117 protein-coding genes, 2 tRNA genes, 1 rRNA gene, 1 other RNA gene and 1 pseudogene are annotated in these 115,343 nt (G+C 28.7%); 83 read left to right on the top strand and 39 right to left on the bottom strand.

Annotated features, from left to right (window positions below):
• Positions 1 to 37: 37 nt before the first annotated feature.
• The 6 genes from ACQPUY_RS14030 (at position 38) to ACQPUY_RS14005 (ending at position 5,861) form a co-directional block, all read left to right on the top strand.
• Positions 38 to 229 carry a hypothetical protein gene (locus tag ACQPUY_RS14030; protein ID WP_430841993.1) on the top strand — a complete coding sequence of 64 codons (192 nt, stop codon included), beginning with the start codon at positions 38 to 40 and terminating at the stop codon, positions 227 to 229.
• Between the two features lie 260 nt (positions 230 to 489).
• A complete protein-coding gene (locus ACQPUY_RS14025; protein ID WP_430841991.1) occupies positions 490 to 1,362 on the top strand; it encodes a shikimate dehydrogenase in 873 nt (290 codons plus the stop codon).
• A gap of 47 nt (positions 1,363 to 1,409) precedes the next feature.
• On the top strand, positions 1,410 to 1,856 hold the full coding sequence (aroQ, locus tag ACQPUY_RS14020; RefSeq protein ID WP_291678095.1) for a type II 3-dehydroquinate dehydratase: 447 nt from the start codon (positions 1,410 to 1,412) through the stop codon (positions 1,854 to 1,856).
• Between the two features lie 236 nt (positions 1,857 to 2,092).
• Entirely contained in the window at positions 2,093 to 4,096 is a 2,004-nt protein-coding gene (locus ACQPUY_RS14015; RefSeq protein ID WP_430841989.1) for an FAD-dependent oxidoreductase, read from the top strand.
• Positions 4,097 to 4,466: 370 nt separating this feature from the next.
• Entirely contained in the window at positions 4,467 to 4,985 is a 519-nt protein-coding gene (locus ACQPUY_RS14010; protein ID WP_430841987.1) for an RNA polymerase sigma factor, read from the top strand.
• Between the two features lie 12 nt (positions 4,986 to 4,997).
• The gene (locus ACQPUY_RS14005; protein ID WP_430841985.1) at positions 4,998 to 5,861 is read left to right on the top strand and encodes a hypothetical protein; all 864 of its coding nucleotides are present in this window, start codon (positions 4,998 to 5,000) and stop codon (positions 5,859 to 5,861) included.
• A 172-nt stretch (positions 5,862 to 6,033) separates the two neighbouring features.
• Here the strand turns inward: ACQPUY_RS14005 and ACQPUY_RS14000 are convergent, their stop codons facing one another.
• Positions 6,034 to 7,254: an MFS transporter gene (locus ACQPUY_RS14000; protein ID WP_430841983.1), complete on the bottom strand. Its 1,221-nt coding sequence runs from the start codon at positions 7,252 to 7,254 to the stop codon at positions 6,034 to 6,036.
• Between the two features lie 299 nt (positions 7,255 to 7,553).
• On the opposite strand from ACQPUY_RS14000, the gene ACQPUY_RS13995 reads away from it, so the two are divergent.
• The 3 genes from ACQPUY_RS13995 (at position 7,554) to recQ (ending at position 11,388) form a co-directional block, all read left to right on the top strand.
• A complete protein-coding gene (locus ACQPUY_RS13995) occupies positions 7,554 to 8,462 on the top strand; it encodes a LysR family transcriptional regulator (protein ID WP_430841981.1) in 909 nt (302 codons plus the stop codon).
• 160 nt (positions 8,463 to 8,622) lie between these two features.
• Positions 8,623 to 8,775, top strand: a complete 153-nt coding sequence (locus ACQPUY_RS13990; protein ID WP_430841979.1) for a zinc-ribbon domain-containing protein — start codon at positions 8,623 to 8,625, stop codon at positions 8,773 to 8,775.
• Between the two features lie 165 nt (positions 8,776 to 8,940).
• On the top strand, positions 8,941 to 11,388 hold the full coding sequence (recQ, locus tag ACQPUY_RS13985; protein WP_430841977.1) for a DNA helicase RecQ: 2,448 nt from the start codon (positions 8,941 to 8,943) through the stop codon (positions 11,386 to 11,388).
• Between the two features lie 193 nt (positions 11,389 to 11,581).
• Here recQ and ACQPUY_RS13980 read toward each other — a convergent pair whose 3' ends face one another.
• Complete coding sequence (locus ACQPUY_RS13980) at positions 11,582 to 11,932, bottom strand: thiol reductase thioredoxin (RefSeq protein ID WP_430841975.1); 351 nt, start codon at positions 11,930 to 11,932, stop codon at positions 11,582 to 11,584.
• Between the two features lie 118 nt (positions 11,933 to 12,050).
• The gene (locus ACQPUY_RS13975; protein ID WP_430841973.1) at positions 12,051 to 13,400 is read right to left on the bottom strand and encodes a DUF4317 domain-containing protein; all 1,350 of its coding nucleotides are present in this window, start codon (positions 13,398 to 13,400) and stop codon (positions 12,051 to 12,053) included.
• A 256-nt stretch (positions 13,401 to 13,656) separates the two neighbouring features.
• Between ACQPUY_RS13975 and ACQPUY_RS13970 the strand changes: the two genes are divergently transcribed.
• The 6 genes from ACQPUY_RS13970 (at position 13,657) to ACQPUY_RS13945 (ending at position 19,838) form a co-directional block, all read left to right on the top strand.
• The gene (locus ACQPUY_RS13970) at positions 13,657 to 15,150 is read left to right on the top strand and encodes a glycoside hydrolase family 43 protein (protein WP_430841971.1); all 1,494 of its coding nucleotides are present in this window, start codon (positions 13,657 to 13,659) and stop codon (positions 15,148 to 15,150) included.
• A 115-nt stretch (positions 15,151 to 15,265) separates the two neighbouring features.
• Positions 15,266 to 16,591, top strand: a complete 1,326-nt coding sequence (locus tag ACQPUY_RS13965; protein WP_430841969.1) for an APC family permease — start codon at positions 15,266 to 15,268, stop codon at positions 16,589 to 16,591.
• 102 nt (positions 16,592 to 16,693) lie between these two features.
• Entirely contained in the window at positions 16,694 to 17,224 is a 531-nt protein-coding gene (locus ACQPUY_RS13960) for a DUF4342 domain-containing protein (protein ID WP_430841967.1), read from the top strand.
• Positions 17,225 to 17,364: 140 nt separating this feature from the next.
• Positions 17,365 to 17,919 carry a ubiquitin gene (locus ACQPUY_RS13955; RefSeq protein ID WP_430841965.1) on the top strand — a complete coding sequence of 185 codons (555 nt, stop codon included), beginning with the start codon at positions 17,365 to 17,367 and terminating at the stop codon, positions 17,917 to 17,919.
• A complete protein-coding gene (locus tag ACQPUY_RS13950; RefSeq protein ID WP_430841963.1) occupies positions 17,912 to 18,592 on the top strand; it encodes a response regulator transcription factor in 681 nt (226 codons plus the stop codon). Before ACQPUY_RS13955 ends, ACQPUY_RS13950 begins: the two co-directional genes overlap by 8 nt.
• Entirely contained in the window at positions 18,585 to 19,838 is a 1,254-nt protein-coding gene (locus ACQPUY_RS13945; protein WP_430841961.1) for a sensor histidine kinase, read from the top strand. Before ACQPUY_RS13950 ends, ACQPUY_RS13945 begins: the two co-directional genes overlap by 8 nt.
• Positions 19,839 to 20,005: 167 nt before the next feature.
• Here ACQPUY_RS13945 and ACQPUY_RS13940 read toward each other — a convergent pair whose 3' ends face one another.
• Positions 20,006 to 21,712, bottom strand: a complete 1,707-nt coding sequence (locus tag ACQPUY_RS13940) for an ABC transporter ATP-binding protein (protein WP_430841959.1) — start codon at positions 21,710 to 21,712, stop codon at positions 20,006 to 20,008.
• A gap of 296 nt (positions 21,713 to 22,008) precedes the next feature.
• Here ACQPUY_RS13940 and ACQPUY_RS13935 point away from each other — a divergent pair, with 296 nt between their 5' ends.
• Entirely contained in the window at positions 22,009 to 23,712 is a 1,704-nt protein-coding gene (locus ACQPUY_RS13935; protein ID WP_430841957.1) for an ABC transporter ATP-binding protein, read from the top strand.
• A 175-nt stretch (positions 23,713 to 23,887) separates the two neighbouring features.
• Here the strand turns inward: ACQPUY_RS13935 and ACQPUY_RS13930 are convergent, their stop codons facing one another.
• Genes ACQPUY_RS13930 through ACQPUY_RS13920 form a run of 3 tightly spaced genes read right to left on the bottom strand, consistent with a single transcriptional unit; the run spans position 23,888 to position 26,863 of the window.
• Positions 23,888 to 24,928 (bottom strand): ABC transporter substrate-binding protein, encoded by a 1,041-nt coding sequence (locus ACQPUY_RS13930; RefSeq protein WP_430841955.1) that lies wholly within the window; start codon positions 24,926 to 24,928, stop codon positions 23,888 to 23,890.
• A 60-nt stretch (positions 24,929 to 24,988) separates the two neighbouring features.
• Positions 24,989 to 25,759 (bottom strand): ABC transporter ATP-binding protein, encoded by a 771-nt coding sequence (locus tag ACQPUY_RS13925; protein ID WP_430841953.1) that lies wholly within the window; start codon positions 25,757 to 25,759, stop codon positions 24,989 to 24,991.
• Positions 25,760 to 25,768: 9 nt separating this feature from the next.
• Complete coding sequence (locus ACQPUY_RS13920) at positions 25,769 to 26,863, bottom strand: FecCD family ABC transporter permease (RefSeq protein ID WP_430841951.1); 1,095 nt, start codon at positions 26,861 to 26,863, stop codon at positions 25,769 to 25,771.
• A 185-nt stretch (positions 26,864 to 27,048) separates the two neighbouring features.
• Between ACQPUY_RS13920 and ACQPUY_RS13915 the strand changes: the two genes are divergently transcribed.
• A complete protein-coding gene (locus ACQPUY_RS13915) occupies positions 27,049 to 27,852 on the top strand; it encodes a helix-turn-helix domain-containing protein (protein WP_430841949.1) in 804 nt (267 codons plus the stop codon).
• Positions 27,853 to 27,857: 5 nt separating this feature from the next.
• Positions 27,858 to 28,595, top strand: a complete 738-nt coding sequence (locus tag ACQPUY_RS13910; protein ID WP_430841947.1) for an alpha/beta hydrolase — start codon at positions 27,858 to 27,860, stop codon at positions 28,593 to 28,595.
• A gap of 59 nt (positions 28,596 to 28,654) precedes the next feature.
• Here the strand turns inward: ACQPUY_RS13910 and ACQPUY_RS13905 are convergent, their stop codons facing one another.
• Genes ACQPUY_RS13905 through agaV form a run of 3 tightly spaced genes read right to left on the bottom strand, consistent with a single transcriptional unit; the run spans position 28,655 to position 30,778 of the window.
• Positions 28,655 to 29,482: a PTS system mannose/fructose/sorbose family transporter subunit IID gene (locus ACQPUY_RS13905; RefSeq protein WP_430842109.1), complete on the bottom strand. Its 828-nt coding sequence runs from the start codon at positions 29,480 to 29,482 to the stop codon at positions 28,655 to 28,657.
• A complete protein-coding gene (locus tag ACQPUY_RS13900) occupies positions 29,472 to 30,284 on the bottom strand; it encodes a PTS mannose/fructose/sorbose/N-acetylgalactosamine transporter subunit IIC (RefSeq protein WP_430841945.1) in 813 nt (270 codons plus the stop codon). Before ACQPUY_RS13900 ends, ACQPUY_RS13905 begins: the two co-directional genes overlap by 11 nt.
• Positions 30,285 to 30,301: 17 nt before the next feature.
• Entirely contained in the window at positions 30,302 to 30,778 is a 477-nt protein-coding gene (gene agaV / locus ACQPUY_RS13895; RefSeq protein ID WP_430841943.1) for a PTS N-acetylgalactosamine transporter subunit IIB, read from the bottom strand.
• A 443-nt stretch (positions 30,779 to 31,221) separates the two neighbouring features.
• On the opposite strand from agaV, the gene ACQPUY_RS13890 reads away from it, so the two are divergent.
• Positions 31,222 to 32,391 carry a helix-turn-helix domain-containing protein gene (locus ACQPUY_RS13890; protein WP_430841941.1) on the top strand — a complete coding sequence of 390 codons (1,170 nt, stop codon included), beginning with the start codon at positions 31,222 to 31,224 and terminating at the stop codon, positions 32,389 to 32,391.
• Positions 32,392 to 32,448: 57 nt separating this feature from the next.
• Here the strand turns inward: ACQPUY_RS13890 and yajC are convergent, their stop codons facing one another.
• From yajC to ACQPUY_RS13875, 3 genes are read right to left on the bottom strand one after another with little or no spacing between them, the layout of a single operon-like run.
• The gene (gene yajC / locus ACQPUY_RS13885) at positions 32,449 to 32,727 is read right to left on the bottom strand and encodes a preprotein translocase subunit YajC (RefSeq protein ID WP_430841939.1); all 279 of its coding nucleotides are present in this window, start codon (positions 32,725 to 32,727) and stop codon (positions 32,449 to 32,451) included.
• Positions 32,728 to 32,729: 2 nt separating this feature from the next.
• Complete coding sequence (gene agaF, locus ACQPUY_RS13880; protein WP_430841937.1) at positions 32,730 to 33,161, bottom strand: PTS galactosamine/N-acetylgalactosamine transporter subunit IIA; 432 nt, start codon at positions 33,159 to 33,161, stop codon at positions 32,730 to 32,732.
• A gap of 47 nt (positions 33,162 to 33,208) precedes the next feature.
• The gene (locus tag ACQPUY_RS13875; RefSeq protein ID WP_430841935.1) at positions 33,209 to 34,387 is read right to left on the bottom strand and encodes an SIS domain-containing protein; all 1,179 of its coding nucleotides are present in this window, start codon (positions 34,385 to 34,387) and stop codon (positions 33,209 to 33,211) included.
• Between the two features lie 170 nt (positions 34,388 to 34,557).
• On the opposite strand from ACQPUY_RS13875, the gene nagA reads away from it, so the two are divergent.
• From nagA to ACQPUY_RS13835, 8 genes are all read left to right on the top strand, one after another.
• Positions 34,558 to 35,697, top strand: coding sequence for an N-acetylglucosamine-6-phosphate deacetylase (nagA, locus tag ACQPUY_RS13870; protein ID WP_430841933.1), 1,140 nt, complete (start codon positions 34,558 to 34,560; stop codon positions 35,695 to 35,697).
• Positions 35,697 to 36,224 (top strand): hypothetical protein, encoded by a 528-nt coding sequence (locus ACQPUY_RS13865; protein WP_430841931.1) that lies wholly within the window; start codon positions 35,697 to 35,699, stop codon positions 36,222 to 36,224. Before nagA ends, ACQPUY_RS13865 begins: the two co-directional genes overlap by 1 nt.
• A gap of 176 nt (positions 36,225 to 36,400) precedes the next feature.
• A complete protein-coding gene (locus ACQPUY_RS13860; protein WP_430841929.1) occupies positions 36,401 to 37,192 on the top strand; it encodes an ABC transporter permease in 792 nt (263 codons plus the stop codon).
• On the top strand, positions 37,185 to 37,976 hold the full coding sequence (locus ACQPUY_RS13855; RefSeq protein WP_430841927.1) for an ABC transporter ATP-binding protein: 792 nt from the start codon (positions 37,185 to 37,187) through the stop codon (positions 37,974 to 37,976). Before ACQPUY_RS13860 ends, ACQPUY_RS13855 begins: the two co-directional genes overlap by 8 nt.
• Before the next feature lie 32 nt (positions 37,977 to 38,008).
• Positions 38,009 to 38,968, top strand: coding sequence for an NrtA/SsuA/CpmA family ABC transporter substrate-binding protein (locus ACQPUY_RS13850; protein ID WP_430841925.1), 960 nt, complete (start codon positions 38,009 to 38,011; stop codon positions 38,966 to 38,968).
• A gap of 110 nt (positions 38,969 to 39,078) precedes the next feature.
• On the top strand, positions 39,079 to 39,762 hold the full coding sequence (locus ACQPUY_RS13845) for a DUF554 domain-containing protein (RefSeq protein WP_430842107.1): 684 nt from the start codon (positions 39,079 to 39,081) through the stop codon (positions 39,760 to 39,762).
• Between the two features lie 80 nt (positions 39,763 to 39,842).
• On the top strand, positions 39,843 to 40,967 hold the full coding sequence (locus tag ACQPUY_RS13840; RefSeq protein ID WP_430841923.1) for an MGDG synthase family glycosyltransferase: 1,125 nt from the start codon (positions 39,843 to 39,845) through the stop codon (positions 40,965 to 40,967).
• A gap of 16 nt (positions 40,968 to 40,983) precedes the next feature.
• Positions 40,984 to 41,619 carry a glycerol-3-phosphate acyltransferase gene (locus ACQPUY_RS13835; RefSeq protein ID WP_430841921.1) on the top strand — a complete coding sequence of 212 codons (636 nt, stop codon included), beginning with the start codon at positions 40,984 to 40,986 and terminating at the stop codon, positions 41,617 to 41,619.
• A gap of 277 nt (positions 41,620 to 41,896) precedes the next feature.
• Here the strand turns inward: ACQPUY_RS13835 and ACQPUY_RS13830 are convergent, their stop codons facing one another.
• From ACQPUY_RS13830 to ACQPUY_RS13775, 12 genes are all read right to left on the bottom strand, one after another.
• Positions 41,897 to 42,841 (bottom strand): alpha/beta hydrolase, encoded by a 945-nt coding sequence (locus ACQPUY_RS13830; protein ID WP_430841919.1) that lies wholly within the window; start codon positions 42,839 to 42,841, stop codon positions 41,897 to 41,899.
• A 20-nt stretch (positions 42,842 to 42,861) separates the two neighbouring features.
• Positions 42,862 to 43,263 (bottom strand): cupin domain-containing protein, encoded by a 402-nt coding sequence (locus tag ACQPUY_RS13825; protein ID WP_430841917.1) that lies wholly within the window; start codon positions 43,261 to 43,263, stop codon positions 42,862 to 42,864.
• Positions 43,264 to 43,279: 16 nt separating this feature from the next.
• Entirely contained in the window at positions 43,280 to 44,017 is a 738-nt protein-coding gene (locus ACQPUY_RS13820) for a dihydrofolate reductase family protein (RefSeq protein ID WP_430841915.1), read from the bottom strand.
• Between the two features lie 18 nt (positions 44,018 to 44,035).
• Positions 44,036 to 44,446, bottom strand: a complete 411-nt coding sequence (locus tag ACQPUY_RS13815) for a cyclophilin-like fold protein (RefSeq protein ID WP_430841913.1) — start codon at positions 44,444 to 44,446, stop codon at positions 44,036 to 44,038.
• A gap of 84 nt (positions 44,447 to 44,530) precedes the next feature.
• Positions 44,531 to 45,178: a YczE/YyaS/YitT family protein gene (locus tag ACQPUY_RS13810; protein WP_430842105.1), complete on the bottom strand. Its 648-nt coding sequence runs from the start codon at positions 45,176 to 45,178 to the stop codon at positions 44,531 to 44,533.
• A 5-nt stretch (positions 45,179 to 45,183) separates the two neighbouring features.
• A complete protein-coding gene (locus ACQPUY_RS13805) occupies positions 45,184 to 45,516 on the bottom strand; it encodes a hypothetical protein (protein WP_430841911.1) in 333 nt (110 codons plus the stop codon).
• 93 nt (positions 45,517 to 45,609) lie between these two features.
• Entirely contained in the window at positions 45,610 to 46,494 is an 885-nt protein-coding gene (locus tag ACQPUY_RS13800; protein WP_430841909.1) for a LysR family transcriptional regulator, read from the bottom strand.
• Between the two features lie 106 nt (positions 46,495 to 46,600).
• Entirely contained in the window at positions 46,601 to 48,022 is a 1,422-nt protein-coding gene (locus tag ACQPUY_RS13795) for a 6-phospho-beta-glucosidase (protein WP_430841907.1), read from the bottom strand.
• A gap of 3 nt (positions 48,023 to 48,025) precedes the next feature.
• A complete protein-coding gene (locus ACQPUY_RS13790; RefSeq protein ID WP_430841905.1) occupies positions 48,026 to 49,891 on the bottom strand; it encodes a beta-glucoside-specific PTS transporter subunit IIABC in 1,866 nt (621 codons plus the stop codon).
• Positions 49,892 to 50,144: 253 nt separating this feature from the next.
• On the bottom strand, positions 50,145 to 51,362 hold the full coding sequence (locus ACQPUY_RS13785) for an L-lactate MFS transporter (protein WP_430841903.1): 1,218 nt from the start codon (positions 51,360 to 51,362) through the stop codon (positions 50,145 to 50,147).
• Between the two features lie 148 nt (positions 51,363 to 51,510).
• Complete coding sequence (locus tag ACQPUY_RS13780; RefSeq protein WP_430841901.1) at positions 51,511 to 52,233, bottom strand: LytR/AlgR family response regulator transcription factor; 723 nt, start codon at positions 52,231 to 52,233, stop codon at positions 51,511 to 51,513.
• Between the two features lie 12 nt (positions 52,234 to 52,245).
• The gene (locus tag ACQPUY_RS13775; protein ID WP_430842103.1) at positions 52,246 to 53,871 is read right to left on the bottom strand and encodes a LytS/YhcK type 5TM receptor domain-containing protein; all 1,626 of its coding nucleotides are present in this window, start codon (positions 53,869 to 53,871) and stop codon (positions 52,246 to 52,248) included.
• A 257-nt stretch (positions 53,872 to 54,128) separates the two neighbouring features.
• Here ACQPUY_RS13775 and ACQPUY_RS13770 point away from each other — a divergent pair, with 257 nt between their 5' ends.
• The 8 genes from ACQPUY_RS13770 (at position 54,129) to ACQPUY_RS13735 (ending at position 60,876) form a co-directional block, all read left to right on the top strand.
• Positions 54,129 to 54,572, top strand: coding sequence for a MarR family winged helix-turn-helix transcriptional regulator (locus ACQPUY_RS13770; protein ID WP_430841899.1), 444 nt, complete (start codon positions 54,129 to 54,131; stop codon positions 54,570 to 54,572).
• Between the two features lie 79 nt (positions 54,573 to 54,651).
• Positions 54,652 to 55,533, top strand: coding sequence for a pirin family protein (locus ACQPUY_RS13765; RefSeq protein WP_430841897.1), 882 nt, complete (start codon positions 54,652 to 54,654; stop codon positions 55,531 to 55,533).
• Between the two features lie 196 nt (positions 55,534 to 55,729).
• Entirely contained in the window at positions 55,730 to 57,217 is a 1,488-nt protein-coding gene (locus tag ACQPUY_RS13760) for an aryl-sulfate sulfotransferase (protein ID WP_430841895.1), read from the top strand.
• An 11-nt stretch (positions 57,218 to 57,228) separates the two neighbouring features.
• Positions 57,229 to 58,143, top strand: coding sequence for an ABC transporter substrate-binding protein (locus ACQPUY_RS13755; RefSeq protein WP_430841893.1), 915 nt, complete (start codon positions 57,229 to 57,231; stop codon positions 58,141 to 58,143).
• Positions 58,143 to 58,871, top strand: coding sequence for an ABC transporter ATP-binding protein (locus ACQPUY_RS13750; protein ID WP_430841891.1), 729 nt, complete (start codon positions 58,143 to 58,145; stop codon positions 58,869 to 58,871). The genes ACQPUY_RS13755 and ACQPUY_RS13750 overlap by 1 nt, the downstream gene beginning before the upstream one ends.
• On the top strand, positions 58,858 to 59,604 hold the full coding sequence (locus ACQPUY_RS13745) for an ABC transporter permease (RefSeq protein WP_430841889.1): 747 nt from the start codon (positions 58,858 to 58,860) through the stop codon (positions 59,602 to 59,604). The genes ACQPUY_RS13750 and ACQPUY_RS13745 overlap by 14 nt, the downstream gene beginning before the upstream one ends.
• A gap of 96 nt (positions 59,605 to 59,700) precedes the next feature.
• The gene (locus tag ACQPUY_RS13740) at positions 59,701 to 60,054 is read left to right on the top strand and encodes a hypothetical protein (protein ID WP_430841887.1); all 354 of its coding nucleotides are present in this window, start codon (positions 59,701 to 59,703) and stop codon (positions 60,052 to 60,054) included.
• 168 nt (positions 60,055 to 60,222) lie between these two features.
• Positions 60,223 to 60,876 carry an HAD family hydrolase gene (locus ACQPUY_RS13735; RefSeq protein ID WP_430841885.1) on the top strand — a complete coding sequence of 218 codons (654 nt, stop codon included), beginning with the start codon at positions 60,223 to 60,225 and terminating at the stop codon, positions 60,874 to 60,876.
• Between the two features lie 193 nt (positions 60,877 to 61,069).
• Here ACQPUY_RS13735 and ACQPUY_RS13730 read toward each other — a convergent pair whose 3' ends face one another.
• A complete protein-coding gene (locus ACQPUY_RS13730; protein WP_430841883.1) occupies positions 61,070 to 61,255 on the bottom strand; it encodes a hypothetical protein in 186 nt (61 codons plus the stop codon).
• Positions 61,256 to 61,533: 278 nt separating this feature from the next.
• On the opposite strand from ACQPUY_RS13730, the gene ACQPUY_RS13725 reads away from it, so the two are divergent.
• The 5 genes from ACQPUY_RS13725 to ACQPUY_RS13705 all read left to right on the top strand — a co-directional run bounded on the left by ACQPUY_RS13725 (position 61,534) and on the right by ACQPUY_RS13705 (position 66,355).
• Positions 61,534 to 62,397 (top strand): DUF4438 domain-containing protein, encoded by an 864-nt coding sequence (locus tag ACQPUY_RS13725; protein WP_430841881.1) that lies wholly within the window; start codon positions 61,534 to 61,536, stop codon positions 62,395 to 62,397.
• 286 nt (positions 62,398 to 62,683) lie between these two features.
• A complete protein-coding gene (locus ACQPUY_RS13720; protein WP_430841879.1) occupies positions 62,684 to 63,337 on the top strand; it encodes a response regulator transcription factor in 654 nt (217 codons plus the stop codon).
• 11 nt (positions 63,338 to 63,348) lie between these two features.
• Positions 63,349 to 64,758, top strand: coding sequence for an ATP-binding protein (locus ACQPUY_RS13715; protein WP_430841877.1), 1,410 nt, complete (start codon positions 63,349 to 63,351; stop codon positions 64,756 to 64,758).
• Positions 64,758 to 65,486 carry a hypothetical protein gene (locus tag ACQPUY_RS13710; RefSeq protein WP_430841875.1) on the top strand — a complete coding sequence of 243 codons (729 nt, stop codon included), beginning with the start codon at positions 64,758 to 64,760 and terminating at the stop codon, positions 65,484 to 65,486. The genes ACQPUY_RS13715 and ACQPUY_RS13710 overlap by 1 nt, the downstream gene beginning before the upstream one ends.
• Before the next feature lie 104 nt (positions 65,487 to 65,590).
• A complete protein-coding gene (locus ACQPUY_RS13705) occupies positions 65,591 to 66,355 on the top strand; it encodes an N-acetylmuramoyl-L-alanine amidase (protein WP_430841873.1) in 765 nt (254 codons plus the stop codon).
• A 68-nt stretch (positions 66,356 to 66,423) separates the two neighbouring features.
• On the opposite strand, the gene cdd is transcribed toward ACQPUY_RS13705, so the two are convergent.
• The gene (gene cdd, locus ACQPUY_RS13700; RefSeq protein WP_430841871.1) at positions 66,424 to 66,840 is read right to left on the bottom strand and encodes a cytidine deaminase; all 417 of its coding nucleotides are present in this window, start codon (positions 66,838 to 66,840) and stop codon (positions 66,424 to 66,426) included.
• 223 nt (positions 66,841 to 67,063) lie between these two features.
• Between cdd and ACQPUY_RS13695 the strand changes: the two genes are divergently transcribed.
• A complete protein-coding gene (locus ACQPUY_RS13695) occupies positions 67,064 to 67,822 on the top strand; it encodes a MerR family transcriptional regulator (RefSeq protein WP_430841869.1) in 759 nt (252 codons plus the stop codon).
• On the opposite strand, the gene ACQPUY_RS13690 is transcribed toward ACQPUY_RS13695, so the two are convergent.
• Entirely contained in the window at positions 67,806 to 68,876 is a 1,071-nt protein-coding gene (locus tag ACQPUY_RS13690) for a fused DSP-PTPase phosphatase/NAD kinase-like protein (protein ID WP_430841867.1), read from the bottom strand. The genes ACQPUY_RS13695 and ACQPUY_RS13690 overlap by 17 nt on opposite strands.
• A 274-nt stretch (positions 68,877 to 69,150) precedes the next feature.
• Between ACQPUY_RS13690 and ACQPUY_RS13685 the strand changes: the two genes are divergently transcribed.
• From ACQPUY_RS13685 to ACQPUY_RS13660, 6 genes and pseudogenes are all read left to right on the top strand, one after another.
• Positions 69,151 to 70,641 (top strand): PTS transporter subunit EIIC, encoded by a 1,491-nt coding sequence (locus ACQPUY_RS13685; RefSeq protein WP_430841865.1) that lies wholly within the window; start codon positions 69,151 to 69,153, stop codon positions 70,639 to 70,641.
• A 5-nt stretch (positions 70,642 to 70,646) separates the two neighbouring features.
• Complete coding sequence (locus ACQPUY_RS13680) at positions 70,647 to 71,300, top strand: N-acetylmannosamine-6-phosphate 2-epimerase (protein WP_430841863.1); 654 nt, start codon at positions 70,647 to 70,649, stop codon at positions 71,298 to 71,300.
• A gap of 102 nt (positions 71,301 to 71,402) precedes the next feature.
• Positions 71,403 to 72,200, top strand: a complete 798-nt coding sequence (locus tag ACQPUY_RS13675) for a MurR/RpiR family transcriptional regulator (RefSeq protein ID WP_430841861.1) — start codon at positions 71,403 to 71,405, stop codon at positions 72,198 to 72,200.
• A gap of 382 nt (positions 72,201 to 72,582) precedes the next feature.
• The gene (locus tag ACQPUY_RS13670) at positions 72,583 to 73,146 is read left to right on the top strand and encodes a hypothetical protein (RefSeq protein WP_430841859.1); all 564 of its coding nucleotides are present in this window, start codon (positions 72,583 to 72,585) and stop codon (positions 73,144 to 73,146) included.
• A 164-nt stretch (positions 73,147 to 73,310) separates the two neighbouring features.
• Positions 73,311 to 73,643: pseudogene (locus ACQPUY_RS13665) on the top strand (cation:proton antiporter); the annotation flags it as partial.
• 3 nt (positions 73,644 to 73,646) lie between these two features.
• Complete coding sequence (locus ACQPUY_RS13660) at positions 73,647 to 73,928, top strand: TrkA C-terminal domain-containing protein (RefSeq protein ID WP_430842101.1); 282 nt, start codon at positions 73,647 to 73,649, stop codon at positions 73,926 to 73,928.
• Positions 73,929 to 74,081: 153 nt separating this feature from the next.
• Here the strand turns inward: ACQPUY_RS13660 and rd are convergent, their stop codons facing one another.
• Positions 74,082 to 74,246: a rubredoxin gene (gene rd / locus ACQPUY_RS13655; RefSeq protein WP_430841857.1), complete on the bottom strand. Its 165-nt coding sequence runs from the start codon at positions 74,244 to 74,246 to the stop codon at positions 74,082 to 74,084.
• 105 nt (positions 74,247 to 74,351) lie between these two features.
• On the opposite strand from rd, the gene ACQPUY_RS13650 reads away from it, so the two are divergent.
• Entirely contained in the window at positions 74,352 to 74,654 is a 303-nt protein-coding gene (locus ACQPUY_RS13650; RefSeq protein WP_430841855.1) for a hypothetical protein, read from the top strand.
• 98 nt (positions 74,655 to 74,752) lie between these two features.
• On the opposite strand, the gene ACQPUY_RS13645 is transcribed toward ACQPUY_RS13650, so the two are convergent.
• Positions 74,753 to 76,327, bottom strand: coding sequence for a DEAD/DEAH box helicase (locus tag ACQPUY_RS13645; RefSeq protein ID WP_430841853.1), 1,575 nt, complete (start codon positions 76,325 to 76,327; stop codon positions 74,753 to 74,755).
• A gap of 179 nt (positions 76,328 to 76,506) precedes the next feature.
• Here ACQPUY_RS13645 and ACQPUY_RS13640 point away from each other — a divergent pair, with 179 nt between their 5' ends.
• Positions 76,507 to 77,013: a methylated-DNA--[protein]-cysteine S-methyltransferase gene (locus ACQPUY_RS13640; RefSeq protein WP_430841851.1), complete on the top strand. Its 507-nt coding sequence runs from the start codon at positions 76,507 to 76,509 to the stop codon at positions 77,011 to 77,013.
• A 99-nt stretch (positions 77,014 to 77,112) separates the two neighbouring features.
• On the opposite strand, the gene ACQPUY_RS13635 is transcribed toward ACQPUY_RS13640, so the two are convergent.
• The gene (locus ACQPUY_RS13635) at positions 77,113 to 77,838 is read right to left on the bottom strand and encodes a lysophospholipid acyltransferase family protein (RefSeq protein WP_430841849.1); all 726 of its coding nucleotides are present in this window, start codon (positions 77,836 to 77,838) and stop codon (positions 77,113 to 77,115) included.
• Positions 77,839 to 77,995: 157 nt separating this feature from the next.
• Here ACQPUY_RS13635 and ACQPUY_RS13630 point away from each other — a divergent pair.
• From ACQPUY_RS13630 to ffs, 7 genes are all read left to right on the top strand, one after another.
• Positions 77,996 to 78,070 (top strand) — tRNA-Arg (locus ACQPUY_RS13630).
• Positions 78,071 to 78,273: 203 nt separating this feature from the next.
• Positions 78,274 to 78,429: a zinc-ribbon domain-containing protein gene (locus ACQPUY_RS13625; RefSeq protein WP_430841847.1), complete on the top strand. Its 156-nt coding sequence runs from the start codon at positions 78,274 to 78,276 to the stop codon at positions 78,427 to 78,429.
• A 507-nt stretch (positions 78,430 to 78,936) separates the two neighbouring features.
• A complete protein-coding gene (locus tag ACQPUY_RS13620; protein ID WP_430841845.1) occupies positions 78,937 to 80,181 on the top strand; it encodes an HlyC/CorC family transporter in 1,245 nt (414 codons plus the stop codon).
• 233 nt (positions 80,182 to 80,414) lie between these two features.
• Positions 80,415 to 80,861: a nucleoside deaminase gene (locus ACQPUY_RS13615; protein ID WP_430841843.1), complete on the top strand. Its 447-nt coding sequence runs from the start codon at positions 80,415 to 80,417 to the stop codon at positions 80,859 to 80,861.
• A 15-nt stretch (positions 80,862 to 80,876) separates the two neighbouring features.
• Positions 80,877 to 81,647 carry a prolipoprotein diacylglyceryl transferase gene (gene lgt, locus ACQPUY_RS13610; RefSeq protein WP_430841841.1) on the top strand — a complete coding sequence of 257 codons (771 nt, stop codon included), beginning with the start codon at positions 80,877 to 80,879 and terminating at the stop codon, positions 81,645 to 81,647.
• A 149-nt stretch (positions 81,648 to 81,796) separates the two neighbouring features.
• Positions 81,797 to 81,886: transfer RNA gene (locus tag ACQPUY_RS13605), tRNA-Ser, on the top strand.
• A 3-nt stretch (positions 81,887 to 81,889) separates the two neighbouring features.
• Positions 81,890 to 82,151: signal recognition particle sRNA large type (gene ffs / locus ACQPUY_RS13600), an RNA gene on the top strand.
• Between the two features lie 157 nt (positions 82,152 to 82,308).
• Here ffs and ACQPUY_RS13595 read toward each other — a convergent pair.
• The gene (locus ACQPUY_RS13595) at positions 82,309 to 82,800 is read right to left on the bottom strand and encodes a dihydrofolate reductase (RefSeq protein WP_430841839.1); all 492 of its coding nucleotides are present in this window, start codon (positions 82,798 to 82,800) and stop codon (positions 82,309 to 82,311) included.
• A complete protein-coding gene (locus ACQPUY_RS13590) occupies positions 82,800 to 83,591 on the bottom strand; it encodes a thymidylate synthase (protein ID WP_430841837.1) in 792 nt (263 codons plus the stop codon). Before ACQPUY_RS13590 ends, ACQPUY_RS13595 begins: the two co-directional genes overlap by 1 nt.
• A gap of 168 nt (positions 83,592 to 83,759) precedes the next feature.
• Here ACQPUY_RS13590 and ACQPUY_RS13585 point away from each other — a divergent pair, with 168 nt between their 5' ends.
• From ACQPUY_RS13585 to ACQPUY_RS13510, 16 genes are all read left to right on the top strand, one after another.
• Positions 83,760 to 84,110, top strand: a complete 351-nt coding sequence (locus tag ACQPUY_RS13585) for a hypothetical protein (protein WP_430841835.1) — start codon at positions 83,760 to 83,762, stop codon at positions 84,108 to 84,110.
• A 38-nt stretch (positions 84,111 to 84,148) separates the two neighbouring features.
• The gene (locus ACQPUY_RS13580; protein ID WP_430841833.1) at positions 84,149 to 84,487 is read left to right on the top strand and encodes an inorganic diphosphatase; all 339 of its coding nucleotides are present in this window, start codon (positions 84,149 to 84,151) and stop codon (positions 84,485 to 84,487) included.
• A gap of 260 nt (positions 84,488 to 84,747) precedes the next feature.
• Positions 84,748 to 84,879, top strand: coding sequence for a hypothetical protein (locus tag ACQPUY_RS13575; RefSeq protein ID WP_430841831.1), 132 nt, complete (start codon positions 84,748 to 84,750; stop codon positions 84,877 to 84,879).
• Positions 84,880 to 84,972: 93 nt separating this feature from the next.
• Entirely contained in the window at positions 84,973 to 86,139 is a 1,167-nt protein-coding gene (locus ACQPUY_RS13570; protein ID WP_430841829.1) for an MFS transporter, read from the top strand.
• Between the two features lie 327 nt (positions 86,140 to 86,466).
• Positions 86,467 to 88,086, top strand: coding sequence for a DNA polymerase III subunit gamma/tau (gene dnaX, locus ACQPUY_RS13565; protein WP_430841827.1), 1,620 nt, complete (start codon positions 86,467 to 86,469; stop codon positions 88,084 to 88,086).
• A gap of 125 nt (positions 88,087 to 88,211) precedes the next feature.
• Positions 88,212 to 88,556 carry a YbaB/EbfC family nucleoid-associated protein gene (locus ACQPUY_RS13560; protein WP_430841825.1) on the top strand — a complete coding sequence of 115 codons (345 nt, stop codon included), beginning with the start codon at positions 88,212 to 88,214 and terminating at the stop codon, positions 88,554 to 88,556.
• Positions 88,557 to 88,624: 68 nt separating this feature from the next.
• Entirely contained in the window at positions 88,625 to 89,221 is a 597-nt protein-coding gene (gene recR, locus ACQPUY_RS13555) for a recombination mediator RecR (RefSeq protein WP_066889083.1), read from the top strand.
• Positions 89,222 to 89,236: 15 nt separating this feature from the next.
• The gene (gene cls / locus ACQPUY_RS13550) at positions 89,237 to 90,772 is read left to right on the top strand and encodes a cardiolipin synthase (protein WP_430841823.1); all 1,536 of its coding nucleotides are present in this window, start codon (positions 89,237 to 89,239) and stop codon (positions 90,770 to 90,772) included.
• Between the two features lie 75 nt (positions 90,773 to 90,847).
• Positions 90,848 to 91,105 carry a DUF2508 family protein gene (locus ACQPUY_RS13545; RefSeq protein ID WP_430841821.1) on the top strand — a complete coding sequence of 86 codons (258 nt, stop codon included), beginning with the start codon at positions 90,848 to 90,850 and terminating at the stop codon, positions 91,103 to 91,105.
• A 44-nt stretch (positions 91,106 to 91,149) separates the two neighbouring features.
• Positions 91,150 to 91,398 carry a pro-sigmaK processing inhibitor BofA family protein gene (locus ACQPUY_RS13540; RefSeq protein WP_430841819.1) on the top strand — a complete coding sequence of 83 codons (249 nt, stop codon included), beginning with the start codon at positions 91,150 to 91,152 and terminating at the stop codon, positions 91,396 to 91,398.
• Between the two features lie 292 nt (positions 91,399 to 91,690).
• A complete protein-coding gene (locus ACQPUY_RS13535; protein WP_430841817.1) occupies positions 91,691 to 91,858 on the top strand; it encodes a hypothetical protein in 168 nt (55 codons plus the stop codon).
• 18 nt (positions 91,859 to 91,876) lie between these two features.
• Entirely contained in the window at positions 91,877 to 92,323 is a 447-nt protein-coding gene (mscL, locus tag ACQPUY_RS13530) for a large-conductance mechanosensitive channel protein MscL (RefSeq protein WP_430841815.1), read from the top strand.
• 218 nt (positions 92,324 to 92,541) lie between these two features.
• Complete coding sequence (locus ACQPUY_RS13525) at positions 92,542 to 93,618, top strand: pyridoxal-phosphate-dependent aminotransferase family protein (RefSeq protein ID WP_430841813.1); 1,077 nt, start codon at positions 92,542 to 92,544, stop codon at positions 93,616 to 93,618.
• A 137-nt stretch (positions 93,619 to 93,755) separates the two neighbouring features.
• Positions 93,756 to 94,661 carry a D-2-hydroxyacid dehydrogenase gene (locus tag ACQPUY_RS13520; RefSeq protein WP_430841811.1) on the top strand — a complete coding sequence of 302 codons (906 nt, stop codon included), beginning with the start codon at positions 93,756 to 93,758 and terminating at the stop codon, positions 94,659 to 94,661.
• Positions 94,662 to 94,684: 23 nt separating this feature from the next.
• Positions 94,685 to 95,920 (top strand): DUF1015 domain-containing protein, encoded by a 1,236-nt coding sequence (locus tag ACQPUY_RS13515; RefSeq protein ID WP_430841809.1) that lies wholly within the window; start codon positions 94,685 to 94,687, stop codon positions 95,918 to 95,920.
• 148 nt (positions 95,921 to 96,068) lie between these two features.
• Positions 96,069 to 96,575 carry a COG2426 family protein gene (locus tag ACQPUY_RS13510; RefSeq protein WP_430841807.1) on the top strand — a complete coding sequence of 169 codons (507 nt, stop codon included), beginning with the start codon at positions 96,069 to 96,071 and terminating at the stop codon, positions 96,573 to 96,575.
• A 292-nt stretch (positions 96,576 to 96,867) separates the two neighbouring features.
• Here the strand turns inward: ACQPUY_RS13510 and ACQPUY_RS13505 are convergent, their stop codons facing one another.
• The gene (locus ACQPUY_RS13505) at positions 96,868 to 97,560 is read right to left on the bottom strand and encodes a 5'-methylthioadenosine/adenosylhomocysteine nucleosidase (RefSeq protein WP_430841805.1); all 693 of its coding nucleotides are present in this window, start codon (positions 97,558 to 97,560) and stop codon (positions 96,868 to 96,870) included.
• A gap of 234 nt (positions 97,561 to 97,794) precedes the next feature.
• Between ACQPUY_RS13505 and ACQPUY_RS13500 the strand changes: the two genes are divergently transcribed.
• Positions 97,795 to 98,556, top strand: coding sequence for a tRNA threonylcarbamoyladenosine dehydratase (locus ACQPUY_RS13500; protein WP_430841803.1), 762 nt, complete (start codon positions 97,795 to 97,797; stop codon positions 98,554 to 98,556).
• A gap of 27 nt (positions 98,557 to 98,583) precedes the next feature.
• On the opposite strand, the gene ACQPUY_RS13495 is transcribed toward ACQPUY_RS13500, so the two are convergent.
• Both ACQPUY_RS13495 and ACQPUY_RS13490 read right to left on the bottom strand, forming a co-directional pair.
• On the bottom strand, positions 98,584 to 99,453 hold the full coding sequence (locus ACQPUY_RS13495) for a helix-turn-helix domain-containing protein (RefSeq protein ID WP_430841801.1): 870 nt from the start codon (positions 99,451 to 99,453) through the stop codon (positions 98,584 to 98,586).
• A 474-nt stretch (positions 99,454 to 99,927) separates the two neighbouring features.
• On the bottom strand, positions 99,928 to 101,379 hold the full coding sequence (locus tag ACQPUY_RS13490) for an arylsulfatase (RefSeq protein ID WP_430841799.1): 1,452 nt from the start codon (positions 101,377 to 101,379) through the stop codon (positions 99,928 to 99,930).
• A gap of 512 nt (positions 101,380 to 101,891) precedes the next feature.
• Between ACQPUY_RS13490 and ACQPUY_RS13485 the strand changes: the two genes are divergently transcribed.
• The 6 genes from ACQPUY_RS13485 (at position 101,892) to ACQPUY_RS13460 (ending at position 108,382) form a co-directional block, all read left to right on the top strand.
• On the top strand, positions 101,892 to 103,235 hold the full coding sequence (locus ACQPUY_RS13485; protein ID WP_430841797.1) for a carbohydrate ABC transporter substrate-binding protein: 1,344 nt from the start codon (positions 101,892 to 101,894) through the stop codon (positions 103,233 to 103,235).
• A 74-nt stretch (positions 103,236 to 103,309) separates the two neighbouring features.
• Positions 103,310 to 104,200 (top strand): carbohydrate ABC transporter permease, encoded by an 891-nt coding sequence (locus ACQPUY_RS13480; protein WP_430841795.1) that lies wholly within the window; start codon positions 103,310 to 103,312, stop codon positions 104,198 to 104,200.
• 19 nt (positions 104,201 to 104,219) lie between these two features.
• Positions 104,220 to 105,098, top strand: coding sequence for a carbohydrate ABC transporter permease (locus tag ACQPUY_RS13475; RefSeq protein WP_430842099.1), 879 nt, complete (start codon positions 104,220 to 104,222; stop codon positions 105,096 to 105,098).
• A gap of 12 nt (positions 105,099 to 105,110) precedes the next feature.
• Positions 105,111 to 107,273 carry a 1,3-beta-galactosyl-N-acetylhexosamine phosphorylase gene (gnpA, locus tag ACQPUY_RS13470; protein WP_430841793.1) on the top strand — a complete coding sequence of 721 codons (2,163 nt, stop codon included), beginning with the start codon at positions 105,111 to 105,113 and terminating at the stop codon, positions 107,271 to 107,273.
• Positions 107,274 to 107,276: 3 nt separating this feature from the next.
• A complete protein-coding gene (locus ACQPUY_RS13465; RefSeq protein WP_430841791.1) occupies positions 107,277 to 107,444 on the top strand; it encodes a DUF6903 family protein in 168 nt (55 codons plus the stop codon).
• A 131-nt stretch (positions 107,445 to 107,575) separates the two neighbouring features.
• Positions 107,576 to 108,382 (top strand): sulfite exporter TauE/SafE family protein, encoded by an 807-nt coding sequence (locus ACQPUY_RS13460; RefSeq protein ID WP_430841789.1) that lies wholly within the window; start codon positions 107,576 to 107,578, stop codon positions 108,380 to 108,382.
• Positions 108,383 to 108,589: 207 nt separating this feature from the next.
• Here the strand turns inward: ACQPUY_RS13460 and msrA are convergent, their stop codons facing one another.
• Together msrA and ACQPUY_RS13450 are read right to left on the bottom strand one after the other, a co-directional pair.
• Positions 108,590 to 109,060: a peptide-methionine (S)-S-oxide reductase MsrA gene (msrA, locus tag ACQPUY_RS13455; RefSeq protein WP_430841787.1), complete on the bottom strand. Its 471-nt coding sequence runs from the start codon at positions 109,058 to 109,060 to the stop codon at positions 108,590 to 108,592.
• A gap of 71 nt (positions 109,061 to 109,131) precedes the next feature.
• A complete protein-coding gene (locus ACQPUY_RS13450) occupies positions 109,132 to 109,791 on the bottom strand; it encodes a DUF4230 domain-containing protein (RefSeq protein WP_430841785.1) in 660 nt (219 codons plus the stop codon).
• A 175-nt stretch (positions 109,792 to 109,966) separates the two neighbouring features.
• Here ACQPUY_RS13450 and ACQPUY_RS13445 point away from each other — a divergent pair, with 175 nt between their 5' ends.
• Positions 109,967 to 110,905 (top strand): GNAT family N-acetyltransferase, encoded by a 939-nt coding sequence (locus ACQPUY_RS13445; RefSeq protein ID WP_430841783.1) that lies wholly within the window; start codon positions 109,967 to 109,969, stop codon positions 110,903 to 110,905.
• A gap of 30 nt (positions 110,906 to 110,935) precedes the next feature.
• Complete coding sequence (glcT, locus tag ACQPUY_RS13440) at positions 110,936 to 111,796, top strand: glucose PTS transporter transcription antiterminator GlcT (protein WP_430841781.1); 861 nt, start codon at positions 110,936 to 110,938, stop codon at positions 111,794 to 111,796.
• A gap of 50 nt (positions 111,797 to 111,846) precedes the next feature.
• Here the strand turns inward: glcT and ACQPUY_RS13435 are convergent, their stop codons facing one another.
• A complete protein-coding gene (locus tag ACQPUY_RS13435; protein WP_430841779.1) occupies positions 111,847 to 112,374 on the bottom strand; it encodes a PTS sugar transporter subunit IIA in 528 nt (175 codons plus the stop codon).
• 511 nt (positions 112,375 to 112,885) lie between these two features.
• Here ACQPUY_RS13435 and nagE point away from each other — a divergent pair.
• Together nagE and ACQPUY_RS13425 are read left to right on the top strand one after the other, a co-directional pair.
• Positions 112,886 to 114,319, top strand: coding sequence for an N-acetylglucosamine-specific PTS transporter subunit IIBC (gene nagE / locus ACQPUY_RS13430; RefSeq protein WP_430841777.1), 1,434 nt, complete (start codon positions 112,886 to 112,888; stop codon positions 114,317 to 114,319).
• Between the two features lie 435 nt (positions 114,320 to 114,754).
• Positions 114,755 to 115,343 (top strand): 16S ribosomal RNA (locus ACQPUY_RS13425); the annotation flags it as partial.

The following is a 115,343-nucleotide window of genomic DNA, read 5'->3' as shown; positions in this document are numbered from 1 at the left end:
ATAGAATATAAATAAAAAATATATGGGGGCTGTAAAAATGAAGTTCAATAATGAAAATATGAGGAAATATAATTTAATTGAAAGTAAGGATTTACTTAAGTGTAGTGTATGTAATGAAGAAACTAATTATGTGGATTTTTGGAGCAATAATAAATTTTGTTCTACAGAATGTAAGGATAAATATTATAGTTGGATAAAAAATAATAAAGACAACGTAAATGCATATTAATGTAGGAATTATAAATTTACTTATGATATTTATAAATAATAATAATGCAACTTTAAGGATGTATAGAATTAATCTATAGATAATGTAGCAAAAATCAATTGGATTAATATAAGTTATTATAATATAATAAAATTAAATTAAGTGTTAAATATTTAACGTTCATTTTGTTTTAGATATTATGAAAGAAATAGAATATTGTAATGAAGTTTAAATAAAATTTGGATAGTTATAAAATATCCAAATATAAAGGAGAGAATACAATGGAAAAACGTATTTCAGGTTATACTACATTAATAGGATTATTAGCAACACCAATAAAACATACAAGTTCACCAAAGATGCATAATGAAGCATTTCAATATTTAGGATTAGATTATGCTTATCTTGCATTTGAAGTTGGAAATGACGGTTTAGAGGATGCAGTAAAGGGATTAAAGGCAATGCAAGCTAGAGGATGCAATGTATCAATGCCAAACAAAACTGTAATTCATAAATATTTAGATAAGCTAACTCCAGCTGCTGAGCTTGCAGGAGCTGTAAATACAGTTATAAATGATGATGGAGTATTAACAGGACATATTACTGATGGGGTTGGTTATATGACATCATTAAAGGATGCTGGATTTGATATTATTGGTAAGAAGATGACTATAGTTGGTGCTGGTGGAGCAGCTACAGCAATATGTATTCAAGCAGCTTTAGATGGAGTAGCTGAACTTTCAATATTTAACCAAGATGACGAATTCTTTGCAAGAGCAGAAGAAACAGTTAAGAAGATTAATGAAAAGACAAATTGTAAAGCTAAATTATATAGATTAGAAGATAAAGAGGCATTAAGAAGAGAGATTGCTGATTCTGTAATATTTACAAATGCAACAGGAATGGGAATGAAGCCATATGTAGGTCAAACATATATAGAAAAAGATATGTTAAGACCAGATCTTATAGTAAGTGATGTTGTATATCAACCAGCAAAAACTAGATTATTAGAATTAGCAGAAGAAGTTGGATGTAAAACAATAAATGGTCTTGGAATGATGTTATTCCAAGGAGCAGAAGCCTTTAAATGTTGGACTGGCAAAGAAATGCCTATAGAGCATATGAAAGAATTTTTATTTGGAGATAATAAATAGATATTTAATAAAAATATTTTATTAAATAAGTTTTGGAGGGAAAATATATGAAATTCATGGTTATTAATGGACCAAACATAAATATGATTGGTGTTAGAGAAAAAGGAATATATGGATCAAAGAGCTTTACTGAAATATGTGAATATATAAAAGAAGAAGGAGAAAAGAGAGGACATGAGGTTACTCTTCTTCAAAGTAATTGTGAAGGAACTATGATTGACTTTTTACAAAGAGCATACTTTGAAAAGTTTGATGGAGTTGTAATAAATCCAGGTGCATACACACACTACAGCATAGCTTTACATGATGCAATAAAAGGTAACACTGGGATTCCAACAGTAGAAGTTCATATATCAAACGTACATGCGAGAGAAGAATTTAGAAAAGAGTCTAAAACAGCTCCAGCTTGTATCGGTCAAATGTGTGGATTTGGTGAAAAAGGATATGTACTTGCAATGGAAGCATTAGAAGATTATATCACTAGAAATAAATAATTTATATTATACATTTTGCATTAAAGGGCTGTCTCAGACAGCTCTTTTTAAATGAATAATTAATAGAAGTATTAAAAATAGATGTATAATGAATTTAAACTATAGATAATTTCTATAAAAAACTCTTAAAACATTCATTAGATTTATAAAAAAATTAGAGTTATAATTAATTTAATGATTTTTATAGATATAAAAGTTAAAACTTTATCAATATTCAATTGTAGGGAGAATGGAAGATGAATAAATACGAAAATATATTTAAGCCACTAACAGTTAAAAACATGACTATTAGAAATAGAATTGCTATGCCTCCTATGGGAACAAACTATGGTGGAGCTATGGGTGATTTCACTGAAGAGCATGTTCAATATTATGAAAAAAGAGCTAAAGGTGGAACTGGATTAATCATAGTAGAAAATGCTTGTGTTGATTTTCCAATGGGATCAAATGGTACAACGCAAATAAGATTAGACCATGATAGATATATTCCGAATTTATATAGATTAACAGAAAGATTACATAGACAAGGTGCTTGTGTGGCTATACAAATAAACCATTCAGGGGCATCAGCTGTACCAGGAAGAATAGAAGGAAATACTCCAGTATCATCTTCAAATGTACCATCAAAAACTGGTGGAGCTATTCCAAGACCTCTAACTGTAGAAGAAATATATGCAATAGCTGATAAATATGCAGAAGCAGCACAAAGAGCTCAAATGGCTGGATTTGATGCAGTAGAAATACATGGAGGACATTCATACTTATTATGCCAATTCTTATCTCCTCTATATAATAAGAGAACTGATGAGTTTGGTGGAAATTTAGAAAATAGAACAAGATTTGCTAAGTTAGTATTAGAAAGAGTTAGAGCGGCAGTAGGACCAATGTTCCCAATAAGCTTTAGATTTAGTGCAGATGAGTTTATTGAAGGTGGTAATAAGTTAGAAGATACTCTAGAAATGATGGAATATCTTGTTGATGAAATTGATATATTAAATGTTTCAGCAGCAGTTAATGATACATTACAATATCAAATAGATGCTAATTACTTAGAGGATGGATGGCGTTCATATATGGCAAAAGCTTTCAAAGAAAAGTTTAATAAGCCAGTTATAACATCAGGAAATATTAGAAATCCGGAAGTAGCGGACAAGATATTAGCAGAAGGACATGCTGATTTATTAGCTATGGGACGTGGACTTATAGCAGATCCAGAATGGGTTAATAAAGTTAAGAGCGGAAGAGAAGATGAATTAAGAAAATGTATATCTTGTAATATAGGATGTGCAGGACATAGAATAGGATTAAATAGACCAATAAGATGTACTATAAATCCAGAAGTTATTTTAGGTGAAGAAAATCATACTTCAATGAAAGTTAACAAACCAGTAAATGTTGTTGTTATTGGTGGAGGTACAGCAGGACTTGAAGCTGCTTGCACAGCTGCTGAAGTTGGATGTACTACATTCTTATTTGAAGCTAAGCCTTACTTAGGTGGATTAGCTAGAGAAATAGCTAAATTACCAGCTAAAGATAGAATTAATGATTTCCCAGATTACTTAATTAATAGAGCTAAGAAATTAAGAAATCTTTATATATTCACAAATACAACTGCAACTATTGAAGCAATAGAAAACTTAAAACCAGATGTAATTGTTAATGCTACAGGATCAACTCCATTATTACCTCCAATAACTGGATTACATGACAGAGTTGATAAAGAAAATTCAAAAGTATTATCAATATTTGGATTAATAAATAATATTAAAGAATTTAATGCAATGGACTTAGAAGGAAAGAAAATAGGAGTTATCGGTGGAGGAGCTGTTGGACTAGATGTAGTTGAATACTTCGCTCATAAAGGTGCTAATGTTACTATAGTTGAAAGAATGCCAGCTGTAGGAAATGGAATGGACGTAATAACTAAACTTGACTTCATGACTATGCTTAAAAAGAAAGAAGTAGATGTAAGAGTTGAAACTTCATTATTAGAAATTAAAGATAGCAGCTTCATAGTTAACAAAGATGGCGTAGATGAAGAAATAGAATTCGATTATGGATTTGTATGCTTAGGAATGAGAGGATACTCACCATTAATGGCAGAATTACAAGAAACTTTCCAAGCTAAGAACGTAGAAGTTGTTAATATTGGAGATAGTGTTAGAGCAAGAAGAATAATTGAAGGTGTTGAAGAAGGAAGACATATTACTGATACACTTAAGAGAATTGGTGCTCTATAGTATTTAATATAATATATTTATAAAAATTCAATAGATAATCTATTGGATTTTTTTATTTCATAATATTGCAAAATTACTTATTGGATATAAATGATAATAGATAGCAAGGAAAACATGCTCCTATATTTGTAATTTATATTTTTGAGAGAATAAGTAGAAGTAATAAAAATTATATATTTTTCTATTTGTATAGTATAATAAGAATAGATTCATAATAATAAATAAGTAATTTCATATTTAGAATAAAAAGATGGTGTTGCAAATTTGCACACCTTTTTTTATTATAAAAAATTAATTTTTGATATAATTGCCATAAATTTTCAAGTTTAAATTCGTATATTAAGTGAAGTACTTAAAAAAAGGAGGTTCTATGAGTGAATTAGAATTTATTCAATGTCTTAATGAGATAACAAACGGAAATAAAAATGCTTTAAAAATAATATATGATAACTACGGATATTTAGTGTACACATATGCATTATCTATAGTTCAGGATAAACATATAGCTGAGGATGTATGCCAAGAAGTTTTTATTAAAGTATGGAGTAATAGTGGTAAGTATAATAAGAGTTTTAAGACAAAGGCTTGGATAATGACAATAACGAAAAATACAGCAATAGATTATTTAAGAAAGAATAAAAAAGAAAGTATTACAAGGGAAATAGACATAGTTTGGGAAAATAGTGGAGTAGAAAATTTGGGTGAAAAGCTAGAAATATATGAAGCACTCAACATGCTCCAATCAGAAGAGAAGGAAGTAATAATATTACACCTTTTATCTGATCTAACGTTTAAATCTATAAGTAAAATAATGAATAAACCATTGGGTACAGTAACTTGGAGGTATAGAGATGGTATTAAAAAATTGAAAAACATAATTAATTTTTAGGAGGTGTCGATTATGGATGATAGAATTAAAAATAAATTAGTGGCTGAAGCCAAAAATAATATGCCGGAATTATGGGGTAAAATAGAGGTTAATCTTGAAAATAAAAAAAATAAATATAATAAAAATTTAATTGCAATAGCTGCTATAATAGCTGTAGTTATTATTACAGGAACAATAGGGACTAGATTTATCTATAACCATAGTAATGACAGCGAAGGAGTAAATTATTTAGGCATAGCAGAAAATATTAAAACTTTACCAGATTTAAATTTAGATGATTATTTAGCTGATAAAGTGTTGGTAGGTGGAAAATCAGAGGCAAATCAAGCTAATGATAAAAGATTTATTGAATATAATATAGAAGCTGATAATGTAATATATGGTAAGGTAACTGAAGTTAATAGTTATGTTGATTTTGGTCTTTTCATTTGTAGCGATGTTAAAATAGAAGTAATAAAAGATTTTAAGGGAAGTATATCTAAAGGTGAAAGTGTCATTGTTGGAGATTCGGGGGGAGAATTAACTTATGACGAGTTTATAAGTGGAGCTTACGATAACTTAGCTGATAAACGAGGATATGATAATATATTAGACAAAAGCAAAGTACTTGTTGAAATGACTAAGTATGGTATTCCTCAATATAGAACTGGTGAATATGTATTGGTGTATATAGAAGAGGCTGACAAAGATAGTAGCTATTCACAAACAAAAGATGGTATTAAAACCCCTATAACATATGATTATTTTCCTTTAAAAAAATTATATGTTGATCCTAATACAGAAGATGTATTTGAATATCTGATAGATTCTAAAAATAATAAATTAATTAAGCAAAATCTTAATACTTTAAATGATATTAAGAATTTTTATAATTAGGAATTAACTGATAATGCAAATAAGTTAAATATTCTTTTATACGTGGTATATAACTAATATATAAAATGTTATATTCTGTGATTTTAATACTTTTAGTAACTGAAGAAATATTAACTTGATCATAATATAAAATGCTATGCAATTATTTTGCATAGCATTTTATATTATCAGATTAAGAAGCTTTTAATTCATTTTTCTTAACTATATTGTATCTTATGTTAACTATAAGAGCTAATATAACTCCTAAAGCAGTCACCCCTATATCAAATAGTATTACATGGCTTAAGTTTATATCTGCTAATATACCTGTGATACCTGGAACAACTGTAGAAGATATACTTGAAGCTGTAAATACTATACCAGTAATCTTACCCTTACTTGTTGGGAATAATTCTGACATTGATGTTAAAGCTAATTGTAAAACTCCACCTGCAGCTGAGAATCCTATTACAAATGCTGCAACTACACAAGTTAAAGTGCTTGGGAACATCCAAAGAACTATTAACATTATTAAAGAAATTAGTGGGTAAACAAATGTAAATCTAACTTGCTTAATCCATTTAGCAACTAATATAGAAGTAACAAATACAGAAACTATTGATCCAGTACTGTAAATACTTATAAGCTTAAGTGATATTGTTTGTTCAACACCAGCAACTTCTCTTGCAAATGATGGTAACCAGTTTGCAATTATTTGGAATGTTGCAGTAGCAGTGAATCCTATTAATATTAAACATATACCTTCGATCCAGAAGTTAGCTTTAACTTTATTATCAACTTTTTCTTCTGAAGCAGCGTCTTTTTTACATTCATCAGTTTTGAATGCTGGGAAAGGAAGCTTTAATATAAATAATCCATTTATTAAAAATATAATTATACATAGTATAAATGACCATCCATAGTAAAGATTATTGCTAATTAAGAAGCTTATTATCCATGGTAATAAGAATTGACCAGCAGATATAAAGGCTTTAATAGCAACATTAGCACTTCCTGATGCATTAGGGAAACATTCAGTTAATGCAGGATAAGTACCAGCATCCATAAATGAGTTAGCCATACCAGCAAGTAGTGCAAAAAAGAATGCCATTGTTACATTAGTACTTATTAAGATACCGCCCATAAATATTACATAAGTTATCATTCCTAAAAGAATAAATGGTTTTCTACCATATTTATCAGATAAGACCCCTGATACAAATAAAACAATCAGTCTACCTAATCCAAGAGCTGAGATAACATAAGCTACACCAGCTTTGTTAGTGTTTAGTTGTTCAATTAAAAAGTCAATGTTTTGTGCTAATATTATACATCCCATACCATGTAAAAAGTAGTTAATATACATGGATAATGCAGTAGGCATGTACTTATTTTTAGTAAGTGTATTTTGCATTTTTAATACTCCTTTGATAAAAATTTAACGTTATTAATTACAAAATTGTTATTTAATTTACAATATAAATTTTAATATATTATTTTTAATAAATCTAATACATATTATTACATTTATCTATAGAAATAATCTATAAATATGTTATACTTAAAATATTATTATAGGTTTGATTTAATATAATTGAGATAAATTATATACAAAAGAATGTTATTTTAATATCTAAGTTTATATATGGTATATAAAATTTTGGATTTAAAAAGTTTTGTTATTAAGAAACTTAATAGGAAAGGGGATATCTTATGAATTTAAATCACTTAAATTATTTTAGAGTATTAGCAAAACTTGAGCATTATACACAAGCAGCTGATAAATTATCAATAACCCAACCTAGCTTAAGTCATGCTATGTCATCATTAGAAAAAGATTTAGGCACATATTTATTTGAAAAGCAAGGAAGAAATATAAAATTAACTAAGTATGGAAAGATATATTTTGAATATGTGGATAGAGCATTAAGTGAATTAGAAAGAGGTGAAAAAAAATTAAAAGAATTAACTAATGTTTCAACAGGAACTATTGAGTTAGGATACATATATACACTTGGTCCAACTTTTGTACCAATGCTAATTAAAAAATTTGTAACAATGGAAGAAAATCAAAATATAAAATTTGTATTTGGGCAAGGAACAACAAAGACTCTTATAGAAGAATTAAAAAATGAAAAATTTGATATGGTTTTATGTTCATATGTTGAAAATGAAGAGGAAGTGGATTTTATACCAATAGAAAATGAGGAGTTAGTTGTAATTGTAGCTAATGAACATCCATTAGCTAAAAATGATAATATTGACCTAAGGGACTTGGAGGATTACCCATTTATAGGCTTTAGTGAGAAAAGTGGAATAAGACCAATAATAAATAAATTGTTTAGTAAAGTAGACTTAAAACCTAATATAGTATGTGAAGTTGAAGAGGATAATGCAGTTGCAGGATTAGTTGAAATAAATTATGGAATTGCAGTTGTTCCAAAAATATCATCTTTGAAGAATTATAATATCAAAGTTCTCCCAATAATAAATCCAACCCATGAAAGGTTTATATATCTTGCAACCTTAAAAAATAGATATTTAACACCTTCAGTAAGTTTATTTAAAAATTTTATTATAGATCAAAGTAAAGATAAATTTTTAGAAAATAAAAAATATTAATTATTATTAATGGAAAAAGTGTTGCAATAAATTGAATAATATGATATTATAAATGAGTAGCAGAAAATGCTAACAAAAAAGTTTCATTTAGGTAAATAGTTTCTCGAAAGTTAGAGATTATTATATCAATTTAGAATCTTTAATTTTAGGAGGAATATTTATGACAGATAAGACAATAGTATGTAGAGATTGTGGAAGTGAATTCATATTTTCAGTAGGAGAACAAGAATTCTACAAGGAAAAAGGATTTGACAATGAGCCAACAAGATGTATATCTTGTAGAAGAGCTAAAAAAGAACAAAATAGAAGATAATTTTAGATTGTTATAAGGCTATAGTTTATACTATAGCCTTTTTTGTTGTTTATGAAATTATAAAAAATTTAAAATACTTGAATATATTTTATATAAGTTGAAATGATTATAAAGTAGTATAATTAATATAAGAAATATATAGAAAGTTATAGAAGGAGAAGGGTTTTGGCGATTGATAAATTAGAAGTTTTAGAAAGATATTTTGGGTATAAGAGTTTTAGAAGAGGGCAAGAAAAAATAATAGATGAAATATTAAGAGGAAGAGATGTTCTTGCAATTATGCCAACTGGAGGAGGAAAATCTCTTTGTTATCAAATTCCAGCTTTGATTTTAGATGGAATAACAATAGTAGTTTCCCCCCTTATATCTCTTATGAAAGACCAAGTAGATACATTAAATTCGATGGGAATTAACTCTGCATTTTTAAATAGTTCCTTATCTACATATGAATTTAATGAAGTTATAAATGGGATTATAAATAAAAAATATAAAATTATTTATGTGGCACCTGAAAGACTTCTTTCCAATGAGTTTATTACAGTAATAACCCAAGTAAAAATAGCGCAAATTGCTATTGATGAGGCTCACTGTGTATCGCAATGGGGACATGATTTTAGAGTAAGTTATAAAGGAATCTCAACATTTATTGATAAACTTATAGAAAGACCACTTATAACAGCTTTTACTGCAACGGCATCTGAAGAAGTAAGAAATGATATTGTAAATTTATTAAAACTTAGGGATCCTAAAATATTTGTTACCGGCTTTGATAGAGAAAATTTAAGAATAAATATTGTTAAGGGGATAGATAAGAAGAAGTTTTTGGTAAACTATGTTAAAAATAATACTAAGGATTCAGGAATAATATATGCCGCTACAAGAAGAGACGTTGAAAGTATTTATGATTTATTAAAGAAAAATAATATTAATGTAGGAAGATATCATGCTGGACTTTCAAATGATGAGAGAATTAAGTGCCAAGAAGAATTTATAAATGATGAAACCAGTGTTATAGTTGCGACTAATGCTTTTGGAATGGGTATTGATAAACCTAATATAAGATATGTTCTTCATTATAATATGCCTAAAAATATTGAAGGATATTATCAAGAGATAGGAAGAGCGGGAAGAGATGGAGAAGCAAGTGAGTGTATCATGCTTTTTTCACCAGCAGATGTTATTACTCAAAAGTATTTAATTGAAGTGAGTACGGAAGATCCAATAAGGAAAAACAATCAATATAAAAAACTTCAGCAAATGACTGGTTTGGTTTATATAAATAATTGTTATAGAAAATATATTTTAGAGTATTTTGGTGATTCATATGAAGGAGAATGCGGTAATTGCAGTAATTGTTTAAATAAAGGTGAAGTAAAAGATAAGACTATAGATGCTCAAAAAGTTATATCTTGTATTTACAAAATGAAAAGAAACTTTGGTATTGGGATGATAGTAGATGTTCTTAGGGCTTCTAAAAATAAGAAGCTTTTAAGCTTGGAATTTGATGAATTAAGTACCTATGGAATAATGAAGGAATATTCCAGTAATGGATTAAAGGAATTTATAAATATCTTAATTGCTCATGGATACCTAGATGTTAATGAGGAATATGGAACAGTAGCTTTAAATAATATATCTTTCAAAGTTATAAAGGATGAAGTTAAAGTTCTACTTAAGGAAGTTAATATTGAAAGTAATAGAACTGAAATTAATGATTTATTTGATAAATTACGCTTATTAAGACAAGAGATAGCCCAATCAGAAAAGAAGGCTCCATATATGATATTTGGAGATGGAACTTTAAGAGAAATGAGTATAAAGTATCCTACAAGTAAATTAGAAATCCTTGAAGTTTCAGGCGTTGGAGAAGTTAAATATGATAGATATGGTGAAAGGTTCATAGAGGTTATTAAAGATTATATTATTGAAAATAATATTAAAAAGGAAATAGTAGTTGATAAAGAAGAAGCTGAAGAAATAGAAGATGATTACTTTGAAGTTAATAGTAATAAAGAACTTTTAGAGAAACTTATTAAAGTAAGAGAAGGATTTGCTAGGAAATTAAATTTACCTGCATCAATGGTACTAAGTAAAAATACCTTAAAAGAAATAAGTGGACGTTATCCTAATAATTTAGATAAACTTAAGGACATTGGAGGTATTGGACCAAAGAAAATTGAATCCTATGGTAAATCAATAATTGAAGAAGTAGATAAATATATAATTGAGAATGGACTTGATCCTACTTGGAAAGAAAAGAAAAGGAAAAAGCTTATTATAGATGGAGAAACTAGGGGAACTTCAGAAATAGTTTTAGATAGGCTTAATATGGGAGAGGATATAGAAGACATATCAGAGGATATGGAAATATCAATTTCAACTATTCTTGGATATTTTACAGATTATATAAAATCAACTGGGGACTATAGTATAAATATAAATATTGATAAGTATTATGATAAAGAACACGAAGAGCTGATTTTAGAAGCTATTAATAAAAATGGAATAGATAAAATTCAAGTTATTAAAAAAAGTTTGCCAGATTATATTAAATATGAAGCTATCAGAGCTGTAATACTAAAGAGTGTCATTTGGAGCAAAGAAAGGTCATAAACAGTACTTTTAAACTCCGACTCACGAAGAAATTTATTCCTTTAGCTTTGAAGTGCATCTATTAATAGAACAAAATTTCATAATTCCGAAGAATGAGGAATTATTACCTTAGGTTTATAGAAGTAAATATGTTATATTAGAGCGACTTGGAGCTTGCGACGGAGCAACTAATATAACATATTTACTTCTTTTTTTATTTTAGTAGATTTAATATTTCATCTTCTGGAGTTGAAGAATCGCAACGTACTTCTATTTCCTTATTTTTACTAACAATAAAACCTGGTACAGTTACAATATTATATTTATTTCTAAATGATATAAGTCCATTATCTGAAGAATTTTCACTATTAACATAATAAATAGTTGTGTTAACTTTATTAGTCAATCCACTTAATTTTGTGGCAAACTTACGACAAAATGGACATGTTGCCCTACCAATATAAATAGCAACTGAATCTTTATTAGATAATAATTTTTCTGCTTGTGTAGAAGATATTTTTTCAAATAATTTTACATCTTCTTCATATTTATCAATTTCAAACATTTTATTTCCTCCTACCCTTTTAGAATATTATACCAAATCCAAATTATTACATCAAATTTATAAGTAATTAAAATAAAAATATATGAAATAGAGTTTTTTATTTATTAATTTATATAACTTAAATTAAGTCATCTTGACCATTAACTTTAGTTTGTTCATTTTCATTAATTGGAATAACTATGCATTTTTGTCCATCAATTATTTGAGACTTAATTTGTGGAATTTTTTCAGGTTTTACTTGAAGTATAACGTCATAGTTAGGGGTAATATTATTTTCTTCTGAATTCACATCTTGAGGCTCTTCCAAATTATTTTCAGAAGTTTCCTCTGGAGTTACAGTAGCATCAGTAACTTCTGTAGATATATCAGTATCACTATCTATAGCAATTTCTTGTTTAACTTGTTCAAGTCTAGTCTGAAGTATTTCTACTTGCTTTTGAAGGTGTTTTTCTCTCTTTATTTGTTCATTTGCTTTAAGTACCTTTGAGTCTATTAAATTTTCAGCTAAAGGAAGATCATCACCAAAGATCTCTACATAAGATTTTTCAATCTTAGTAGTAACTTCTTCAGGAATGCCACTTTCTATTAAAAGATTTTGTATATCGTTTTTGGTTAAAGTTATAGGTTCAGGATCTACATCATCATATATAGCATTGTATTCCTCAAGCATATTATTTAGATTTTCTTGTACTTCCATAAATATTTTATCTGCTTTCTTTTCATCAGCACTAAAAGAATCCTTAATAATTGATTGGAAGGTTTCTTTTTGTATAGTAACAGTTCGCTTTGAATAACAACCTAAGGCGTTTTCCATTAATTCAGGATGTGTATCCTTTGCATTTTTTGTGTAATACATAATAGAGTTAACATCTGAACTACGATTAATGAAAGCAGGAAATACAAAGCCATTAGTTGGAGCCTCAACTACCCAATCCCTAATACGTGCTTTTATTTTATTTTCTTCTTCAAAGTATCTAAGACCAGGCTCTGAAAGTGAAACAGGGCAGATTGCACATAATACATATTCATATACTTCTTCAGATTCATCTAATTTTGCATTATCCTTAGTTTTAGTAATAACATCATAAGCATCATGAAAAACAAGAATTAAAAAGTTACCAGTATAATCATAATTATCTATGATTGAATCATAAAAATCGTCAAGGAGAGTATCATCCTTTAATTGACTGTTTTTAAGTTGCATAAGAGAAATTTGCTTTTCATTTATAAGGTCATCATTAATTGGAAAGTTTAGTTCTAAAATATTATTTCCAATAGTTCCAGAAAGCACTTTTTTAGCGATTTCTAAGTACTTAAAGTATTCATCTTCATCTAAATTTAAAAAGGTTTCTCTAAATTTTAAGATAATATTCTTTTCTCCATTAACATAGCAACCACACATTTTAGTAAAGGTACAATAATCTTTTTTAAATCGCTTCTTTAATTCAAGTATATCTTTTTTTCTCATATATAAACCTCTCGATCTAGTTATTTTCTATTTATGTATAATAATTATACCTCTAAATGAAAAGTATAATAAAGTTTATTGAAAAACTTCATGTATTTTATTATAAAAAACATGGGTATTTTCGGTTTTATCTTAATGATATAATTAGAAAACTCAAGTAGTGAGTAGCAGGATTATAAAAAAACGAGGAATATATTAAGAATAAATTTTATATCATAAGTGATTTTTACTATTTATATAAATGGAGGTAGATAAGGTGAAATATAATAATCCGATAATTAAGGGCTTTTATCCTGACCCAAGTGTTTGTAAAGTTGAAGATACATATTATCTTGTATGTAGTTCGTTTCAGTATTTCCCTGGAGTGCCTATTTTCGAGAGCAAAGATCTAATTAACTGGAAGCAAATAGGACATTGCCTAACAAGAAAAAGTCAGATTCATCTTGAAAATGTAAATAGTTCAGGTGGAGTCTTTGCTCCAACAATAAGATATAATAATGGCCGGTTTTATATGACTACTACGAATAATACGACTAATCAAAATTTCTATGTATGGACAGATGATATTTATAGTGAATGGTCGGATCCTATATATGTAGATCAAGGAGGAATTGATCCATCTCTATATTTTGAAGATGAAAAGACATATTTTATTAGCAATGGAAAAGATGATTATGGAATTAATGGAATAGTTCAATGTGAAATTGATATAGAAACTGGTAAAAAATTAACATCAAGTCGTACAATTTGGGCAGGTTCAGGTGGGCGTTTTCTTGAAGGTCCACATATGTATAAAATAAATGGAAGATACTATCTTATTGCAGCTGAGGGAGGAACTGAATTTGGTCATATGGTTACATACGCTCGTGGAGACTCTCCATATGGTGAATTTGAGGGATATAAGGATAACCCAGTCCTAACAAATCGTAATTTAGGTGGTTATGAAATACAGGGAGTAGGACATGGAGATCTTATTCAGGATGATGACGGAAATTGGTGGTTAATACATCTTGGGTTCCGCCAGTCGGGACAATGGGAGGCATATCATCATTTAGGTCGAGAAGTGTTCTTGACTCCTATTAATTTTAGAGAAAATGGTTGGTTTACAGCTGGATATAATGGGACAACAACTAAGTCTTTCAGTATAAATAATATATCTAGAGATGTTATTCAAAATGAGAAAAAATCCTATACTTTTGAAAATACAGACTGGGATAAGGAGTGGTGTTATCTTCGTATACCTAATAGTGCAAATTATAAATTTACTAGAAATAAATTAAGTCTAAGAGGGACTGAGATAACACTTGATAAGGAGGATTCACCAACATTTATTGGACTTCGTCAAAGAGATTTTAATGCGAATATTTCTTGTGATATATCTATATTTGATGGAGAATCAGGAATAACTCTATATATGGACGAAAATCATCATTATGATTTGGCAATACGAAAAAAAGGGAATGGGTATGAGGTAATTAAAAAGCTAAATATTGGTGATATTAAATCAGTAGAAAAAACTGTATGTCTAGAGAAGAATAATATATCTCTTGTTATTAATGCAAGCAATAGATATTATAGTTTCTATATTAGATCAGGAGATGAAGAAGTTTATCTTGGAAAGGCTCAAACAAAATATCTTTCCTCAGAGGTTGCTGGAGGATTTACAGGCGTAATTATCGGATTATATGCGTATGGTTCAAGCTATTGTAATTATGCGGAATTTACAAATTTTAAATGTAAATATATTTGAGTTGCTAAATTAGTATATATTATGGAAATAAATATTTTTGCTAAAAAGGATTTAATATTTATATAAAATGAGGAAATACTAACCATATATTATTTAAAGTATTAGGGAGGTATTTATGAGTAAAGAACTTCAAAAAAATCTTGGATTCTTAGCTGCTTTGTCTACAGTTATAGGAGTAGTAATAGGTTCAGGTGTATTTTTTAAACCACAAGCAATATATACTGCAACAAATGGAGCTCCAGGATTAGGAATTCTAGCATGGATTTTAGGGGGACTTATAACTATAGCTGGTGGACTTACAGCTACTGAAGTATCTGCAGCTATCCCAAAGACTGGTGGTATGATGATTTATATTGAAGAGATATATGGAAAAAGACTTGGCTTTTTAACCGGATGGATGCAAACTGTTTTATTCTTTCCTGGTACTATTGCAGCCTGTGCTGTAATATTTGCACAACAAACGTCAGAACTTTTAGGTTCTACTTCAGATAATATGAAACTTGTGTTACCAATATCATTAGGAATAATAATATTAACATCATTTTTAAATACTATTGGCTCATCTTTTGGAGGATATATTCAGACTATAGCAACTATTGGGAAATTAGTTCCATTAGTACTGATTATAGTGTTTGGATTTATAAAGGGAAGTAGTACATCAGTATTTAATCCTATGGTAGGTCCTGGAGTCAATACTATAACTACCTTAGGTGAGATTCTTATATCTACGTTGTTTGCTTACGATGGATGGATAAATGTAGGAGCTATCGCTGGAGAAATGGAATATCCAGGTAAAGATTTACCTAAAGCTATAGTAGGCGGATTATCATTAGTAATGGTAGTTTATCTCACTATTAATATTGCTTATTTATGGGTAGTCCCAGCAAGTGAGTTAGCAAATGTCACATCTCCAGCCTCTCTTGTGGCTACAAAGATCTTTGGACCAATTGGAGGTAAATTAATTTCTATTGGTATATTAATATCAGTATTTGGTACATTAAACGGATATTTACTAACAGGACCTAGAGTATCATATGCACTATCTACAGGTGGATTAATACCTGGAAGTAAGATGCTTTCAAAAGTAAATAAGGGGAGCTCTCCTTATAATGCAATATGGTTAGTTGCAATTATTTCTAGCATATATGCTTTAACCGGCCAATTTAACTTATTAAGTGATTTAACTGTATTTGCAGTATGGGTATTTTATGTACTTACATTTATAGGAGTAATTATACTTAGAAAGAGTAAACCTGATCTTACTAGACCATATAAGGTTCCCTTATATCCAATAATTCCTGTAATAGCCATATTAGGAGGAGCTTTTGTTGTAATAAATCAGCTGTTTACATCACCTATTATATCATTAGGTGGAATTATTATAACTATTATAGGATTGCCAATTTATCAATATAGGAGCAAAAAAGAGTTAGATAAATAATTTTTTAATCTAATTTTAATCTTTCTTATATTTTAGATTAATTTTCTAAGTATATTATATAACCATGATGAGCAAGGAAAGAAAATCGTGGAGGTAATATAAATGGAAAGAAATGAAATGATTGAAGTTTTAATGAGAAAAGCTAATGTAAGTCTTGAAGAGGCTGAAGAGGCATTAGAAAAATGTAATGGTGATGTTTTAGATGCTATTGTTTATTTGGAGAGAATTGGAAAGGTAGGAAATGATGAAGTTACTACTATAATTGAAGTGAAAGAAGAGGATCAAAAACAAGAAAATAAAGGTCATGAAGAAAAGTGTGGTGGCATTGGAGAAATTATAGGAAGAATATTTAAGTTTATTGGTAAATTTATAAGAAAAGGAAATGAAAATAATTTTGAAATAAGAAAAGAAAATGAAAAACCAATAAAAATTTCTTTGACAATATCCATACTGCTATTAATATTTTTATTTGTACCTAGTATGGTATTATTAATAGTTGGATTATTCTGTGGATATAAATATTCAATTTCTGGTCCTAACATTAAATATAATGGAGTAAATGAAGTTTTTGAACATGTGTCAAAATCAGCAGATAATATAAAAAAAGACTTTAAAGAAGGTTATGAAAAGTAATATATAAATTAAGTTAAGGGACTTTGAAAAAATCAAGGCCTCTTAATTTTTTTATGACTAGATATAATAAATAAATGATATAATTTAATAATTAAGATTAAAAATAATTTTATTTAGGCCATAGATATGGAGGATTATTTATGGAAAAACTTAAATTAGTAGATAAATTAAAAGAAAAAGTAAATGTAAGTTACGAAGATGCAAAGAATGCTTTAGAAAGTACTGATTGGGATATTCTAGATGCTATTGTTTACTTAGAGAATACAGGAAAAATTAGAAGACCTACTAACAGTGTATTTTATACTAATGAATATAAAGAAACTTATAATGATAAAAATGAAGTGGCTAATATTTATAAAAATAAAAAGGAGAATAAATATAAAAGTAGAAATAACTTCGAAGGAATTTTTGAATCTGTATGTAAATATATAGATACATGTAATAATATTTTTTTTGAAATAATAAGGGAAAAAAGAACAATTTTAAGAGTTCCCCTTACAGTAGTAATAGTACTTTTATTTTTTACTTTTTGGATTGTAATACCTTTAATGCTTGTTGGGTTATTCTTTGATATAGAGTTCTATATATCGTCTGGAAAAGTTAATACAGAAAAGGTTAATAAGGTATTTAGTAAAATATCAATAAATATTAAAAAAATAAAAAATGAGTCAAAAAAGAGGTCTAAAAATGGTTAAAATTTTAATTGTTGAAGATGAAGAGAAAATAGCAAGATTTATAGAGCTTGAATTAATACATGAAGGTTATGAAGTAATAAAAGTAAATAACGGGAGGGCAGGGCTTGAAATAGCAGAGAAGGGGGAGGTGGATTTAGTTATCCTTGATGTTATGCTTCCTGAAATTAATGGGCTTGAAGTATTGAGAAGGCTTAGAAAAATTTCTGATATTCCTATTATAATGCTTACTGCAAGAGATGCTGTTATGGATAAGGTGTCAGGACTTGATGCAGGTGCAGATGATTATATAACAAAGCCTTTTGCAATAGAAGAGTTACTTGCGAGGATAAGAACAGCTCTTAAAAAGAGAGTAGTTTCAGTAAAAAAGGACATTAATGTATTAAGATGTGGCTTATTATCATTAGATAAGATGAGACGCAAAGTAATGTATGATAACACAGAAATTGAGTTAACTAATAGAGAGTTTACTTTGCTACAAATACTAATGGAAAATAAGAATATAGTATTAACTAGAGATGTACTTATAGAAAAAGTGTGTGGTTATGATTATATTGGAGAGACAAATGTAATAGATGTTTATATAAGGTATTTAAGAACAAAAATTGATGATAATTTTAAGGTGAAAATAATAACAACAGTTCGTGGTGTAGGGTATGTAATAAAAGATGAGTAGGAAAAATAAAACAAAAAATGTTACATCTATTGCAATAAAAATTAACTCTACTTTTGTAAGAAAGTTATTCTTTAAATTTCTGATACTTGATATATTTTTAGTACTAATATTAACTGGTTTTTGGTGCTTTCAAGGGGAAATGAATTTTTATGGAGAGTTTGTACCAAATGCACAGAGAACATTTAAATTTTATCCTATAGAAACAGCTAACTATAAAGTAGTTTGGGATAATGGGAAGACTATGGTTATGGATGCTAGCACCTTATTATATAGTATTAGAAAAATAATTATGGCTATAGGAATAATAGAGGGAATATTTTTATTAGACGAAATAATATTTGGTACAGCAAAAACTAGAAAAATTTTAAAGCCTCTTAATGAAATAGCAGAAACAGCAAGTAGGCTTAGTAATATAGATTTTGATGAACAAAAGTTTCAAAACCTTGAGGATGCTATATCTAGAATAAGCCCTGTAACCTCTGATGAGAGAATACATATTGGGGACAGTGAACTTCAAGGCTTAGAGGATGCAATAAATAAGCTGTTAGATAGAATGAGAGATTCTTATAGGCAGCAGGCAAGATTTGTTTCAGATGCATCACATGAACTAAGAACTCCAATTTCAGTAATTCAAGGTTATGCAAATATGCTAGATCGTTGGGGTAAAGATGATGAAAGTGTATTAGAAGAGTCAATTGAAGCCATAAAAAGTGAATCTGAAAATATGAAGAATTTAGTTGAACAGTTATTGTTCTTAGCTAGAGGTATTAATGGTAAAACTCAACTTACACCAAAAGAATTTTTACTTAATGATATGATAAACGAGGTTTTTGAGGAATCCAAGATGATAGATAGAAATCACATATATAGCTATATTAATTCAGAAGAAATAAATATTTATGGAGATATGGGCTTACTAAAGCAAACAGCTAGAATATTAGTGGAAAATGCATCAAAATACACTCCTGATGGTGAAAATATAATACTTAGAACAGGTATAAATGATAAGGGTGAACCGTATTTTTATGTTCAAGATAATGGAATAGGAATTGATGAAAAAGATGTACCTCATATATTTGAACGTTTCTTTAGAGCTGATACAGCAAGAGTTAGAAAAAATGGGGGTACAGGATTAGGACTATCAATAGCAAAGTGGATTATTGATAGCCATAAAGGATATTTTAGTATTTTAAGTAGAAAAGAAATAGGCACAAGGATAACTGTATTTTTACCACAAAAGTTATAATAAGTCATATAACAAAATGGAAATGTGGAATCAGATAAGAAGGTTGATATGGTTAAAATTTACTTATAATAAAAGGCAATGCTATAGAGTATTGCCTTTTTTAGGTTTCGATTAAATAATATAATTTTATTTATAATAACATTTACTGAAATTTTATAAGTTCATTTTTAATTATTTATTGTATATAGGCTGTAAAAATAATTTTTGTTATTTATTAGTTCATCAAATGTTCCGTATTCAACAATACTTCCGTGATTTAATACAATTATGCAATCATATTTCATTAAAATCTTTTTAATTAATTTATGGGTTACAACTATAGCTGTAAGATCGTTTTTTTCGATAATTATATTTTCTATTTTACTTGAAATTTCATTGTCGAGATTAGCTGTAGCTTCATCTAATATTATTACAGATGTTTTCTTTAAAAAGGCTCGTGCAATAGATATTCGTTGCTGCTCTCCACCGGATAAATTATTACCGCTTTCATGAATTATTGAATCTAATCCATTTGGTAAACTTTTCATTAAGTTTTGTAGTTCTGAATCATTTATTACCTTTAATATTTCTTCATTACTATAGTTCTTAAACATTGTGATATTATTTCTTAGAGTATCGTCAAACATAATTATTCTTTGATGAATTATAGAAAATCTATCACATAAATCGGCTTTATTTATATTTTTAATATTCTGATCTCCTATAGTAATATCTCCATCATACTCTTCATAATATTTCATAATTAATTTAACTAATGTTGATTTCCCAGAACCGCTATTACCAACTATGGCATATTTTTTGCCCTGCTCAAATTTGAAATTAATATTTTTTAAAACTAACTTCTCATTGTCATATCTAAAATTCAAATTATGAATTTCTATTGGAGTGCATTTTATTAGTGGATTTCCAGCAGTATTAGATTCATTTGAATTATTAAGAATTTCTTCTATTTTTAATTTTAATGATTTAGTAGATTTTAATTTAACTAATTGTCTAGAGGCTTCCCTAATTGGATTTGTAACATAATTTGATATTTGCATTGTCCCTAAAAATGTTCCTAAAGTAATTTTTCCAATCAAAACAAGGTATATAGAAAATATCATTTGAATAATTCCAACAATATAATTTAAAGTATATTGTACAATAACAGAAGTGTCTTGATATTTGCTTACATTATATCTTGAATCCTCTACATTATTGGTTAAGTCATTATACAATGTTTTTGTTTGATTTTCTGCATTAAAACTTTTAATAACTTCAAATCCGTTGAATATATCTTTTATTTTAGCATTATACTTTTCTAAAAAATCAAAAAATATTCTTTGCTTGTCAGATAATTTTTTACCAATAATCATTGGTATTATCAATGGAATAAAAGATAATATTAACGTAACAATTGCTATTAATGGTTCATAAACAAACAATGCTATTGTAGCCACCGCAAAAGTAATTATATTCTCTAAAATAACAGGTATATTACTAAAATAATTTTCCTGAATTGAATTAATATCATTATTTAAAATAGATATATATTTACCACTATTTTTTTTATTGAAATTATTTATATCTTTTGATAAAACTGCATAAAAAATATCAATCTTTATTTGAGTATTAACATTTTTTATGAATTTCCTATTATAGAAGCATTGAAAATTATTAATTAAAAAGAAAAATACTAAAAAAAATGTTCCCAACAATATTAAATTTGTTATTCCATTTAAGCTACCTTGCATAGCTACATCGGCTAATCCCTTCATAAAAAGTGACCATATTACCATTGAAATAGCTGAAAGTATATCACTTATTATTAAAGGCAAAAAAACTTTTAGATTGGAATAGAAATATGTACTTAAAGTTATTTTATTATTCTTCATTATAGAGCTCCCCATTTTTATTTGAATTATATGAAAATAATAATTTGTATATAAAATAATATTTGAAATTTTATCTTTTACAAACGAATTGTAAAAAATAACCTCACAATATAACTTATATTATAACATATTGAATATTTTTACAAGTATGGTATTATTTTTAAGAGGTGATTTTTTATGGGTATGAATATATATTAATAGATGAAAAGTAAATATAAGGATTATTATCAATAATAAAATTGGGGGAGAGGAATTATTATAATGGTATAAAAATCTATTATGATAAATTATAAACAATGAAAAAATATTTACTTAAAAATAGAATAATGATGTTACTTTTTATAGTAGCAGTTCCTTTATCATGTTATTTTTCAATTAAGTTTGCATTATCATTTGAGCCAATCATAAATTCGGCTATTGATAAAAACTTTAATATGTTAAAAATAGCGGCAATGTGGTTTAGCATATACGCTATATTAGATTGTATTTTTCTTTTGATAGTAAAGTATATTAGAGAAAATATATTGAAGGAAACTTATATAAATATTAAAAAAGATTTGTTTTCTAAAATTATAAAAATGAATATAGAAACATTTAATGAAGATAATACTGGAAGCTATATTTCTATTTTGGATAATGATGTTAAATTACTAGGTGATAGTTATTTTAGTAGTGTTTTATCTATATATAGTGTTATTATGAGCTTTATATTTTCTTTTGTAACTGTCTCTCTTCTGAATTATATAATCACTATACTTTTAATAATAGTTGCTATTTGTTCAATTATAATTCCAAAATTTTTGAATAAAAAGTTAGCTAATTTACAGGACAAGTATTCAGAATCCATGAAAAAATATACTTCTCAAATTAAAGATTTTTTTGAGGGGTTCCAAGTTATAAAAAGTTTTAATGTTCAAGATAAGGTTATAAGAAGTCATAATCAATATAATGAAATTAGAGAGCAAAGTGGTTGTGATTCTAGGAAAACTGTATATTTAGCAGGATGGATATCTATGTTATTTAGTTCCATAATGTATGTAATTACCTATATTGCTGGTGGATATTTTGCTATTATAGGAGCAATGTCTGTTGGATTAGTAATTTCATTGTCTCAGCTTATAGGAGGGGTGGTTGCGCCTTTAGAGCAATTACCATCTATATTGGCTGAAATACATTCAACATTAAAAATAAGAAATAAATTACAAGAAATTATAACAATGAAATCTGTTGAGGAAAAAGGAAGAGTTTTAGATAAGTTGCCTTCGGAGATTTCTATGAAAAATATATCATTTTCTTATAATAATTCAGATATTAAGGCTATAAGCGACATAAGTTTAAATTTTAAAGAATATAAAAAGTATGCAATTGTAGGGGAAAGTGGAAGTGGTAAAAGTACTATTGCTAAGTTGCTATTAAATTTTTATAAATGTAATAGTGGAGAAATTAAGTTTGATGATGTTGAGATTTCTAAAATAGATTCTAGTTATTTATATAAGTCAATTGGTTATATACATCAAAATATATTTATATTTGATGATACATTAAAAAATAATATAACTTTATATAATGACTATAAAGATGAAGATATAATGAAGGTAATTGAATTATCAGGATTATCTGAATTCGTAAAAAGGCTTTCTAATGGCATATATACTAATATAGGGGAAAATGGGAATACATGCTCTGGTGGTGAAAGACAAAAAATAGGCATAGCAAGGGCATTAATATGTAGATCTAAATTTCTAATTTTAGATGAAGCTACCTCAAGTTTAGATAATATTACAGCTAGCCAAATTACTAATAGTGTACTTAGTTTAAAGGATACTTCAAGTATAGTTATTACTCATCAATTAAATTATAATTTATTGAGTAAGTGTGACTATATATATGTTATGAAAAATGGACGAATAATTGAAGAAGGAAAGTTAGATCAATTGATAGATAATAAATTATATTTTTATAATTTATATAATGTAAATGAAAAATATAATGGAGTATAGATATTAATATTCTTAAATTAATTATAAATAAATTCGTGTTTAAAAGAGGTTAAGGTTTATTTATAGATTTAGATAATAAGAAGAATGGTAAATTAAAATGCACCCAAAATATTAAGTATAATATTTGAGGTGCATTCTTTATATAAATTTCATTTAGATAGAAGAATATAAGCTATTATTTAAATGTTTCTGGATAGAAAGCTTCAGCTAACTTTTCTAAGCAGTCAAATGTTCTATATCCATATCCCATAAGTTCAGTGTAATCAACAGTCATAATGTTTTTGTTTTTTATTGCTTCAACGGTTTGAAGTGTAGGTTCTGCTAATATTCTATCTACAGCATCAGCATCTACAGCAGCATTTTTATTTGCTGTTACATAAACGATGTGATCTGGATTAGTAGAAATTATATTCTCTAATGATACAGAACCACCTTTTTCAATAACATTATCTGCGTTTAAAATATTTAACATTTCTTTTTGTAGTGAAGCATTGGCACCATAAGCAGTAAATGATTCACCACTATAATTAACTATTAACATAACCTTTTTTCTTTCAGTATTAGTGGGAATCTTTGATTCAATATAATCTAAGGTAGTTTGTAGTGAATCAGCTAATTTATTTGCTTTATCTTGAACATCAAATATAACCCCTACATTTCTAACATCTTGAATAATTGTATCTAGAGTTATATCAGTATTCATTTTACTTGCTAATTGAACATAAGTATTAATTCCAACTTCATTTAGGCTTGGTATCGTACCATATCTATCATCCTTAAATGATGCAGATCTTCCGATAACTAAATCGGCACCAGATCCTACAACAACTTCTTTAGCAACATCACCTTTAGTAGCAATAGCAGGTATAGCTTCATAATCAGCTTTTAATTCTTCAGGAATTGGAGTATCTAAATCTCCTGTTCCAATTATAGAGTCTTTTAAGCCTAAAGTTAAAAGCAATTCAGTTGAAGTTTGGTTATTTGTAATAACTTTCTTTGGAGCTTCAGTAAATGTTTGCGTGTATACATTTCCTTCAGAGTCAAAAGCATCAAAGCTTACTGGATAAGTTGTTTTATTGGCAGATTCATCTACTGAAGTAGAAGCTTGAGTTCCATTTGAAGATGAATCTGAGGTTTGAGTTTTATTACCACATCCTACAAAAACTGTTGTAGCTAATGCTAAAGATGTAAGTAAAAGTAAAGATTTTTTATTCATATTAATTCCCCTCTCGATTTAAACATTTAAATTTATAATAGTTATATTAATTTTTAAGAATTATAAAGCTGGTGGTAAGTATTCAATTGAAAGTTTATTAGTAATAGGATTTATATAAACATTTGAATCAACATCATAAACTTCCTTTATCATTTCTTCTGTTATAACTTTACTTGGAGCACCATGACATACAATATTTCCATCTTTTAAGACATAAAGCTCATCACAAAATTGAGAAGCTAATGTTAAGTCATGTAATGCGGCTAAAACGCATATATTTAGCTTTTTAACGATTGACATGACCTCTAATTGATATTTTATATCCAGGTGATTAGTAGGCTCGTCTAAAATTAGTATTTTAGGACTTTGAGTTATTGCTCTAGCTAATATAACTCTTTGTTTTTCACCACCTGATAATAGACTGAAGCTTTTTTGAGCAAAGTCTATCATTCCAACTTGAGCTAAAGCTTTAAGAGCCATATCATAATCAGTTTTATTATCTTGTTCTAATAATCCCTTATAAGGGGCCCTGCCCATTAATACTATATCTATAACTTTAAAGTCAAAGTTAATATTATTAAATTGGCTAACTACACCAAGGGTTTTAGCAAGGGATTTTTTATTATAAGTATTTATGTCCTTATCAGATATAAATACTTCTCCAAAGCTTGGCTTTATAACGCCGTATATAGCTTTTAATAGTGTGGACTTACCACTTCCATTTGGACCTATTAATCCGATGAATTTATTATTAGTAACTGCTAAATCAATGCCTTTTACAATTTCTTTTTTAGATAAAGTAACCTTTAATTCTTTAACTTTTAAATCCATTAAAATCACCTACTTATCTCCGTATCCGAAGCCCTTTCTTAATAAGATATAAACGAAGAATGGAGCTCCAACTAAACCGGTAATAATACCAATGGATAATTCTGCATTAGGTATAGTAATTCTTGCAAAAACATCAGCCCAAATTAAGAATATAGCTCCTAAAAGTATGGATGTTGGTACTAACCTTTTATGATCAGATCCAACTAAGGATCTTGAAATATGAGGAATTATTAATCCAACAAATCCTATGATTCCACAGTTAGCAACTAAGATACCTGTTAATAAGGAGGTAATTATCATATAAAGTCTTCTGTAAAAATTTAAGTTAAGACCTAAAGTCATTGATGCTTCATCTCCCATTAATATTAGGTTTAGTGTTCTTCCTTGAGTTAAGAAGAAAATACAGCATATAGTTACAGCTATAATAACAAATCCTATATTTTGCCACTTGGCAGTTGCTAGAGAACCCATTGTCCAAAACTTTACGCTTTGCATTCCTTCAGCATCGCTAGCAATGGAAATTATAAAATTAGATAAAGAGTTACATAAAGCACTAACAACAGTTCCTGAAAGAACTAATTTAGCAGAAGACATTTTACTTCCTATTGAAGATAGTGCTAATACTAATATAGAAGCACCTAAAGCACCTAAGAAGGCCCAAAGGGATATGCTACTAATTGAAAATAAGCTGAATGAACCTATGCCTAACATTATAGAGAAGGTTGCACCTAGTGATGCACCAGAAGAAATTCCTAAAATATATGGCTCTGCTAATGGATTTTGAACAGTTGCCTGCATTATTGTTCCACATATAGCAAGTCCAGCTCCTACAGCTATTGCAAGTAATACCCTAGGCATTCTAATTAGCCAAATAACATTGTAGGTTGATAGATTGGTTACTTCAGCTGGATCTCCTAAGGATAGTCCAAATAGCTTATTTAATATTATGCTGTAGGATATAGAAGGTTTTATTTTAAGCGAACCAAGAGATACTGATAAAATCACAGAAATAATTAAAACTATAATTAAGCCTAATATAAATAAATTAAAAGATTTTTTCAGTTTCTTATTTTTCTCATAAGAAGTATTTAAAACATCTTGCATAGTAACATCCTTTCTTGAACTATTATTGAAGTTAATGTATACTTAATATTATAAAAATTAATTGATAATAATTATCATTTCCACAAGGTATTATAATATAGAAAAAATAGCAGTAGAATATACTAAAATAAAAACATGGACAATTATTTAAATTTTTCATATGTATTTGAAAGGAGCTTATTTATTTGAAAAGTGTTAGGAAAAGTGAGCTAATAGAGGAATTCAGAAAAAATACTTTTGAGGTTTTTAGAATAGAGAGATTTACCAAGGAGTCTATATATACTAAAAACACTTATGTTACTAATCTTTCAGCATTTATTTTTCCTATAAAGGGAAAAGCTAAAATAGAGTTTGATGATGAAGTTTTTATTGCAGAACCCGGTAAGGTAATTCACGGCTGCAAAAAGAAGAATTTATCTTTTAAGGTTTTAGGAGAGGAAGAATTCGAGCATATAAATATTTATTATATTGCAGATGAATATTTAGATCCTGATTCCTATATGAATTCAACTTTTGAATTTAGGACAAGCAACTATGATGAAATATTAAAATCACTAGAGGAGCTTATAGAAATATCTTCAAAACATAAATTAATATCAAAGGTTAATCTTCAAATACAAACTTCTTTATTCTTAAGAGAGCTTTTTACAGATTATAACTATAAAAAAGAATTAGATGAAAAAGAATTTACTTTAAAGATAAGTAAATTTATTTCAGAAAATTATATGGAAGAAATTACATTGAGTTCACTTTCAGAAAGATATGGAGAAAAGTCCAATAGAATTTCATATTTATTTAATAAGCATCTAAATATTCGTCCAATAGATTATTTAATCCAATGTAGAATGGCTGTTGCATACAGATTATTAAATGAAGGTTTTTCAGTGAAAGATGTTTCTAGAAAAGTTGGTTATAATGATGAGTTTTATTTTAGTAGGCTATTTAAAAAAAGTTTTGGAGTTACTCCAAGTAAGTTAAAGAAAGGATAGAAAAGATGAAAGGAACTATTTTAACTAGAACAGCTTTTGAAAGAGAAATTTTTATTTATTTACCATATGGATATGATATGTCGAATAAAAAATACCCAGTGATTTATGCACATGATGGAGATAAATTTATAAAGTTTTTAAGTAGGATAATTGATGGAATAGAAGAAGGGTTTGAAAATAAATCATTAGAAGAGCATATAATAGTTGGTATCACACCTTTTGATAGACTAAATGAATATACTCCATGGCCTGCAAATGCTAATCATGAAAGATTTCATGATTTTGAAGGAAAAGGTGATGAATACTTAGAGTTTTTAATAAATGATTTACAAAGTTATATTGAAAAAGAGTTCAGGGTAAGTAGTAGTAAAAATGATAGAAAAATTATGGGGCATTCCCTTGGTGCTTTGATTTCTTTATATTCAGTTTTTAGAAATAATAATTACGGTAAAATAGCAAGCATGTGTGCTTCACAATGGTATAATAATTGGATTAAATTTATTGAAGAAGAAAAATTAATAAATAATGATTTTAAACTTATTATTATTGCCGGGAAAAAAGAAGGACATAGAAAAGTTAGTATTCAGAAGGATATGCCTAAGTTCTCAAATATGTCTTATGAAATATTCAAGAAACGTATAGGTGAACAAAATATAAAGATAGTTTGGGATGATTTTGATCATCATGAAAATATATTAAATAGACATAAAATTGCATTAGAGTTTCTTTTAAAAAAGGAATAGATAAATAAAAGAGGACTGCTATTATAAATAACATGTCCTCTTTCATTTATTAAGCTATATTAAGGAGCAAGTATTCCGAAGAATCCACCAATTACTCCTATTACAAGTAATAAGCCTATGCAAGCAACAGGAGTCCATTTCTTTTTCTTAATTAAGTAGTATAACATTAATGTCATAAGTAGTGGAATCATTTGAGGCAGAACACCATCTAATATATTTTGAATATTAATTACAGCATCTCCATTTGGTATTTCAATAGTTAAGCTTGTTGCACCATAGTTTGAAGTAAGAGCTCCAACTATAAATACACCTAGCATTGAAGCTGAACGTGTAAATTCTTTAGCATTTTTAGTTAATATATCAATTGCCTTTGAACCTAAGTTATAAGACCAATGCATTAACCAATATCTAATTCCAAATTGAACAGCATTAAATATTAATAAGAACAATATTGGACCAGCTAAAGAACCATCAATAGCCATATTAGCTGTAATACCAGCAGTAATTGGAACTAATGTAAGCCAGAAAATAGCATCTCCAATTCCACCTAAAGGACCCATTGCAGCAACGCGGACAGCTCTTATAGTATTGGTATCAGCTTTTTGTTGTTCTAATGATAATATTATACCCATAACAAAAGTAACAAGGAAAGGATGAGTGTTAAAGAATTCTAAGTTATGTTTCATTGACTTTGAAAGGTCTTCCTTATCAGTATGGATTTTTTCAAGTCCAGGTAATATTCCGTATAGCCAACCACCAGCTTGCATTCTCTCATAGTTAAATGAAGCTTGCAAGAATAATGAACGCCAAACCATTTTATTTAAGGTTTTCTTATCAAGTGGTTTAGCAGGAGTCAAATCTTTATATAATGTATTGTTAGATTCCATCTTCTTCATCTCCTCCTATCCCTATATTTCCTGTAACAGATTTCATTTTTACATTATTTTGGAAGTCGTAGATAGCAACTGCAATTCCGATGAACGCAATTAATAATAACGCAGATCCAGATAAACCTTCTATTTTACCTATAATAGTTGCAAGTGCAAAGCCTGCAAAATAAATTCCCCATAAGTCCTTTGATAACATAATACGTAATAAAATTGCAAATCCAACATAACGCATCATTTTACCAGCAGCACTAAGTCCATTCATAATTCCACTGTATTTATCAGCGAAATTTGATAAAGTTTCACCAGCAGCATTACCACCGATTAATCCTATAACAACTATAATTGCAAATGCTAATCCTAAAGCAGCCATTGCTCCATAGTTAAGTTTTTCAATACCTTTTACATCTGCATTGTCAGCATATTTATCAGCCTTTGACATTAAAGGTGACATAAGTGTAAATAAGAAAGTAACAAAATATTGTCCAATTAATGCAAATGGAACAGCTAGCCCAACAGCAGCTGATGGTTCTAATTTAGAAGAAACAGCAAATACTACTGCCATTATTCCTCCAAGAACAGGATTTGGAGGTTGAGCTCCTCCGATAGGCATACTTCCAATTTGAATTAATTGATAAGTACCACCAACTACAAGTCCAGTGTTTAAATCTCCAAGAATTGCTCCAACAACAGCTCCGGATACGATTGGTTGATATAATGATTCCAAGAAATTATATTGGTCGATACCTGCAATAAAGGCAAATACTGCAACCAATAGAATTTGTATAATGTTAAAATCCATTTTGCATTCCCCCTGTATTATTTAAAAATCTTTTCGATATTTTCAGAACTTTCAGTAGGAACTCTTCTTATTTCAAGCTCTACGCCTAGTTCTCTTAACTTTCTGAATGCTTCTACGTCTTTGTCATCTACTGCGACTGAACCAGCAACTTGTCTTTTCCCTTCAGCCATATGCATGTTTCCAATATTAACTTTTTTTATTGGAACGCCACCTTCAACAAGTTTTAACACATCAGAAGGATTTTCACAAACTATAAATATAAGTTGTTTAGCACTAGCCTTGTGAATAGTATTTATAGTTTTTTCTATTGTCCAATAACGAGTTGAAGCGTAAGCTGGTGCACACATATCCATTAGGCCTTGTCTAAGTTTATCTCCAGCTACAATATCATTTGCAACTAGAATTAAGTTTGCACCAATGGAACTACACCATTGAGTTGCAACTTGTCCATGAATTAATCTATTGTCTATTCTTGTTAATACTATATTTGGCATATTATCACCTCCTTTAATAATTAGTAGAAATCAATTAGATTTACTATTCTTAGATAATTATACATATAATGTAATGAATAATCTTTACACTTTTTAGTGTTTGTTTTATTTTTTTTAACAACGTTTACAAAATTAGCAGGAAAAAGTTACTTTTTGTAAAAAATTAGGGCATAATACTTTGTAAAAAATATGTTTAATGTTATTATTATGATATATTAAAAATTTTCTAATATTATTACTATTAATAACATAATAAATAGAATAATATTCATATTTCATTGAATATAGTTAATTATGTAAATGTATTATTTATATATAAATAATACATTTATAAAACCTTCTTTTATTTAAAAGTGTATTGAGAATAAAAATAACACGCTTAAGACTTAGGTATAATTTTTAATGAAAGTGATATTTATAATTTAATAGAGAGGTGACTGGTTATGTATGATAAAACAACAAGTGCTCACTTTAGAAAGTATGGCTCTATTTATGATGAAGTTAAAGATGTTAATAAAGAGGATTTAATAGAAAAACAAATTGTAACTAGTGATAAAGTTATTTCAAGTCTATATAATTTCTTAGAACCAGTATATATAGAAATTGTTGAAGGTATGGCATCAATAGTAATAAGCGATTCAAATAATGGTGATTTTAAGTTATTTACAGTTCATAGAAATTTAGAAATAAAACCTAATATGTATTTCAATATTATTCCAATGACAGAACAAGCTAAGTTTAATTTAATAATACCGTCAAACTATAACCTTAAACTTGAATTTTTAAATCCACCTTATGTTTATAATAGAATATTACCCACTATAAACATCCCTGAAATAATGGCTTATTATTATACAATTAAAAGTCCAAACTATAAATTTAAGGGGGAGAAGCATAATTTATATGAATTAACATTTGTTGACAATGGAACTTTGGATACATCAATTGATAATGTTGATTATACGCTAAATGCATCTGATCTAATTATATATGGTAAAAATCAATTTCATACACAGTCTGTAAATAATGATTCCTCTTGTTCGTATATAACAATTATGTTTGATATGGAATGTGATGATGATAGTTTGATATGTAATAAGGTATTTCATTGTAGGAAAGAATTGTACAAGGCTATAAGGGTTTTTGCAAAAAATATATCAAGTACAATGCCATATTCAGAAAACTTAATCTTATGTAATTTTCATGAAATTATTATTAGATTATTCCAATATGACTATTTAGGTGTTGATGATGCTAAGATATCTATGGAATCACATCAACATTTCCAAGATGAATTATTAGAAAGAATACTTGAATATATTGATAAGATGGTTTGTTCTCCAATTAGTATAGAAGAGCTTTGCAATAAATTCTCAGTTTCTAGATCCTCTTTACAAACATTGTTTAAGAATAATCTAAATACTTCACCAAAGAAGTATATTAATGATTTAAAATTATCTAGAAGTAAGCAATTAATTAAAGAAAACAAATATACTATTAGTGAGATATCATTTATGTTAGGATTTAATTCAATACATTACTTTTCAAGGGCATTTACTCAGCATTACGAAATAAGCCCTAGTGAATATGCTCAAACTTTATTCAAGGCATAGTAAAATGGCTAAATCAGAATAGTTTTAATTTTGATTTAGCCTAATTTTCTTATTTTTTTATAGGATATTTTGAATTGAATATCTAGATATAGTTATTACAGTATTTTTAGCAACTTCAACTTCAACATTTTCTTTTGCTACAGATACTATTTTACCGTAGATTCCACCACAAAACATTATCTTCATACCTGGCTTTAATTCAACATGAATATCTTTAAGCTCTGAAGTTCTTTTTTTTATATTTTTAGCGGATATAAATATTAATATTAATGCAATTATTCCAGCTAATACTGCGACAGTAATGCATGTCCATATAACTACTTCCCAATTTATCATTATTAGATACCATCCTCACTTTCAGCGTCTTCATGAACTATAAATTCAAATTTTACAACGCCACTTTTACCTACTTCAATTGCTGATTCAGATAAAGAAGATAGATCTTCTATAATATCTTTAGTCATAGATATTTCTAGTAGCATAGGTAGGTTTGTGCCACCGATTACTTCCATTGGTTTTTCTATTTCTGTTTTTACTTCAACTAAAGTTTTAAATGGTGAGCCTCCAGCTAAATCACTAAGAGCTAAAATACTTTCACAGTTATTTAAATTTTTTAATGAATTATAATATTTTTCTTTTAAAGTTTCTGTTGAATCTGTTTCTTCAAAGTCAACATATTCTATATTGCTATGTTCTCCTGCAATTAGTTTTAAGGATGTGTGTAATCCTGATGCAAAGTTTCCATGACCACTTATTATTAATCCTATCATTTTTATCATCTCCTATACTAGATTGTACAATATTTTAAACAATTAATTTATTTACAAGTGTAAGTGTATAATGTAACACCTTTAACAACACGATTTACTTCTCCAGATGGACAAGGGTTGTCAGGAGTTAACTCCATTGATAAAGATTTTAATACTGCTAAAGTTTGAGCAAAAGTGATATAAGCTAAACCTAACTCAGCATTATTTAATTTATGATTAATATCATAAGCATATGTGTAGTCAGCTAAAGCTTTTAATTCATCATTAGGTTTATTAGAAATAACAGCTAATTTATTGTTCTTTCTTTGACTACTTATTTCTTTTATTAAATCAAGCTCATATTTATAAGTAAATTCATCATCACTTACATAGACTACTGTTAATGTAGAATCATCAATAATTGATTTTGGGCCGTGTCTAAAGCCTAATGGAGTATCAAATACTGCAACAGTTTTACCAGCTGTTAATTCAAGCATTTTTAAAGACGACTCTTGAGACACTCCTTTTAGAACATTGCTACCTAAATAAACAATTCTATTAAAGTCATATTTATCAATTATATTAGAGGCAACTTCAAAGTCTGTATTTAAGAACTTTTCAGTTGCTAAAGATATATCAGTAATTATTTTCGATTTTTCATCTAACTCATCAAGGTTAAAACATAAGTATGCTGCTAAATACATGTTAGTGAAGCTTGATGTCATAGCAAAAGATTGATCATGAGTTTCATCAGTAAGATTTATTGCATAACAATTATTAAGTTCCTTTGTCATTTTAGATAGAGCGCCATTTTTGTTACATGTAATAAATAAATTGTATAGATTTTTAGAAACTGCAGATGCAGCATCAACAGCTCCTATTGACTCGGGAGAATTACCTGAACGACCAAAGCTAATTAGTAATGTTGGTTTATCTTTTGAAATATAATTCTCAGGTGATGCGACTATATCAGTTGTACCATAAGACTTAACTTTATGGTTTAACTTTTTATTTAAATAAGCATATAATGAATTTCCTACAAATTCACTTGTACCAGCGCCAGTAAATATTACATCAAAATCATCACATTTAATAACTTCATTAATAAATTTTTGTATTGAATTTTTATTTTCTTTAATTTGTGTTAATGTTTTCAACCATGTCTTAGGTTGTTGATATATTTCGTTTAAGGTGAATGTAGAAGAAGTCTTCGACATTTGTTCGTTATCAATACCAAATATACTCATATAAATTTCCCCTATCTTTAATATTATAGATTAATAATTCTAATTATAATGAAGAGTAATTTAATTTCAATGGAAGTGGTGAAAGATATAATATGTGTGTTAAAAAGTGCAAATATTAGAAGAGTGAACTTAGGTATAATTTATATATAAATCAGAATAGGAGGTATAGCATGTTAATACAAGGTAAAAAGGTTTGGATTGCTGATCAATTTATTCCAGCTCAAATTGAGATTGATGATAATAAAATAGTTAATATTTATACCTATAATGAAAGAGAAGGTGCTCACGATTACGGAGATAAGAGGATTGTACCAGGATTTATAGATATTCATTGCCATGGAGCATATGGTTTTGATACAAATGATGCAAATGAAAAGGGATTAAGGAATTGGACAAAGAAAATAGTAAGTGAAGGGGTCACTGCATTATTACCTACAACTATAACACAAAGCAAAGAAGTACTTACTAAGGCTTTAGCCAATGTGGCAAAAGTAGTGGAAGATGGATATGAAGGAGCAGAAATATTAGGAATTCACTTTGAAGGACCTTATCTTGATATGGAATATAAGGGAGCTCAACCAAGAGAATATATAGTAAAACCTACTATTAAAGAGTTTCAAAGTTATCAAAAAGCAGCAAGAGGTTTAATAAAATATGTAACTATGGCAACTGAGACAGATGAAGATTATTCACTTACAGAGTACTTATTTAATAATGAAATAGTAGTTAGTATAGGTCATTCAGCAGCTACATATGAAGATGCAGTATTTGCCTTTGCTCATGGGGCTAGATCACAAACTCATGTATATAATGGAATGACTCCATTCAATCATAGAAAAAATGGACTAGTAGGAGCTGCACTAAGAGTTAAGGGGATGTATGGAGAAATAATTTGTGATGGAAACCACTCTACTACAACAGCTTTATATAACTTTTTCAATGCAAAGGGACCGGATTATGGAATTATGATTACAGATGCTTTAATGGCTAAGGGTTATGAGCCAGGTTCTAGATTTATTTTTGGAGGAAATGAAATAGAAATTTATGAAGATGGTAGTGCTCATTTAGTAGAAACGAAGGGATTGGCAGGGTCTACATTGAAAATGAATGAAGGACTTAAAATACTTGTGGAAGATGCTATGGTACCTTTTAATTATGCAATTAATTCATGCACAATTAATCCAGCAAAATGTTTAGGGATTGATAAGCGTAAAGGAAGAATTGGAGTTGGGTATGATAGTGATTTAGTAGTTCTTAACAATGATTATTCAGTTCATCAAACATATTGTTTAGGAAAGGCGATGTTATAGTGCAAAAAGATGTTATCAATTTATCAGGACATAATATATACCTAGATAGATATGGAGATACAGTTTATTATAATATCTTTGATAAAAATGGATACATAGTATCCAATCAGATAGAACAAAAGTTCAGAGTATTTTATTATAGATACTCAATTATATTTATTGTATTAATTTTATTAGGGGATTACTTTAATTCTTGGCAAAATACGATATTAGTTGGAGGCGGAGCAGCAGTTTTAATAGAACTATACTTTAGGCTTAGCTTTCTAAAGAAGTTAAAAGTGATTAAGAATTTTAAAAGAGAACGAAAGATTTCAAGATTAGAGAGTATGATTAATAGCAAAGAAAAAGAGAAGGTAATAATGAAGGGCTGTGCGTATGTTTTATTAAGTGTTCTTATTATTATAAATGCAATACAACAAAACTTGAATGTGATATTTTTAGGTATAAGTGCATTAGTAGCCATATATAGTTTATATATAGCAATTATTAATGTAATTGCCTTTAACAAAATGAAAAAGAATATGTAGTATAAAAGAAGAGAATTTGAGTTTTCAAATTCTCTTCTTTTTCATTATATACCCAATTTTTACTATGCATTTTATATAAAAATGGAAAAAATGAAGAATTATAATAAATTTAGTAGTAAAATAGATAGTGAATATTTTTATTGGAAGAATGGATAGAGTTAAGGGATGATCTTTAAATGAAGAAATCAAAGAATAAGAATAAATTAACACCTGTAATAAATATTAGAGGGTATTTAATATTTTTAGTTATATTAGTTTTATGGAAAGTTGTATGTAAATTTAATATATGGAGTAGTTATATATTGCCACCACCGGAAAAAGTATTTAGAACATTTATAAAGATGGTACAAGATAAATCAATATTTTTTCACATTTATTCAAGTATGAGAAGAGTTGTAGTAGGCTTTATCATAAGTTCTGTCATAGCAATACCACTAGGAATATTTTTTGGAATACATAATAAATTATATGAATACTTTAGGGAATTTTTTGATTTTTTAAGAAATACTCCACCATTAGCATTAATTCCAATGCTTATATTATGGTTTGGAATAGGAGAAAAGTCCAAAATAATAATAATAATCTTAGCATCATTCTTTCCTACATTTACAAGCACGTTAAAAGGTGTAAAAAATTGTGATATAAAGCTTATTGAAGTAGGTAATGTATTTGAGTTGTCCAAGCATCAGATTATATTTAAGATAATAATTCCAAATGCAATTTTGGATATAGTAATAGGATTAAAATTAGCCTTAGGATATAGTTTTAGAGCAATAATAGGTGCTGAACTTGTGGCAGCATCAAGCGGACTTGGATATTTAATATCTGATGGAAAAGAAATGTCTAGGACTGATGTAGTTTTAGTTGGAATAATGCTTATAGGATTACTTGGAATCTTATGTGATTATTTATTTTCTATTGTAGTAAAGAAAGTAGGTAAAGGAAAGATGGTGGAAGCTTATGAGTAAATCACAATATATTATTAAGAATGTTACTAAATCTTATGAAGTGAATAATGAAAAGCATATTGTACTTAAAAATATATCATTAAATATTAATACAAATGATATAACAGTTATACTTGGAGAAAGTGGATGTGGAAAAACTACTTTATTAAGGTTAATTGCTAATATTGAAAATGTATCTTCAGGAGAAATTAAATTTATTAGGGATAATAAAGAAGTTAAACCAAAGGTAGGATTTGTATTTCAAGAAAGTAGATTGATGCCCTGGCTTAATGTTTGTGAAAATATAGCTTTTAATGATATTAAGAATAAAACTATTATGAAAGGGCTGAAAAATATAGTTAATTTTAAAAAAGATGAAACTGATAATTATCAAGTAGATATATATTTAAGGATGATGAAGTTAGAAAAGTTTAAAAACTCGTATCCATATGAATTATCTGGGGGAATGGCTCAAAGGGTAAGTATAGCTAGAGCATTATATTTTGATCCAGATGTACTTCTTATGGATGAGCCATTTTCAGCATTAGATTATTTTACAAGAGCTGATATGCAAAATGAACTTATTAGAATACATAAATCTACAAAGAAAGGTGTTATTTTTGTGACTCATGATATTGATGAGGCTTTGAAACTAGCAAATAGGATAATAGTATTTGAAAGAAACAATGAAATTAAAGAATTTGAAATAGAAGAAAGTCATGATAAAAACTTTGAAGATGAATACTATATTAATCTTAAAAGAGAGATTCTAAAAACATTAAATTATAATATAACTAATGTTTAATATATAGAATTAATAATAGGAGGATTTGTAAAATGAAAAAAAGAAATATAATAGCTAGTATAGCCGCAGTAATATTTGCAATAGGAATGATGACTGGTTGTGGAACTAAGGAAACTAAATCAGATATTTCAGAAATAAACTTAACATATGTTAAGGCACCACTGAATGTCCCTTCTATAATTCAAAAACAAGATGATTTATTTGGTAAGGAATTTTCAAGTGATAATATAGCAGTTAATTTTTATGAGATAACTTCAGGTCCAGATCAAACTGCAGCATTAGCATCTGGAGAATTGGATATTCTTCATGCATTAGGAGGAACTTCTGCATTAATAGCAGCATCTAACGGTGTAGATTTAAAAATAATAAATACTTATAGTAGATCACCAAAAGGTTTTATGATTTTGACAAATAATGATGAAATCGTAAGTGCAAAAGATTTAGTTGGTAAAAAAGTAGCAGGTCCTAAGGGAACAATACTTCATCAAGTATTAATAGCTGCCTTAAACAAGGAAGGTTACTCAATAGATGATGTAGAATTTATTAATATGGGAATTCCAGAAGCAGCAGTGGCATTAGAGGATGGCAGTGTTGATGCAGCATTGATTGCAGGTCCTACAGCATATAAAGCAGTTAAGAATGGTAGTAAGATAGTAGCAAATGGAGAAGGATTAGTGGATGGAATTATAGTAACTGCTGTGAGCGGAGAGTTTGCAGAAAAGCATCCAGATATTATTGAAAGATTTAAAAAGGTAGAAAATGAAACTTTAGAATATATAAATAATAATTTTGATGAAGCAATGGGAAAAGTTTCAGAAGAAGTTGGACTTACTGTTGATGAAGTAAAGGAAATGTATGATTGGTATGATTTTAGCCTTGATATAACTGATAATGATATAAAATCTCTTGAGGATACACAAAAGTTTTTAATAGATAATGGATTACAAGAGAATGAAGTTAACGTTCAAGATTTAATATATAAAGCTGAATAGTGCTAAATGATAAAAATCCTTAATTTTGAACTTTTAATTAGGCTGCCCTTGAGGCAGCCAATTATTATTTCAATAAAAAATAAATTCTACGGAAAGGAAAAGTAAGAATGATGATAGGAACTATAGCTAATACGGGAGCGATATTTGCTGGAAGTATTATAGGATTTATAGTGAAGAAAGGAATTAATGAAAAATATAAAGAAGCTTTATTTACAGCTATGGGATTGGCTGCAACTGGTCTTGGTATTAATTCAATAGTATCAAATATGTCAAATAGTAAATACCCAGTACTATTTATTTTAAGCCTTGCAGCTGGAAGCTTAATAGGTGCAATAATTAATATTGAAGGAAAATTTAATAATTTATCTAGTAAATTTACATCTAGCAATTTAGGGCAAGGATTATCTACGGCTATTTTATTATTTTGCATTGGAACACTATCTATATTAGGTCCTATGGAAAGCGCTTTACATGGTGATAATACCTATCTATTTACAAATGCTACATTAGATTTTGTGACATCTATAGTATTTGCATCTACTTATGGTATTGGGATTGCAATTGCAGGAGTAGTGTTGTTTTTATGGCAAGGATTTATTTATGTATCTGCAGGATTATTATCTGGATTTTTAACTACTGAATTATTAACTGAAATATCAATCGTAGGAGGATTTTTAATTACAAGTTCAGGATTATCTATATTAAATATTAAAGATTGTAAGACATTAAATATGTTACCTTCGCTACTTATACCTGCTCTTTGGTTTATTATTAAGGGTATCTTTAAAATGTAAATGATATTCTTATTAATATATGGAAGAGATTTTATGTAAAATATAAGGAATAATTTATAGTAATATATGGAGGTATGATAATGAAAGTCTTAATTTTATCCTGCAATACTGGTGAGGGGCATAATATGGCGGGAAAAGCAATGAAGGAAGCTTTAGAAATGGTAGGACATGAAGCTGTTATGCTTGACTACATGAAACTTTCCAGCGTTAGAACATCTAAAGCTGTTGGAGGAGCTTATATTAATGTGGCAAAATATACTCCACATTTTTTCTATCTCCTTTATAAAGCTGGACTTAAAATATCATCTGCTAAGAGAAAGTCGCCAGTTTATTATACAAACTCCTTAATGGCAAAGTATCTAAAAAAGTATTTAGAAGAAAATAACTTTGATGTTATTTTGATGCCTCATATTTTCCCAGCTGAAACTATAACATATATGAAGAGAGAGAAAATAATTAATCAAAAAACGATAGCTATAAGTACAGATTATACATGTATTCCTTTCTGGGAGGAAACGGAATGTGATGCCTATATAATTCCACATGAAAGAATGATGGATGAATATATTAAAAGAGGTATTCCAAAAGATAAATTATACCCATTAGGGATTCCTGTAAGGCAAGACTTTTTAATGAAAGAGAACATGAAAAAAGCAAAGAAAGATTTAAATCTCAATATAGATAAACCTATGTACTTAATTATGAGTGGTAGTATGGGGTTTGGAAAGATTCAGCTTTTTACATTTGAATTAAATAAACAATGTAAAAATGGTGAACAGATTGTTGTTATATGTGGGAATAACCAAAATTTAAAAAGAGTTCTCGAAAAAGAATTCAAGAATCAAAGTAATGTATATATTATCGGGTATACAGATAGAATATCCATATATATGGATGCTGCTGATGTAGTATATACAAAGCCAGGTGGACTAACATCAACAGAGGTTATTGTGAAAAATAGACCTTTAGTTCATACATCACCTATTCCAGGATGTGAAACTAAGAATATGGAGTTTTTTATGGAAAAAGGTATGTCACTTCATTCTAAAAAAATTAGTGAGCAAATTGAACAAGGAAAAACATTATTATATAACGATAAAATAAGAGAAAAAATACTAGAAAATCAAAGGGAAAATGCTAAGAAAAGTGCAGCAAAAGATATTATAAAGTTAATGAACACTTTGATTAATAAGGAAAATAACTAGTATTGGAGAAGTTTATATGGAGTATTTAAGATTTATTATAATAGGATATATATCAGGGAGTATTTTATATGCTTACTTAATTCCTAAGCTTATTTTAAAGATAGATATTAGAGATAATAGTATAGATGGCAATCCAGGAACAGCAAATGCATTTATGAATGGAGGAGTTTTGTGTGGGATATTAGTCCTCCTTCTTGAAGTATCAAAGGGATTTTTACCAGTATGGATAGCCTCAAAATTTTTAGATATGGGAAATATATTGTTTGCAGGAGTATTGGCAGCTCCAGTTATAGGGCATGCTTATCCTTTATTTAATTTAAAAAATGGTGGAAAAGCAATTGCAGTTTCTTTCGGAGTGCTTTTAGGATTGTTTCCGAAAATTGAGATATTTATTTTTTTAGCATTTTTTTATATTTTATTTTCAGTAATATTAGTTATAAATCCACATTTTTTTAGGTCGGTTATTACATTTTTATTTTTTAGTTTAACTTGTTTATTATTAGAAAAAAATAAATCAATTATTTTGGGGTGTAGTGTTATATCTAGTGTAGTTATTCATAAACATTTTCTTAAATATAATGGAGAAAAATTAAGCAGTATTCCTTTCTATGAAGCGGGAAAAGAAAGAAAAATTAATAGAAATAAATTTTAATTCTTGAAGTTGAATAAATAATTGTTAATATGTCTTTAAACAAAAACTTATTAACAATGATTTGCTTATTTAACAATAGATTGTGGATTAATTTGAATATGCTGTGGAATATATAACAAAAGAATTAAATATGTTGGAGCGTTTTTAGACTAAAATATAACATATGTATAGAAATATAAATTAGAGAATTGTTTAAGTAAGTGCTTACATATTTAACGAAGAACAAGCTAAGTGTTACACTTAGCTTGACAATTCATCATTATTATTTTAGCATTTTCTATTTTAAATTGTTTTTAAAGAATTTTTCTATTTTTTCAAAAGGAATCTTTGTAACATCATCATATAGATCAACATGATTACAGTTTTTAATTTCAATTAATTCTTTGGGTTCATTAGCCATTTTGTAAGCATCGTCACTAAAGAATCTAGATAAGGCATTTTCCCCTACAATAAACATGATTGGTCTAGGTGAAATTCTTTTAATATTGTCTAGCAAGTTAAAATTCATAAATGACATTGTACTTGAGATACTGAAGGCTGCAATAGAATTTGGATGATATCCTCTTTGTGTAGAATAGAAATCATGGAATTCCTTGCTTAATGGATCTGTATTTTCATCCACAGTTAATAATGCACTTCTTGGTGTTAATGCCGGATACTGATTTTCAAAATCAATATATCTTTGTTCATTGATAGGTTTTAATGTTTCATACCATTCTTCATTTGTTAAACCATCGCCATTTCCCATCTTCATGGCTCTAGTCATATCATACATACTGGCAGTAACAATAGCTTTTATACGTGTATCAACTTGAGTAGCTCCTAATGCAAAACCTCCGCTTCCACAAATTCCAACAGCACCAATTTTTTCTCTATCAACAAAATTTCTAGTTCCTAAAAAATCGACGCCAGCACTAAAATCCTCGGAAAATATATCAGGAGAAGAAAGATGCATCTTGCCACCCTGGCTATATCCATTGTAAGAAGGATCAAATGTCAACACCACAAACCCTCTTTGTGCAAGTTCATTCGCCCATACTCCAGGACCTTGTTCTTTGACACCACCATAAGGCGCACCAATAACCAATGCAGGATGCTTTTCTTCTTTGTTTAATGACTTTGAAATATAAAGATCACCTGCTAATTCAATCCCATAACGATTTTTATATGATACATTTTTTCTTTCCACAGTTTCATTTAATTCAAAAATATAATTATCCATTTAGTTATTCCTCCATTTTTTTATAATACTTCATATTCTTCATCACTGACTGGTTCACACCATTCATTTGACTTGTTTTCACCTGGAACTTCAACTGCAATATGAGCAAACCAACTATCCTTTGCAGCACCATGCCAGTGTTTAACTTCAGCTGGAATATTGATAATATCACCGGCTTTTAGAGCTTGCGCTGGTTTTCCTTCTTCTTGATACCAGCCTCTACCACCAGTCACAAGAAGAATCTGTCCTCCACCATGATGGATATGCCAATTGTTACGACATCTTGGTTCAAAAGTAACATTTCCAATAACAACACCTTCTGTTGATAACATATTCAGATAACTTTGCCCTATAAAGTATTTTGCAAAGGCTGTATTTTCATTTCCTGTTTCAAATAATTCTCCATTTAAGTCTTTGATCATCTGTTCTTTGTTCATTTTATTTTCCTCCATCTTCATATTTTGTTTTATAACGTAGCCAAACTGTATTATCCTTTACTACTTCTACATTTTCTAATTTAAATCCAACTGGTTTCGTATTTCCCAAGGTATCTCTAACTTCAAATAAAGTTGGTGTTTCGTTAGATCCATCCGCAACAGGAGCCAACACAATACTAACTTCATCGCACATACGTGCTTGAATAAAAGTCCAGTTCAAGACACCACCTCCACCTAACATCAAGATCTTTATGCCAAACAACTCATAAAGTTTGTGCATAGCCAAGGTATAATCCAATTCTTCTTTTCCTGCAATAATGTAGGAGATATTCATTCGTCTTAAAAAGGCTTTATATGCATTGGATGCTTTTTCTGTTAGTACTTCTAGAATATGAGCAGTAGTATCTCCATAAGTCAATGTATTTTGTTTCCATCCTAATTTTCCAGAAGGATCTACTGATACATAATACATTGTTGCCACAGGCTGAATGACAAAGTCGCCATCTGGAACAATTTCTTCATTATCATGAAGGTCTGGCTTTTCATAAAACGTAAAGTTTTCATCTGTAGTTACACGCCCTGATAGCCATCCTTGGTGTTTATAATACGGGTTCTTTCCAAATGCAATATTATAGAATACATCACCTGAAGAATTAGCTTCTGGTGTACGCATATAATTCCCAGTAATCTTTCCATCCAAAGATGTCATCATGTGACAAAAAATATAAGGTCTATTCATTTCTATTTACTTCCTTTCTTATTCAGCTAGTGAAATTGTAATTTCTGCTGGATTCCCTAATTCTCTTATTTTATCAATATCGTCTGTAATATTTCCTAAAATAATCAGCCCTTCAGGTGCTTTATCTGGTTCGTCAAAATAAATTGCAAATAAATCACCAGGAGTCCAATATGCAAGATTGCTAATTTCATAACCAGTTTGAGTTTTGTCGTCTTCTGATAAATTAGTGCTAAGAGAGCTGTAATACTCATGTTCTCCCATACGTGTCATTGATAATGTTACTGGTAATAAAGCTTTGAATTCTTGTGCTGCTTTTGTATCATTTAATTGTGCTTGGACACTTGTTTCGCCAGAGGTCAATGTTATTTTTGTATGACTCTGCGAAGTACTATCTGAAAGATTAATCCAGTTATTTACCAATTGATCCACTAATTGTTTGGTATTGCCACCATAGGAATAATAAACAATTACAGTTTTAATAACATTTTCCCTTTCTTTCTTTATTTAACGAATCTATGCTATTCGAACATCTTCTTGAAATACAATCTTATGTAATATTGGATTCACTTTTTGAGAAAACAGACCTATCAGCTTTCCAGTTAATAAAGCTGATAAGATTGTTCCTTCTCTAATGGCTGTATTTCCGTTAAGGAATAAGACCGCAATAATAAAACCAACAAATACAAATAAACAGTCACTTGCCATTTTCACTTTGGAAAAGGGCCAATTAAACCTCTCACAGAAAGCTAACTGTAATCCTTCCGGTGCATTCGGTACAATATCCATAGCAATATACAAAGTAGCTCCTATAGCACAAATAAGAATACTAATAAGCAGGATACCTAGTTGACTCATATAAGTGTTTAACTGTATTCCTTTCATAAATGAACCGGGCAAGTTAACAAAGAAACCAAAAACAATACTGAATGGGATCTGTAGTATATTTTTCTTTTTAAATCGATCTTTCAATAATAGATACTGCACTAAAACAAAAACTATATATATAACTGTTGTAATAGTCCCTAAACTTATTTGTAATGACTGACTTAGAGGTAAAGTAAATGCAGAAACAGGAGAAATACCTAATCCTGAAACAATGGATAAATTGATACCAATCGTAATATTGAATAAGCCAAAAATATAAATAATAAAACGTATCATATTTTTCACTGTTGTTGTTTCCTTAGTTCATATATGTAGTAGTCCAAAGTACTTATCTTATCTTCTTCCATGTGAATTTTATCTAAAATGATTTTACGTTGATTACTTAATATTGATAATAATTGATTAGTATTTTTCTTTTTATCTTCATTCAGCGATAAATATTGACAAATGCTTGATAACGTCAATCCTGTTTTCTCAAGAGACATTGCCATAGAGATTTTTTTAATATCATCATCGGTATAATTAAATTTATCTTCTATGAGGCCTGAATCTAAATATTTATTTAAAAGTTTATCTTCTATGCAATAACATCTCATGATTTCTTGTTTATCCATATACAACCCTCCAATAAAAAAGTAGTTATCTTTTGATAACTACATTTTAAAACTAAATAACCATCATGTAAAATACCTATTTTAAATGAACTATCATTCATTTATTCTATGATAAATTGTTTCAATAAATTTAGATAAAGCAGGTGAAAATATTCTTTGTTTTTTCCATGCAAATACAACACCTGACTCTAAAGCAGGTTCAAATGGAATAAATTTTACATCTTTATTATCATGATTAAATAAAGAACCTTCTATCGTAATAACATTTCCAATATGATTTGCTACGAGTGATATTGCATTAGAAATTAAGTTGTATGTCGCAATAAAGTTCAAGTCGTCATATGTATTTTTAAACCAATTGGCTATTTCATTTTGAACTACAGCACGTTTGGTGTTGATCAAAGGAATGCCCTTTAAATCAATAGCCTGTATATATTCTTTCGTAGCAAGGATACTATCGGTATTCACAATAATACCCCATTTTTCTTTTTGGGGTAAACGAATAAAATCAAATTTTTCCATATCAACGGGTTCAAGCAAAATTCCGATATCTATGACGCCATTTTCTATTCTCGCCTTGATTAAATCTGCATTCCCAGTATAAAAATCATACGTGACGCTAGGAAATTCTTTTGTAAAAGCACTCAAAATTTCTGGAAGAAGCTTATGAGCTGCCATACATTCTGCCATACCAATCATAATCTCTCCGATTATTTGATTTGAGTCACTGAGTAAATCTTTTTCAGTTTTTTGAACTATATTTAGAATTTCTTCGGCACGACTCCTTAAGAGCATACCTGCTTCTGTTAGATGAATCTTTCTTTTCCCTCTAATAATTAATTGTGTTCCAACACTATCCTCTAATAACATTAATTGTCTTGATAGAGTGGGTTGTGTTAAATGTAACTTTTCAGCTGCCCTTGTTATATTTTCTTCTCGAGCAACTGTTAAAAAATAATATAAGCTTCTAAATTCCATTTTGACCACCTCTATATTATTCTATCAAGCATAATAAATATTTTCTATCATTTATATAATAAAATTCGTATTACGTATGAAAAAAAGGTCTTATGCACGATAAGACCTATTCTAGAATTTCACCATTTGTTTCAATTACCTCTTTATACCAATCAAACGATTTTTTCTTTGTTCTTTTTCTTGTACCATTTCCTTCATCATCTAAATCAACATAAACGAATCCATATCGTTTTGACATCTGTCCTGTACTAGCTGAGATCAAATCAATGATTCCCCATGTAGTATAACCAAGAAGCTCCACTCCATCAATTTCAACGGCATCTTTAAAGGCTTTAATATGTTCACGAATATAATTAATTCGATAATCATCCTCGACATACCCATTTTCATCAGGAATGTCTTTTGCTCCTAAACCATTTTCTACAATAAATAATGGTTTTTGATATCGATCGTATAGCATGTTCAAAGAATTTCGCAATCCTAGTGGATCAATCTGCCATCCCCATTCACTTGATTTTAAATATGGATTTTTAATGGATCCATACACATTTCCCGTTGTTTCTTCAGAAACATTAGGATCCGTTGCTACAACACGAGAAGAATAATAAGAGAATGAGATAAAATCAACTGTATTTTCTTTGAGTATCTTTTCATCTTCTGATTCCATTACAATGTGCATTGATGATAATTTATTCTTAGCATAGTTAGGATAATAACCTCGTGCCTGTACATCGATAAAGAAATATCCTTCACGATCTTTTTCGATAGCCTTATAATAATCTTCTGGTCGACAAGAATATGGATAATTATTTCCTCCAGCCAGCATGCAGCCAATCATAAAATTAGGATTAATCTCATGTGCAATTTTAGTTGCTAAAGCACTGGCTACCAGCTGATGATGTGCTGCTTGATATTTTACTTCTTCTTCATTTTCACCAGGTTCAAAACATATACCAGCCCCAACAAATGGTGAATGTAACAACATATTTATTTCATTGAATGTTAGCCAATATTTTACATAGTCTTTGTATCGATTTAAAACTATTGTTACATATTTTTCATAGAATTCAATCATTTTTCGATTACGCCAAGATCCATATTTTTTGACTAAGTTCATAGGTACATCAAAATGGGTTAATGTAACAAGAGGTTCAATATTATATTTTTTTAATTCTTTAAAAATTGTTTCATAAAATTGAAGACCTTCCTCATTCGCATGTTCATCATCTCCGTTTGGAAAGATTCTTGACCATGAAATTGACATTCTAAAACATTTTAATCCCATTTCAGCTAAAAGCTGTATATCTTCCAAATAATGATGATACATATCAATAGACTCTTTTGCTGGATAAAAATGATGATTATCAAAATCAAACATTTTCATTTTACCACTACTGATGGCTTTTCTATCCTTTCCTGTTGGAATTAAATCCACATTAGCTAGACCACGTCCACCTAAATTATAGCCACCTTCACATTGATTAGCTGCAGTTGCACCACCCCAAAGAAAATTGCTCTTTAATCCCATATTCTATTCTCCTTTGCTTATTTTTATAATTGTTGTTGAATAATCAGCGATAATATTCGTATTTGTGTCAATGAATTGATAATCAGCAGAATTAGTCACAATCACTGGAATCTGAGTACATAATCCTGTATCTTTTATTTTTTGTAGGTCAGCATAAATAAGTTTATCACCTTTTTTTACTTTCTGGCCTTGTTGCACAAAGGCTTCAAATCCTTCACCATTCAAATTAACTGTATCAATTCCAACATGAATCAACAACTCCACTCCTTGTTTAGAAACCAGGCCGATTGCATGTTTTGTCGGAAATAATACAGATACCTTGCCATCAAATGGTGCTCTTATTTCTCCATTACTTGGTTCAATAACGACACCATCCCCTAAAGATTTGGAAGAAAAGGCATCATCTTTTGATTCAGATAATGGTTTGACTTCGCCTTGAATAGGACTTGTCACACTTTCATTCATGACATTAACTTCTATCGTTTGCTTATCTTGTGATTTTCCGCTCTTTTCAAAGCGTAAGCTCAATAGGTATGTAACAATTGCTGTAACAATAACAGTAATAACAAGAGCGATAATTATGTTGTATAGGAATGTCATTGTATTATCTCCAATATAGAGTAATACAGCAGGTAATCCAGAAGATCCTGTTGCAAATCGATGTGTCTGTGTTAATCCTGCATATAAACCACCACTCGCACCACCAATCATAGAAGCAATTAACGGATATTTCTTCGGTAAGTTTACACCGTATAAAGCTGGTTCAGTGATTCCCATATATGCTGTAATTGAACCTGAAGTTGCCAATTGCTTCATAGATTTATCCTTTGTACGGATTGCTACAACAAGTGAAGAAGTTGCTTGTGCAATATTTGAACATAATGCTCCAGGTCCAAAAATACTATCATATCCAAGTTGTGCCATCTGCATTGCACCTAAAGGTCCTACAGCAGTATGCACACCGAATATGACCATTACTGGCAAGGTACCACCGATTAGTACTGCAGGTGCCCAAGAAGCGTTTGTACTCAAGAAATCAAAGAACATTGCTAAATAGTTTCCAATAAAACTCCCAATTGGTCCTAAAATAGATAAAGCTAGAGTTCCCATAATCAAGAATGTCAATAATGGAACAAATACCAGTTTTATGGAATTAGGGATTATCTTTTCCAATAGCTTTTCAACATAAGATTGAATAAAAATGACTAGGATAACAGGAATTACTGAAGATGTATAAGAAACCAAAGTTAATGGTATCACATCAAATAAAGCCACGGGTTCCCCAGCATTTACTAAAGCTGTCCAGTTAGGATGTAACATTATACCTGCTACAGCAGCAGCTAACATTGGACTACAATGCAATTTTTGTGCTGCATTAAATGCTAGATATATTGGTAAAAAATAAAAAATTGCATCTGAGAAAAAATTAAGTACATAATATGTTTGTGAATCTGTAGAGATTACATTAAAAACTGTTAACAAAGCTAAAACAGCTTTAATCATACCAGCACCAGACATTGCTGGAATAACTGGCATAAATGTTCCTGAAATAAAATCAATAAACACTCCAACCGGGTTTTTCTTTTTTTGTGAAACTGGTTCGGATTTTAAACTTTGTGGTTGTACGATTTTTTCAACTTCTTCGTAAACCTCTTTAACATGTGTGCCAATCACAACTTGAAACATCTCATTACTAATCATTACTTTAGCCACACCATCCATGCCTTCCAAAGCATTTTTATCCGCTTTATTATCATCATTTAATGTAAATCGAAGTCGTGTTGTACAATGGTAAACATTGCTGATATTTTTAATTCCACCAATTTTTTCAACAATGTTCTGAGCTAAGCTTTCATATTTTTTGCTCATAATCGTCCTCCTAATATTTTGTTTGTATTCTGCTAACCCTATATTTTAAATACGTTTACATTATAAAATGATAATTAATATATGTAAAATGCTTATATTTTATTAATTATCATACAAATTTTCTATGATAGTTTTTTTACAGGTGATTAAATAGTAAAAATATAAAAATTAGATTTTGAAATAGAAAAGAGTATCTATAAATTTAAAGATACTCTTTTCATCTCTTATATTTTAGTTCTGAGGTAAAATATTATTATGCAATTTTTTCAACAAGACTAGTATTATGTTTAACTTTTTGATTTGATTTTACAGATTGTATTGTAGAAGCTAAAGCTATTGATATTAAACATAAAGCACCGATGACTATAAATGTTGATTTAAAGCCTCCTGTTAATGATGCTATAAATGAACCAGAAATTGCTCCTAAACCAAATCCTTGATATATAATTCCGTAATTTTTAGTTTGATTGTTAGCACCAAAGAAGTCTCCTACTATAGCAGGGAATACTGTGATATTTCCTCCAAAGCAAAATGCTATTGATGCAACACAAGCAAAGAAAATTGCAAAATTTAAATGTACAAAGCTTAAAGAAAATACTGAAATAGTTGTAATTGCAAGTGATAAAATTACGACTTTTAATCTACCAAATTTATCTGATAAAGCACCTAATATAATTCTTCCAGCTGTATTAAATATTGCAACCATAGCAACTGCATTTGCTGCTACATCAGGTGTAAGGCCAACTAGTTCGACACCAATATCTTTAACTATTCCTATTAGATATAGACCACTCATACATGCTGAAAAGAATATTATAAATAAAGCATAAGCTTCTTTTGTTTTAAGCATTTCTTTTACTGTATATTCATTTGTATTTTTATTATCTTTAGAATAACTGCTTACTAATGGGGCATCCTTTAAAAGTTGAGCACCTATTAAGACTAAAGCCATAGCTATAAATCCCCAATATAGAAATGTTTGAGAAACTCCTACATTATTAATTAAGTTTCCATTTATATATTTAAAAATTAAACTACCTGTTCCATAAGCTCCTACTGAAATACCAGAAATAAGTCCTTTTTTATCAGGGAACCATTTAATACAATTTGAAAGTGTTGTAATATATGCGATACCGTCTGCAGCTCCAACTATTACACCAGCTGTAATATAAAGCATAGGTAATGAAGAATCAAATGATGTTAATATCAAACCTAGCCCTAATATTAAACCTGCAAATGAAGTAAGTTTTCTAATTCCTAGCTTGTCTTGAAGTTTACCAGCAGCTAATGTAGATACTGCTAAAGCAAAGCTAGTTATAGAGAAGGTAATAGCAACCTTATTTAATTGAAATCCAAATTTATTTACTAGAGGTTGGTTAAATAGACTCCAAGTATAAATAGTTCCTAACCCAAGTTGGGTAATTACTGAACCTAAGACTATTAACCAACGATTTTCTGATACTTTTTTCATTTCATTCACCTCTAATTTTATTTTTACAGATATAAAAGTTACATATATTTTTTATAATTAAATACTGTTTATGTTTTCATTATAAGTCTGTAAAATATAAAATTATTATTTTATGAATGAAATACAAATAAAATTAAATAAAATGCAATTATATGTTCATGAGTTGCTTGAATTCTTTTACATTACTTCTACTTACAGGAACCTCATAGTCGATATCTTGAAGTTTTAAATTATAGGTACTATTAAACCAAGGTATTATTTCTCTTATTTTATTAATATTTACTATATAGGATCTATGGGATTTAAAGAATACATCTTTAGGTAGTTTTTCGTAAAAATCAGATATACATAGGTTAACTGAATATTCCTCGTCTTTTGTAAAGACACAAGTTATTCTCTCGTTTGCTACGCAATAATATATATCATTAATATCTACTACTATTATTTTTTCATTTTTCCATAGATTTATTTTATTTGATATGATATTTTTAGGAAAATTATTTTTTTTGTTATTATCAATACTTTCTAGTTTCTTTAGAGTTGATACAATTCTAGACTCCGAATAAGGTTTTAATATATAATCGAAAGCTTCCACTTCAAAGGCTTCAACAGCATGTTCTTTATATGCTGTTATAAAAACTATGTAAGGTTTTTTAGTAAATTTACTTATACTTTTAGCAAGTAAAACCCCATCTAATGAAGGAATATTTATATCTAGAAATATAATATCAATCTCATTATTTTGAATAAATTTAAGAACCTCTATTCCATCTGAAAATTCTGAGACTATATCTATTTTACTGTAATTTTGAATAAAATATTTAAGTTCCTCTCTTGCTAAGAATTCATCATCAACTATTATTGCTTTCATACAACCACCCTCTTATATTTTTTTCTTTATATAAAATTCTACCATAGTTCCTTTATCTAGTCTTTTTATAATAAGTCCTTCTCCATAAATAAGCTTAATTCTTGAATGAACATTATAGAGGCCTATTTTCTTTTCAGGAACATTATCAGTATAAATATTATTTATCATATCTTCACTTATTCCTACGCCACTATCTATTATAGAAATTTTAACTTTTTCACCTTCATCTTTTACGCTTATTTTAACTGTTCCATTATGGTTGTCCTTTAAAATCCCATGGACGATAGCATTTTCAACTAAAGGTTGTATTGTAAGACTTGGTATTTTAATATCCACATCATCTATATCATAGACAACATTTAACTTATCTCCGAATCGAGCCTTTTCTATTTCAATATAATCTTTTACTTGTTTAAGCTCTTTCTTTACATCTATAAACTCACTGTTTAACTCTAAATTAAATCTTAAGTAGCTTGATAGATTTATTATAAGTTCTCTAGCATTATTAGGGTTTATCCTTATAGAAGATGCTATAGCATTTAATGCATTAAATAAAAAATGAGGATTGATTTGTGTCTGAAGTGCTTTAAGTTCTGCCTTGTTAGCCATTTCCTTCATCTCTTCAACCTTTGATACTTCCATAAGAGTTGAAATAATTTGTGAAAGTCCTACAGCAAGAGCTTCTATAGTAAAACTTATGTTATTAGAAGCTTTATAGTATATTTTTAATGCACCAATAACCTCATTTTTCTCCTTAAGGGGTATAATAATAGCTGATTTTAGTAATGATGTTTTTTCTTTAAAACCAGTATTTTTTATAACTATATTACCACTACTAATGGCTTCTTTTGTTTCAACGGTTATAATTTCATGTCCAATATTATAATATTCTTTTCCAACTCCACTATAAGCCAATATATTTTTTGTGTCAGTTATTGAAACTGCATCAGCCTGAATATCTTCTTTTATAATAGTACATATTTTATTTAAAGACTCACTATTTATTTTTCTGAAATAAGGAAGGGTTTTATTTGCTATATCTAATGCTAATTTTGCTTGTTTAGCAGAAATTTTTTCTTTATCATTTTCTATACTCTGAACTAATAAAACAATGAACCCTACACATATTTGGCCAATAATCATTGGAACAGCTATTTTAGATACTATGTCAAAACCTAATGAATGAGGTGTACTTAATAGAAGTATCAGTATCATTGTAATAGTTTCAGAAAACATTCCTGCTAGTATCCCAGCTATCCATCTATAATTTCTTTTTACTTTTCTATTAATATATCCAGATATTATACCTGCACATATACTACTTATTAGACAGGGGATAGAGGTTATACCGCCTATATCTATTAGATATCTATGTACTCCGGATATTATTCCTGTTACAACTCCTACAACAGGCCCAAAGATTATTCCTCCAGATACTATAGTTATAGTTCTTACATTTACTAAAGAACCTTCTACATTAAGGCCTGTATAAGTTGATAGTATTGCAAATACAGAAAAGACTGTACATGCAATTATATAGTCCTTCTTTCTATAGGTATCTCTTTGAAATATATTTCTGAAACTTTGTAACCTGGTTATAGTAAATAAACATGCAAGAAGTAATACAGCCCTATCCATAAATTGAATTAATATATCAATTAAGTAATCCAAATTAAAATCTTCTCCTTTCTCTAAATAATATTATACATATACTATTTTACTTATTTTTTATTATTTGTTAAGTAAATAAAAAATAAGAAAATATAGGTTACTACTATATAGGAAAGTTTATAATATAATAAAATGCCATTAGGTAATGAAACTTATATATTTAAAAAGAGCTATTAAAAATAATGTTATTTGACATTATCACTAATTAGTGATATGTTTGATTTATGGATAAAATAAAAGATTTACTTGAAGAAAATAAATTAGATTTATCTACTTTAGTTGTTTTTACAAGAGCAGAAAATGAAATTCATAAGCGTGAATATGAAACAATTAAGCAAAGTGGATTAACTATTTCTCAATTTGGAGTGTTAGAAGCTCTATATAATAAAGGCGACTTAAGGATATGCGAGATAATAGAAAAAATATTAACTACATCTGGAAATATAACAGTAGTTATTAAGAATTTAGAAAAGGATGGATTAATAAAAAGGAATATAGACCCTGATGACAAAAGGTCTTGTATAATATCAATAACTGATAAGGGAAAGGAAATTATCGAAGGTATATTACCAAATCATATTAAGAACATTAAAAATATCTTTGATGTTTTAACTGATGAAGAAAAGATTACTTTAAAAAATATATTGAAAAAATTTAAGAATATCTAAAAAATAAAAATTTTTTTAGATCAATATCACTAATTAGTGATAAATTTATCACTAATTAATAAAGAGAGGAATGAATTAAATGAAAGATTATAGGTCAATAGATAATGTATTTAGAGGTCCAATGCCTCATATGGTAGGGGATGGCTTTAAGGTATCACAATACTTACCAACAGGAATAGGAGATATTAGACGTTTATCTCCATTCTTAGTATTAGATTATCATGCTCCATATCATTATTCACCATCATCGATTAGACGTGGTGTTGATGCACATCCACATCGTGGATTTGAAACTGTAACAATTGCTTATGAAGGAAAGGTTGAGCATCATGATAACAAAGGAAATCACGGAATTATAGGACCTGGAGATGTTCAATGGATGACAGCAGCATCAGGTATTATGCATAAAGAGTATCATGAAGCTGAGTTTAGTAAAAATGGCGGAACATTACACATGATTCAACTTTGGGTTAACTTACCTAGTGATAAGAAGATGTCAGAACCTAAATATCAAACTTTATTAAAAGAGGATATGGGAGTTGTTAACCTTGAAAATAATCAAGGTGAAATTAGTATTATCGCTGGAGAAGTTAAAGGAGTAAAGGGAGCAGCTAGTACATTTACAAATTTAAATATGTATAATGTAAATCTAAAAAATAATGGAAGAGTTATATTAGATGAACCAAGTAATTTCAATACTGGAATGCTTGTATTAAAAGGCGAAGTTAAAGTAAATGAAGATAAGATATATAAAGAAGGAGATTTTATTGTATATAATAATGAAGAAGGAAGTATTTTAGTTGAAGCAATTACTGAAGAGGCTTTATTTATAGTGCTAAGTGGGGAGCCAATATACGAACCAATTGCAGCTCATGGACCATTCATTATGAATACAAGAGAAGAAATATATAAAGCATATGAAGATCTTAGAGAAGATAAATTTGGGATAACTGACTTTTAATATAGATATTAATTAATAACTAAATGAAGCTAGCCATAGGCAAAATTATAAGTTGCTTGTGGTTAGCTTTAAAAATTTCATGAAAATTTAAATACATAAGCTTGTTTGTAATCTATAAAATTGAAAAATTTAAAGTTCAAAATAGATAGATTAATGATATAATATATAACGGTCAAAAAATTGTAGGAGGTGAACCATGGAAACTTTACTTAAAAAACAAAGTGAAATAATTAACAATGTAGAAATGGAATATGCAAGTGGAAATTATACTGAGGAAAATCCATATATAGTATTGAATCCATTTGAGAATTGTCCATTATCAGCATTAATTAAATTTCATACTGATGAAGAATGTTCTATCACATTAATTATCGAAGAAGACATAAAAAAGGAATTTAAAGAATTTAAAAAGGAACATGAATTACCTATCTTAGGACTAATTGCAAATAAAGAAAATACTATAAAAGTTGTATGCAATTATAGAAATAATAAGCAAAAGGAATTTATTCACTACATAAAAACTTCTGAACTACCTATAGGATATCCTAATATAGAGTTAATACAATGTGAAGAGAGTAATATGTATGATGGCATGATATCTATGTCTCTAGGAAGATCAGAAGGGGTAAGAACTATAGAGCATTTATACTCAATTATTGATAATAAAGCAAGAGTAAGATGGCTTTATACGGATGTTTCTTGTCATGTGTTTATGAAACTTAGAAATGGAAATATAATTGTTGATGCACCTATATCAAGTGGTATTTGTGGAGCTTATACTGCAGCTGGATTTATAGAGATTGATATGCTTGGAAAAATTATTAACTTCTTCCCTATAAAATATGGATTGCATCATGATGTTATTGAGTTACCAAATGAAAACTTTTTAGCTATTACTCAAAGAGAAAATACTAAGCAAGATTTATTAGTAGAGATAGATAGAAAGACAAAAGAGGTAATTAAGGAATGGGATTTCAGAGAAATACTAGATTTCAATAGAGAAACTGTTATTGATAAAGTATCTGTAAATCATCCATTAGATTGGTTACACTTAAATTCCTTAGTATATGATGAAGAAAGCAACTGTATAATTGCTTCTTCTAGAAATCAAAGTACTGTAGTAAAGTTTAATAAAGATACATCAGAAATAGTTTGGATATTGGCTCCTCATTATAGTTGGTGTGAAAAATTTAACAAATACTTACTTAATCCTGTAGGGGGTAATTTTGAATGGAGTTATGCTCAACATACTCCTTCACTAAGTGATAATGGTAATCTTGTTATATTTGATAATGGGAACTTTAGAAGCTATAAATTAGAAGATGCAGTTTTAGCTCATAATAATTATAGTCGTGCAGTTGAGTATAAAATTAATGAGAAAGATATGACAGTAGAACAAGTGTGGCAATATGGTAAGGAGAGAGGAAATGAACTATATTGTGCATATTTAGGAGCTGTTAGAATTCTTGAAAATGATAATAGATTAATATGCTTTGGTGGGATAACTAAAGATATATTCGGTAATCCTATTGATGATATGAAGAGTAATAGAATGAAAAATCAGATTACTATAGTAGAAGTAGCAAAAGATAAGGTAGTTTTTGAAGTAAAAATTAAAGATACAGATATAACTAAGCCAATTGGCTATAAATGTTATAGGGCAGAAAAAATAAGTTTATATTAAGGGAGTAAATAATGAAAAAAAGCAGAAAAAATTTATTATTAGTAATGTTATTAACTATGATTATTTCTTCTGTAGGTTGTGCACCTAAAGAGGAAGTACAAGAAAATAATACAATTAGATTAGGGGTGATGTCTGCTTCTGATTCAGCACCTATATTACTAGCTCAAGAAAAGGGATATTTTGAAGAAGAAGGCGTTAATTTAGAACTGGAAATATTTTCAAATGGGGCTACAAAGCAAAGTTCAATTCAAGCAGGAGAGCTTGATGCAGCAATGCTTAGTATGATTCAATTCTTAAATAATGTTAAGGGTGGATTACAAGCTAAGATAACTACAACAACAGACGGAATGTTTCCAGTTGTATTAGCAAAGAGCTATGAAGAGAAAGAAGATGTTAAGGTTGGATTAATGGAAGTCAGTGTAATAAATTTCTTAGCTGATCAATACTTAACTGATTATAATGTAGAAAAGGTATATATAAATGAAATGCCTGTTAGAATGCAAATGTTAATGGAAGATAAAATAGATATGGCAGTTTTACCGGAACCTTTAGCTTCTAATGCACAACTTAAAGGGCTAGAAAAGAGAGTATACGGAGATCCAGACGATTTTACTCCAAATGCAATAATATTTACAGATGAGTTTATAAAGAATAATCCAAATACTGTTGAAGGATTCCACAATGCGTATAACAAGGCTGTAGAAGATATAATAAACAATCCAGAAGAAGCAAAGGATATCTTAATATCAAAATTAGAGTTAAATGCAGAAATAAAGGATTTAATTGTTTTACCGACATATCATAAGACAAGAATCCCAGATGAGGATTATATAAAAGAAATTGAAGATTGGACTGAAAACCTACAAGGAAGTGAATTAAATTTAGATTATAACGATTTAGTTATAAAGGATTATATATCTGAATAATGTTAGAGGTAAAAAATCTATATGTTAGTTACGGAGAAAGAGATATATTAAAAAACATCTCTTTTTCCTTATCTAAAGGAGAAACGCTTTCAATAATAGGTCCATCAGGATGTGGGAAAAGTACTCTTCTATTATCTATTGCAAATCTAAAAGAAAATATATCAGGTGATATTTTAAATAAATTTAAGGATACTAATCTCATATTACAAAGCAATGGTCTTTTTCCTTGGAAGACTATTAAAGAAAATATACAATTAGGCCTTATAATAAAAGGCATGTCTAAAGATAAAATAGAGAAATCTACAGAAAAAATAGCTTTAAATTTAAATATAGAACATATTTTAGATAAATATCCTTCAGAAGTTAGTGGAGGAGAAAAGCAAAGAGCAGCATTAGGGAGAGCCTTAGTTTTAGATTCGGATTTATTATTAATGGATGAGCCTTCATCTGCCTTAGATTCAATTAATAAAGAAAACTTTCAAAATATATTATGTAAGATACAAAAAGAGTATAACATGTCATATATTATAGTTACTCATAATATAGAAGAGGCAGTAATACTAGGAAAAAGAATAGCTATAATGATCGATGGAGAGATAAAAAAAATAATTGAGAATCCATATTATGGACAGGGGAATGCAAGAAGAAGCTATGAATTTTTTGATAAGTGCAATGAATTAAGAGCAATTTTAGAGGCGTATGGGGAGGAAAAGTATGAAAAGATTTAAGCAGATATATAAGTATATTTATGCTATATCAGTAGTACTGATATTTTGGTATCTACTTCATATTATATTAGATTCTTTTGTAATACCTAACCCAATTGATGTAATATCAAAGCTTTTCAAAGTTGGATTTAGTGTTATTACTACTCACCTTGTAACAAGTCTTTTAAGGTTACTTGTAGCACTATTAATAACTACAATATTAGGATATTTTATAGGCCTATCAATTGGAGTTAATAATAAGCTGGATAGTTTAGTAGGTCCAATAGTTTATTTATTTTTCCCTGTTCCTAGAATAGCCTTTTTACCAGTATTCATGATTCTATTTGGACTTGGTAATATATCAAAGATAGTATTAATTGTAGCAATAGCAATTTTTCAAATAATAATATCAGTAAGAGATGGTGCTAAGGAAATACCAGATGAAGTAATATTATCGGCAAAATCTTTAAAACTATCTAGATCTCAAATGATAAGACATATATATATTCCAGCAACTTTGCCAAGATTATTTACATCCATTAGAATAGCTTTAGGTTCTAGTATGGCAGCATTATTTTTTGCAGAAAATTATGCAACAAAATATGGTATAGGATATTATATTATGAATTCTTGGATTAAGGTTGACTACGAAGGAATGTATGCTGGAATAATTTTAATAAGTATTTTAGGTATAATTATGTTTAAGGTAATAGATATTTTAGAAAATAAGATTTGTAGGTGGCAGGTAAAATGAAACAATAAAATTAAACCTATATTTAGAATATAAAAATTCATAGTATCCTTTCTATTTAGAATGAATATCATGCTAATAGAAAGGGAGTGATATTAATTGAATTTTGACAGAGCTGATAATTATAATAGCTTACAGGAGTTATTTGATGAGTGTAAAAATTTAATGGACTACCATATAGTTTTAATAATGAAAGATGGTACGTCAGTTGATGGAATCATTGAAAAGGTAGATTCTAATGGAATTATTATGCTAATTGGAGAGGATGTATTAGATCAAGATGATGATGATCAAGATCAATACAATACTCAAAGGCAGTTTAAAAGACCAAGAAGAATGAGAAGGCATAGGAGATTTAGACGAAGAGGATTCCCATTCAACGTAATTCACGGATTATTTCCAATACCTTACCCATATCCATTTTACCCAATAAATCCATTCTATCCATATTAGAAGTATATCTAAAGATAAAATTGTACATGTGAAACAAATGTTTATATAAAGTAGGATATAAATTATATTACTGTAACCTTTAATATAGGATTAGGTAAGATAATATATATCCTACTTTTTTATGTGATATAATAAAGAAAAAATAAACTTGATATTTAGGAGGCATTAATGTTTAAAGTAGCAATATTTGATTTAGATGGGACATTATTAAATACATTAGATGATTTAGCAAATGCTTGTAATTATGTCCTTAATAAATTTAATTTCCCTATTCATGAAGTGGACAAGTATAAGACTTTTATCGGAAATGGAATATATAAATTAGTTGAAAGAGCTTTACCGGAAGGTAAAAAAGATAGTGGAACAGTAACAACGGTGTTAGAAGTATTTAATAAATATTATAATGAGCACATGATGGATATGACTAAGCCTTATGATGGGATTATAGAGCTTTTAGATGAGTTAAGTAGTAAAGGAATAAAGCTAGCAGTTGTATCTAATAAAAAGCATGATTTTACAATAGAGATAGTTAAGAAATATTTTGGAGAAAGATTTGATATAGTTTTTGGACATAGAGATAATTATAAAGAAAAACCTGATCCAGTATCAGTTTTAGAAATAATTGAAGCCTTTAATATATCAAATGAAGAGTGCATTTACATAGGTGATTCTAATGTAGATATAATAACTGCAAGGAATGCTGGAATTAAATCAATTGGAGTTTCATGGGGATTTAGGGGAAAAGAAGAATTAGAGAGGGAAGGCGCAGACTATTTAGCTAATAACACTGAAGAGTTAGAAGATATTATATTGAATAACTAAATATATAAATAAGTAGTAGCTATTTTTTTCAACGGGTTCGGTTTTGAGGTGCAAAAAAGTTTTTCTCAATTAAAATGACAAGAGCTTTCACAAGTAAATTCACAACAAAATAACAAAGCAAAAGTCGGAAGTATCTGCCGACTTTTTAGTTAGCGTAACTTTAAGAGTATATCATTAAATATTTGAAATTATACTAATCAATATTTTTTTCAATAACAATATATGCCTGTCCTGCATTTATACTATCTCCCACAGGACATGCAGATATATGTTTAACTTTCCAGCCTTCTTCTAAATACTTGTTTACTATATCCAAGCCATCATTTTCTTTTGCACCTAGCATTTTGCCATTACTTCTGACCCATATTACTTTTTCCATTGTCAAACTCTCCTCTTATATAATTTATTTGAATATACCTAGATAAAGAGACTCATAAAATTACTAATTGTTTTATATTACATTAACACAAATTAGAAATATATTCCATGATACCTTTGATATACTTTAAAATTTATAATATTAATAAATTTATTAACTATGGATTTTACCATGAGATGAAGCACTTTGGGCTAATTTAAACTTTTTATTATCCAGCTTTATGATAGAATATTATTGGAATAAGTTTCAATAATATAATAATATTGGAGGGGATTAGTGTGAGTAATGTAGTAAAAACAAATAAAGATAAAGTAGTTAAATGGTCAGTTGCAGGTAAGATACATCATCCAACAGGTGGAGGGTATAGAATAACCCATGAGGGAGTACCTATAGTTGTACCTGCTACTGGAGGAATAAGTTACAATGTGAAAATTGGTGATTCTGTTTATGGATGGGCTGGTGATCATATAGAGCCAGGAGTTTCAATTAGAAATGAAAATAAAGAAGAAAGCGCTGCATTAACTACATTTTCATGTATAGGAAATGAAGCAAAGGTTATTTCGGGAGAAGCGGCTGGAAAAAAAGGATATGTTACAGGGATGCATGGTGGAATTGATCATGTATTAATACATTTCAATGAAGAAACATTAGATAAGTTAGCGATTGATGACAAGATTATGATAAAGGCTTATGGACAAGGACTGAAGATTGAAGGATTTGAAGATGTTCATGTAATGAGTATAGACCCAGATTTATTTGAAAAACTTGGAGTAAAAGAAAAGGATGGAAAGCTTCAGGTTCCAGTAGTTGCAACGGTCCCACCATATTTAATGGGATCAGGAATTGGATCACCAAGTGCTTATACAGGTGATTATGATATTATGACAGCTGATAAAGAAGAAATAAAAAGATTAGGATTAGATAAGTTGAGATTTGGAGACCTAGTTTTATTACAAGATTGTGATAATAGTTTTGGACGAGGTTATTTAAAGGGAGCTGTTAGTATAGGAGTAATTATTCATAGTGATTGTGTGAAAGCGGGGCATGGGCCTGGAGTTACAACAATTATGGTAAGTAAGGATTCTAAGATAGAAGGCATAATCGATAGCAATGCTAATATAGGAAATTATATGAATAAATAATAATAAAATGAGATGCTACAAAATAAATTAAGCTTTTTGTACATCTCATTTTATTATAGATATACAATTATTCTATTTAATCAACAAAATTAAATATTATTGAAATTAGTATAATGCATTAATTAAGTAAAAGGCTTGAAAGTGCTTTTTATTTTTTTATAAAGAAATTTAAGACTTCTATAAGACTATTAAATTATAATATTATAGAAATAATAAATAGAGACCTTTAGTTTACAACTTTATTACATCGATATGATATTATATAGAATTTAAGGGGTGTGTTTATATGAAAAAGATATTAATAGTTGAAGACGAAAAGCCTATATCAAATTTAATTAAGGTGAATCTAACTTCAGAGGGATATTTATGCAAATGTGCTTTTGATGGAATTGAGGCTTCAAATATTATTGAAGAGGAAAAGTTTGATTTAATATTGTTAGATATTATGTTACCAGGAATTAATGGATATGAGCTTTTAGAGTATATAAAACCTTATAAGATACCAGTAATATTTATTACTGCAAAGGGAACTGTTGAAAATAGAATAACTGGACTTAAACTTGGTGCAGATGATTATATAGTTAAGCCTTTTCAGATTGGTGAATTGTTAGCAAGGGTTGAAGCCGTTTTAAGAAGGGTAAGCTCAATAGATAAAACTTATGAAGTACTAGGGGTTACAATAAATCCTAGTTCTAGATCAGTAATGAAAGAAGGAAGAGAGGTAGATCTAACTGTAAAAGAATTTAATTTATTATTAGAGTTAATACGTAATAAAAACATAGCTTTATACAGAAATCAATTATATGAGAAAGTATGGCAAGAAGAGTTTATGGGAGACACAAGAACAATTGATTTACATATTCAAAGATTAAGAAAAAAATTAGGATGGGAAAATCATATAAAAACAGTTTTTAGAATTGGTTATAGACTTGAAGTATGAGGAGTTAAGGTATGAAACTTTTTGTGAAAATATTCTTATGTTCAATAGCAATTTTAAGCTTGTTCTTATCATTATCGGCTTATGTTTTAATTTCATCCTCCTTTGAAAGTTTTATGGATAGAGAAATTGATCAAGCAAAAAATCAATATACATATATAAAGTATAATATTCAATCTAAACTATTAATGAATAATAATAAAAAGCAACTAAATAAGAATGAATATGACTTATCTATATTAGATGTTTCAAGATATGCAATGGAGGGAAATCAAATTGCAATATTAAATGAGGACAAAAAGACTATATCTTCTAATTTACCTAATAATTTAAGTACAGATATAGTAAATAAAATTAGTGAAGAATCATTAATTTGCAAAGTTGAAGAATTAGATGGAAGTGAAGTTATTATGGTTGGAGGTAGTTTTGAAGATGATGGAAGGCTATTTTATCTAATTACAGCTACCAATATAAGTGGAGTTTTATCTCAAAAAAGAGAAATGGAGAGTAATTTTAATCTAATTTATTTTACTGCTATTAGTGCAGGGATGATAATTATGATGATTTTATCAACTATAATTACTAGACCAATAAAGGGACTTATTAAATCTACTTCTAGAATTGCTAATGGATTTTATAATGATCGAATAGAATATAGTGGTAAAGGCGAATTTGGTGAACTTGCTGAAAGTTTTAATAAGATGGCAGAAGCTGTTGAAGAGAAGGTAATAGAATTAGAAGATATAGCTGAAAAGAGAGAGGATTTTGTAACAAATTTTGCTCACGAGTTAAAAACACCTTTAACTTCTGTTATAGGTTACGCAGATATGATTTTCCAAAGGGATTTATCTAGAGAAGAAACTAAAAATGCTGCTAGGTATATTTTGGAGGAAGGGTTAAGATTAGAAGCTTTATCTTTTAAGCTAATGGATTTAACGGTTTTAAATAAGCAAAGTTTTATTCTTGAGCAGTTAAGTAGTAAAGAAGTATTTCAAAATATAGTAGATACATTACAGCCTATATTAAAAGAAAAACAAATAGATATAAATCTTGAAATAGAAGAAGAATTTATAGATATTGAATTTGATTTATTTAAGATGTTAATTTTAAATTTAATAGATAACTCTATAAAAGCAGAAGCTAAGGTTATAAAAATAATAGGTAATAATAGTGATAATGAAAAGTATAGAATTTCTGTAATTGATGATGGAAGAGGTATTCCTAAAGAAGAAATTAGTAGAATAACAGAAGCTTTCTACATGGTAGATAAATCAAGGTCAAGAGCACATCATGGGGTAGGTCTTGGATTAGCTTTATGTGAAAAAATAGCTAGAATACATAAAAGTAAACTATCTATTTCTAGTGAAGAGAATAAAGGGACTACTATTACGATAGAGGTTCAAGTAAGTGGAGGTAATCCATAATGAAGAATCATAAAAAGTTAAATGTTTTAGGGATAATTGCAGTATTTGTTATAATTATAGGAAGTTGGGGGTTAACTAAGTACCTTCTTTATCGTAAAGAAATAAATCTATTATCAAGAATAAGTAAATTTGATATTTCAATTAATAGTGATTCAGAAGGTAGTGGTAGTGATTTAACTGTTGATGAAATTAGGGAAATACTAGTTACTTGGAGCGATAATAGGGAGATAAGGGTACATGATCCAACTATTAATCAGTTAACCATGGATGAAGCAGTAAGTAGATCCATAGATGATATTAAGGATTTTTGTGCAAAGGGTATACTTCCTAATAGTTTTAAATCAGTAGACGATTCGTGGAATACATATGCATATTTAGGTACAAAGGCTCCAGAAGATACTAATTTAAAAGATAGATATAGCTATTGGACAATTAAATTTAGCAATGAAGAGCTTCTTATAGAATTAAAGCAAAATGCATATACAGGACAAATTTGGAAGATAGTTGCCTATGATTTTGTTAATGATAATGTAGAAAATATCAATATAGAAGAAGCATTAAAAATGTATTCAAACTATTTAGGAATCTCTATGGGTAATTATAGTAAAAGTGAATTAGGATACGGAAGTTTAACATCAGATGATTCAAGACTTATTTTATCTTATCAAAGTAATACCTTAGTTGAAAAAGGAAATACAAAAATAGAAATATCGTTATTACCTAATTAAATAGATAATAATAAAAAATTAATAAATATATTACAACTTAGATACATTTAATATACTTAAACATTACAACTCTCTCTTATTATTTTATTTAGGAGGAAGTTGTAATGAAGAGTGTTAAGGAATTACGTAGAAGAAATAAAAAAAGAAAGTTATATAAGAGGATGATATTATTAATAACAACATTGTTATTAATAATAATTTCAAATAAATTAATAAATAATTATTTAAATGTAAGTTTAACTTCAAACACAGCAGTTGCGATGTCCTATGAAGAAGAGAGTGTTGACTCTGGAAAAATAAAAGTTATACTTGACCCAGGACATGGAGGACATGATGATGGAGCTAGCTTTGGAGATATTTATGAGAAGGATATAGTTTTAAATATTTCTAATAAAGTAGGTAAAATATTAGAAGAAAATGATATTGAAGTTATTTATACAAGGACTGATGATTCAGCATTAGGAGATGATGAAAAAGAGGATTTGAGAAATAGAGTGAGTATATCTAATTCAACTAATGCAGAGTATTTTGTATCATTTCATATAAATGATTACGACGAAGATACTTATGGATATGAAGAAGTTTATGGATTTGAAGTTTGGACAAATTATAATGATGATAAAAGCTTAAATTTAGGAGAGGCTATAGAGGAGAATCTGGAAGCCTTAGATTACACAGAGTGTCGACCTATGCTAGATGGTAGTGAAGCACTGTACATAATTAGAGAAAATGAGAATCCTTCAGTATTAATAGAGTTTGGATTTATGAACAACTATAATGATAGAATATATTTGAGTGATGAGGCAAATCAAGAATTATTAGCTAAGGCTGTAGCTACATCAATTATAGAAAGTATTAATCTAAATTAAAGTATAAAAGCAGAGAGCAATATAGCAACTCTGCTTTTATACTTTAATTAACTAAAGATGTTTATTAATTAACCTAAGTTTTTACCAGTAAAACCCAAAGGTAAAAGTTCCTCTAATGAATATTCTTTAAATTCATCTTTATTTTTGGCTAGATAAATTTTAAATGTTTTTGGATCACAAAATTCAGCAATTACTTGCCTGCATACTCCACATGGAGCGCAGTATTCAGTTTCTTCAGCATCTGCTTTATTACCTACTATTGCAATTGCAAGAAATTCGTGTTGTCCTTCAGATACCGCTTTGAAAAAAGCAGTTCTTTCAGCACAGTTAGTTGGTGTAAAAGCTGCATTTTCTATATTACAACCTAAGTATATTTTCCCGTTTGTACCAAGTAGTGCTGCACCAACATTAAAGTTAGAGTAAGGAGTATAAGCAAATTTTTGAGCTTCATAAGCCTTTTCTACTAATAGTTTTGCATCAATCATAAATTTCACCTGACACTTTCTTTAATAATTAAAATAATCTTTACTTTTAAAGTATATAACAATAAGTGGATTTTTATTATAACATTATTAAATATAGGTGTATATAAGATTTTATATGAAAAATATATAAACTATATTTTAGTTTTCTAAAAAAGAATTAAAAATTATTGTTGACATTAACGTTGCGTAAATGTGTATCATTAATTTATAAGGAGGAATAAAGATGGAATATGCAATTAAGAAGCTAGCTGAGATGGCAGGTGTAAGTACTAGAACTCTTAGATATTATGATGAAATAGGATTGTTAAAACCTTGTAGAGTTAATTCATCAGGATATAGGATATACGGAGAAAAAGAAGTTGATATATTACAACAAATTTTGCTCTATAGGTCTATGGATATTAGCCTTGATGAAATTCAAAATATAATATCTAATCCTAACTTTGATATTTGCAAATCATTAATTGAACATCGAAAAGGCCTTATTTCTAGAAGAAATCAACTTGATCAATTGATTTTAACTGTAGAAAAAACTATTGAATATAAGAAAGGGGAAAGAAGTATGTCTAATAAAGAGAAGTTCCAAGGATTTAAGAAAGAGCGTTTAGAAGAAAATGAAGCAAAGTATGGGAAAGAAATTAGAGATAAATATGGCAAGGAAACTATTGAAGCTTCTAATAAAAAGTTTATGAATATGAGTGAAGAAGATTTTAATGAAATGAATAAAATAGAAGAAGAAATTTTCAAGGGATTATTAGAAGTAGTTGAGAATGGAGACTTAGATTCAAAAACTGCTAGAGACGTATATGAAAATCATAAAAGATGGCTTGGATTCACTTGGAATAGTTACTCTAAAGAAGCTCATATTGGCTTAGCTGAAATGTATGTGGCAGATGAAAGATTTGCAAAATACTATAATGATAAGGCTGGAATAGAGGTAGTTAATACTTTAAGAGATATAATAGTTAAATATGCAAAATAGTAGAAGATAGTTTGTAATCAGGCTCATCATTACTGAGAAGATAGATTTGCAAATTAGATTTTTTTGACATAATGCTTTGAAGAGCAGAAATAATATCCTGCTCTTCTTTATTTATATTAGTATTAGATATTACATATAAGTGTTTGGGGATAACAGAGTTTCTTATATAAGAATCATATGAGTTATTAAGATTCTCATGATTCATAACAGAAGTATTTTTTGAAGTATAATCATTATAAAAATTATTTAGAAATTTAAAATGATGACCACTGTAGAAACCTTCGGCATCTTTTTCTTTCATTTTTGATAGTATTACTTGACGTTTAATAATATCATTTAAGCTTACCTCTTTATAATTTTTCATAATATCATACATTATCATAAAGGTGGTAGTTCTACCTATTCCCTCTTTGCAATGAAAGTGGAGCCAAGTATCTTTAGGTTGATTGTTTACAAACTTAATAAAGTAATCTACCATATCTTCAGTAGGCATATTTCCATCTGTTACAGGAATACGAAGATAGCCTATTTTCTTGGAAGTAGTAAGTGCCAATTCATCTTGAACATATTTAGGAACTATAGTTTCTTTTGTATTATAAAAAGTTATTGGAGATCCAATTTTAATGGAGTTCAAAAGTGTATTTTCAGTATATAAAACTTCTGATAAGCTCAATCCCTTATTAGCATTGTTTTTTAGATTTTCCCAGCTAATAGCTATACCATTTACAAACCCATGAGATTCTTGTCTTAAGTCAATATCTATTATTTTAAAGTCCTTTGATATAGAATCTTTTATTAGTGAAAGCGCTGATTCTGAAAATTGTCCACTTCCTGATATATTTAATGTATCTAGACCTTTTAAATTAATATCCATATCTGACAATTCAGAGACTTCATCAGTTGACTTACGAAAATGATTGGGTAAAGTGTTGTTATTAGGATAGTCTTCTAAAAGGTTTAAGTCTGATAATGCTTTAGGATAATGAGCTAAATTCAAGAATACACAAAGAACTACTAAGATAATACGTAAAGTAAAATGCATATATTTTTTCATATAAAAATACCTCGCAATAAAATTATTTATTATATCATTATAATTAGGAGTAAGCAGTAGTTTTATTCATCCAATTATATCAAGTTATAGAAATTAAATTATGTATTAAAAATAGAGATATGGGTTTTATAAATAGATAAGAATGCGATGAAAATAATTTTTAAAAAAATACTTGAATAGAAATAATTTTCATGATAATATGTAAATGTATTCAGAAGAAAATTATTTTTATTTAAATCAACTAGTGAAAAATATTTTCGAAGGGGGAATTATCTTGTTTAAACAGCTACAAAAAATAGGGAAATCATTTATGTTACCGATAGCAATATTACCAGCTGCTGGTTTATTATTAGGTATCGGGGGAGCATTATCAAATCCTAATACAGTACAAGCATATCCGTTCTTAAATGTTTCTTGGTTACAAGGCATTTTCTCAATTATGTCTTCAGCGGGAAATGTTGTATTTTCAAATTTATCACTTATCATGTGTATAGGTCTTTCAGTTGGGTTAGCTAAGAAGGACAAGGGTACTGCAGGACTTGCAGGAGCAGTAGCATTCTTAGTTATGAATGCTGCTATTAGTGGAATGATTACAGCGTTTAATCCGGCAGTTGAGTCAATAGATACAGGTGTTGTTGGAGCAATAGTAATTGGTTTAACAGTATCTTACTTACATAACAGATATGGAAATATTCAATTACCATCAGTTTTAGGATTCTTTGGTGGATCAAGATTCGTACCAATAGTATCTTCTTTCGCAGCTATATTTATAGGAGCAATATTCTTCTTAATATGGCCAACATTCCAAGGATGGTTAGTATCAGCAGGTAATGCAATAGCAGGACTAGGACCAATAGGAACTTTCCTTTATGGATTCTTATTAAGATTAACTGGAGCAGTTGGTTTACACCACATGATTTATCCATTATTCTGGTATACAGAATTAGGTGGAGTTGCAACAGTTGCGGGACAAACTGTTACTGGTGCACAAAATATATTCTTTGCTCAATTAGCAGATCCAAATCATGTTGGGTTATTTACAGAAGGAACAAGATTCTTCGCAGGACGTTTTGCTACAATGATGTTTGGTTTACCAGGAGCATGCTTAGCTATGTATCATTGTGTACCTAAAGCAAAAAGAAAATTAGTTGGTGGATTATTCTTAGGAGCAGCAATAACTTCATTTGTTACTGGTATTACAGAACCCATTGAATTTATGTTCTTATTCGTAGCACCATGGTTATATGTAGTTCACGCATTCTTTGATGGATTATCATTTTTCATTGCAGATATATTAAATATATCAATTGGTAATACATTCTCAGGTGGATTAATAGACTTTACTTTATTCGGTGTTCTACAAGGAAATGAAAAAACAAACTGGATATACGTATTAATAGTAGGCGTAATTTGGTTTGCACTATACTACTTCACATTTAGATTCTTAATAACTAAATTTAATGTAATGACTCCAGGAAGAGAAACTGAAGGAGAAGAAGTTAAAGTTGTTACTAAAGATAGTTTAAATGAAGTAGCAGAACAAATTTTAGTAGCACTTGGTGGAGTTGAAAACTTAGAAGATGTAGATGCTTGTATTACAAGATTAAGAGTGGCAGTTAAAGATGTTAAAAAAGTTGATAAAGATAAGATTAAATCTTTAGGAGCTACTGCAGTTTTAGAAGTTAAAGGAGGAATACAAGCTATATTTGGAGCTAAGGCAGACCCGTTAAAACAAAAAATTAATGAAATTATAGGGAGAGATTAGTAAGAGTGAAAAAGATAAATAGAGGATTAATAGTATCGTGTCAAGCACTAGAAAATGAACCACTACACAGCTCATATATAATGAGTAGAATGGCTGTGGCTGCTAAGGAAGGTGGTGCTATAGGCATAAGAGCAAATAGTGTTGAAGATATAGTTGCTATAAAAAAAGAGGTAGACTTACCTGTAATAGGGATAATAAAGATAGATTATGATAACATGAAGCCTTATATAACTCCAACAATGAAGGAAATTGATGCTTTAGTTGAAACTGGAGTAGATATAATTGCATTAGATGCAACGATAGATCAAGATGAGGAGTTTTTAAAGGAAATATTCAAAAAATATCCAAATCAAGACTTTATGGCAGATGTATCTACTATAGAAGAGGGATTAAGATCTGGAGAGCTTGGATTCCAATATGTAGGAACGACTTTAGTTGGTTATACAGAGCATTCTAAAGGAATGAATAATTTTGAAGTTTTAGAAGCATTATTAAAAGATTGTAAATCAAAAATAATAGCAGAAGGAAATTTTGATACTCCAGAAAAAGCAAGATTAGCCTTAGAAAAGGGTGCTTATGCTGTTGTAGTTGGTAGTGCAATAACAAGACCACAATTAATAACTAAAAAATTCAATGATGAAGTGTTAAAAGCATTGTAATTTCTAAGAGGTAGAATTTTTTCTACCTCTTTTATTTATATTTAATTAATGATATCCTAAATACAGTTAAAATATTACATACACTTATTTTGGAGGGATAAAGTGGATATATTATGTGAGATTCAAAGAATATATAATAGTTTTTCTGATAAAGAAAAAGCGATTGCAGATTATATAATGCAATACGCAGATAGTATTAAGAATATAAATATAACAGATTTAGCTAGGGAGATAGGAACTTCAGGTGCAACAATAACAAGATTTGCAAAGAAAATAGGATGTAATAGCTTCGTTGATATGAAGATTATGCTTGGCTCTAATAAGGCAGAAAAAATAATTGATGAAGATGAGATATTTTCTTATGCTTATCAATACTATAATGAAGTTATAGAAAGAACTAAAATGCTAATAGATAAAAAGTCTATATTGAAAGTTGTCAGCGAGATAAAAAAGGCTAGAAATATTTATATTTATGGTGTCGGAAGCTCTGGATTAACTGGTAAAGAAATGATGCAAAGACTTTTAAGAATGGGATTTAATGTTCACTGTATATCTGATTCCCATATGATGATAATTAATAGTTCTATAATTAAAAAGGATGATTTAGTAATTGGATTATCAATTTCAGGAGAGACAGAAGAAGTTGTACATTCTATTAGAAAGGCGAAGGAAAATGGAGCAAAAACTGTTTGTATAACAAGCTTTGAAGGAAGTACTATAAGTAAGTATTCAGATTTAAAATTCATAGTTTATAATCCAAAGTTTGTGGATAGAAGCAAATTTATTAACAGTCAATTTTCTGCAATGTATTTATTAGACTTAATTTCAATGGTCTTATTAAAGGATGAAGAGTTAGCTAAGAAGATGCAAATTACTGTTGATGCAATAATTAATAACTAAGTTTAAATAAGAAAATGGTGACATGTTGAGCATAACAAGTCATCATTTTTTTACTTTTTAGGAAATTATAAGCATGTTACCCTGTGGATAACATGCTTATAATTTCCATCCTTAAGTTTTGAAGTATTAAAATATCATAGCAAGGTGACTTGGAGCTTGCGACGGAACCTAGATATGATATTTTAATACTTTTTTGTTTCTTTTATTAAAATAATTAAAGAAAAATAGATTGAAAGAGATAATCATTTTAAATAAGAATTAATTAGTTATTTTTGGTATTTAAAATAACTATTATATCGGTAAATAGTGATATAATATAAATATAAATATGAATACGCTAGGTAGTTTTTTAATAAAAATTTTATTGAATGAGGTGATAATTATGAAGAAACTAGAGAAATTTATAAATTATATATGCGGAAGATTTAATAATGAGAATCAACTAAAGGAAGAAAAAGCTATAACTGGTGGAGTTAGAACTCCTGTAGCAAAACATATTGTTGGTATATGTAATGATAAAATTAAAAACCTTCCAGAAGACTTTAATGGATACTTTACCATAGATGAAACTTATTATAACCATGGAGAGCATGAAACAGCTTTACATCATTTATTCTTGTATACTTTAAACAAAGATAATGATGTAGTTTTAACTTCTTACGAGTTACCAACTGATGTAGATTATAATGATTTTATAAATGCAAATGATAAATTAGTAATAGATTATAGTAAATTAGAATTATCAAAGAAATTTACTCCAATTACATTTGAAGAAAAAGATGGGTACTTTTTAGCAGAAAGTGAAAGTAATTTTTCATCAGAAGTAATATTTACAGCAATAGAAAAAGTATGTGATGGTAAGATGTATGTAACAGAAATATTTAGAAAGAATGGAGTAATAATTTCTGGATCTGAAGATCCAATAGTATATGATAAAATTAAATAATTAATTTTTAAAGAGAACTGTATTTGTAGAAAGATAGATCTTTTTCATTTATTTTAAGTTATAAAATATGCTATAGTACCTGTATAGCCCTTTTGCAGCCAAGAGATATTTATAATATAATAAAATTCAGAGGAGTGTTATAGAGTTTATTTCATTTCTTTGATGGAATATTGTGGATAATGCAAATAAGTCTATTCTTTACTTTAGGACTTTTAGCATTCCCATCTAAGTTGCCTGAAGTTTTGGGCATATCTATAGCCATATCATTATTTATGATGTTTATAGCAAGGCCTTTAGCAAACTTTATTATATTAAGTGGATTTAATTATTCAAATAAAGAAAAGTTGTTTATATCATGGGTTGGACTTAGGGGAGTAGCTTCTATAGCTTTTGCAATCTATTCTGTAACATATGGAGTAAATATAGAAAATGATATATTTCATATAATATTTTTTATAGCATTATTTTCAGTTGCATTACAAGGTACATTTACTCCTATCTTGGCAAGAAAATTAGATTTAGTTGATGATAATATCCCTGTATTAAAGACCTTCAATGACTATAAGGAAGATAAAAGTACTAAAATTTTAGAAATAAATATAGATAAAAATAATGAATGGGTTAATAAAAATATTATGGAGTCAGATATACCAGAGGATATTTTAGTGGTAATGATAAAACGTAATGATGAGGTTATAATTCCGAGGGGATCAACTGTAATTCAGAAAGATGACATCTTAATTTTAACAGCTAATAATTTTGACAGTTTATTAAGTAGTTAATGTTATATGTGAGAAGTTATGGGGAAAAAAATCTAAGTATTATCGGAAATGATAATAGAGATTAAAATATTAATAGAAGCTATATAAAAATACATATTATCTTAAGAGTTTTAAATGATTTTATATTAGTAAGATAATATGTATTTAGTCTTTTTAATCCTCTAAAGCTTCAAATTCATCCTTTGTTGCTCCACAGATAGGGCATACCCAATCATCAGGTAAGTCTTCGAAAGGTGTATCTGGATCAATTTCGTTTTCTGGATCACCGTATTCAGGATCATAGACATAAGTACATGGAACGCATACATATTTTTGCATTAAAAAATACCTCCTAATCTTTTATACAATAAAATGTATTGGGTATATTATAAAAATATGATATAAATTAAAATAAATAGAAAATTTATAGGGTAGGTGAAGATAATGAGTAGAAAAACTAGCAAAAACAATGATTTACTTAGTAGTGTAAGAAAGGATACTTCTCCTAAGATTTATTCTTTATTGGTTGACTTAGTTAATGATAACAGAGAGGATTTAGCAGACTTAGTAATTAAAATAGATTACTTATTAGAATACTCAAGTTCATGCATTCGTCAAAAAGACTTTGAAGAAGCAAGAGAAAGCTTAAGTAAAGTAGAAAATAGAATTAAGATGCTAGAAATGCAAAAAGTAGATACAGAATATATAAAGTACCTGTATGATGGTATAAATAATAAATGTAAGTAAAAATAAAAAGGGCTGTTCAGAACAGTCCTTTTTATGTGCAATTTAAAATTATTCTAGTATTTACTGTTAAATTTTTAAATGTGCAAAAGCATATTATATTATTTTCTTTTTCTATTTGCTATTTCTATATTAACTTTTCTCTTATTAAGTTTACGTCCCATACACTTATCAATAACTTTATCTTTAACATCTGGAGAGATGTTTACAAAAGAAAAGTTTTCTAATATATCTATATCTCCTATAGATGTTGGTCTAATTTTAGCAGTTTCTTTTATAAAGCTAACTAAAGATTTAGGAGTGATACCATCTCTTCTACCTACAGATAAGAATAAACGTATATCCTCTGATTTTGGTGCTTCTAGAACATTGTTTGAATAAGTTTCAAGTAAATCACTATTAAATTTACTTTTAATTAGAGCTGCAATAATTTCAATATTATCAAATTTTTCACTTAACTCTTTAGCTATTGGAATAAATCTTGAGTGATCTGAATCATTAATAGTATTTGCAACATCCTCTAATATAGAGTCTGACTTACTGCTAAATATATCACTAACTGTTGGGATAGGCTTTCTAGAAATATCACTCTTAGTTACTGATTTAATTTGTTTTAACATAGAATATTCTTTGGGAGAAACTAAAGAGTAAGCCGTACCCTCTCTATTTGCTCTACCTGTTCTACCTATTCTATGAACGTAGCTTTCAACATCTTGAGGTAAATCGTAGTTTATAACATGAGTTACCCCTTCTACATCTATTCCTCTTGCAGCAACATCTGTTGCAATTAAGAAGTTTAACGAACCTTCTTTAAATTTCTTTAAAGTTCTTAATCTATGAGCTTGAGACATGTCTCCGTGCATTCCTTCAACAACATATCCTCTAGATTGCATTCCTTCAACTAACTCATCAACGCCTTTTTTAGTTCTGCAGAATATAATTGCAGATGATGGAGTATCAAAGTCTAATACTCTACAAAGTGCTTCAAATCTAGTTTTATGTGATACCTCAAAAAAACTTTGACTAATCTTAGAAACTGTCATTGAAGTTTTCTTTATTGCTATATGTTTAGCATCTGGTTTCATATATCTTCTTGCTAATTTTTTTATTTGGTCAGGCATTGTTGCTGAGAATAGTAATGTTTGCCTATCTTTTGGAAGTTGCTTAATTATGTCTTCTAAGTCATCTATAAAGCCCATATTTAACATTTCATCAGCTTCATCTAATACTAAGAACTTAACAGTATCTAACTTTATAGTTCCTCTTTTTATATGGTCTAATATTCTACCAGGAGTACCAACAACTATATTTACATTTCTTTTTAAATTTCTTATTTGATTGTTTATTGGGTCTCCACCATATATAGGAAGAATTGTTAAGTCGTCATATTTAGACAATCTCTTAAGCTCATCATTAACCTGTATAGCTAATTCTCTAGTTGGAGCTAAGATTATAGCGCTAAGGCCATCCTTTTTTGTAATATTATTAATGATACCACATCCAAAAGCAGCAGTCTTACCAGTTCCAGTTTGAGCTTGCCCTATAAGGTCATATCCTTGGATTGCTACAGGTATTGCTTCTGCTTGTATTTGTGATGGCTCTTCAAAACCTAAATCATTAATTGATTTTAAAAGGGTATCCTTAAGCCCTAAGTTACTAAATTTAATTTCATTCATCTAAAATCCTCTTTCTATTTATATAAAATAATTTATAATTATCATAATCATCATTTTTTTGTTAACTAATTTAGTATACACTATAATTAGAAAATATGCTCGTATTATTTCTTATAAAATAATTAAATTTGTAATAAATGTCGAAAAAACAAAAAGTAAACCTTTTAGGGAGTTAAATAATGAAAGATAATAAGGAAAAATTATATTTTTATAAACTAAATACTATCATTGGATCTATTTATATTATTAAAAGTGATAAGGGATTAAGAAGTATAGAAATTATTGAGGAGAATTGGATTAAACTTGAGAATAAATATAAACCAATTGAAAGCAAGGAAATATGTAGAGAAGAAATAAGACAGATAAAAGAGTATTTTTCTGGTATGAGAAAAGAGTTTAATTTAGTTTTAGATATTGACGGAACTGAGTTTAGAAAAAAGGTTTGGAGTGAACTATTAAATATTCCATATGGTGAGTTAAGAAGTTATAGTCAGATTGCTAAGGCAATAGGAAATGAAAAAGCAGTTAGAGCGATAGGGCAAGCAAATAAATCTAATCCTATACCTATAATAATTCCTTGCCATAGAGTAATTGGGAAAAGTCAAAAGTTATTAGGGTATGCTGGAAATCATACTGATATTCAAGAAAAGTTAATTGAGTTAGAAAGAATTATAGAGGAACAATAAAGGAAAGGTTAATGGTCCTATGAAACAATATAAAACTAAAGAAAAAAACTCCCTTAGGAGTTTTGAAAATAAATTTACTTATATATAACGTAGTGTTATTTAATTTGGAAGTTCGCTTTGGATTATTTCATAAACCTTCTTAGGAAGTATATCTTGATCTTCTTTAGATAAGTTAGAAGTTTCAACAGCAGGATGAATATATAAATCTACGTGGGCAGGTTTAACTATCCATTTCTTTTTATTAGATTCCATAATTCTATAAGATCCATTCATAGTTACTGGAATTATAGGAACTTTTGATTTTGTTGCAAGTTTAAAGCTTCCTGCTTTAAATTCGCCCATTTTATCGCCCCTACTTCTAGTACCTTCAGGGAAAATAACTATAGAATGACCTTTTTTTAGTATTTTAATACCTTCTATAATAGCTTCACCAGATTTTCTTATACTACTTCTATCCATAAAGACACAATACATATATTCCATCCAAGTACGAACTCCAGGAATTTTCTTAACTTCAATTTTAGATACAAATCCTTTTAATCCAGGAATTTGACTCATGTATATTGGAATATCAAAGTTACCTTGATGGTTTCCTACATACAAAACATTTGTATCTTTAGGTATATTTTCTAATCCATGAACTGTTACTTTAACTCCAGCGACCTTTAGTAATATACTGGCCCAAGTTTTAGTAACCTTATAAACAAGCTTATCTCTTTTTTCTTCTAATCCTTTTTTAGTTAGCATCTTAGTTCTTATCATAGCAGGAATACTTACAATAAGAGTACTAAAAAATACTATATACCAAACAATAGATCTAATCATTCAAACCATATCCTTTCAATAATTTAAAATAAGTCCATAAATAAAGTATATAACAAAGTAAGGACATAGAAAAGTTAATTAAATATTGTATATTCTTAAATTACATGGGCAATATTGACAGATAGGAAATGTTATTATACAATTATTTGGTAGTTAGGCCTTCATAGTTCAATGGATAGAACAGTCCCCTCCTAAGGGACAGATACAGGTTCGATCCCTGTTGGGGGTACCAGTAAAAGCTCTCAAGACTTATTTTAATAGGTTTGAGAGCTTTTTATTAATTTATTTTAGAAAACTATTGCAATAAATACTATACTATGATATTATAGATTGGTAGCGTAAAGCTAAGTTTAAAAAGTTTCATTTAGATAAATAATTTCTCAAAAATTAGAGATTATTATCAATTTAGAATCTTTAATTTTAGGAGGAATATTTATGACAGATAAGACAATTGTATGTAAAGATTGCGGAAGCGAATTCATATTTTCAGTAGGAGAACAAGAATTCTATAAGGAAAAAGGATTTGATAATGAGCCAACAAGATGCGTATCTTGTAGAAGAGCTAGAAAGCAACAACAAAATAGAAGATAATTTTGTTTGATTCGAGAGCTTTAAGTATACCTTAGAGCTCCTTTTTATTTAAAATATTAAAAAATAGTGTATACGACTTAGAAAGAGGAAAATAAAGTGAATTTATAAATATCTTTATGATATGTATTAATAAATAAAGAGAAAAGGTTCATAGTAGCATCCTTTTAAAAGCTACTTACCATAATTTCCAAAATACCTAGCAAGTTATTTGCTAGGTATTTTTTTATAAAATTGCTTGGAGTTTAGAAATAATCTATATAATTTTTATTACTTATGCTAAAAATAATAATGTTTCATCAAAAATTAATGAGTTTATTAAAATAGTTTTTGAAAGAAAAAGATTAAAATCAGGAAAATATATAACAATGTAGTTAATAAATATGAATTTGCATAGAATATGATAGATTGAATTATTGAATTTTTATTACATCTAATATTTTTAAATTCTTATTTCTTATATAGCATAGTAGTAAGTAGAAAAATTTTGATTTAGGAGTGTGAATTATTTTGGAAAGTTACACGTGGCAAATAATATTATTAGTAATATTATTATTTATGTCAGGGTTTTTCTCTATGTCAGAAACAGCCCTAATGGCTCTTAGTAAAATTAGAATAAGACATATGGTGGATGAGGGGATTAAGGGAGCAAAGTTAGTTGAAAAGTTATCTGAAGACCCTAGTAAGTTATTAGGAGCAATATTAATAGGTAATAATATTGTGAACATAGGGGCATCATCTCTTGCAACGTCAATTGCTGTAAAGGCTATGGGAGAAAGTGGTGTAGGACTAGTTACTATAGTAATGACTATTTTAGTTCTTATATTTGGAGAAATAACTCCGAAATCTATAGCTAAACAAAGATCAGAAGTGGTTGCATTAAAGGTTAGCAAGCCTATAAATATAGTAGTTAAGGTGTTTAGACCATTTATAGCCATATTTACAGCTATATCTAGTATATTTATAAAGCTTTTAGGCGGAGATCCAAAAGCAACTGAACCATTTATTACTGAAGAAGAATTAAAGACAATGGTTGGAGTTAGTGAAGAAGAGGGTGTTCTTGAAGATGTTGAAAAGGAAATGATTTTTAATGTTTTTGAGTTTGCAGATGCTCAGGTAAAGGATGTTATGGTTCAAAGAGTAGATGTAGTTGCTGTAGATAATAATTTTACCTATGATGAAGTTATAAATATAATTAGAGCTGAACAATTTTCAAGAATACCAGTTTATAATCAAAATATAGATGATGTTATAGGGATACTTAATGTCAAAGATTTAATAATAGCATCTCAGAGCAAGGAAGAGTTTAGGGTATCTGATTATATGAGAGAGCCTTATTATACTTTTGAGTTTAAAAAGATAACTGAATTATTTAAAGAAATGAAAAAAACAAGAAATCATATGGCGGTAGTATTAGATGAATACGGGGGAAATGTTGGTATAGTTACTATTGAAGACTTAATTGAAGAAGTAGTAGGTGAGATTGAGGACGAATATGATGATGAGAAGGATAATGATATTATAGTAGTTAAGGAAGATGAGTATATTGTTGATGGTAGTGCAAGATTAGATCATATCGGAGACTTAATAGGAGTTATTATGGAATCAGAAGAATTTGACTCCATAGGTGGATTAGTAATCGATGAGCTAGGTAGATTTCCGGAGAAAAATGAAGAAGTTAAGGTTAATAGTGTTAGATTTGTTGTTGAAGAAATTGATAAGAATAGAATTAAAAAGGTTAGAATATTTACCTAAGTGATTAGGGGATATCATATTACTTTCTTGAAGTTAATCTTCAGTTACAGTAGTATGATATTTTTTTAGATAGTATTAAAATAAGAGGTTTTTTATATAAAGAAATTAATTTAAATTAATTCTACATTATTTATTTGTAAATTTAATGTATAATAGTCTATATAGTGTAAATGGATTTAGGCTTTTGTTTTCTAAATTCTTTTATGAATTTTTAAATTAAGGTGAACATTTATATGGAATATATGAATATTGCAATAGAAGAGGCTTGGAAGGCTTATAACAAGGGAGAAGTACCTGTTGGTGCTGTAATAGTTAGGGATGGAGAGATAATATCAAGGCAACATAACTTAAAAGAAGAAAAGAAATTAACTACTGCTCATGCCGAGATATTGGCAATAGAAGAAGCTAGTAGAAAATTAAATAATTGGAGACTTTCGGGATGTCATATGTATGTAACATTAGAGCCTTGCCCTATGTGTGCAGCTGCCATTGCTCAAAGTAGAATATCTAAATTATTTATTGGGACCTTTAATAAGGATATGGGAGCTTGTGGGTCTACTATTAATTTATTAGATTATGATATCTTTAATTGGAAAGTTGATGTAAAATGGTGTTATAATCAAAAATGTAGCGACTTATTAACATCATTTTTTGAAAATAAGAGAAGCAAGAAGAATTGAAGAGGAGGAAATTGAATGAATCCAGTGGCTTTTGAAGTTTTTGGCTTAGAAATTAGATGGTATGGAATAATAATATCAATGGGTGTTCTAGCTGCTATGCTATTAATATACATTTTAGCTAAAAAGAAAGACCTTAACTACGATACAATAATAGATGCTTTTTTAATTACTTTCCCAATTTCAATAGTAGGAGCAAGACTTTATTATGTAGCTTTTGAATATCAAAACTATCATTCTTTTATGGATGTAATAAATATAAGAAATGGTGGTATGGCCATTCATGGTGGAGTTATAGCGGCTTTAATATCAGGGTATATTTTTGGAAAGTATAGAAAAGTTAACTTTTTAAAATATGTAGATGTTATAATGCCTGGTGTAATTCTAGCACAAGGAATAGGTAGATGGGGAAACTTTATGAATCAAGAGGCTCATGGTGGACCAGTATCTCAAGAGTTTATAAGTAAGTTTCCAGAATTTATACAACAGGGAATGTTGATAAAAGGAACTTATTATCATCCTACATTTTTATATGAATCTATATGGGACATACTAGTTTGTATAATTCTAGTTTATATTCTTCTAAGAAAGAAGAAGTCTAAGGATGGAGTCGTTCTTGCTGGATATATGATTTTATATTCTGTAGGTAGATTCTTTATAGAAGGGTTAAGAACTGATAGCTTAATGTTTATGGGCTTAAGAACTGCTCAAATAGTAAGTTTATTAGGTATTATACTAGGAATAATATTAATTGTATGGATAAATAAAAGTAATAAGGATACTATATAGGATGGGAGTAAAAATACTCCCATAGTTTTAAATGTTGCAATATCTAGTTGTATATGATAATATATAGCAGTAGTTCAAATTAAATAAATAGTATTTTATTAATTGAACATACTCCTATGAACATATACGAATAGGAAATTTCATATTATGGAGAGATGTCCGAGTGGTCGAAGGAGCACGCCTGGAAAGCGTGTATAGGGGAAACTCTATCAGGGGTTCAAATCCCCTTCTCTCCGCCATGGCCGTGCTAGATGGGGAGTTAGCGGTGCCCTGTAACCTGCAATCCGCTATAGCAGGATTGAATTCCTAGTCTAGGCTTTAATCTGTAGAGCCTGCCTATGCAAGTGGTGTTGATGGCAAGGTCCCATACGACGTAAGTGCATGAACCTCGTCAGGTCCGGAAGGAAGCAGCGATAAGTGATTACTGCGTGTGATATGGATAAATCTTGTCAGAGCTAACTACATAGTAACGTCTATAGATTACTGTCGAAGCTAGGTGCACGGTTTAATTTTTAGGCCTTTCTAGAAAAGAAGGGTTTTTTTAATGTAAATATGAAATTAGAATTATAATTACAATTAATTATAGGTTACTCTTCAATAGGATTAACATACAATAGGACAAAGAAAGCGAGGGCATTCCTTTATGGAGTACCCTCGTTTTCTATTTTCTAATTAAATCAATAAAATCAAACTTTAAATTATTAGATTCATTGGTTAAAATTTCAGATTGGTTATCAATAATCCAATCATCAAAGTTAATTTCAGGAAATCTAGTATCTCCATAAAAATCTTTATAAATTCTAGTTAAATAAAGTTTTTTTGTATTAGGTAAAAGGGATTTATAAATCTCTCCTCCACCAATAATAAATACTTCTTCAGAAGAGTTTTTATATTTATCGATAATAGTATTTATATCATTAATTACTTCAACAGATGATGAATCAATTTTAAAATTCTTATCTCTAGTAATTACGATATGATGTCTATTAGGCAATACCTTAGGTAATGACTCAAAGGTTTTTCTTCCCATAATTATTGTATGGCCTGATGTAATACTCTTAAATCTTTTTAAATCATCTGATATATGCCATAAAAGCTTATTATCACCACCAATTACATCATTGCTAGCTTTCGCCACTATAATTGATAGCATTATACACTTACCTCCATTTTAATTGGATCATGGTGTTTATAATCTATAAGTTTAATATCATCCACAGTAAAATCATAGAAGTTAGTGATTTCTGGATTTATCCACAGCTTTGGAGCATCATAATCTTCATTTGCTCTATTAAGTTGAAGTTTCATTCCTTCAATTTGATTTTGATATATATGAGCATTATTAATAACATGAGTAAATAATCCTGGTTTCAAATTAGTTACTTGCGCTATTAAGTGAACTAATACAGCATACTGACTGGTATTAAATGGAACTCCTAGTGGGATGTCACCACTACGTTGGACAAGCATACAGTTAAGATATCCATCAGTTACATCCCATAGAGTTTGGTAGCAACATGGTTGTAAAGTCATTTCTGGTAGATCCTCAATATTCCACATAGACATAATCATTCTTCTGTCTTGAGGATTATTTTTTAAAGTTTCAATAAGTTTATCAACTTGATTAAACTTAGCTATTTGATATCCATAAGCTTTACCTATAGTATTATTTTCATCAACCCATTCGTCCCAAATATGAACATTTTGTTCTTGAAGCTTTGTAACATCATTAGATTGATCTCTGTATATCCATAGCATTTCCTTTATAGCAGTTTTAAAGGCAACCTTCTTAGTTGTTAAGATAGGAAACTCCTTTTGTAAGTTAAATTGCATAATTTGATGAGGAAGCTTGTATGTAGGCATCCCAGTTCTGTTGTTATCATAATATCCATTATCTAATATATCTTTAACAATAGATAAATATTTCTTATCATATAAACTCAAATTATATACCTCCTTATTTTTAATTAAGACTATTGTACTATAAAAATATTAATCAAACAGTAAAAAGCTTAAAAAAGTATTCAGTATTAAATTAACTTAAATTACATTATATGGTATAATGTTATATAAGTGTAATTATATTAGAAAAAATTTAGGGGGGAAGAATCAATGGCAAAGGATAAATTTTTACCAATATCTATTTTTGCTTTAGCAATATCTATTATTATTGCATCATCTAATATTTCAATGGCTATTGATAATAATGGAATGAATATATCAAATGGGATTTCGCAAGGATTGAATAATATTAATAGAGATATTTTTATAAATGATGAAGCTAATAACAGTATCATGAATAGATATACTGCATCGGTGTATTTAGGGATATCAGAGGAAATTTTAATGCAAATTATGAATAATGAAGAATCTAAAATACCATATATAGATATTAATGGAGATGTCATATTTAGTAAGAATGCATTAGATAAATGGGTGGAAGAATCAAACTTTAAAATGTAGTGTTATAAATATTTATTAAATAAATAAGGAGACTTCATATGGAAAAATATTTAGGAAAACTTGTAGATGTTGTGGTGGATAGACCGTTAGGAATAAAACATCCATCTCATGGGTTCTTTTATCCTATTAATTATGGATATATACCAGGAACTATTTCAGGCGATGGTGAAGAGATAGATGCATATATAGTAGGTGAGTTTGAACCTTTGGAAAAGTTTTCTGGATTTGTTGTGGCAGTAATAAAAAGGGAAGATGATAATGAAGATAAATTGGTAGTTTGTAAAGATATAAATAAATATAATAAGTTTCAAATACAAGCATTAGTTGAGTTTCAAGAAAGATTTTTTACATCCTATATAACAATGTGTTATGAGTAAATTATTAATATTGAAGTTATATGTATCAATGAAATTCAAAATATATGACGAAGAAAAAATGCTATAAAAAATGGTGAAAAATATTTTAATAAATATTATATAGTTGATTTCTGTAAAAAAAAGTCGTAAAATTCTGAAAAAAGATATATAGTATTAAATACTACGTTTCTACCTTTTTATTTTTAAAAAACTTGCAAAATTTATTAAAATATTTTATTATTAATATAGATTATTTTGGAAAAGAAGGGAGAAGTAGAACTGTGGAATTTTCTGTAAGAAAAGTTAAGTATGAAATTTTATCTAGTAGTTCACAATCAAAAACAGCAACAATTTTTGAAAATTGGATTACTATAACCTTTTTTAGGGGGAATTTGCAAGAATCTATTTCTTAACTTGCAATATAGTAACTCCAATTAGACCCGTTTTATTGTAAATGGGTCTTTTATTATATCCAAAAATGTAAAAAATAGTTGGAGTTGATTTTAATGAATAAGATAAAAAAGAATATTAAAAATGATTATTTATATAGATTTTTTTCATCCTTTGATATAACATCCGCAATTTGGGTTTTATATTTAGGATATAAGGGGATGAACTTAGCTGAAATAGGTTTGCTTGAAGGAATGTTTCATATAACTGGATTTTTATCAGAAATACCAACAGGAGCATTTGCTGATTTGTTTGGTAGAAGAAAATCCATGATAATTGGAAGGGTAGTATCCTTATTATCTGCAATTATTATGCTGTTTTCTAATTCATTTATTGGTTTTGCAATTGGATTTATATTATCTGCCTGGGGATATAATTTAAACTCAGGATCTGAAGAAGCATTAGTTTATGATACGCTTGAAACTTTAAATAGAGAAGATGAGTATTTAAGAATTAATGGAAGGTTAAATTTGATAATAGAAGTTTCACAAGGGTTAGCAGTTTTTATTGGTGGTCTTCTTTCGCAAATAAATTTTATTATTAGTTATGTTGTTGCTATTATTATTGGTATATGTTCATTAGCTATATCACTTAATTTTACTGAAGTAGGAAGTAGGGATAAGAATAAAGGGAAGGTGGCAGTGAGAGATCACTTTAGAATTTCTATAAATATACTTAAGGAGAATAAAAAGCTTCTTAATATATTAGTGTTTTTCCCTATTATATATACTTTTTCAGCTGTAATATATTTTTATGGGCAACAATTTTTAAGTGATATGGGATATTCTAGAGTTAGTATTTCTATAATATTTTTATTTAATGGAATACTTTCGTCTTTAGGAGCAATTTTAAGTAATAAAATATATAAGAGGTTTAATAGTTGGGGTTGGTTAATAATATCTATGTTAATTAGTATGCTGCTAATATTAATGGGATACTTAAACAAAGAATTAATAATAGTGATTTTTTTAGCTATAGGATTTTTAACTGCTATACTTCAACCTATAAGTAGTGAACTGATAAATTCCATGGTTGAATCAAAGCAAAGAGCAACTATAATTTCAGTTGAAAGTATGTTTTATTCTTTAATGATGATAATACTCTTTCCTATATGTGGGTTAGTGGGAGATATATTTTCATTAGATGTTTCATTTAAAATTGTTGGGGTTATAGGTGTGGTAATTACCACCATTGAGATAGTTGGTATAAGAAAAAAAATATAAAAAATATATAAGAACTCAGGTTTATCCTGGGTTCTTTTGATTATTTGAGAGGTTTATTTATTTTCAAATAAAAGGTGTTTATATAAATTTTTAGGGGAAAATATTAAATGAAAACGTACATGTTTAAAATTTAACAAAGAATAATTGAAATATTTGTATATTTCAATATAAGGATATTACGAGTGAAATTGATATGCAGGATTTTATAATCGCACTTGCATGATGAAAAAAATAAAATGAAGGATTTGAAATTAAAACTTTCAAACTTCATTAATTTTCATCTTTAGTCTATAATATAAGTAAATAATTAAAATAAGGAATGATTTTATGGGATATACAGCTTTATATAGAGAATGGAGACCACAAAATTTCTATGATATTGTTGGTCAAGAACATATAACGACTACAGTTAAGAATCAAATATTAAATGATAGAATAGCTCATGCATATCTTTTCTGTGGAACAAGAGGAACTGGTAAAACAACAACAGCTAAGGTTTTTGCTAAGGCTTTAAATTGCCTTGATTTACATGATGGAGAACCTTGTAATAAATGTGAAATGTGCCAAAAGATAAATGAAGGCTTAGCTATAGATGTTACAGAACTTGATGCTGCATCTAATAATGGTGTTGATAAAATTAGAGATATTATAGATGATGTTAAATATCCTCCTCAAGAATGTAGATTTAAAGTTTATATTATGGACGAAGTTCATATGTTATCTACAGGGGCTGTTAATGCATTTTTAAAGACTCTAGAGGAACCACCAAAGAACGTAATATTTATTCTGGCAACAACAGATCCACAGAAGTTACCTATTACTATTCTTTCAAGATGTCAAAGATTTGATTTTAAAAGAATAAATAATAATGAAATTACAGCTAGACTTAGAAAGATAGTTAATGAACAAAATGCATTGGCAGATGATAAGAGTTTGAATTTAATTGCAAGAGTTTCTGATGGAGCTATGAGAGATGCTTTAAGTATATTAGATCAAGCAATATCTATGGGAAATGGAGCAGTAGAATATGATGTTCTTGTAAATATGCTAGGGCTTGTTACTAATGATAATTTATTTAATTTAACTAATGCAGTTATTCAAAGGAATGTTGAAAAATCTATAAGTATAATAGATGAAGTAGTATATGCAGGAAAAGACCTATATCTTTTTATTAAGGATTTAATTAATCATTATAGAAATATCCTTATGGCTAAGGTTACTAATAATCCTGAAGAAGTATTGGATATGTCTGAAGAAAATATTGCGTTAATTAAGGAGCAAGCATCAAAAGTTAGGGCAGAAGAAGTTATGAGATGCATTAGAATACTTCAAGAGGCTGAAGGAAATGCGAAATTAAGTAAACAAGCAAGATTATATTTGGAACTATCTATTATCAAAATGTGTAAAATAGAATATGATACTTCTAATGAGGTTATTTTAAGTAGGATTAATAAACTTGAAGAAGGGCTAAAAAATGGTAGCCTTAAGGTTGTAAGCGCAGCTTCAATTGAAGGTGAAACTCATAAAAGAGAAGGTATTAATAGAGAAGCTAAAAAAGAAGTTAAGAAAACCATAAGTCATAACATTAGTGGTAATGAAAATTCTAAGGTAACATTAGAAGATATTCAAAGATCATGGAAAGATATTTTAGAAAGATTTAAGGCTAGAAGAAAAATGATAGTTTATGCGTCTATGGTAACAGGGAAGCCTATTGAATGTAAAAATGGAATTTTAACTATAGAGTATGAAGATCAATTTAAGTTCAATAAAGACAGATTAGAAAAACCTGAAAATAGAACTGTTATACAAGAAGTATTAGCAGAAATATTTAGAGAAGATATAAAGATTGTATTTGAAGTTGAAGAACCTACAGGAAATAATAAGTCAACAGAAGATATGCTAATAGAGTCTTTAGGAGCTGATATGGTAGATATTTTAGATGAATAATATCTACATAAATAATAGGAGAAATAACAATAATAAAAATAAAATTAATAATGGCTTAAATATAGTAAAATAAAGAGAAATACTATATAATAAAGAATAGATTTTTATAAAAGGAGGATGTTTTTATGGCAAGAGGAGGATTCCCAGGCGGATTTGGGGGAGGAAATATGAATAACCTAATGAAGCAAGCACAAAAACTTCAAAAGGAAATGGAGCAAATGCAAAAGGACCTAGAAACAAAAGAGTTTGAGGTTTCAGTAGGTGGTGGAGCCGTAGTTGTAAAGGCAAATGGTAAGAAGGAAGTTGTTTCTATTAATATAAAGCCAGAAGTAGTAGATGCTGATGATGTTGAAATGTTAGAAGATTTAGTACTAAGCGCAGTAAATGAGGCTTTAAGAAAAGCTGAAGAAGAAAGCGCAAATAAAATGGGAAAATTAACTGGCGGAATGAACATACCAGGATTATTTTAAATAATTTAAACTAAGGGCGAATTTCATTTCGCCTTTTTATGTATTTATTTTACGGAAAGGATGATTTTATGGATTTTTATCCAGTTGCTATAGAAAAGCTTATTGAAGAATTTGCCAAGCTACCAAGTATAGGGCAAAAAACAGCTCAAAGATTAGCTCTACATGTTTTAAATCTTCCTGAAGATGAAGTTAGAGAATTTGCAGATGCTTTAGTTAAAGCTAGAGGAACTATAAAATATTGTTCAATTTGTGGAAACTTTACAGATTCAGATCCTTGTGCAATATGTTCTAATCCAAGTAGGGATAAGGATATAATTTGTGTAGTTGAACAACCAAAGGATATAATGACAATGGAAAAAGTTAAAGAGTACAACGGAACTTATCATGTTCTTCATGGAAATTTATCACCAATGCAAGGAAGAGGACCACAAGATATAAGAATAAGAGAGTTAGTTGCAAGAATGAGCGCTGATGTAAAAGAAGTAATACTTGCTACTAATCCAAATATTGAAGGCGAAGCAACTGCTATGTATATATCAAGAATATTAAAGCCTTTAAATATCAGAGTAACTAGAATAGCGTCAGGTATTCCTGTTGGAGGAGACTTAGAATATGCTGATGAAGTAACTCTTTCAAAGGCCCTTGAGGGAAGAAAAGAAATATAGATTAAAGGTGAATATATGACTAAGATATTAAAATTTTTATTTAGTAGAATGGTTATTATAGGTTTACTTATTCTTATACAACTTGGAATATTAATATTTACTATATGGAAGCTATCAGAATCCTTTGTATACCTATATGGTTTATTTATTGCAATAAGTATATTTGCTGCAATATATATAGTCAGTACAAAGGATAATCCATCTTATAAGTTGGCATGGATAATACCTGTTTTACTTGTACCTGTTTTTGGTGGATTGTTTTATTTAATATTTGGTTCAAGAAGAACTACTAAAAAATTTAGAAGACGAATGATTAATATTCATAATGAAACAGCTAAATATCTAAAACAAGATAATGATGTTTTAAAGGAAATTGAAGAAGATGATAAATCAGTTGCCAATCAAGTCAAATATTTAAATAACTATGCAGCGAGTCCTATATATAAAAATACTACAACAAGATATTTATCTCCTGGAGAAGAATTCTTTGAAGAACTTAAAAAAGAATTGAAAAAAGCTAAAAAGTATATATTTATGGAATACTTTATAATTCATGAAGGAGTAATGTGGGATAGTATTTTAGAAATCTTGGAGGAAAAAGTACAAGAAGGTGTAGATGTTAGGTTAATATATGATGATATGGGGTGCCTTCAGACACTTCCATATAAATATTATGAAAAATTAAGACAAAAGGGAATAAAATGTGTAGTGTTTAATCCATTTGTTCCATTTTTATCTGTAGTTATGAATAACAGAGATCATAGAAAAATTACAATTATTGATGGCCATACAGCCTTTACTGGAGGGATAAACTTAGCAGATGAATATATTAATGAAATCGTTAGGTTTGGTCACTGGAAAGATGCAGCTATAATATTAAAGGGAGAGGCAGTTTGGAATTTTACTATGATGTTTCTTCAGGTTTGGAAATTTAATTGTGGAGAAAAAGAAGATTATGATAAATATAGACCATCAGTTAATTATTTAAAGCCTTTCGAAAGTGATGGGTATGTTCAGCCTTATGGTGATAGTCCTTTAGATGATGAAACTGTTGGAGAGTATGTTTATTTAAATATTATCAATAAGGCAAGGGATTATATTTATATAAATACTCCTTACTTAATAGTAGATAATGAATTAGTAACAGCCTTAACATTAGCTGCAAAAAGTGGAGTTGAAGTTATTATAGTAACTCCTCATATTGAAGATAAATGGTATGTACACTTAGTAACTAGGGCATATTATGCTCAATTGATAGAAGCGGGTGTAAAAATATATGAATATACACCAGGTTTTATTCATTCAAAAACTTTCGTATCGGATGATAAAATTGGTGTTGTCGGAACAATAAATATGGATTATAGAAGTCTTTATTTACATTTTGAAAATGGTGTATTATTATATAAAACCAAATCAGTTATGGAAATAAAAGAAGACTTTTTAGAGACATTAAATGTTTGTCAAGAAATTACAATTGAGGATTGTCATAAAATTAAGTGGTCAAATAGATTTATTACAGCTATATTAAGAGTTTTTGCGCCTTTATTATAAAAAATCTTATTTCTCCTGAATATTCCTGTTAAAAAATGGATAATAATTTAATAAGAGTATTTAGGAGGAATTAGAATGGATATTAATACTATTTTAGATTTTTTAATGAAAAGTATGGATAAAAACAAGAATGAATATAGTGAAGAAGATATTGTGTTATTGACTAATATTGAAGAAACAATTAAAGAGATGGAAGTAGCTAGATCTCTCTTTAATTCTGTAAGTGATCCTAAATTAATTGAACTAGCAATTCATGCAGAAGATGCAGCCAAAACAAGATATGATTATTTAATAAGTATGGCTAAAAGTAGGGACTTAAGAAGAATAGATTAATATTATTTTTTGCTAATGAATAGAATTAAGTGGAGGGGATTTATATGGATTTAAATTTAGTAGTTTATGGACTAGTTGGACTAGTATTACTTTATTTATTAATAAAGTTATTAAAATGGCCACTTAAAATTTTAATAAACGGAGTTATAGGAATAGTATTATTATACTGTACAAACTTACTGGGTACTTATTTTGGATTTACAATAGGTATAAATTGGATAACAGCATTGATTGCCGGGTTCTTAGGAGTTCCTGGGGTTATATTTTTAGTAATATTTCAATTATTTTTATAAATTAATTGAAGAAAATTTCGTATAAAATTACTAAGGTGGACTATCGTTTTGTTTTAATGATAGTCCACATTTTTATGGAGTAAATTTATATAGCTCCTTGTTTTTGTGAGAGAGGGAACATAATAGTTCCCAAAAGTTTATATAGATGGGAGTTAGAAGTTTTTTTCTTTATTAATGAGTGAAAAGCTTCTTATAAAATCAATATATGGAAATGAATAAATGTGGTTACTAGTATTTTGAAAATAATGTGATAAAATAGCTATATTAAAAATTATTTTAAGGAGAGGGTAATATGCCAGCGGGAAATGGAGTAAATTGTAGTTACTGTCCAGAACATAAAAAGACTTGTAATGGGGATGATAAAGGGTGTTTATGTTATAAATGTCCAAGGCATCTAGGACAATGCATATGTGTTAAATATTGTAGAGAAACAGAATCGATATTAATATTCGATAAGTAATTTTAGGAGGAATTATAAATGGGTGAAAAAGGAAAAAAGTTTATAAATGAATTTAAAGAATTTGCATTAAAGGGAAATGTATTAGATTTAGCAATTGGGGTTATTATTGGGGGAGCATTTAATAAAATAGTATCATCATTAGTAAGCGATATAATAATGCCACCAATTGGAGCTATAACTGGAGGGGTAGATTTTAAAGATCTTAAGTATATATTAAAGCCAGGAGTAGATGGTGCTGATGCAGTTACATTAAATTATGGGGCTTTTATTCAAAATGTAGTAGATTTTTTAATTATAGCTCTTTCAATATTTATATTTATTAAAGTAATTTCTAAATTAAATAGAAAGAAAGCTGAAGTTAAGGAAGAAGAGATTGAAGTTGAAGAACCAAAACTAACACTAGAACAAGAATTATTAACAGAAATTAGAGATTTATTAAAGAAAAATAATAGTGGCCAAATCTAAAGTTTTTACATAAATTAATAATAAAAAGTACTTTAGGGCTAAAAGTAAAAAATATTCTTTTAATTAACAAAAGAATATTTATGGTAATAAATTTGTAAATTATTAAAGAACATTCGAACTAACTAACAAAACAGTTGTTAAAAATGTAAAAAAGTAGTAAAATTAACAATAAAAATAAGCGATAAGTAAAATAAAAAATTTATAATGGGGGAAAACGCATGCATAAAAAGCTATTTATTCCTGGACCAGTTGAGGTTAGGTCAGATGTATTAGAGCAATTGGCAAAACCTATGATTGGCCACAGAAGCAAAGAAGCTTCTGAGATTCAAAGAAGAATCAGTGACAACTTAAGAAAACTGTTTTTCACTGAAAGTGAAATATTATTGTCAACTACATCAGGTAGTGGACTTATGGAAGGGGCCATAAGATCGTGTACAGCAAAGAGGGCAGCTGTATTTTCCGTGGGGGCATTTGGAAAACGATGGTATGAAATGGCTGTTTATAATAATGTTCCTGCTGATATTTTTGAAGTAGAGATGGGTAAAGCCATATCTCCAGAAATGGTTGATAAAGAACTTTCAACAGGAAAATATGATTTAGTAGCAGTAACTCATAATGAAACATCAACAGGTATAATGAACCCTGTTAAAGAAATAGGAGAAGTTGTTAAGAAATATCCAGAGGTGGTATTTATAGTGGATACTGTAAGCTCTGCAGCTGGAACAAAGATAGAAGTGGATAATTGGGGAATAGATGTATGTATAACATCAAGCCAAAAGGCATTAGGACTGCCTCCTGGACTAGCTGTATGTACATTCTCTAATAAGGCAAAAGAAAGAGCTGAAAAAGTACCTAATAGAGGATTTTATCTAGACTTATTAGCATTATATAAATATATCCAAAAGAAAGATTATCAGTATCCGTCAACACCATCAATACCACATATGTATGCTCTTGATTATCAACTAGACTATATATTAAATAAGGAAGGTCTAGAAAATAGATTTGAAAGACATTTAGAAATGGCTAAGGTGGTTAGAGCGTGGGCAAAGAAGTATTTTGAGTTATTTCCAGATGAAAATTACTTATCTAATACCTTAACAACTGTAAAAAATAATAGGGGTATAGATGTTTCAGCTTTAAATAAGGAATTAGGTAAGAGGGGGTTCCAAATATCTAATGGATACGGAAGCTTAAAGGACAAGACATTTAGAATAGCACATATGGCAGATTGTCAAATGAAAGATATTCAAGAACTTTTAAGTAATATAAATAATATTTTAGGTTTGGAATAGGACTAAGTAAATTAAGCAATAAGCAGGTAATAAATTTGGCAGAAATATATATAATAAGAGTTTAGATTTATTTCTAAGCTCTTATTATCATAAATAACATTAATAAATGTATTTCTGTATTTAATAGGGGGTATAAAATGAATAAAATTTTAGTAAGTGATGGTTTGCAAGAGAAAGCTATTAATAATCTTGTAGCATTAGGCTTTCAAGTGATAGATAAACATTATGATAAACAAGAGTTAGGAGAAGCTCTTAAAGAATATGATGCTTTAATTATAAGATCAGCAACTAAGGTAACTAAGGATGTACTGGAGTCAGCTAAAGGTGGAAAGTTAAAATTAATAGTTAGAGCAGGTGTTGGTATAGATAATATAGATATATTAGCAGCAAAGGAATGTGGGATTACTGTAAGAAATACTCCAAATTCTAGTTCGGATTCTGTTGCTGAGCTTGCTTTAGCTCATATGTTTGCAGTGGCAAGATTTGTGGGAACTTCTAACTATACAATGAGAAACGGTGAATGGAATAAGAAAAAGTATGAGGGAGTAGAACTTAGGGGTAAGACTTTAGGCATTGTAGGGATGGGAAGAATAGGAAAATCACTAGCTAGAAAAGCTACTGCTTTAGGGATGAAGGTTGTATATAATGATGCTTTCGGAAAAGTATATGATATAAAGTATGAATATTTAGATTTAAAAAACTTATTGGCTATTTCAGATTTTATTTCTCTTCATGTTCCTTATGATAAAAATGTTGGTTCTCTAATAGGAAAAGATGAATTAAAATTAATTAAGGATGGATCTTATTTAATTAATTGTGCAAGAGGAAAAGTAGTAGATGAAGAAGCTTTATTAGAAGCATTAGACAGTGGTAAGATTGCAGGAGCAGGTATTGATGTATTTGAAGTGGAACCAAATACTAATGAAGCATTAGTTAATCATCCGAGAGTTAGTTGTACACCTCATATAGGGGCATCAACTATGGAAGCTCAAGAAAGAATTGGAGATGAAGTAGTCTCAGTAATTAAAGAGTTTTTTAGCTAGGCTAAATTATAGGAGGAATATTAATGGCAATAATTAGACCTTTTAAGGCTATAAGGCCTATAAAAGAACTTGGAGAAAAAATTGCAGCATTACCTTATGATGTAATGAATAGTGATGAAGCTAGAGAGAGGGTAAAGGATAATCCTTATTCATTTTTACATGTAGATAAGGCAGAAGTTGATTTGCCAGAAGAAATAGATGTATATGATGATAGGGTTTATGAAAAGGCAAAAGAAAATTTAGATAAAATGATTGATGATGGATTATATATAGAAGATACAAAGCCTAATTACTATATTTATAGACAGGTTATGAATGGTAGAAGTCAAACAGGGCTTGTAGCTTGTGCTTCAATAGATGATTATACTAATAATATTATTAAAAAACATGAATTAACAAGAGAAGAAAAAGAAATTGATAGAATAAATCACGTTTATAAATGTGGAGCTCATACTGGGCCTATTTTCCTAACCTATAGAGAAAATAAGAATATTTCAAATATAGTGAATGAATGGGTCAAGAAGGAACCAATATATGATTTCAAAGCTGATGATGGAATAATTCATACTGTCTGGATTATAGATGATGAAGGTACGGTAAATAGGTTACAGGATTTATTTAAAACAGTAAAATATTTATATATAGCTGATGGACATCATAGATCAGCTTCAGCAGTTAAAGTTGGCCATATAAAAAGGGCAGAAAAAGAAAGCTATACGGGAGAAGAGGAATTCAATTTCTTTTTATCTATATCATATCCGGATAGTGAATTAGAAGTATTGGATTATAATAGAACAGTCAAGGATTTAAATGGACTTTCTAAAGATGATTTTTTAAGTAAGGTAAAGGAAAACTTTGAAGTTGTTGAAAGTAAAGAACAAGTTAAACCAAAGGGAAAACACACTTTTGGAATGTACTTAGAAGATCAATGGTATTTATTGAAGGCTAAGAATGGAATATTTAATCCAGATGATCCTGTAGATAGATTAGATGTATCAATACTTCAAAACAGTTTACTAAAACCAATACTAGGAATAGATGATCCTAGAAAATCAAAAAGAATAAAATTTATAGGTGGTATAAGGGGGCTTAATGAACTTGAAAGAAGAGCTAAAACAGATATGAAAATTAGTTTTTCAATGTATCCAACAACTATTGAAGATATAATGGCAATTGCAGATAGTGGAGAAATAATGCCACCAAAATCAACTTGGTTTGAACCAAAACCTAGAAGTGGACTATTTATTCACAAATTCTAGTTTATTTAAATCTAGACTCTTATATTCAAAGACTAAAACGTATAAAAGGGGACTTGAATACTATGTATTTATTATGTAATCTTATATAGAGTAATAATTTTACTTAAAATAAATAATGTTAAAAAATATATAGTATAAGGAGTAGATTATGACAGATTCATTAATTAATTGGTTTACTAGTACATTAAATTTCATGCCAAAGGAACTTGTAGCGTTTATAATATCAATGGTACCTATTTTAGAGTTGAGAGGTGGCTTAATTGCAGCTTCTTTATTAGGAATTGGAGTATTTAATGCTATATTTTTATGTATTTTAGGAAATATAGTTCCTATTCCATTCATTTTATTTTTCATTACTCCAATATTTAATTGGATGAAAAAAACTAAGCTATTTAGACCTATGGTTGAAAAGTTAGAAAAGAAATCAATGGCTAAAAGTGAACAAATTCAAAAATATGAATTTTGGGGACTTGCATTATTTGTTGGAGTGCCTCTACCAGGAACAGGTGCTTGGACAGGAGCGCTTATAGCAGCATTACTTGGTATTAAAACTAAGAAGGCATCCTTAGCAATTTTTGTAGGCTTAATAATAGCAACAATAATAATGACTATTATATCATATGGAATTCCATGGGTAATTCAAACAATGGCTTAAAATATATTGATTTATAAGAATAAGACTCCTTAGTGAGTCTTTCTTTATTCTTTAGGAAATTATAAGGAGGTTACCCTGTGAATAATTTTTTATAATTTCCTTCCATCAGCTCTGAAGTGCTTCTATTAATTTTGCGATGACTTGGAGCTTGCGACGGAATAAGCAAAATTATATAGAAGTACTTTTTTATTTTAAAGAGACAAAAATAATCTTTAAATTTTAGGGGTGAAATGTAATATTGCTTTTTCCAAAGATCCGCTTCAAGTCAACGCAATATTACATTTATATCCCTCTAAAGTTTTTGAAGCATGTTCTTTAATATTTTAGTTGAGTTTCTAACTGCTATAGGAATAAATTTTTCATAATCCATATGAGCGCCATTGTTAGCATTGTCTGAAATAGATCTAATAACTACGCATGGAATATTATTCAAGTAGCATACTTGGGCTATGCTAGCACCTTCCATTTCACAAGCCATAGCATTGAATTCTTTTTCAAACCATTGAATTTTATCCACACTTGAAATAAATTGATCCCCAGAAATTATTCTACCTGAGAAAGTATTTATTCCTTTAATTTCTTCACAAGCGTCTAAAGCAGCTTTAATTAAAGTTTTATCACATTTAAAATCAAAGGTATCTAATCTCGGAATTTGACCATGAGGATCTCCAAAGGCTGTTGTATCCATATCGTGTTGAACTAAGTTAGTTCCGATTACAACATCTCCAGGATAAATATCCTTACCAATTCCTCCTGCAACTCCTACATTTATTATAGAAGTAACATTAAATTCAGATATTAATATTTGAGAGCAAACAGCAGCATTAACCTTACCAATTCCACAGACTACTGCAATAATATCTTTATTATCTAAAGTACCTTTATAGAATGTCATATTAGCTTTTTTAGTTTCTTCTTTAATATCCATATCCTTTAAAAGAAGTTCTAACTCTTCTGTCATTGCGCTTATAATTCCTAAAACCATAAATTATCCTCCTTAAATTTATATTATGTATAAATTAAATCTTTTAATATCTTAACATATTATATATATTATTTAAATAAAATATATAATTTACTACTTTTTTACTTATTAGATTTTAAATGTTTTAATTTGAAATAAAAATATTGTTGTTTATAATTAAATAATGTTCTAAAATAAGATATATTAAATTTAAATATTTTTGTGAAAGCAATAATGTAAAAAGGAGAGAAATTAATGATACAACATCCATTATCTAGGACAGAGTTACTTGTAGGAAATGAAGGACTAGAGAAATTAAGAAATGCGAAAGTAATGGTATTTGGTGTTGGTGGAGTAGGAAGCTTTGCAGTAGAAGCTTTAACTAGAGCTGGAGTAGGTACTTTAATATTAGTAGATGATGACACTGTTTGTCTAACAAATTTAAATAGACAAATACATGCTACATATAACACAATAAGTAAAGTTAAAGTTGAAGTTATGAAGGAAAGAGTACTATCTATAAATAGAAAGTGCAATGTTATAACTCATCAAATATTTGTAACACCTGAAAACTTAAGTGAGTTAATTCCAGATGATGTTGACTATGTAATAGATGCTATAGATACAGTTTCAGCTAAAATTGCATTAGCACAATATTGTTATGAAAAGGGAATTAATATAATCGCTTCAATGGGTACAGGAAATAAATTAGATCCAACACAATTTAAGGTTTCTGATATATATAATACTAAAGTTTGCCCGTTAGCTAAAGTTATGAGATATGAGCTTAGAAAAAGAGGAGTTAAGAAACTTAAAGTAGTATATTCAGAAGAGAAGCCAATGAAGCCAAAAGAAGAAGACGTAGTAACTTGTAAGACTGGATGCGTTTGTACAGGTGGTACTAAAAAGTGTGCATCTAAAAGACAAATACCAGGAAGCATATCTTTTGTTCCTCCAGTAGCAGGGATGATTTTAGGTGGAGAGGTGATAAAATCTATTTTAGATGTAAATAAATAATAAAAAAGCTGAATTATTTCAGCTTTTTTATATATTATCTGAATTTGAGTTTTCAATTCTATAGTTTTTAGGTGTTATCCCTGAGATTCTTTTAAACATTTGACTGAAATAAGAAGAGTTAGAGAAACCAACTATAGAGGAAATATCTCTAATTGAATAATTAGTTGTAGCAAGAAGGTTTTTTGCTTCTTGAATACGTTTGTTTATAACATAATTTATTGGCGATATACCTATTTGCTTAGTAAAAGTATGAACTAAGTGAAATTTATTCATATAGGATAAGTCAGATAGATAGTCTAAAGTTATATTTTGTGAATAATGAGAGTCTATATAATTTTTGATTTTTATACATTCTAGGTTAAGCTTTTCTTGGGATTCTTCTACGAATAGTAATGATGTTGTGCTTCGAATGATGTGTGTTATGAATAAAGTGAGTATACTTTTACAAACAATTTCGTAATTAAATTCCTTGTGTTCTATTTCGTTAATTAGTTTGTTAAAATAATCTAGAATTAAATCTTTATCTTTAGTAAAATTCATTATTTCATACAGTTTTATTTGCTTTTCATTATCTGTTAGGCTATAGGAGTTAGGAAAATTTAAAAGAAGATTATCTACTCCAAGTACTATATACTCTAAAGGTATATCAGATAAAGAAGATTTCTCTGTATGTAAACAGTTTGGATTGATTACAATTAGGTCCCATTTATTAACATTCACAATTTTATCATCTAACTGAAAATCCCCTTTTCCATCAGTTATAAAAAATATTTCTGTAAAAGGGTGAAAGTGAGCTGTGCTATGCCAATCGTTTTCAAATTTAGATTTACTAATGTAAAGTAGATTATAGTTAGGATCATAGTTATTTTTATTTATTAAATATCTAGTGTTTCCCATTTTATCCCCCCATTCTAGATACATTTATTTTATTATATCACAATATATATAAGTTGATAATATTGTTATTGCAGCAATATTATTACAAAATGACACAATAATGTTATGTTTCAATGATTTTTCTATAATAAATTTAAATTATAGAAAAGAAAAGCATTAATCTAATTTAAATTATATATTTAAATTGTATAAGTTTATTGCTTAATAGTAAGAGATACATATAACACAGTTATATGTATCTCTTACTATTTAAGAAATTATAAAAATGTTATCCTGTGAATAACGTTTTATAATTTCCATCCTTTAGCTCTGAAGTGCATCTATTAATTTTGTGATGACTTGGAGCGAATGCGACGGAATAAGCAAAATTATATAGAAGTACTTTTTTATAGCTAGATTATATTTAATTAAATATTCTATTAGATTTCAATCTAAAAGCTAAATCATAATATGTTTCACAAAATCTTAAATAATTTATAATATGTGAGATAATGTATTTATAGGCTTGCAACCTTCTTTAAGGCTAACCCCATCGCTATAACCTTCTTCTCTTCCATTTAACTCTTTAATTAAACAATTTCTTAAATAGTTAATACGTTCTTGGTATGAAGGATTGTTGATTAAATTACATTCTTCTCTAGGATCTTCTTTTAGGTTGAAATATTGTTCTTCATTTTTTTCACTATACCATATAAATTTATCTGATATGGTAACAATAAAATGACTAGATAAATTAGAATGGAAGCTATGCTCACCATGTAAATATTCACGATTATTTTCTTTATCACCACAAATCTCTGGAACCAATGAGAAACCATCAACTTCATCTGGAATCTTTATTCCTGCAAAATCTAAAATAGTAGGCATTATATCTCTAAGTTCAACAAGGGTATCACTTCTAAATGGTGATTTATGTTTTATATTATCACCAACATGAATAATTAAAGGAATATGGGTACTGCCTTCATATGGAAATACCTTGCGATATAAATTGTTGTCAAATAAAAGTTCACCATGGTCAGATAAAAATAAGATAATGGAATCATCATAGCTTCCATCTTCAATTAATGAGGTAATAAGTCTACCTATTTGATGATCAACATGTGTTATACATGCATAATATCCACACATAGCTTCATGACGAAGATCTTTGTCCTTACAACCGTAAATTGAGTCTTTTATATTTCCATATTTTTCTGTAAGGCTTGAATCTACCCAATCACCACTTGCTGGTTCTCTTAAAGATTTATCTCTATATATATCAAAATAATTTTTAGGAGCATCAAAAGGTTGATGAGGTCGAACAAATGAGCTCATTAAGAAGAAGGGTTTTGTACGATCTCTAGTTTTTAAAAAGCGAATACTTTCATCTACTACCCAATTTGTAGGATGGAGTTTTTCTTCATAAATCCAAGGATGAGTAATCCAAGAATTACATTCAGGACCAGTTACATTAAAATCTGCATTTTGTCCTTCTCTATCTTTTAAATAATATAAATAATCATCAGTTACTTCTTGGTGCTGATAATGAGGAATATTACTACTTCTATAGTGACCTAGATATCCATCATGTAACTTTACATTATTAAAACCACAAGATAGACGAGGAGGATCTACATGCATTTTACCAATGCACTGGGTTTGATATCCATTATCAGATAATTCTTGTGCAAGCATATGCTCATAATTCCATGGAAGGCCATCTTCATAACCGACACGACCATGACTTTTTTGACTTTTTCCAGTAAATAATGCAACTCTAGCCGGAATGCAACTAGGACAAGCTGAATAGGCATTATCAAAATTTACACCAGTAGCTGCTAAAGTATCTAAGTAGGGTGTTTTTACATCAGGATGTCCATTAAAAGATAAGCAATCACCACGAAATTGATCACACATTAATAGTATAATATTTGGTTTATTCATATTAATTCCTTCTTTCTTGGAAAAAAATATATAATTATATATAATTTTGATTGTAAATGTTTATACAACAGATTATAACAAAGAAAATATTAGTAAACAATTATTTAGGGTTTTAAGAGCTAAAGTTAACAATATACTTAAATTATTAGAATATTTACTTTATGAAGTAATTATAAATCAGTCTAATTTCTAAAATAAAATTTTATATTTAGATTAAGTGAATATTTATATAATGTTACTTAATTTTATCTTGTTAACTTAATTGTATTAAAGAAAGTATGTACTTTATTTAATAAGACATTAATATAATTGTATTTTAGTCAGTTTTAAGATTGGAGATAAATTAAAGAATAATGTTATAAATAAATTTACCGATAACAATATATAAATAAAATATGACAATATAACTATAGAAAAAACGTTTACCAAGTATTACAATATAAATTGTAAGAAAACTTTTTATTTTATAAAAAAACAAGAAAATTATAAAAATATAAAGGGGAAGAGATTTTATGAAAAAATTATTATGTATGTCATTAGTAGCACTTATGACTGTAACAACACTTGCTGGATGTGGCAGCAAAGATACTTCAGGAGATGTATCGACTGATGGAGGAAAAAGAACTTTAAAAGTAGCTGCATTTGAAGGCGGAAACGGAGCTGAAATCTGGAATAAACTTGCGGAAGCTTTTGAAGAAGAAAATCCAGATGTAGATGTTGAATTACAAATTTCATCAAAATTAGATGAAGAGTTACGTCCTCAAATGTTAGATGGAGAATATCCAGACGTAGTTTACTATAATATAGGACAAAAGAGTGGATTCACTGAAACAATGATTAAGGAAAATGCTTTATTGGATATATCAGATGTATTTACAGGAGAATTAAAAGATAAATTAGAAGATGGATTTGCAGAAAACGCAATTACTCAACCATATGGTGATGGAAAAACTTATCTAGCTCCAATATTCTATTCGCCAACAGGTTTGTGGTATGATGCATCTCAATTTAAAGATGGAGAAGTACCAACTACATGGGATGAAATGTGGGCATATGGAGATAAATTAAAGGCTGAAGGTAAGGCATTATTTACTTATCCTCAATCAGGATATTTTGATGGAACTTTATTTGCAATGTTATATCAAGCTGGTGGTGCAGATTATTATAAAAAGGCATTAGAATATGATGCTAATACTTGGAACTCTAAAGAAGGACAACTTGTAATAGACACAGTTTCTAAATTAGCAAGCTATACTTGGGATGCAACAGTAGCAAATGCAAATAGTGATGGTGGATTCAAGAAGAATCAACAAGCAGTAATAGATGGACAAGCAGCATTTATGCCTAATGGTAACTGGGTAGTTGGAGAAATGTCAGAATCAACTCCAGAAGGTTTCGAATGGGGATTCATGCCATTACCAGCATATGAAGAAGGTGGAGATCGTTATGCTTACACATACTTTGAACAAGTATGGGTACCAAAGGATGCTAAAAATACTGATGACGCAAAAGAGTTTATTAAATTCTTATATTCAGATAAAGCAGTTGATCTTATGCTAAATAATGAAGTTGCAAATAAAGATGGAGAAATGGTTAAAACTCCAGTTATTCAACCAGTTAAGGGAATCGTAGATAAACTTGATGGTAATTTAAAACTATTCTATGGTATATATGAACAAGAAGGTGTATTACCTGCATTAGGTAATTGGGCTACAACAGATACAATTGAAGGATTAGATTTTAAGAAAGCTGTATATGGAGCAATAGATTCATTAGTTGATGGTTCAATGACTGCTGAACAATGGAAGGATCAATTAAACGATACTTTTGAGAAATGTAAAGCAGCACTACAATAGTTTAAGAAACTAGTTAATAGTCAAACGGTGAGTTATAATAACTCACCGTTTGACTTAAAAAGGGGGGAGAGTAGATGAATAAAAAAAAGTCACAGAAGAGATTTATATTTGCTTGTATGGCACCAGCTGTAATTCTTGTAACAATATTTATGGTAATACCTACATTTAATGTATTTAGAATGTCATTATATAAGTGGGGAGGTCTTTCCAATAATAAAACATTTCAATGGTTTGAAAATTTTAAGATTTTAAGTAAGGATCAAAATTTCTTACAATCAATTCAAAATTCAATCTTAGTTATCACACTTGTAACAATTATTACTCTCGTTATTGCAGTGTTTTTTGCAGCGGTATTATCTAAGGAAAATGTTAAAGGTAAAAACTTTTTTAGGGTAATATTTTATATACCTAATATCTTAAGTGTCGTAGTTATTTCAGCTATTTTTGGAGCAATTTATGATCCACAAGCGGGTTTGTTAAATAGTATACTAGGATTTTTAAATTTAGATAACTTAAAGAAGATGTGGATGGGGGATCCTAATATAGTAATATATTCATTAATATTCGCCTTAATATGGCAAGCTATCGGATATTATATGGTTATGTATATGGCAAGTATGGCTTCAATTCCAGAGAGTTTCTATGAAGCTGCAGGTTTAGATGGAGCAGGAAAAATAAAACAATTTTTCACAATTACATTACCTCTTATTTGGGATAATATTCGTACCACTTTAACATTCTTTGTTATTAGTACAGTTAATCTAAGTTTCTTAATGGTTCAAATTATGACAAGTGGAGGACCTAATGGCCAAACAGAAGTATTTTTAAGTTATATGTATAAACAAGCATATACGTCTTCAGCTTATGGTTATGGAATGGCAATTGGAGTAGTTGTATTCTTATTCTCATTCATTTTATCAGCAGTGATTAATAAAATTACTGAACGTGAAGTGTTAGAGTTCTAGGAGGGAAGATATGAAAGATATGAAAAATTCAAAATCAAATAGTAGTAGAAGTTTATATAAAATATTCATCTATATAGCCCTAATTATTCTAGCAGTTTCAATTATTGTACCAGTTGCTTGGGTATTTATGGCCAGCCTTAAGTCTAATGCAGAGTTTGTTGGAAAAGATGTTAATCCATTTGCATTTCCTAAAAAATTAATTTGGGAAAACTTTAGTATGGCATTTGGAAAGGCAAAAATGGGAGAGTATTTATTAAATTCTGTAATTGTTACAGCGTTAGCTCTTGTAATTTTATTATTAGTGGCATTACCAGCATCTTATTGTTTAGCTAGATTTCAATTTAAAGGTAGAAAGTTTATAAATGCAGGATTTATGGCAGGATTATTTGTTAATGTTAATTACATAGTAGTGCCAATATTTTTAATGCTAAGCTCTGCAAATAGGTTGCTTGGTGTCAAAATTTTTCTGAACAATCGTTTAGTTTTAGCAATAGTTTATGCGGCAACAAGTTTACCATTTACAATTTATTTATTAAGCGGATATTTTAAAACATTACCTAAGGCTTATGAGGAAGCAGCGTTAATAGATGGTTGTGGGTATTTTAAAACAATGATAAAAATCATGATACCAATGGCTAGACCAAGTATTATTACAGTAATATTATTTAACTTTTTATCTTTTTGGAATGAATATATCATCTCATTTACGTTAATGACAACAAGAAATAAAACTTTACCAGTTGGACTACAAAATTTAATGGCAGTTGAAAAGACAGCTACAAACTATGGAGTTATGTATGCTGGATTGGTAATTGTAATGGTGCCAACATTAATTTTATATATTTTAGTTCAAAAGAAACTTACACAAGGTATGAGCCTTGGTGGATTAAAGGATTAAGGAGGATCAATAATGGCAAAGACTAGAGGTAGAGTTACATTACCGAGTGAGAGCAACTTTCTTGAGGAAACAAAGGAATTATTATCTAGGTGGGGAGCAGATGCTATTCGTGACAGTGATGGTACGAAGCTTAGCGATGATATAAAAAAATTAGATGCCAAAATTTATACAACATACTTTGTTGCACGTGGACACAATGATTTTGCTGAAAGGCATATGGATGAATGTCAGCAAATCTATTTAATGAGTGAATATACATTGGCAACATCTAAAGTTACGGAAATAAAATTTTTAGCTTGTTATTATGATCAGCAGATAAAGGCAGATTATAATCATGATCCAAAAGAATGGTGGGAAGTTATAGATAGAACAACTAATGAGGTTGTTTCTATTGAAAATTGGGAATATGATAAAGAAAATAATATAGTTAAAATAAATAATTGTGAAAAATTCCATGAGTATACAGTATCTTTCCTAGCATATATATTATGGGATCCAACACAAATGTATAATCACATTACAAATAATTGGGGAGATGTACCTCATGATATACCATTTGATGTAAGAAAGCCTAATTCAAGAAAGTTTGCTTTTGAATATTTAAAACAATGGTTAAAGGATAATCCTGATACAGATGTAGTACGTTTTACAACATTTTTCTACCATTTTACATTAATCTTTAATAATTTAGCAAAAGAAAAATTTGTTGATTGGTGTGGATATGGAGCTAGTGTTTCTACAGAAGCAATTTTAGCATTTGAAGAGGAATATAAATATAAATTGCGTCCAGAAGTATTTGTGCAAAATGGATATTATAATTCAACTTTCTGCGTTCCAACAAAGGAATATGAAGATTATATAGATTTCCAACAAAGATTTGTAGCTAAAACAGCAAAAGAGTTAGTTAAATTAACTCATGAGGCAGGTAAGGAAGCTATGATGTTCCTTGGAGATAACTGGATAGGAACTGAGCCATATGGAAGGTATTTTCCAGAGATTGGTCTAGATGCAGTTGTAGGAAGTGTTGGAGGTGGATCAACTCTTCGTTTAATAGCTGATATTCCTGGTGTAAAATATCATGAAGGAAGATTTTTACCATATTTCTTCCCGGATACTTTCTATGAAGGAAATGATCCAACAATAGAAGCAATTGATAATTGGCTAAGTGCAAGACGTGCTATTATGAGAAAGCCTATTGACCGTATAGGATATGGTGGATATCCAAGCTTAGCATATAAATTCCCTAAATTTGTTGATTATATAGAAAAAACTTGTGATGAGTTTAGAGAAATCTATGATAACATTAAGGGAGTAGAACCATACTGTGGATTAAAGGTAGCTATTTTAAATAGTTGGGGAAAATTAAGAAGTTGGCATCCTTATATGGTTGCTCATGCTTTATATTGTAAGCAAATTTATTCTTATAATGGAATGTTAGATTCATTGAGTGGAGCTAGTGTAGATGTAACATTTATAAGTTTTGATGATATAAAAGAAAATGGAATTCCAGAAGATGTTGATGTAATAATAAATGCTGGAGATGCTAATACTGCATTTTCTGGCGGAGATATTTGGAAAAATCCTAGCTTTGTTGCAACAATACGTGAATGGATTTATAATGGTGGAGGTTTTGTTGGAATTGGCGAACCGACAGCAATTGAAAACGGTGGTCATTTCTTCCAATTAGCAGATGCTTTTGGTGTGGATAAAGAGTTAGGATTTACCTTACATACTGATAAGTATTTCCATACTGAAGTTGAAAACCACTTTATTAAGGAAGATATAGTAGAAGAATTTGATTTTGGTGAAGGAATGCGAAATATCTATGCAACAAAGGAATCAACTCAAATAATTGCTTATAGCAATGGTGAAGTAAATCTTTCAAGTAATGATTATGGAAAAGGAAGATGTGTCTATATTGCAGGGCTTCCATATTCAGAACAAAATACACGTTTATTAATGAGAGCGTTATATTATTCTGCTAATAAAGAGAATGAGTTTAAGAAGTGGTATGCAGATAATTTATATTGTGAAGTACATGCATATCCAAGTATCAATAAATATGCAATATTAAATAATACAAACAAAGAGCAAGTTACTAATGTCTATGATGGTAATGGTAATATGGTCAGTGTTACTTTAGAACCTGGTGAAATTAGATGGATGGTGATGTAATATATGAATAAAACAATGAAAATAGTTATTAATATTGTTGCCTTTATAGTATTCTTATCAATGATTATTGTAGGACAAAAGAATATAGGGATACCAGGGCTATGTATAATGATAGTTGGATTAATAGGGCTTCTTACACAGTTATTTTTATATAATAAAAAGAATAAGTAATTAAATGAATTACTTTAGAAAATAAGAAAGAAATTCCTATAGAAATGATATAAAATATATTTTTATAGGATTTCTTTTTTGTTTTTATAATTGATATTGTTAAAAGGATATAAAATATGGGGGGATATGTAGTGCTTGAAGAATTTATATCAAATATAATTTTTTTAACAGTTAGTTTTTCAGCCTCATTAATTGGATCTATATGCGGAATTGGAGGAGGAATAATAATAAAGCCAATTTTAGATACTGTTGGGATAATGTCAGTATCATCTATAAGCTTTTTATCAGGTTGTACAGTATTAGCTATGTCTATAATTTCAGTATATAAGAATATGAAAAATAGTATAAATAGAAATTTAAATTATAAAATATCAACATTATTAGGAATCGGAGCAGCTATAGGAGGTATACTAGGAAATAGAATATTTCAGAATTTAAAATTATTATTTAATAATGATAATAAGGTAGGAGCTATACAAGCTTTTATACTTGTTATTATTACTGTTGCAACTTTAATATACGTTAAAAATACAGAGAAAATAGAAACTATAAATATTAAAAATTCATATCTATGTATTTTAATTGGACTTGTTTTAGGATTAATTTCAGCATTTTTAGGAATAGGGGGAGGTCCTATAAACTTAGTTATTTTATCATACTTTTTTTCAATGGAAACAAAAGTTGCTGCAGCTAATTCAATATATATAATAATGTTTTCACAAATTACTAGCTTTTTAAGTACTTTAATAACTAGGAATATTCCAGAATTCAATATAGACACATTAATAGTTATGGTTTTAGGTGGAATTATTGGTGGATTAGTTGGTAGTAAAATAAATAGAAACATATCAACTAAGAAAGTGGATAATATATTTATGTATTTGATATTAATTATTATTTCAATAAATATATATAACTTTTTTAAATTTTCCATGTGATAATATATATACGAAAAATGATGTATAAGTATTAATTTCAGATTATACTTATACATCATTTTTTACCCTTTAGGAAATTATAAGGATGTTACCTTGTGAATAACATTTTATAATTTCCTTCCTTTAGTTCTGAAGTGCTTATATTAATTTTGCGATGACTTGGAGATTGCGATGGAATAAGCAAAATTATATAGAAGTACTTTTTTATTATAATTTTATATGACAATATCCATTTGGATTTTTCTTCAAATATTTTTGGTGATATTCTTCAGCTTTATAATAAGTGATTAATGGAACAACTTCAGTAACTATTTTTTTATCGTAATTCATTTGATTTTCTTCTTTGCTTTTTAATATAGTTTCTATGTAATTATCATTTAAGTAATATATTCCTGTTCTATATTGACTTCCTACATCAGGACCTTGTCTGTTTAGAACAGTAGGATCAATTATTGACCAATATTCTTTCAGTAAATCTTCTAAAGATAGAACTTTTTCATCATATTCAACTAAACAAGCTTCAGCAAAATAAGTGTTTTTATAGCATACATCTTCATATGTTGGATTCTCTGTTCTTCCATTAGCATATCCAACCTCAGTATATATAACTCCATTTATTCTAGATAGGAACTCTTCAACTCCCCAAAAACATCCTCCGGCTAAAACTATTTTCTTCATTGTTATCACTCTCCTTTATATAATTGATTATTTAACTTATATTATACATCTAAAATAATCATTAAACATATTTATTTAAAGGAAATGTTAACTTCCATCTCTTTACCTACAATTTGTTTTACCAGATTAGTGAGGGATATTTTAGAGTTAGAGATAGCCTTATCATATATTTCTTTACTTTGCAGGGTCTCATTAAAGCTTTTATAAACTTCTTCCTGAATTAAATCAAATTCTTCCGAAGTTAATTTTATATCTCCAAATCTAAATATCCCATTAGAAGTATCTTCGTAAATAGTTTTATCTCTAAGTATATTTATACTAAAGATTTCTGGATTAGGTATAATAATATTTAATGTAGCATTTTTTTCATTCATTTGAATATCCTCATCAGCAATATTGGACAAGTCAATGTAGTAAGAACAATTTGCAAAAAATTTTATTCGCTTATATTTTTCAAATACATCAAGGGTTCCTAAACTTTTATCTATAGTAATTAACTTTGAAAGTTCAACTTCTAGCGGAATTATTTTATTTGTATTTTTTATTTCATTAATTAGGTTTTCTTCAGTAATTATATTTATATTATCGATATTTTCATAATCTTTAGAAATATCCTTCCAATTTAAATTGATTACACATATAATAGTAATAAATAACATTGAACTTATGCATATAATTTTTATGAATTTCTTTATTTTTTTACCCTTTTTAAATAGCTTTGAAACAATCATTATAGCCCCTTAATTATTGATAACACTAAAGTATATGAGTTATTATATAAATTAATGAAGATTGTAAAGCTTTATATTAAATTAATTAGTGAAAGATAATATATTGTGCAAATACTAGTTTTGTAGCTATAATATAAAAGTGATAGTAAACATATTCATCTTAGGAGATTATATTATGAATGAAATTAAAGAAGTAACTATAGAGCTTGTTAAGGGAAGTTTTAATGACTATATAATTAAGGATAAAGATAATATCCTTATTGGAAGGTTTACTATAGTTGAATTAGATAAAAAAAATAAGAAATGTAATCTTAAACTAAAGTTCTTTAAAGATAATAAGCAAAATTTATTAAGGGAAACAGTAATAAGTATATTAAGAGCGGTATTTAAGGACAATACTATATATAAAGCTAATATTTTGGTAGATGAAAATATTAATTATAAGGTATTTTTAGATTTAGGGTTTACTTTAGAAGGTATATTTACTGAGAATATTTTTTTAAATGGAGTTTTTTTTGATGAATTAAGCTTTGGAATTAATAGAAGCGAATTTAACAATAAGCAAAGAAACTATATTATTAAATTAAAAGGGAAAAATATAACATTAAAGAGTTTTACCCCGGATTGTACAGAGGAATTATTAGATTATTATAATAGAAATAAAGAGCATTTATGTAATTATGAGCCTACAAGGGATAATAGCTTTTATACATATGAAACGCAGAAAGACTTAATTATTGAAAGTTATAAGAATCTTATGAGTGGGACAGGCATTGATTTAGGTATTTATAAGGATGATTATTTAATTGGTAAGATAAAAATATCTAATATAGTTTATGGAGTTTTTAAAAATGGAATTGTGGGATATTCTATGGATAAAGATTATCAAGGTAAAGGTTATATGCAAGAAGCTTTAAATTTAGTATTGAAATATGCAGAAGAGGATCTAGAACTTCATAGATTAGAAGCTTCTGTTTTAACTGATAATGAAAGATCTAGGGCAGTTCTTTTAAAGTGTGGATTTAAAGAGATCGGACTAAATGAAAAATATTTATTTATTAATGGTGGGTGGAAGGATCATATTACTTTTTATAGGATATTAGAAAAGAACTAATATTATTATGGAAAAAGGTAGGGAGATATTGTGGAGAAAATAATATTAAATAATAATGCTAAAGTTATAAAATCTTTCAATAATAATATTTTGCTTGTAATGGAAAATGGAAAAGAAAAGATTTTATTTAATAAGGGAATAGGCTTTGGGAAAAGACCAGGAGATATTGTAGAAAAAGGGATAGTAGTAGAAAAGATATTCGTAATAGAAGATAAAGATAATCAAAGAAACTTTAATGAAATATTAAATAGAGTTGATACAAAATTAATAGCATTAGTAGAGGAAGTTATAGCTGAAATAACAGATGAGCTAGGAGAAGAATTAAACGAAAATATCCATGTAGGTTTAATAGATCACTTATTTTATGCTATAAGAAGACTAAAAGACAATGAAGAAATTCAAAACCCTTTTTTAGTAGAAATTGAGACACTTTATGGAAGAGAATTTAGTATGGCGTGTAGATTAGCTACAAGAATAAAGGAAGAGTTAGGCGTTGAAGTACCAGAAGGAGAAAAAGGATTTATCTCTCTTCATATACACTCTGCTAGAAATAATGGCAAGTTATCTAATACCATTAAATATAGTTTTTTAAGTAACTCTATAGTAGAGCATGTAGAAGATAGACTAAAAATTGAAATAGATAGAAAGTCGCTAGATTATGCAAGGTTTTTAACACATATAAGATTTGCAATTGAAAGAATAATGACAGATGCACCGATAAAAAATGACTTAGTAGATGTAATAAAAATGAAATATAGATTATCTTATGAGATAGCTTGGGAGACTAAAAGTATAATTTGTAAAGTTCTTAATATTGAGAGTGTATCTGAAGATGAGGTTGCTTATTTAGCAATGCATATCGAGAGGTTTAGAGTATCCATAGGAAAATAATAAGTAAAAAACAGCCCTTTTATGGCTGTTTTTTGAGTCGAGTAATTCTATTAAACTTCAAAATTAACTACAACAGTTTTTCCTGCAACAACATCTCCACTTTCAACTGGAGTGATAGATTTAGCTGCATCAACATTAGTTATTAAAACTGGAGTTGCAAGAGATAAACCTTTGTTTAATATAACATTCCTGTCTACTTTTATTAAAGGAGTACCAGCTTTTACTCTTGTTCCTTGTTCAACTAATTGTTCAAAACCTTCTCCTTCAAGAGAAACGGTTTCTAAACCAATGTGAATAAGTAGTTCTAATCCGTTGTCTAGTGTCATAGCAACTGCATGTTTTGTTTTAAAAATAAGAGTTACTTCTCCATCAGCTGGAGCAACTACTGTATCTCCTTCAGCTAATATAGCCATTCCATCTCCAGCTAATTTTTCAGCAAAAACTGGATCAGGTACTTCTGATAAAGGCATTGCTTTACCTGAAATAGGAGCAAGAAGTGTATTTACATGAGCAGTTGTATTTACAGTTTCTTCACTTTTTGATTCTGAATTAAATAAATTTTTTAAAAACTTAAACATAGTATTTCCTGAATAATCAGGAATCCACATCCTTTCTATTAATAATTTTTAAATATACTAATTAGATACTTATAGTATTTATTAATATAATGTAATAAATACATAAATGTAATGTGTAGTCTGATTAAAAACAAAAGGCATAAGTCCTATTATTATTAATTGGACTCATGCCTGATTAAACAGTAACACGTCTAGTATGATTATATATATACTTATTAATAATTGTCAATAAATTAGTGGAAAAAAGAAGCTGAAATTACTAAATTTTAATTTATAATAAAATAAAATTTTTTTAATTTTTTTTCAAAAAATATTGAAAACAATAACATAAGATGATATAATCATCATTGTAAATTAAATACGAGTACAAGTTTAGGCGTGTTATCAAATTAGTGAGCATGAGCCGAAGAGGGTTTATATTATAATATCCTTTTCGGCTTTTTTATTTTTGTGGAATTATATGTATAAGTGCTTAAATTTGTATAATAAATTTTAAGGAGGAATTATTATTATGATGAAGTATCTTCAAAGACTAGGAAAATCATTGATGCTTCCAGTTGCAGCCCTTCCAGTTGCAAGTATTTTAATGGGAGTAGGTTATTGGATTGAACAATCAATTGGTGTTAACGCAGCGTCAACATTCCTATTAAAGGGTGGTGGAGCATTAGTAGATAATATGGCTATCTTATTTGCTATAGGGGTAGCAGTTGGGATGTCAGATGATAATGAAGGAACAGCAGGACTTGCAGGTTTAGTTTCATGGCTTATGATTACAACATTATTAAGCCCAGCAGTTGTTGCTATGTTTAAAGGTATAGATGTTTTAGAAGTTCCAGCAGCATTTAGTAAAATTCAAACTCAATTTATTGGTATAGCTGCAGGTTTAATAGGAGCATCTTGCTATAATAAATTTAAGGGAACAAAATTACCAGATGCTTTAGGATTCTTTAGTGGTAAGAGATCAGTTGCTATAATGACAGCTTTAGCTTCATTAGTTGCAGCATTAATATTATTCTTTGTATGGCCAGTAGCTTATGGAGCTTTAGTATCATTTGGTGAAGCAATTATTTCTACAGGAGCAATTGGAGCAGGTATTTATGGATTCTTTAATAGATTATTAATTCCAACAGGACTACACCATGCGCTTAACTCAGTATTCTGGTTTGATGTTGCAGGTATTAATGATATAGCTAATTTCTGGGGTGGTACAGGAACTAAAGGTGTAACTGGAATGTACATGACAGGTTTCTTCCCAGTTATGATGTTTGGGTTACCAGCAGGAGCGTTAGCTATGTATCATACGGCTAAAGATAATAAGAAAAAAGCTGTATATGGATTATTATTAGCAGCTGGATTATCTTCATTCTTTACAGGAGTTACAGAACCGTTAGAATTTGCATTTATGTTCCTAGCACCAGGATTATATGTAGCACATGCTGCTTTAACAGGTATATCTTTAGCTGTTTGTGCAATATTACCAGTAAGATCTGGATTTAATTTCAGTGCTGGTTTTGTTGATTGGTTCTTAAGTTTTAAAGCGCCAATGGCTGAAAATCCATTATGGTTAATACCAATTGGATTAGTATTTGCAGTTATCTATTATGTAGTATTTAGATTTATTATCACTAAATTCAATTTAAAGACTCCAGGTAGAGAAGATGATGACGAAGAATTCACAGATAATACAGCAATTTCTGGAGATATGAATGAGTTAGCTAAAGCTTATATTGAAGCTTTAGGTGGAAAAGCTAATATCATAACAGTGGATAACTGTGTTACAAGATTAAGACTTAATGTTAAAGATAATTCAGTTATTACAGATAAAAAATTAACAGCATTAGGAGCTAGAGGTGTTATAAGACCAGGAAAAGGTAGTGTACAAGTTATAGTTGGAACAAATGTACAATTTGTTGCAGATGCTGTAAAAGCTCAATTGAAGAAATAGTAATATTAAAGAAGATGGAGGTGTTAATGCCTTCATCTTTTATTATATGTAAGAATAAATAAGTTAACTTAACCAGGTGTATCAATGTAAGTAAAATGTTGAAAAACAACGAAAATAGCAGTATTATAAGGCTATTTTTATTAAAATAGCAAATTAACTTCAAATGATTATCAGGATAAGTGTTAAGATAAGTTTCGTTCCCGAGAGAAATAACAAATGAGGAACAACTTACTAAGAAAAAAGATTTTAAAAAGTCAAATAAAAAATGTTGACAAATAAATCTTAAAGTAGTAAACTAAAACAGTCGCTTGAGGGCGACGAAGAAAAATGGTCTTTGAAAATTGAACAGAATATAAGTTAAGTATAAAATAAACCAGCAATTCTTTTAAGTCTTAAAATTAAGACTCAAGGTAATTTGAGCAACAGATTAAACTTTTTATTGAGAGTTTGATCCTGGCTCAGGACGAACGCTGGCGGCGTGCCTAACACATGCAAGTCGAGCGAGGGGAGTTTCTTCGGAAACAAACCTAGCGGCGGACGGGTGAGTAACACGTGGGCAACCTGCCTTATAGTGGGGAATAGCCTCTCGAAAGGGAGATTAATACCGCATAACATTGCACTTTCGCATGAGAGAGTAATTAAAGGAGCAATCCGCTATAAGATGGGCCCGCGGCGCATTAGCTAGTTGGTGAGGTAACGGCTCACCAAGGCGACGATGCGTAGCCGACCTGAGAGGGTGATCGGCCACATTGGGACTGAGACACGGCCCAGACTCCTACGGGAGGCAGCAGTGGGGAATATTGCACAATGGGGGAAACCCTGATGCAGCAACGCCGCGTGAGTGATGAAGGTCTTCGGATCGTAAAGCTCTGTCTTCAGGGACGATAATGACGGTACCTGAGGAGGAAGCCACGGCTAACTACGTGCCAGCAGCCGCGGTAATACGTAGGTGGCGAGCGTTGTCCGGATTTACTGGGCGTAAAGGGAGCGTAGGCGGATTTTTAAGTGAGATGTGAAATACCCG

Origin of the sequence: Clostridium nigeriense, assembly GCF_050585245.1 — a bacterium.
Classification (GTDB): domain Bacteria; phylum Bacillota; class Clostridia; order Clostridiales; family Clostridiaceae; genus Clostridium; species Clostridium nigeriense_A.
This window is presented reverse-complemented; position numbering and strand designations above follow the sequence as displayed.

Bases quoted from the DNA above. Each gene is read 5' to 3' on its own strand.
- ACQPUY_RS14030 (WP_430841993.1), top strand. From the start codon at position 38: ATGAAGTTCAATAATGAAAATATGAGGAAATATAATTTAATTGAAAGT.
- ACQPUY_RS14025 (WP_430841991.1), top strand. From the start codon at position 490: ATGGAAAAACGTATTTCAGGTTATACTACATTAATAGGATTATTAGCA.
- aroQ (WP_291678095.1), top strand. From the start codon at position 1,410: ATGAAATTCATGGTTATTAATGGACCAAACATAAATATGATTGGTGTT.
- ACQPUY_RS14015 (WP_430841989.1), top strand. From the start codon at position 2,093: ATGAATAAATACGAAAATATATTTAAGCCACTAACAGTTAAAAACATG.
- ACQPUY_RS14010 (WP_430841987.1), top strand. From the start codon at position 4,467: ATGAGTGAATTAGAATTTATTCAATGTCTTAATGAGATAACAAACGGA.
- ACQPUY_RS14005 (WP_430841985.1), top strand. From the start codon at position 4,998: ATGGATGATAGAATTAAAAATAAATTAGTGGCTGAAGCCAAAAATAAT.
- ACQPUY_RS14000 (WP_430841983.1), bottom strand. From the start codon at position 7,254: ATGCAAAATACACTTACTAAAAATAAGTACATGCCTACTGCATTATCC.
- ACQPUY_RS13995 (WP_430841981.1), top strand. From the start codon at position 7,554: ATGAATTTAAATCACTTAAATTATTTTAGAGTATTAGCAAAACTTGAG.
- ACQPUY_RS13990 (WP_430841979.1), top strand. From the start codon at position 8,623: ATGACAGATAAGACAATAGTATGTAGAGATTGTGGAAGTGAATTCATA.
- ACQPUY_RS13980 (WP_430841975.1), bottom strand. From the start codon at position 11,932: ATGTTTGAAATTGATAAATATGAAGAAGATGTAAAATTATTTGAAAAA.
- ACQPUY_RS13975 (WP_430841973.1), bottom strand. From the start codon at position 13,400: ATGAGAAAAAAAGATATACTTGAATTAAAGAAGCGATTTAAAAAAGAT.
- ACQPUY_RS13965 (WP_430841969.1), top strand. From the start codon at position 15,266: ATGAGTAAAGAACTTCAAAAAAATCTTGGATTCTTAGCTGCTTTGTCT.
- ACQPUY_RS13960 (WP_430841967.1), top strand. From the start codon at position 16,694: ATGGAAAGAAATGAAATGATTGAAGTTTTAATGAGAAAAGCTAATGTA.
- ACQPUY_RS13955 (WP_430841965.1), top strand. From the start codon at position 17,365: ATGGAAAAACTTAAATTAGTAGATAAATTAAAAGAAAAAGTAAATGTA.
- ACQPUY_RS13950 (WP_430841963.1), top strand. From the start codon at position 17,912: ATGGTTAAAATTTTAATTGTTGAAGATGAAGAGAAAATAGCAAGATTT.
- ACQPUY_RS13945 (WP_430841961.1), top strand. From the start codon at position 18,585: ATGAGTAGGAAAAATAAAACAAAAAATGTTACATCTATTGCAATAAAA.
- ACQPUY_RS13940 (WP_430841959.1), bottom strand. From the start codon at position 21,712: ATGAAGAATAATAAAATAACTTTAAGTACATATTTCTATTCCAATCTA.
- ACQPUY_RS13935 (WP_430841957.1), top strand. From the start codon at position 22,009: ATGAAAAAATATTTACTTAAAAATAGAATAATGATGTTACTTTTTATA.
- ACQPUY_RS13930 (WP_430841955.1), bottom strand. From the start codon at position 24,928: ATGAATAAAAAATCTTTACTTTTACTTACATCTTTAGCATTAGCTACA.
- ACQPUY_RS13925 (WP_430841953.1), bottom strand. From the start codon at position 25,759: ATGGATTTAAAAGTTAAAGAATTAAAGGTTACTTTATCTAAAAAAGAA.
- ACQPUY_RS13920 (WP_430841951.1), bottom strand. From the start codon at position 26,863: ATGCAAGATGTTTTAAATACTTCTTATGAGAAAAATAAGAAACTGAAA.
- ACQPUY_RS13910 (WP_430841947.1), top strand. From the start codon at position 27,858: ATGAAAGGAACTATTTTAACTAGAACAGCTTTTGAAAGAGAAATTTTT.
- ACQPUY_RS13905 (WP_430842109.1), bottom strand. From the start codon at position 29,482: ATGGAATCTAACAATACATTATATAAAGATTTGACTCCTGCTAAACCA.
- ACQPUY_RS13900 (WP_430841945.1), bottom strand. From the start codon at position 30,284: ATGGATTTTAACATTATACAAATTCTATTGGTTGCAGTATTTGCCTTT.
- agaV (WP_430841943.1), bottom strand. From the start codon at position 30,778: ATGCCAAATATAGTATTAACAAGAATAGACAATAGATTAATTCATGGA.
- ACQPUY_RS13890 (WP_430841941.1), top strand. From the start codon at position 31,222: ATGTATGATAAAACAACAAGTGCTCACTTTAGAAAGTATGGCTCTATT.
- yajC (WP_430841939.1), bottom strand. From the start codon at position 32,727: ATGATAAATTGGGAAGTAGTTATATGGACATGCATTACTGTCGCAGTA.
- agaF (WP_430841937.1), bottom strand. From the start codon at position 33,161: ATGATAGGATTAATAATAAGTGGTCATGGAAACTTTGCATCAGGATTA.
- ACQPUY_RS13875 (WP_430841935.1), bottom strand. From the start codon at position 34,387: ATGAGTATATTTGGTATTGATAACGAACAAATGTCGAAGACTTCTTCT.
- nagA (WP_430841933.1), top strand. From the start codon at position 34,558: ATGTTAATACAAGGTAAAAAGGTTTGGATTGCTGATCAATTTATTCCA.
- ACQPUY_RS13860 (WP_430841929.1), top strand. From the start codon at position 36,401: ATGAAGAAATCAAAGAATAAGAATAAATTAACACCTGTAATAAATATT.
- ACQPUY_RS13855 (WP_430841927.1), top strand. From the start codon at position 37,185: ATGAGTAAATCACAATATATTATTAAGAATGTTACTAAATCTTATGAA.
- ACQPUY_RS13850 (WP_430841925.1), top strand. From the start codon at position 38,009: ATGAAAAAAAGAAATATAATAGCTAGTATAGCCGCAGTAATATTTGCA.
- ACQPUY_RS13845 (WP_430842107.1), top strand. From the start codon at position 39,079: ATGATAGGAACTATAGCTAATACGGGAGCGATATTTGCTGGAAGTATT.
- ACQPUY_RS13840 (WP_430841923.1), top strand. From the start codon at position 39,843: ATGAAAGTCTTAATTTTATCCTGCAATACTGGTGAGGGGCATAATATG.
- ACQPUY_RS13835 (WP_430841921.1), top strand. From the start codon at position 40,984: ATGGAGTATTTAAGATTTATTATAATAGGATATATATCAGGGAGTATT.
- ACQPUY_RS13830 (WP_430841919.1), bottom strand. From the start codon at position 42,841: ATGGATAATTATATTTTTGAATTAAATGAAACTGTGGAAAGAAAAAAT.
- ACQPUY_RS13825 (WP_430841917.1), bottom strand. From the start codon at position 43,263: ATGATCAAAGACTTAAATGGAGAATTATTTGAAACAGGAAATGAAAAT.
- ACQPUY_RS13820 (WP_430841915.1), bottom strand. From the start codon at position 44,017: ATGAATAGACCTTATATTTTTTGTCACATGATGACATCTTTGGATGGA.
- ACQPUY_RS13810 (WP_430842105.1), bottom strand. From the start codon at position 45,178: ATGATACGTTTTATTATTTATATTTTTGGCTTATTCAATATTACGATT.
- ACQPUY_RS13805 (WP_430841911.1), bottom strand. From the start codon at position 45,516: ATGGATAAACAAGAAATCATGAGATGTTATTGCATAGAAGATAAACTT.
- ACQPUY_RS13800 (WP_430841909.1), bottom strand. From the start codon at position 46,494: ATGGAATTTAGAAGCTTATATTATTTTTTAACAGTTGCTCGAGAAGAA.
- ACQPUY_RS13795 (WP_430841907.1), bottom strand. From the start codon at position 48,022: ATGGGATTAAAGAGCAATTTTCTTTGGGGTGGTGCAACTGCAGCTAAT.
- ACQPUY_RS13790 (WP_430841905.1), bottom strand. From the start codon at position 49,891: ATGAGCAAAAAATATGAAAGCTTAGCTCAGAACATTGTTGAAAAAATT.
- ACQPUY_RS13785 (WP_430841903.1), bottom strand. From the start codon at position 51,362: ATGAAAAAAGTATCAGAAAATCGTTGGTTAATAGTCTTAGGTTCAGTA.
- ACQPUY_RS13780 (WP_430841901.1), bottom strand. From the start codon at position 52,233: ATGAAAGCAATAATAGTTGATGATGAATTCTTAGCAAGAGAGGAACTT.
- ACQPUY_RS13775 (WP_430842103.1), bottom strand. From the start codon at position 53,871: ATGGATAGGGCTGTATTACTTCTTGCATGTTTATTTACTATAACCAGG.
- ACQPUY_RS13770 (WP_430841899.1), top strand. From the start codon at position 54,129: ATGGATAAAATAAAAGATTTACTTGAAGAAAATAAATTAGATTTATCT.
- ACQPUY_RS13765 (WP_430841897.1), top strand. From the start codon at position 54,652: ATGAAAGATTATAGGTCAATAGATAATGTATTTAGAGGTCCAATGCCT.
- ACQPUY_RS13760 (WP_430841895.1), top strand. From the start codon at position 55,730: ATGGAAACTTTACTTAAAAAACAAAGTGAAATAATTAACAATGTAGAA.
- ACQPUY_RS13755 (WP_430841893.1), top strand. From the start codon at position 57,229: ATGAAAAAAAGCAGAAAAAATTTATTATTAGTAATGTTATTAACTATG.
- ACQPUY_RS13750 (WP_430841891.1), top strand. From the start codon at position 58,143: ATGTTAGAGGTAAAAAATCTATATGTTAGTTACGGAGAAAGAGATATA.
- ACQPUY_RS13745 (WP_430841889.1), top strand. From the start codon at position 58,858: ATGAAAAGATTTAAGCAGATATATAAGTATATTTATGCTATATCAGTA.
- ACQPUY_RS13735 (WP_430841885.1), top strand. From the start codon at position 60,223: ATGTTTAAAGTAGCAATATTTGATTTAGATGGGACATTATTAAATACA.
- ACQPUY_RS13730 (WP_430841883.1), bottom strand. From the start codon at position 61,255: ATGGAAAAAGTAATATGGGTCAGAAGTAATGGCAAAATGCTAGGTGCA.
- ACQPUY_RS13720 (WP_430841879.1), top strand. From the start codon at position 62,684: ATGAAAAAGATATTAATAGTTGAAGACGAAAAGCCTATATCAAATTTA.
- ACQPUY_RS13715 (WP_430841877.1), top strand. From the start codon at position 63,349: ATGAAACTTTTTGTGAAAATATTCTTATGTTCAATAGCAATTTTAAGC.
- ACQPUY_RS13710 (WP_430841875.1), top strand. From the start codon at position 64,758: ATGAAGAATCATAAAAAGTTAAATGTTTTAGGGATAATTGCAGTATTT.
- ACQPUY_RS13705 (WP_430841873.1), top strand. From the start codon at position 65,591: ATGAAGAGTGTTAAGGAATTACGTAGAAGAAATAAAAAAAGAAAGTTA.
- cdd (WP_430841871.1), bottom strand. From the start codon at position 66,840: ATGATTGATGCAAAACTATTAGTAGAAAAGGCTTATGAAGCTCAAAAA.
- ACQPUY_RS13695 (WP_430841869.1), top strand. From the start codon at position 67,064: ATGGAATATGCAATTAAGAAGCTAGCTGAGATGGCAGGTGTAAGTACT.
- ACQPUY_RS13690 (WP_430841867.1), bottom strand. From the start codon at position 68,876: ATGAAAAAATATATGCATTTTACTTTACGTATTATCTTAGTAGTTCTT.
- ACQPUY_RS13670 (WP_430841859.1), top strand. From the start codon at position 72,583: ATGAAGAAACTAGAGAAATTTATAAATTATATATGCGGAAGATTTAAT.
- rd (WP_430841857.1), bottom strand. From the start codon at position 74,246: ATGCAAAAATATGTATGCGTTCCATGTACTTATGTCTATGATCCTGAA.
- ACQPUY_RS13650 (WP_430841855.1), top strand. From the start codon at position 74,352: ATGAGTAGAAAAACTAGCAAAAACAATGATTTACTTAGTAGTGTAAGA.
- ACQPUY_RS13645 (WP_430841853.1), bottom strand. From the start codon at position 76,327: ATGAATGAAATTAAATTTAGTAACTTAGGGCTTAAGGATACCCTTTTA.
- ACQPUY_RS13640 (WP_430841851.1), top strand. From the start codon at position 76,507: ATGAAAGATAATAAGGAAAAATTATATTTTTATAAACTAAATACTATC.
- ACQPUY_RS13635 (WP_430841849.1), bottom strand. From the start codon at position 77,838: ATGATTAGATCTATTGTTTGGTATATAGTATTTTTTAGTACTCTTATT.
- ACQPUY_RS13625 (WP_430841847.1), top strand. From the start codon at position 78,274: ATGACAGATAAGACAATTGTATGTAAAGATTGCGGAAGCGAATTCATA.
- ACQPUY_RS13615 (WP_430841843.1), top strand. From the start codon at position 80,415: ATGGAATATATGAATATTGCAATAGAAGAGGCTTGGAAGGCTTATAAC.
- lgt (WP_430841841.1), top strand. From the start codon at position 80,877: ATGAATCCAGTGGCTTTTGAAGTTTTTGGCTTAGAAATTAGATGGTAT.
- ACQPUY_RS13595 (WP_430841839.1), bottom strand. From the start codon at position 82,800: ATGCTATCAATTATAGTGGCGAAAGCTAGCAATGATGTAATTGGTGGT.
- ACQPUY_RS13585 (WP_430841835.1), top strand. From the start codon at position 83,760: ATGGCAAAGGATAAATTTTTACCAATATCTATTTTTGCTTTAGCAATA.
- ACQPUY_RS13580 (WP_430841833.1), top strand. From the start codon at position 84,149: ATGGAAAAATATTTAGGAAAACTTGTAGATGTTGTGGTGGATAGACCG.
- ACQPUY_RS13570 (WP_430841829.1), top strand. From the start codon at position 84,973: ATGAATAAGATAAAAAAGAATATTAAAAATGATTATTTATATAGATTT.
- dnaX (WP_430841827.1), top strand. From the start codon at position 86,467: ATGGGATATACAGCTTTATATAGAGAATGGAGACCACAAAATTTCTAT.
- ACQPUY_RS13560 (WP_430841825.1), top strand. From the start codon at position 88,212: ATGGCAAGAGGAGGATTCCCAGGCGGATTTGGGGGAGGAAATATGAAT.
- recR (WP_066889083.1), top strand. From the start codon at position 88,625: ATGGATTTTTATCCAGTTGCTATAGAAAAGCTTATTGAAGAATTTGCC.
- cls (WP_430841823.1), top strand. From the start codon at position 89,237: ATGACTAAGATATTAAAATTTTTATTTAGTAGAATGGTTATTATAGGT.
- ACQPUY_RS13545 (WP_430841821.1), top strand. From the start codon at position 90,848: ATGGATATTAATACTATTTTAGATTTTTTAATGAAAAGTATGGATAAA.
- ACQPUY_RS13540 (WP_430841819.1), top strand. From the start codon at position 91,150: ATGGATTTAAATTTAGTAGTTTATGGACTAGTTGGACTAGTATTACTT.
- ACQPUY_RS13535 (WP_430841817.1), top strand. From the start codon at position 91,691: ATGCCAGCGGGAAATGGAGTAAATTGTAGTTACTGTCCAGAACATAAA.
- mscL (WP_430841815.1), top strand. From the start codon at position 91,877: ATGGGTGAAAAAGGAAAAAAGTTTATAAATGAATTTAAAGAATTTGCA.
- ACQPUY_RS13525 (WP_430841813.1), top strand. From the start codon at position 92,542: ATGCATAAAAAGCTATTTATTCCTGGACCAGTTGAGGTTAGGTCAGAT.
- ACQPUY_RS13520 (WP_430841811.1), top strand. From the start codon at position 93,756: ATGAATAAAATTTTAGTAAGTGATGGTTTGCAAGAGAAAGCTATTAAT.
- ACQPUY_RS13515 (WP_430841809.1), top strand. From the start codon at position 94,685: ATGGCAATAATTAGACCTTTTAAGGCTATAAGGCCTATAAAAGAACTT.
- ACQPUY_RS13510 (WP_430841807.1), top strand. From the start codon at position 96,069: ATGACAGATTCATTAATTAATTGGTTTACTAGTACATTAAATTTCATG.
- ACQPUY_RS13505 (WP_430841805.1), bottom strand. From the start codon at position 97,560: ATGGTTTTAGGAATTATAAGCGCAATGACAGAAGAGTTAGAACTTCTT.
- ACQPUY_RS13500 (WP_430841803.1), top strand. From the start codon at position 97,795: ATGATACAACATCCATTATCTAGGACAGAGTTACTTGTAGGAAATGAA.
- ACQPUY_RS13495 (WP_430841801.1), bottom strand. From the start codon at position 99,453: ATGGGAAACACTAGATATTTAATAAATAAAAATAACTATGATCCTAAC.
- ACQPUY_RS13490 (WP_430841799.1), bottom strand. From the start codon at position 101,379: ATGAATAAACCAAATATTATACTATTAATGTGTGATCAATTTCGTGGT.
- ACQPUY_RS13485 (WP_430841797.1), top strand. From the start codon at position 101,892: ATGAAAAAATTATTATGTATGTCATTAGTAGCACTTATGACTGTAACA.
- ACQPUY_RS13480 (WP_430841795.1), top strand. From the start codon at position 103,310: ATGAATAAAAAAAAGTCACAGAAGAGATTTATATTTGCTTGTATGGCA.
- ACQPUY_RS13475 (WP_430842099.1), top strand. From the start codon at position 104,220: ATGAAAAATTCAAAATCAAATAGTAGTAGAAGTTTATATAAAATATTC.
- gnpA (WP_430841793.1), top strand. From the start codon at position 105,111: ATGGCAAAGACTAGAGGTAGAGTTACATTACCGAGTGAGAGCAACTTT.
- ACQPUY_RS13465 (WP_430841791.1), top strand. From the start codon at position 107,277: ATGAATAAAACAATGAAAATAGTTATTAATATTGTTGCCTTTATAGTA.
- msrA (WP_430841787.1), bottom strand. From the start codon at position 109,060: ATGAAGAAAATAGTTTTAGCCGGAGGATGTTTTTGGGGAGTTGAAGAG.
- ACQPUY_RS13450 (WP_430841785.1), bottom strand. From the start codon at position 109,791: ATGATTGTTTCAAAGCTATTTAAAAAGGGTAAAAAAATAAAGAAATTC.
- ACQPUY_RS13445 (WP_430841783.1), top strand. From the start codon at position 109,967: ATGAATGAAATTAAAGAAGTAACTATAGAGCTTGTTAAGGGAAGTTTT.
- ACQPUY_RS13435 (WP_430841779.1), bottom strand. From the start codon at position 112,374: ATGTTTAAGTTTTTAAAAAATTTATTTAATTCAGAATCAAAAAGTGAA.
- nagE (WP_430841777.1), top strand. From the start codon at position 112,886: ATGATGAAGTATCTTCAAAGACTAGGAAAATCATTGATGCTTCCAGTT.